This window comes from Mucilaginibacter sp. 3215, assembly GCF_050433785.1.
In the GTDB taxonomy this organism is placed as follows: domain Bacteria; phylum Bacteroidota; class Bacteroidia; order Sphingobacteriales; family Sphingobacteriaceae; genus Mucilaginibacter.
This window is the reverse complement of sequence record NZ_JBNPWO010000022.1, coordinates 1-92779: the sequence shown is the minus strand read 5'-3', so window position 1 is coordinate 92779 and position 92779 is coordinate 1. Positions and strand designations below refer to the sequence as shown.

The 92779-nt window shown below is 41.3% G+C and carries 68 protein-coding genes and 1 pseudogene; 43 read left to right on the top strand and 26 right to left on the bottom strand.

The annotated features are described in order from the left end of the window. Window positions 1-81: 81 nt before the first annotated feature. The 3 genes from ABIC84_RS24575 to ABIC84_RS24565 form a co-directional block, all read right to left on the bottom strand. Window positions 82-1611 (bottom strand): efflux RND transporter permease subunit, encoded by a 1530-nt coding sequence (locus ABIC84_RS24575; RefSeq protein ID WP_429265294.1) that lies wholly within the window; start codon window positions 1609-1611, stop codon window positions 82-84. A 93-nt stretch (window positions 1612-1704) separates the two neighbouring features. Next, window positions 1705-2088 carry a hypothetical protein gene (locus tag ABIC84_RS24570; RefSeq protein WP_429265293.1) on the bottom strand — a complete coding sequence of 128 codons (384 nt, stop codon included), beginning with the start codon at window positions 2086-2088 and terminating at the stop codon, window positions 1705-1707. Window positions 2089-2440: 352 nt separating this feature from the next. After that, window positions 2441-2872, bottom strand: a complete 432-nt coding sequence (locus ABIC84_RS24565) for a DUF302 domain-containing protein (protein ID WP_429265292.1) — start codon at window positions 2870-2872, stop codon at window positions 2441-2443. 540 nt (window positions 2873-3412) lie between these two features. On the opposite strand from ABIC84_RS24565, the gene glgP reads away from it, so the two are divergent. Beyond that, window positions 3413-5080 (top strand): alpha-glucan family phosphorylase, encoded by a 1668-nt coding sequence (gene glgP / locus ABIC84_RS24560; RefSeq protein WP_429265291.1) that lies wholly within the window; start codon window positions 3413-3415, stop codon window positions 5078-5080. Window positions 5081-5303: 223 nt separating this feature from the next. On the opposite strand, the gene ABIC84_RS24555 is transcribed toward glgP, so the two are convergent. After that, window positions 5304-5663, bottom strand: a complete 360-nt coding sequence (locus ABIC84_RS24555) for a DUF1304 domain-containing protein (protein ID WP_091164385.1) — start codon at window positions 5661-5663, stop codon at window positions 5304-5306. Between the two features lie 353 nt (window positions 5664-6016). Between ABIC84_RS24555 and ABIC84_RS24550 the strand changes: the two genes are divergently transcribed. From ABIC84_RS24550 to ABIC84_RS24510, 9 genes are all read left to right on the top strand, one after another. Beyond that, window positions 6017-6595 (top strand): RNA polymerase sigma factor, encoded by a 579-nt coding sequence (locus ABIC84_RS24550; RefSeq protein ID WP_429265290.1) that lies wholly within the window; start codon window positions 6017-6019, stop codon window positions 6593-6595. Window positions 6596-6772: 177 nt separating this feature from the next. Continuing rightward, the gene (locus ABIC84_RS24545) at window positions 6773-7939 is read left to right on the top strand and encodes a FecR family protein (RefSeq protein ID WP_429265289.1); all 1167 of its coding nucleotides are present in this window, start codon (window positions 6773-6775) and stop codon (window positions 7937-7939) included. Between the two features lie 227 nt (window positions 7940-8166). Continuing rightward, window positions 8167-11601 carry a SusC/RagA family TonB-linked outer membrane protein gene (locus ABIC84_RS24540; RefSeq protein WP_429265288.1) on the top strand — a complete coding sequence of 1145 codons (3435 nt, stop codon included), beginning with the start codon at window positions 8167-8169 and terminating at the stop codon, window positions 11599-11601. Between the two features lie 9 nt (window positions 11602-11610). Continuing rightward, the gene (locus tag ABIC84_RS24535; protein WP_429265287.1) at window positions 11611-13104 is read left to right on the top strand and encodes a RagB/SusD family nutrient uptake outer membrane protein; all 1494 of its coding nucleotides are present in this window, start codon (window positions 11611-11613) and stop codon (window positions 13102-13104) included. 19 nt (window positions 13105-13123) lie between these two features. After that, on the top strand, window positions 13124-13978 hold the full coding sequence (locus ABIC84_RS24530; RefSeq protein ID WP_429265286.1) for a DUF4843 domain-containing protein: 855 nt from the start codon (window positions 13124-13126) through the stop codon (window positions 13976-13978). An 11-nt stretch (window positions 13979-13989) separates the two neighbouring features. Beyond that, complete coding sequence (locus tag ABIC84_RS24525) at window positions 13990-15426, top strand: PKD-like family lipoprotein (protein ID WP_429265285.1); 1437 nt, start codon at window positions 13990-13992, stop codon at window positions 15424-15426. Window positions 15427-15574: 148 nt separating this feature from the next. Next, window positions 15575-16699, top strand: coding sequence for a TlpA disulfide reductase family protein (locus ABIC84_RS24520; RefSeq protein ID WP_112653651.1), 1125 nt, complete (start codon window positions 15575-15577; stop codon window positions 16697-16699). 6 nt (window positions 16700-16705) lie between these two features. Next, window positions 16706-18586 carry a protein-disulfide reductase DsbD domain-containing protein gene (locus ABIC84_RS24515; protein ID WP_429265284.1) on the top strand — a complete coding sequence of 627 codons (1881 nt, stop codon included), beginning with the start codon at window positions 16706-16708 and terminating at the stop codon, window positions 18584-18586. Between the two features lie 9 nt (window positions 18587-18595). After that, window positions 18596-19153, top strand: a complete 558-nt coding sequence (locus tag ABIC84_RS24510) for a TlpA family protein disulfide reductase (RefSeq protein WP_426587433.1) — start codon at window positions 18596-18598, stop codon at window positions 19151-19153. Between the two features lie 4 nt (window positions 19154-19157). On the opposite strand, the gene ABIC84_RS24505 is transcribed toward ABIC84_RS24510, so the two are convergent. Then, the gene (locus tag ABIC84_RS24505; protein WP_426587435.1) at window positions 19158-19313 is read right to left on the bottom strand and encodes a hypothetical protein; all 156 of its coding nucleotides are present in this window, start codon (window positions 19311-19313) and stop codon (window positions 19158-19160) included. 12 nt (window positions 19314-19325) lie between these two features. On the opposite strand from ABIC84_RS24505, the gene ABIC84_RS24500 reads away from it, so the two are divergent. Next, window positions 19326-21059: a trypsin-like peptidase domain-containing protein gene (locus ABIC84_RS24500; protein WP_429265283.1), complete on the top strand. Its 1734-nt coding sequence runs from the start codon at window positions 19326-19328 to the stop codon at window positions 21057-21059. 906 nt (window positions 21060-21965) lie between these two features. Further along, window positions 21966-22517: a hypothetical protein gene (locus tag ABIC84_RS24495; protein ID WP_426587439.1), complete on the top strand. Its 552-nt coding sequence runs from the start codon at window positions 21966-21968 to the stop codon at window positions 22515-22517. 1532 nt (window positions 22518-24049) lie between these two features. Here the strand turns inward: ABIC84_RS24495 and ABIC84_RS24490 are convergent. Together ABIC84_RS24490 and ABIC84_RS24485 are read right to left on the bottom strand one after the other, a co-directional pair. Beyond that, window positions 24050-25570, bottom strand: a complete 1521-nt coding sequence (locus ABIC84_RS24490) for a cellulase family glycosylhydrolase (protein WP_429265282.1) — start codon at window positions 25568-25570, stop codon at window positions 24050-24052. An 88-nt stretch (window positions 25571-25658) separates the two neighbouring features. Then, a complete protein-coding gene (locus ABIC84_RS24485) occupies window positions 25659-25958 on the bottom strand; it encodes a hypothetical protein (protein WP_429265281.1) in 300 nt (99 codons plus the stop codon). Window positions 25959-26631: 673 nt separating this feature from the next. Between ABIC84_RS24485 and ABIC84_RS24480 the strand changes: the two genes are divergently transcribed. From ABIC84_RS24480 to ABIC84_RS24425, 12 genes are all read left to right on the top strand, one after another. Continuing rightward, window positions 26632-30741: a two-component regulator propeller domain-containing protein gene (locus ABIC84_RS24480; RefSeq protein ID WP_429265280.1), complete on the top strand. Its 4110-nt coding sequence runs from the start codon at window positions 26632-26634 to the stop codon at window positions 30739-30741. A gap of 605 nt (window positions 30742-31346) precedes the next feature. Then, on the top strand, window positions 31347-34511 hold the full coding sequence (locus ABIC84_RS24475) for a SusC/RagA family TonB-linked outer membrane protein (RefSeq protein WP_429265279.1): 3165 nt from the start codon (window positions 31347-31349) through the stop codon (window positions 34509-34511). A gap of 31 nt (window positions 34512-34542) precedes the next feature. Then, window positions 34543-36132 carry a RagB/SusD family nutrient uptake outer membrane protein gene (locus ABIC84_RS24470; protein ID WP_176629091.1) on the top strand — a complete coding sequence of 530 codons (1590 nt, stop codon included), beginning with the start codon at window positions 34543-34545 and terminating at the stop codon, window positions 36130-36132. 24 nt (window positions 36133-36156) lie between these two features. Beyond that, window positions 36157-37668 carry a glycan-binding surface protein gene (locus tag ABIC84_RS24465; RefSeq protein WP_429265278.1) on the top strand — a complete coding sequence of 504 codons (1512 nt, stop codon included), beginning with the start codon at window positions 36157-36159 and terminating at the stop codon, window positions 37666-37668. A 213-nt stretch (window positions 37669-37881) separates the two neighbouring features. Then, entirely contained in the window at window positions 37882-39351 is a 1470-nt protein-coding gene (locus tag ABIC84_RS24460; RefSeq protein ID WP_429265277.1) for a cellulase family glycosylhydrolase, read from the top strand. Window positions 39352-39486: 135 nt separating this feature from the next. After that, window positions 39487-41280 (top strand): family 43 glycosylhydrolase, encoded by a 1794-nt coding sequence (locus ABIC84_RS24455; RefSeq protein WP_218117339.1) that lies wholly within the window; start codon window positions 39487-39489, stop codon window positions 41278-41280. 419 nt (window positions 41281-41699) lie between these two features. Continuing rightward, window positions 41700-41993, top strand: a complete 294-nt coding sequence (locus ABIC84_RS24450) for a hypothetical protein (RefSeq protein ID WP_176629088.1) — start codon at window positions 41700-41702, stop codon at window positions 41991-41993. A 192-nt stretch (window positions 41994-42185) separates the two neighbouring features. Beyond that, window positions 42186-44342 carry a glycoside hydrolase family 3 C-terminal domain-containing protein gene (locus tag ABIC84_RS24445; protein WP_429265276.1) on the top strand — a complete coding sequence of 719 codons (2157 nt, stop codon included), beginning with the start codon at window positions 42186-42188 and terminating at the stop codon, window positions 44340-44342. 155 nt (window positions 44343-44497) lie between these two features. After that, window positions 44498-46609, top strand: coding sequence for an alpha-L-arabinofuranosidase C-terminal domain-containing protein (locus ABIC84_RS24440; RefSeq protein WP_429265275.1), 2112 nt, complete (start codon window positions 44498-44500; stop codon window positions 46607-46609). A gap of 31 nt (window positions 46610-46640) precedes the next feature. Next, window positions 46641-48215, top strand: a complete 1575-nt coding sequence (locus ABIC84_RS24435) for a glycoside hydrolase family 43 protein (RefSeq protein WP_176629086.1) — start codon at window positions 46641-46643, stop codon at window positions 48213-48215. A 600-nt stretch (window positions 48216-48815) separates the two neighbouring features. Beyond that, a complete protein-coding gene (locus ABIC84_RS24430; protein ID WP_429265274.1) occupies window positions 48816-50258 on the top strand; it encodes a nucleoside hydrolase-like domain-containing protein in 1443 nt (480 codons plus the stop codon). A 52-nt stretch (window positions 50259-50310) separates the two neighbouring features. Beyond that, window positions 50311-50673, top strand: a complete 363-nt coding sequence (locus ABIC84_RS24425) for a hypothetical protein (RefSeq protein WP_429265273.1) — start codon at window positions 50311-50313, stop codon at window positions 50671-50673. A gap of 251 nt (window positions 50674-50924) precedes the next feature. Here ABIC84_RS24425 and ABIC84_RS24420 read toward each other — a convergent pair whose 3' ends face one another. From ABIC84_RS24420 to ABIC84_RS24405, 4 genes are all read right to left on the bottom strand, one after another. Beyond that, entirely contained in the window at window positions 50925-51377 is a 453-nt protein-coding gene (locus tag ABIC84_RS24420; protein WP_429265272.1) for an ester cyclase, read from the bottom strand. Between the two features lie 79 nt (window positions 51378-51456). After that, the gene (locus ABIC84_RS24415) at window positions 51457-52038 is read right to left on the bottom strand and encodes a Crp/Fnr family transcriptional regulator (RefSeq protein ID WP_176629083.1); all 582 of its coding nucleotides are present in this window, start codon (window positions 52036-52038) and stop codon (window positions 51457-51459) included. A gap of 1921 nt (window positions 52039-53959) precedes the next feature. After that, window positions 53960-55225, bottom strand: a complete 1266-nt coding sequence (locus tag ABIC84_RS24410) for an McrC family protein (protein ID WP_429265271.1) — start codon at window positions 55223-55225, stop codon at window positions 53960-53962. Next, window positions 55222-57906: an McrB family protein gene (locus tag ABIC84_RS24405; protein WP_429265270.1), complete on the bottom strand. Its 2685-nt coding sequence runs from the start codon at window positions 57904-57906 to the stop codon at window positions 55222-55224. The genes ABIC84_RS24410 and ABIC84_RS24405 overlap by 4 nt, the downstream gene beginning before the upstream one ends. A 186-nt stretch (window positions 57907-58092) precedes the next feature. On the opposite strand from ABIC84_RS24405, the gene ABIC84_RS24400 reads away from it, so the two are divergent. Beyond that, window positions 58093-58416, top strand: coding sequence for a hypothetical protein (locus ABIC84_RS24400; protein WP_429265269.1), 324 nt, complete (start codon window positions 58093-58095; stop codon window positions 58414-58416). Here ABIC84_RS24400 and ABIC84_RS24395 read toward each other — a convergent pair. From ABIC84_RS24395 to ABIC84_RS24385, 3 genes are all read right to left on the bottom strand, one after another. Further along, on the bottom strand, window positions 58406-60979 hold the full coding sequence (locus ABIC84_RS24395; protein ID WP_429265268.1) for a hypothetical protein: 2574 nt from the start codon (window positions 60977-60979) through the stop codon (window positions 58406-58408). The genes ABIC84_RS24400 and ABIC84_RS24395 overlap by 11 nt on opposite strands. Before the next feature lie 21 nt (window positions 60980-61000). Then, window positions 61001-61459, bottom strand: coding sequence for a hypothetical protein (locus tag ABIC84_RS24390; RefSeq protein WP_429265267.1), 459 nt, complete (start codon window positions 61457-61459; stop codon window positions 61001-61003). A gap of 623 nt (window positions 61460-62082) precedes the next feature. Further along, entirely contained in the window at window positions 62083-63045 is a 963-nt protein-coding gene (locus ABIC84_RS24385; protein ID WP_429265266.1) for a hypothetical protein, read from the bottom strand. Between the two features lie 661 nt (window positions 63046-63706). Between ABIC84_RS24385 and ABIC84_RS24380 the strand changes: the two genes are divergently transcribed. From ABIC84_RS24380 to ABIC84_RS24360, 5 genes are all read left to right on the top strand, one after another. Next, entirely contained in the window at window positions 63707-64468 is a 762-nt protein-coding gene (locus ABIC84_RS24380; protein ID WP_429265265.1) for a hypothetical protein, read from the top strand. Window positions 64469-64679: 211 nt separating this feature from the next. Further along, window positions 64680-64949: a helix-turn-helix domain-containing protein gene (locus ABIC84_RS24375; RefSeq protein ID WP_429265264.1), complete on the top strand. Its 270-nt coding sequence runs from the start codon at window positions 64680-64682 to the stop codon at window positions 64947-64949. Then, window positions 64946-65263: a hypothetical protein gene (locus ABIC84_RS24370; RefSeq protein ID WP_429265263.1), complete on the top strand. Its 318-nt coding sequence runs from the start codon at window positions 64946-64948 to the stop codon at window positions 65261-65263. Before ABIC84_RS24375 ends, ABIC84_RS24370 begins: the two co-directional genes overlap by 4 nt. A gap of 357 nt (window positions 65264-65620) precedes the next feature. Then, window positions 65621-66175 (top strand): BfmA/BtgA family mobilization protein, encoded by a 555-nt coding sequence (locus tag ABIC84_RS24365; protein WP_429265262.1) that lies wholly within the window; start codon window positions 65621-65623, stop codon window positions 66173-66175. 58 nt (window positions 66176-66233) lie between these two features. After that, window positions 66234-67154, top strand: a complete 921-nt coding sequence (locus ABIC84_RS24360) for a DUF5712 family protein (protein ID WP_429265261.1) — start codon at window positions 66234-66236, stop codon at window positions 67152-67154. A gap of 344 nt (window positions 67155-67498) precedes the next feature. Here ABIC84_RS24360 and ABIC84_RS24355 read toward each other — a convergent pair whose 3' ends face one another. From ABIC84_RS24355 to ABIC84_RS24330, 6 genes are all read right to left on the bottom strand, one after another. Further along, complete coding sequence (locus ABIC84_RS24355; RefSeq protein ID WP_429265260.1) at window positions 67499-68194, bottom strand: hypothetical protein; 696 nt, start codon at window positions 68192-68194, stop codon at window positions 67499-67501. Then, window positions 68194-68577 carry a hypothetical protein gene (locus ABIC84_RS24350; protein ID WP_429265259.1) on the bottom strand — a complete coding sequence of 128 codons (384 nt, stop codon included), beginning with the start codon at window positions 68575-68577 and terminating at the stop codon, window positions 68194-68196. Before ABIC84_RS24350 ends, ABIC84_RS24355 begins: the two co-directional genes overlap by 1 nt. Before the next feature lie 11 nt (window positions 68578-68588). Then, window positions 68589-69101 carry a hypothetical protein gene (locus ABIC84_RS24345; RefSeq protein WP_429265258.1) on the bottom strand — a complete coding sequence of 171 codons (513 nt, stop codon included), beginning with the start codon at window positions 69099-69101 and terminating at the stop codon, window positions 68589-68591. Between the two features lie 138 nt (window positions 69102-69239). Beyond that, window positions 69240-70448 carry a site-specific integrase gene (locus ABIC84_RS24340; RefSeq protein WP_429265257.1) on the bottom strand — a complete coding sequence of 403 codons (1209 nt, stop codon included), beginning with the start codon at window positions 70446-70448 and terminating at the stop codon, window positions 69240-69242. Between the two features lie 723 nt (window positions 70449-71171). Beyond that, a complete protein-coding gene (locus ABIC84_RS24335) occupies window positions 71172-71609 on the bottom strand; it encodes an NUMOD1 domain-containing DNA-binding protein (RefSeq protein ID WP_429265256.1) in 438 nt (145 codons plus the stop codon). A gap of 26 nt (window positions 71610-71635) precedes the next feature. After that, window positions 71636-71842, bottom strand: coding sequence for an NUMOD4 domain-containing protein (locus ABIC84_RS24330; RefSeq protein ID WP_429265255.1), 207 nt, complete (start codon window positions 71840-71842; stop codon window positions 71636-71638). 510 nt (window positions 71843-72352) lie between these two features. Between ABIC84_RS24330 and ABIC84_RS24325 the strand changes: the two genes are divergently transcribed. The 5 genes from ABIC84_RS24325 to ABIC84_RS24305 all read left to right on the top strand — a co-directional run bounded on the left by ABIC84_RS24325 (window position 72353) and on the right by ABIC84_RS24305 (window position 83895). Then, window positions 72353-76531, top strand: a complete 4179-nt coding sequence (locus ABIC84_RS24325) for a PKD domain-containing protein (RefSeq protein ID WP_429265254.1) — start codon at window positions 72353-72355, stop codon at window positions 76529-76531. Between the two features lie 15 nt (window positions 76532-76546). Next, window positions 76547-80470 (top strand): DUF6443 domain-containing protein, encoded by a 3924-nt coding sequence (locus tag ABIC84_RS24320; protein ID WP_429265253.1) that lies wholly within the window; start codon window positions 76547-76549, stop codon window positions 80468-80470. Window positions 80471-80501: 31 nt separating this feature from the next. Continuing rightward, window positions 80502-81431: a hypothetical protein gene (locus ABIC84_RS24315; RefSeq protein WP_429265252.1), complete on the top strand. Its 930-nt coding sequence runs from the start codon at window positions 80502-80504 to the stop codon at window positions 81429-81431. A 398-nt stretch (window positions 81432-81829) separates the two neighbouring features. Then, a complete protein-coding gene (locus tag ABIC84_RS24310; RefSeq protein ID WP_429265251.1) occupies window positions 81830-82183 on the top strand; it encodes a hypothetical protein in 354 nt (117 codons plus the stop codon). Between the two features lie 626 nt (window positions 82184-82809). Continuing rightward, window positions 82810-83895 carry a hypothetical protein gene (locus ABIC84_RS24305; RefSeq protein WP_429265250.1) on the top strand — a complete coding sequence of 362 codons (1086 nt, stop codon included), beginning with the start codon at window positions 82810-82812 and terminating at the stop codon, window positions 83893-83895. Window positions 83896-84323: 428 nt separating this feature from the next. On the opposite strand, the gene ABIC84_RS24300 is transcribed toward ABIC84_RS24305, so the two are convergent. The 4 genes and pseudogenes from ABIC84_RS24300 to ABIC84_RS24285 form a co-directional block, all read right to left on the bottom strand. Beyond that, window positions 84324-84599, bottom strand: coding sequence for a hypothetical protein (locus ABIC84_RS24300; protein WP_429265249.1), 276 nt, complete (start codon window positions 84597-84599; stop codon window positions 84324-84326). Between the two features lie 12 nt (window positions 84600-84611). Beyond that, window positions 84612-85102, bottom strand: a pseudogene (locus tag ABIC84_RS24295) (MauE/DoxX family redox-associated membrane protein). A gap of 3 nt (window positions 85103-85105) precedes the next feature. After that, entirely contained in the window at window positions 85106-85393 is a 288-nt protein-coding gene (locus tag ABIC84_RS24290; RefSeq protein ID WP_429265295.1) for a lanthionine synthetase LanC family protein, read from the bottom strand. Continuing rightward, window positions 85390-85617 carry a hypothetical protein gene (locus ABIC84_RS24285; RefSeq protein WP_429265248.1) on the bottom strand — a complete coding sequence of 76 codons (228 nt, stop codon included), beginning with the start codon at window positions 85615-85617 and terminating at the stop codon, window positions 85390-85392. The genes ABIC84_RS24290 and ABIC84_RS24285 overlap by 4 nt, the downstream gene beginning before the upstream one ends. 156 nt (window positions 85618-85773) lie before the next feature. Here ABIC84_RS24285 and ABIC84_RS24280 point away from each other — a divergent pair, with 156 nt between their 5' ends. The 8 genes from ABIC84_RS24280 (at window position 85774) to ABIC84_RS24245 (ending at window position 91137) form a co-directional block, all read left to right on the top strand. Beyond that, window positions 85774-86535, top strand: coding sequence for a hypothetical protein (locus ABIC84_RS24280; protein ID WP_429265247.1), 762 nt, complete (start codon window positions 85774-85776; stop codon window positions 86533-86535). A gap of 173 nt (window positions 86536-86708) precedes the next feature. Further along, window positions 86709-86978, top strand: coding sequence for a helix-turn-helix transcriptional regulator (locus tag ABIC84_RS24275; RefSeq protein WP_429265246.1), 270 nt, complete (start codon window positions 86709-86711; stop codon window positions 86976-86978). Between the two features lie 15 nt (window positions 86979-86993). Beyond that, complete coding sequence (locus tag ABIC84_RS24270) at window positions 86994-87257, top strand: helix-turn-helix domain-containing protein (protein ID WP_429265245.1); 264 nt, start codon at window positions 86994-86996, stop codon at window positions 87255-87257. Further along, the gene (locus ABIC84_RS24265; protein ID WP_429265244.1) at window positions 87254-87562 is read left to right on the top strand and encodes a hypothetical protein; all 309 of its coding nucleotides are present in this window, start codon (window positions 87254-87256) and stop codon (window positions 87560-87562) included. Before ABIC84_RS24270 ends, ABIC84_RS24265 begins: the two co-directional genes overlap by 4 nt. 243 nt (window positions 87563-87805) lie before the next feature. Then, window positions 87806-88183, top strand: coding sequence for a MobC family plasmid mobilization relaxosome protein (locus ABIC84_RS24260; protein WP_429265243.1), 378 nt, complete (start codon window positions 87806-87808; stop codon window positions 88181-88183). Beyond that, window positions 88173-89153, top strand: coding sequence for a relaxase/mobilization nuclease domain-containing protein (locus ABIC84_RS24255; protein WP_429265242.1), 981 nt, complete (start codon window positions 88173-88175; stop codon window positions 89151-89153). The genes ABIC84_RS24260 and ABIC84_RS24255 overlap by 11 nt, the downstream gene beginning before the upstream one ends. Before the next feature lie 43 nt (window positions 89154-89196). Beyond that, window positions 89197-89799 (top strand): hypothetical protein, encoded by a 603-nt coding sequence (locus ABIC84_RS24250; protein ID WP_429265241.1) that lies wholly within the window; start codon window positions 89197-89199, stop codon window positions 89797-89799. 345 nt (window positions 89800-90144) lie between these two features. After that, window positions 90145-91137: an IS110 family transposase gene (locus ABIC84_RS24245; protein ID WP_429265240.1), complete on the top strand. Its 993-nt coding sequence runs from the start codon at window positions 90145-90147 to the stop codon at window positions 91135-91137. A 932-nt stretch (window positions 91138-92069) separates the two neighbouring features. On the opposite strand, the gene ABIC84_RS24240 is transcribed toward ABIC84_RS24245, so the two are convergent. Both ABIC84_RS24240 and ABIC84_RS24235 read right to left on the bottom strand, forming a co-directional pair. After that, window positions 92070-92333, bottom strand: a complete 264-nt coding sequence (locus ABIC84_RS24240) for a hypothetical protein (RefSeq protein WP_429265239.1) — start codon at window positions 92331-92333, stop codon at window positions 92070-92072. Next, complete coding sequence (locus ABIC84_RS24235) at window positions 92333-92668, bottom strand: transcriptional regulator (RefSeq protein WP_429265238.1); 336 nt, start codon at window positions 92666-92668, stop codon at window positions 92333-92335. The genes ABIC84_RS24240 and ABIC84_RS24235 overlap by 1 nt, the downstream gene beginning before the upstream one ends. Window positions 92669-92779: the final 111 nt, after the last annotated feature.

The following is a 92779-nucleotide window of genomic DNA, read 5'->3' as shown; positions in this document are numbered from 1 at the left end:
AGGCAATAAGCACTATAACTCGGTCGGCCACACTGCACGGTTCAGCAAATCTATGTCATTTCACCTTCAGAGGCCACGGATTTAAACACTCAGGAAGACGGCGCTCATCATAGGGATGTAAGTGAGTGATAAAATAAAAGCGCCCAACAGCGCAAACGCCACGGTTTGCGCCATAGGCTTAAACATTTTACCCTCGATTCCCTGCAAAGTGAAGATCGGCAGGTATACTACTAATATAATGATCTGGCCAAAAACGGCGCTGTTCATCATTTTGCTGGCAGAACTGTTCACTTCCTGATCCATTTCTTTCTGCCCAATCTTGTCAGTTAATGTAAAATGTTTGCTATGGCTAAGGGTATGCATTACGGCTTCTACAATAATTACGGCCCCGTCTACGATCAAACCGAAATCAAGCGCACCAAGGCTCATTAGGTTACCGCTTACACCAAAAAGGTTCATCATGATAATGGCAAACAGCATCGACAACGGGATCACAGAGGCAACGAGTAAACCTGCCCTGAAATTGCCAAGGAATAATACCAGTACAAATACCACAATGAGTGCCCCCTCAAGCAGGTTGCGCTCCACAGTACCGATGGCGTTGTTCACCATTTTGGTACGGTCCAGGAAAGGTTCAATCTCAACGCCTTCTGGCATAGTTTTCTGGATTTGTGCTATACGTTCCTTTACGTTTTTAATCACCTCGCTGCTGTTGGCACCTTTCAGCATCATGACAACCGCTCCCGCAACTTCGCCTTCGTCGTTATAGCACATCGCACCATAACGGGTAGCATAGCCTATTTTAACGTCAGCCACGTCTTTAATAAAAAGCGGCGAGCCATCGGCAGTATTTTTAATTACCGTATTATTGATATCTTCCATATTGCCGATCAGCCCCTGGCTACGGATATATACCACCGTCGGGCCTTTTTCAATATAAGCGCCGCCGGTGTTCTGGTTGTTACTTTCCAGGGCCTTAAAAACATCGGTTATGGTAATATTATGGGAAAGCAGTTTATTAGGATCAACTTCAATAGAATACTGTTTAAGCTTCCCGCCAAAGCTGCTCACTTCGGCTACACCTTTGACGCCGAGTAACTGGCGGCGAACTATCCAGTCCTGTATCGTACGGAGCTCGGTTTCGTTATACCTACCGGCATAGCCCTTTTTGGGGCGCACTACGTATTGGTAAATTTCGCCCAGCCCGGTGCTTACCGGGCCCAACTCGGGTGTGCCGATACCGGCGGGTATCTGGCTTTGCACTTTTTGCAAACGTTCGGCAACCTGCTGTCTCTCCCAGTAAACATCTGTAGCGTCGTCAAAAACAATGGTAACCAGCGACAGGCCAAACCTGGAAAAACTTCGGATCTCTTTTAAGCCCGAGATATTGCTGTTCGCCTGCTCTATAGGGTAGGTAACCAAACGTTCGATATCTGTAGCTCCGAATGATGGGGCGATGGTAATAACCTGTACCTGGTTGTTGGTAATATCGGGTACGGCATCAATGGGCAGCCTGGTAAACTGATAGCTGCCATAGCCAATAAGGGCGATAATAAAAAGCCCTATGATCAGCTTATTCCGCACGGAAAAAGCGATAATATGATTTAACATAAAATAAGATCTTGAAAATTAGTAATTCAAAAAGCAGCGCATAGCAGGAATAGCCAGGCTAAGCGCTGCAAACAACATAAAAACGACCGCTAATTAGGATTTTGGCGGCTGCCAGATGCTGGATAAATAAGTTGAGTGGTTAAACCACTGATCGAAGGCATGTAATTTCGTTTTCGTTGAGAATGCCAGGGGAGGGACGAGTGGCTGGAATAATTGAGGAACCAGCACCGGTGATATCGTCGCTGTGCAATTATCTGCTGTTTTGAAAGGCAGCTTCATGTCTTCCCTATAGTCTTTATCCTTCGGGTTGCCATGCATGTAATGCATGTCCAGAAATTGCAGGAATGAAATGCTCTTTTTTTCCTTCCGGTGTTCGGCAAAGTGTTCAAAAACCACAGGCAATTTCAGCAACTGGTGGAGTTCAGTTGTTGAGAACAGGAAGGTTGTTAAAAGCAATATGGCCGTGAACTTTTTCAAAACTATACAAAAGTAACAATTAATAAACAATCGTTTTTGACGCAGATCATATGATTATTAAGTTTTAATCATTTATTAATATGCGCGATCGGCTCAAAATGAGGTCCGGAGGTCATCGCAGCCGCATTTGGTCCTTTTTTCATATTCAGCCTTCGGTTCCAATACGATACCAGGCTGTATTTCTTCATATACTGAAGCCCGCTAAAAAAATAACTGTCATACCGGGCGATTTCTTTGTCACTCGTGGGAATTATATCTCATTTAGCGGTCATTGGGATTGCCTGCGAAGCATGCCTAATGATGACGTGTATTAATGATATATCCCTATATCCCTGTGTTGAAGGTGCATAATTCATAGTTCCTTGATAACCTTTTTTAGTTTGTCTTTTACTTCAGTTGCGATCCTATGTAAATCTTTGTTTAGTATGAGCTTCATGGATGCTGCCGGGTTTATGGCGGATACTTCCACTTTGCCAGGTTTTTTTTCCTGTACAATTATATTACAGGGCAGCATGGTACCGATCTTATCTTCGGCTAATAAGGCATTGTAAGCAAATGACGGGTTACATGCACCCAATATTTTATAGTTGTAAAAATCTACACCCAGCTTTTTCTTTAATGTCGCCGTTATGTCAATCTCCGTTAATAGGCCAAACCCTTCTTTGTTTAAGGCGCTCGTAACCCGTTGAATAGCTTCTTCGAAACTTCCGGTTATTTTTTTGTTGAAATAGTATTTCATTTTTTGTGGATTTATTACTACACTTTTTACGCTTTTAAATTTCATGGTTTAATGACTCAAAATAAATGACTTAGCTCATTTATGAGATTGATGTAAATCATCGGTGGCAAATCATTGGCTGCGGAGGTGAATTGAGTTTGAATAAAGCTGATTTCATTGTTTTTAATGCCTGATTTTCCCGCCTTTGCTGACGAATTTTAAACCCTAAAGAAACCAAAACCCAAGACTGGAAAATGGGGGAATGACGAAAAGTGCTGACATGGAAGGGTATCATTGTGAAAGAATTGTTGTAAACGGAAATATTAACAGCGGCTTTATGTTTTAAAGGATGTAGGAGTGAGGTCAGTTATTAAAGTCAATTGCGGGCAGGTTTCAAATTTGGCTGTTAATTCATCGTTTGAATTTTAGTGGCTTGTGCGTACTGTCATATAATATCCTGATCCGTGTCATTCCCGGTTAGCAGAGAAACACCAACATTTGAAAAACATTCATCAGAACTTGTGAAAAACAGAAATTAAAATAGTCTACAATACTAATATACTCGTCAGTTTTAAAATAGCTACGGATCTTTTTTTTTTAAATCATATGAACTTCTCCTTTCAGCATCCTTACCCAATAAACCCGGAATACCAAGTGCCGGTCGCTTATCTTTGCATGGAATATGCCGTCCATCAGCCCCTTAAAACCTACTCAGGTGGCCTCGGCTATCTTGCAGGCTCTTTAATGAGGAGCGCCTATGAACTCAGGCAGAACGTTATAGGTATCGGAATCTTGTGGAAATATGGGTATTATAACCAGGGAAGAAAGGGCGATGAAACCATGGAGGTACTCTTCCAGGAAAAAATATATCACTTCCTCATTGATACCGGCATTAAATTTACTATCAAGGTATCCGGCTATGATGTTTGGGTTACAGCATTTTACCTGAAGCCTGAAATTTTTAAAACGGCTCCTATATTTTTCCTGACAACAGACCTGCCGGAGAATGACTATCTGGCTAAAACCATTTCACATAAGCTTTATGACAGTAATCCTGAAACGGGGACTGCTGCTGCGATATTGCTGGGCGAAGGCGGGGCACGCTTATTAGAAGCAATCAATTTCCAACCGGATATTTATCACCTGAACGAATCACATGCCTTACCCATCGCATTTTATTTATATAAAAAATATCAATCCGTTGAGGAAGTAAAAAGAAGACTGGTTTTCACTAACCATACACCCGAACCTGGCGGCAACCAACGGTCTGATTTGTTTCTGCTTAATAAAATGGGGTTTTGGGGGGATATTCCAATAGATGAGGTAAAGGAAATAGCGGGTTGTCAGGGCGACGTTATGGATCATACCTTAACTGCGTTTAGGTTCTCCGGCAAAGCCAATGCTGTGTCGAAAATGCATTTAAACACGCTACAAGGAATATGGAATGGAAATAATGGCATTTGTGAACTTACCTCTATAACCAATGCCCAGAGCTATTCTTATTGGGCAGACAAGGAAATGTATGCGGCATTGGAAACTAATCAGATGCAAAAGCTGGTGGAAAAGAAAAAAGCAGGTAAGCGTGCACTTTTTGACGAGGTAGCGGACCAATGCGGCGTTCTACTCGATCCTGAAGTGCTCACCATTGTTTTTGCGAAGAGGTTTGCCGGGTACAAAAGGCCGGAATTGCTATTGCATGATATGGACTTTTTTCACCAACTGCTAACTAACAATAAAATGCCGATCCAAATGATATGGGCTGGAAAGCCTTATCCAATGGATTATGATGCGATAGCCAGTTTTAATAAGATCGTAAACTTATGTAAGGATTACCCAAACTGCGCGATTTTAGTCGGTTATGAATTGCGTTTATCACGATTACTTAAACAAGGGGCAGACGTCTGGCTCAACACGCCGCGACTCACCCACGAAGCTTCAGGTACGAGCGGGATGTCGGCGGCGATGAACGGATGTATTAATGTTTCGATTCCAGATGGCTGGTTTCCGGAATTTGTTGTGGATGGAGTGAACGGTTTTGTTATACCCAATACTGAAATTAGTGAACATAAATTTCAACAGGATGAAACCGATGCGCATAACTTGTACAATTTGCTGCAAAAAACAGTCATTCCCCTGTATTACGATCATCCGGATAAATGGGTTGAAATAATTAGGCGCAGCATGCAGGATATATTCCCTCTCTTTGACAGTAACCGGATGGCAAATGAGTATTATAAACAGCTTTATACTATCAACGGTACTAATATTTGTTAATGTGGGCTTCTTCGCTACTTCCCATAACCTTTTGAGCAGCCGGTTCACAAACCTCGGGGGCGATGCCACGCTTGGTCGTAAGTTCGACACGTTGTTGGTTTTTATCCAGGCAGCAATCGAAACCGTGAATTGTTTGTTGTAACCGGCTATAGCATGACCAATCCCTTGATAGTTTTTTCCATTGTGGCCCGGATAAAAGATTGCGTAAGGTTAATAAATGCGCTCACCTCATCATGATTAATACAATGACCAGTATTGCAGGTACGGCCTGTATATAGAAGATCTTTTTGGTTACTGTAAGTGCCCCATAAATACCAGCTACGGCAACACAACTCAGGAAAAACAGGGCCACGTAGTTATGCCACTGTGCGTCGCTGATAAAGAATGTCCAGATCAGACCCGCTGCTAAAAATCCGTTGTATAAACCCTGGTTAGCCGCTAAAACTTTGCTGTTTTCCAGTTCCTGCAATGATTTGTTGAATGCCTTGGGGCCGCGGGTTGTCCAGGCAAACATTTCCAACCATAATATATAACAATGGATAAAGGCTACCAGGCCGATGAGTACTTTGATAATAAGATCCATAGATTTTGATGTCTTAAGTATAAATGTAGTAAATGTTATAGGATATATTGTACCGGGATTCTGTTACGCCATTAAGCCTTAAACCTTAAACTTATTCTGTAGGTGGCATTCAAGTACAAATGAATAACCGTGTAAATTACAATAATTAAGAAAGCGGCCATCAGATTAAGGCTAATCGGAGCATTCTTGCCATGCTAAGCTGATAATTCTCTGCCATCGGGGTTAAACCCGTTTATAAGATTTTATTTTGCCAGATAATTTCTATATTTGGATTTGACACATATACAATGAGCATTAAAACACCATGATGTTTGTGTAATTAACCTGATCAACATAGGAAATTAAAATAACGCATGGCCCCTCTTGACTTGTCAGACGACGATGCCAAACTTCTGAAACTCATTAGTGAAGGTAGCAAACCTGCCTTTGATGTATTATACACCAAATATTGGAAACAGGTTTATAACGCTGCATACAAACGGGTTAATGATATTGAACGCGCTCAGGATATTGCTCAAGACGTATTTGTGCAGTTATGGGTGCGCACGTCAACGTCGCCGATTGAGAACCTGCCGGCTTATTTATTGGTTGCCGCTCGCAACGGCGTTTTTAAATATATGGAAAAGGAATCGCGCTATGCGGCCTTGCCTGATACAGTCCATGAAATTGAAAGCCATCTTGGTCGCGCCGATGCTAATGTGCTTCATGACGAATTTTTGAAAGCTTTCAATGAGCTTATAGATACTTTACCGCCCCAGCAGCGTATTATATTCAACTTGCGCTTTAATGAAGGCCTCTCAAGCCAGCAAATCGCCGATCAACTGGAAATCTCCCCCAAAACTGTTCGTAACCAAATGGGGAAGGCCCTTGCAACACTTCGCAAATCACTTTTCTTACTTCATGTATTGCTTTATTTTTATCAAAAAGGTTGATAAAACGTTTTTTCTTTAATGAAGATGCGCTATTTTTATCAATTATGATGATTGGTTGATGATATTTTATCATTTTGATTTTAAATGCGCATTATTTTTAAATAAAACATTAAAAATATTTTCAATTAACATGGGCTATTTTCATTTTGCCGACTCATGTATATATAAAGGATGTAAATGGACGAGGCGAACAAGCAATATTTTATACAAATACTAACAAAATACAAACGTGGCGAGGCTACCCAGGAAGAAATTAAATTCCTGGAATCGTACTATAACCTGTTTGATTTGAACGATGACCTCATTACTGATGAAAATGAGGCCGACTACCTGTATCTGAAAGATGCTATTAAAGCAAAGGTTGATGAGAGGATAGCGCAATACGAAAAAAAGCCGGTTACCATGCCTTTAAGATCGGGTTGGACCAGATATGCCGTGGCCGCCTCAATTCTGTTGTTTATTTCGGTTGGTGCTTACTTTTTTATTCGTAACCGGTATAAGGCCGATAATTTGGCCGCAAACTCTTACAAAGGCATAGTACCTGGTACCAACAAGGCTACGCTTACTTTGGCCAACGGCACAACCATATCGCTTGATGATGCTGCTAACGGACAAATAGCTAAACAAGCCGGGGTTAAAATTACCAAAATGGCCGATGGGCAGATCGTTTACCAGGCCGAGGCGACCGGGCAGAATCAAGCCGTTCAAAATATGGTTACCACCCCTAACGGCGGGCAGTACAAGGTCATCCTGCCCGACGGCACTAACGTGTGGCTTAACGCGGCATCGTCAATAACTTATCCAACCGTGTTTAAGGGAGCGGAACGTGAGGTAACGCTCAATGGCGAAGGCTACTTTGAAGTAACAAAAAATAAAGCAATGCCATTCAGGGTAAAATCGGCATTGCAAACTATTGAGGTGCTCGGCACGCATTTTAATATCAATGCTTACGGCGATGAAGCTTTGGTTAAAACCACCCTGTTGGAGGGTTCGGTAAAGGTAACATCGGCAACAAACTCAATACTTATTGTTCCCGGTGAGCAGGCGGTAGTAAGCCGTGCAGGCAATGGTACTGTCAGTAAACAACAAGTGAACCTTGACAAAGAAGTAGCCTGGAAAAACGGCGTATTCTCATTTGCAGATGAGGATATCCGCGAGGTTATGCGCCAGGTAAGCCGCTGGTATGATATTGATGTGGTTTATGAAGGCGATATGCCAACGGAGAAATTTTTTGGTGAAATTTCAAGGAGCAGTAACCTGACCGACGTTTTCAGGATCCTGGAGCTTAACAACATGAAATTTGCGGTGGAGGGCAAAACAGTGAAGGTATCCTACAGTAAATAATATTTAACCTTAAACTTTATACTTACTTACAACTAAACAAACTAAATGCTAATCACTAAAACAAAACTTAATGGATAAACAACTACGATAAATCTCAGACCAATCTCATATTAACAGACCAAAAATTAACCGGAAGCCTCTCACCGCTTCCGGTTTAAAATAGGTCAGGCAGCACAAGATGTCGAAGCCCTGGGCTGCATTTTATTAACCCAATCTTATTCAAAAATATGAAATTAACTTTTCTTTACAACGCCGTATGCGCAATACGGGGGGTAAAGTGCAAATTCTTATTAGTATTGAAACTCACCACTATACTGTTGCTTGTTGGCGTGTTGCACTTATCCGCTGCAAGTTATTCTCAAACGGTAACCATATCCGGTAAAAACAGGAGTCTCGAATCGGTTTTTAAGGATATAAAACAACAAACAGGCTATTTGCTTTTTTACAGCGAAAAAGTAAATATAAAAGGCAAAACAGTGGATGCCAATTTTCATGACGCGCCGCTTGTTGATGTGCTTAACACGTGTCTTAAAGATTTTGATCTGAGTTTTACCATTGTTTCTAAAACCATCGTAATTCAAAATAAAATACCCGAACCCCGTCCGGCTCCGGCTGCGCCGATGAGCAAAATTTCGGTGAGTGGCCGTGTGTTGGATTCGGTAAGTAAAACCACCTTGCCAGGTGTAAATATTGCTGTTAAAGGAGGCAGAGGAGTAATAGGCCAAACCAACGACAAGGGGGAGTTTAATGTACAGACAGATGCAGGGCAAACATTAATATTCTCATTTATGGGCTACAAATCGGCGGAAGTTAAAGTGGTAGCTGGGCAATCGATTGTAGTGAGGCTTTTGCCTGATATTAATAACATTAAAGACATTGTGGTAACCGGTTACCAGGTTATTAAAAAAGATAATTATACCGGTAACGCCATCACGGTAAGCGGTGCAGATCTGAAGCGTAATAATCCGCAAAACGTGATCAAAAGTATAGCCTCGTTTGATCCGTCGTTTAAAGTACTTGATAATAACTTTATCGGTTCGGATCCAAACAAGCTGCCAAAGATAAACGTAAGGGGCGCCACGGCTATCCCTTCCATCAATGATAAAATACTTGACCGCAATAACCTTTCAAGCAATTATAACCTGCCGGCCTTTATCCTTGATGGCTTTGAAGTATCGCTTCAAAAAGTAGTTGACCTTGATATTAACCGGATAGAATCGGTAACCTTGTTGAAAGATGGTGCCGCTACCGCGGTTTACGGTTCAAGGGCCGCCAATGGTGTAATGGTTATTACTACCAAAGCCCCGGTTGCCGGAAAGTTACAGTTATTATACAATTATGAGCTTACTTTTAATGGCCCGGATCTGTCAGATTATCATGTGCTTAACGCAAAACAAAAGGTAGCTTATGAACAATTGGTTGGTTTATATGATACCCAAACATCCACAAGTGGTGATACCCAACAAGATAAGCTTGACGCCCAGTTGTTCACGCGCCTGAAAAATGTTGCAAGTGGCGTTAATACTTATTGGCTGTCGCAACCTTTAAGAAATGCCTATCAGCAAAAACATTCGGTATACGCGCAGGGCGGCGATCAGTCGTTCCGGTATGGTATCGATCTGCGTTACCAGACACAGCCTGGTGTTATGAAAGGCTCGGACAATACGCGGTATAGCGGAGGTGTTAATTTCACCTATAACCCAAGCTCAAAACTTATCATCAGGAATGATTTGACCATTACGCAGGTTAACCAGGCTAATTCTCCTTATGGCGATTTTTCGACCTATGTAAATGCCAACCCATATTTCCCGATAAGGGACAGCACAGGCAGATTGCTGCAGGAACTTGCCAACTGGCGTGTAAATACTTTTCGTGAGGGAAAAGATCAATACATTACCGAAAACGTATTTAATCCCTTATATGAAGCCAGCCTGAGCAGCTTTGATAAATTGGCATATACGGAGATCCTGGAGTCGTTTTCAGTCGATTATAAATTATCAAAAAGTTTGCGTTTAAGGGCATTAATGAGCGTAAATAAAACCAATACAACATCTGATAAATATGTATCACCGTTAAGCAGTGTTTTTTACAATTTTGCCGCCGATCAGGCGAATAACAAAGGAACCTACGATTATGGTACCAATGCCAGCCTTAACCTCGACGGTAACGTAACCATCGGCTATAACAAGCAACTGGGCGATCATTATTTCAACCTTGTGTTAGGTGCCAATATTTTAGCCTCAAAGGCTGATGTTAAATCATTTTCGGCCCAGGGTTTTTCAAACGATAGGTTCACCAATATAGGTTTTGCCCGCATTTATAAAGAAAACTCAGGCCCTTATGGCGATGTAACCAGGTCAAGAACGGCCGGCGCTTTCTTTTCGGGTAACTATGCGTTCCAAAACAAATATCTGTTAGATGCATCCGTAAGGGTTGATGGTTCATCGGCTTTCGGCGCCGACAGGCGTTACGCTCCATTCGGATCCCTTGGGATTGGTTGGAACATTCATAAGGAAAGCTTCTTCCGGGGTTCAAATGTAATAAGCCAGTTGCGTCTTAAGGGAAGTATTGCTACCCTTGGTTCTATCAGCTTCCCGGCGTACCAATCACGTTCAATCTACCTGTATGATACACAACACTGGTATTCCACAGGTATTGGCGCTACTATATTAGGCTATGGTAACAGCAACCTGGAGTGGCAAAAAACCCGCACAACCGATGTAGGGATGGACATCGGTTTGTTTAAAGACAGGATCGTTATCTCACCAAGATACTACTACAAACTTACCAAGGGATTGATCACCGATATTAACCTTGCGCCGTCAACCGGCTTCAATACCTATAAAGATAACCTTGGTGATATGTCAAATAAAGGTTATGAGCTTTACCTCGTAGCACAGGTTTTCCATACCTCCGACTGGAACATTAACCTGACCGGTAACCTTGCTCATAACGTTAACAAAATAGTGAGCATATCCGACGCACTTAAAGCCTTTAATAATAACATCGATAACTTCCAGACCAATAAGGATAACAACGCTTTTTCAACCCCGCTAACCCGGTATGTTGAAGGTAAGTCATTGAACACCATTTACGCGGTAAAATCATTGGGTATCGACCCTGAAAACGGTAAAGAGATCCTGGTAAAAAAAGATGGTACCCTAACCTATGTGTGGGATGTTAAGGATGTGCAGGAGGTAGGTAATACTACGCCAAAAGCCGAAGGATTTTTTGGCAGCACAGTATCATACAAAAGGTTTATGCTAAGCTTTAGCTTTCATTACCGTTTTGGTGGCCAGGCCTTTAACCAAACGCTTATCGACAGGGTTGAAAATGCCGACCCTCGCTTTAACGTAGATAGCCGCGTACTGGAGCAAAGGTGGAAACAGCCGGGCGACCACACGTTTTTCAAAAACATTACCGACCTCACCGATACCTATGTATCATCACGGTTTATACAAAAAGATAACCTGATCGAACTGCAGTCGCTTTACCTGTCATATGATTTTAAGCCAAATGCTATTCGCCGTTTGGGACTTCAAAATCTGAGGCTGGCAGCCACAGCAAACGATATTTTCAGGGCTTCAACTATTCAGGCAGAACGGGGGATCTATTATCCCTTCGCCCGCAGCTTAACATTTTCATTATTGGGTTCATTTTAACACATAACCATGAAAAGATATTTAATTTTTATAATCCCCTTGCTGATGTTTACATCATGTAAAAAGTTTTTGGATGTACAGCCGGAATCTGATGTAGATAAAGAGCAGTTGTTTAATACCGAAGATGGTTTTGAAGAGGCTTTAAATGGTGTTTATTCCAGGTGTACAAAGGCAGACCTGTATGCAGGAAACCTTACGTTCAGCAACCTGGATATCATGGCGCAGAACTATACGTTCTCCAATACCGATTTTCAGAAGATCGCTTCTTTTCAGTATAGCCAAAACATTTTAAAGGATAAAAACAGCCAGATCTGGTCGTCGGTATACAATGCCATCGGCAACTGCAATGAGATACTGCAGGTAATAGATAAACAAAAGGCCGTGTTTTCGGGTAATAACTATGCCATCATTAAAGGCGAGGCGCTTGCCCTGCGCGCGTACCTGCATTTTGATCTTTTACGCATGTTTGGGGCTTCATATAAATCTAACCCAAATGCTAAAGGCATACCTTATGTAACTACTGTAAGTATTAAAAGTACACCGTTTTCATCAGTAGGTGAGGTAATTAACAACGCCATAGCTGATCTGCGCAATGCACGTGCACTGCTGAGTACTACTGATCCTATTCTTTCTCCGGGTTACATAGTTGGATATCCTAACAAAACCTACCCTGGTGGTTATACAGGCCGCAAACAAACAGAAACCACAAGTAATACCCTGTTTTTGCAAAACCGCAGGCACAGGATTAACTATTATGCCGTATGCGGTGAACTTGCAAGGGTTTACTTGTATAAAAATGACTACCAGAACGCACTCTCCAATGCCAATGATGTAATAACTGCTAATAAATTCCCCTGGACACAAAAAGATGACGCTTTTAACAATAACGTCGAGCAAAAAGACAGGGTATTTTACAACGAGTTGGTATTTGGCTGGTACGCTCCCCAGGCTAATGAAAACAATGCACTCGTTACCTTGTTCAGTGCGGCCGACGTTGCGCAGTATCAGCCAACCCCGCTGCAGTTAGATAACATCTATGAAAAAAGCACCGTTGGCGCAGAGGACTGGCGCTACAGGCAATGGTTTTTTACAGCTACAGATGTTACCCCAAACCGCAGTTACCTGGTAAAATATTTAGTTAACAGTTCGCCACAGGTAAACCTGCATCCGCTAATGGCGCCGGCTTTCCGTTTAACGGAAGCATATTATATAGCCGCAGAGGCAAGTTACGATACCAATCCAACAAAAGCCATTGAGTACTTAAATACTGTTCGTACCCATAGAGGTATTATTGACTTGTTGCCGAATACTTTGGGTAAATCAGCCTTTATGAATGAGCTGGTTAAAGAAGCCCGTAAAGAGTTTTACGGCGAGAGCCAGATCTTTTATATGTATAAGCGGTTAAATCTTGATATAGTGGCGGCCAGCGGCCAGATCTATCCTGCATCAAACAACATTTACGTGTTCCCGATCCCCGATGACGAGGCGGCTTACAATAATTGATCCCATACCATTTATAACAATGAAAAGAAAGATATTTTATGTTTTAGTGGTCGTAGCGGCTCTTTTTAGCTGCAAAAAAGACCAATTACTTACGTATGGCTCCAGGGATAACATTTACCTGAATTACAAGGATAAAGATGGCAACCAGGATACTTCGATATTAACCTATTCCTTTGCCTATAATCCTACCCTGGCACAGGACACTATTTGGGTACCGATAATCATTTCGGGGCAAAGGACAAAAAGCGAAAGGAAGTTTGTAATAACCGTAGTTGATACAGCTACCACCGCCAAAGCAGGATTGCATTATGAAGCGCTTAAGCCATCGTACACAATGCCTGCTGATTCGGGCACGGTAAAAGTGCCCGTGATCATCAAGAACAGTGATCCGGAACTTGCAAATCAATCAGTAATGCTTACCATTCTTGTTTCGGGTGGGCAGGATTTTAACTCATCGCTCCCGGCGACATTGCGGGAAAAGTCGATCCTTTACTCGTCGCGGCTGGAACAACCAGCCTGGTGGATTTACTGGATGGGTAACCTGGGCCCTTACAGCAGGATAAAGCACCAGTTGTTCCTGATCTCTTCGGGCACTACCGATCTGGTTGATATGTCAAAACCGAACGCTTATCTGCAGATTCCGCGCACACTGTATTATATAGATAACGTGAGGACCTTTATTAATGATCCGTTTGCATGGGTAGCAAGATACCCGGAAAAAAGTTATGTGCTTACCAAGCGGGCTGACGGAAGCAACAATTATGATTTTTATAATTCTTCTTCGCCCGGTAAGAAGTTTTACCTCAAGTATTACGCGCAGGCAGGCAAATACTTTTTTGTTGATGAAAATGGTCAGCAGGTTATTATCAATTAAACACTTAGGTCATGAAATTTAAATCGATAGCTATATTGGCGCTCATAACGGTATTTTATACTTCATGTAAAAAAGACCTCGGCAATTATGTATACTCGCCACCTTCAGAGCCGGTAGTTACCGGCATTAATAATGCAACATTTGCAGCCCTGCTGGGCGATACGCTCACCATAAACCCCAAGGTTACTCTTGCCGGTGCCGATCCCTTAAAGGATCTTGATTTTGAATGGCACATCACCGTGCAAGAAGAACTGCGGGAAGCTGTTTACAAAGGCTACCCTCTGAAAATGGTCTACAATTTAGGCCCCGGCGACCGCGCATGTAAACTCACCATTACCGACAAACGGAATGGATTATTTTATATGTTCCCTTTCAAAATTACAGGTACGACGCAGTTCTCGGCAGGTATTTTGGTGTTGAGTAACGATAATGGGGTTACCAAATTATCATTCGTAAAACCGGATAAAACAGTGTTGGGCGATATTTATAAATCACTTAATAAAGGCGATTTGCCTATCAATCCGGTTCAGTTGTACTATTCAAAACCACTGCCTTATCAACCCAATACCAAAGAGGAATATTGGGTGCTAAGTAACGATCCTAATAAAAGCGGAGTGGTGCTTGACGCCAGTACCTTATTAAAACGAACAGATTTTGCAGCGCAATTCTTCTCGCCGCCGGCTGTTATCAATACAGGTTACCTGGAGCCATTTTTAGGCCCTGTACAAATGGGGACAGTGCCAACGGGAGTTATCAATGCTAAGCTATATGTAGGTGTATCCTCAACAGCGCCATTTGCTGATGACTACGGCAAATTTGCCAACGAACAGGGCGGTGATTACACAATGTCTAAATATTTTACACATGGAAGCTCGTTTTTTATCGGTTACAATCTTAAAGGAAAAGCCTTTATTACCTTCGGGGCCGATGGTACTTACTCTGGCACCAATTACCAGATTGATACCGCAAGCACTGGCTTTGACCCTAAAAATGTAGGATACGATAATTTGTTGTTCATGAAACCTACAGAAGGTGGCCCTTCCTATGCTTTCTTTAAAACAGCGACAGGTACAATAACCGAACTAAGTTTTAGCTACCCTATGGGGGATGACCGGACATTTAAAGGGCTGGGCAAACGCACATTCAAAGGCAGCGCCTTAATTGATGATAATACCAAATGGGTGGTGAATAGCTTAAATGTGTTTTATTTTTCATCAAAAGGGAAAATTTACCGCTATAACCCAATTAATGAAGATATAAGACAGCTCGACGCAGACTTTGGCGGTAAAAAGGTATCCATGATGAAGATCAGTTTGGATGACAACACCCTTACTGTTGGCGCAGATGGGGCAGTTTATACGCTTGACGTAAGTGTTTCTAAAACCGGTAATATCACCAAAACAATAACCGGTATACCGGGCGAACCGATTGACATCGTGAGCAGATAAAAAACTAACTAATCAAAACCATATAAAAGATTAACCAACAGCATGAATGATTTTTGTGTTGTTGGCCGCAGTCATGACATTAACAAGAGCGTTTCATCCTTGAAAAGTATAACGTAACCTGTCGACTAGATGTATAACATATAAAGAAATGAAAAAACTACTAAACTTAATTTTGAGCATGGCTGCGTTGAACGCCGCCGGCCAAACTAACCAGTTCGCTATTAATGGGCAGATTGGCAATCTCAACGGTCAGAAAGTTTATTTAAGCTTTATGACAGACGGCAAGGGGCATGAAGATTCGACCACATTAGTTAACGGCGCTTTTCATTTCACAGGTAGGATGAACCCATACAGTTCTGTACGCCTTGCACTTGATCATAAAGGCGCCGGCCGGGAAATTGCCACCCATGGCGGCGATATTCTCTACTTTAATTTTTCTAATGAAACGCTTAATATAGTTTCTAAAGATTCCCTGGCAAACGCCCAGATGAGCGGATCCAAAACATATGATGAATATTCGGCTTATGTTAAAGCTGTAGGACCGATGCCATGGGACATCGATCATATTTCTAATGCTGAAATTGCGGCAGCGCCCGAGTTGGTGAATGATACCGCATTTACCAATTCGGTTGCCCGCCATCACTATAAAATGATTGCCGATTTTCAGCGCAAAAATCTCGATTTTGCCAAAACGCACCCCGATTCGTTCTTTGCACCGGTAGCTCTGTTCGGCACTGCATCTAATGAAAAAACGGTTACAGTAGCCGAACAGGTGTTCAAAACTTTCAGTCCGGCAATCCAGGCAACTGATAATGGTAAAACTATCAAAGAATTTATTGATGCACATTACCGTTTAAAAATAGGTGGCCCGGCGCCGGTTTTTACTCAGGTCAACCCTGCCGGCAAACGCTTATCGTTAGCCGATTATAAAGGCAAAATCGTTTTGGTCGATTTTTGGGCAAGTTGGTGTTCACCTTGTCGTCAGGAAATCCCAAATCTGTTAAGTCAGTATAAAATGTACAAGGATAAAGGGTTCGAAATCCTTTCGGTATCGCTTGACAACAGCCGTGACAAATGGCTGAAAGCACTGCAACAGGAGGGTATGACATGGCCGCAGGTTAGCGACTTGAATGGCAACAACAACAGCGTTGCCCGTCTTTATGGCGTTTCGGCTATACCTGCTACATTCCTGGTAGACCGCGACGGCAAACTTATTAGCACAAATCTGCGCGGGGAAGACCTCAATCATAAACTTGCCGAACTTTTTAATTAAGCAGGTATGAAAAAGATCATTTTGGCTTTTCTGCTTTGTGTTATGTTTAGCGTAGCCTCTTTGGGTAACGTCATAAAACACGGAGCGGGCAAAATAGCACTCCATGTTTTATATGTGGGATATGATCCGGCAAAACCTAAGCCCGAACATATTACTTACTATAGCACAGCCGCGGGCGCGGTAGATGAGGCCTGGAAAACCCGTATGGCCGATTTTAAGGCTTTTTTAGAAACGCGCTTTGACAAAGTTGAAGTTGTGGATGTGAGGGATTACGATGCTTCGATGTCTGCCAATGTCGACGTAACAATTGCCGATGCGGGGCCGATAAAATTACCTGCCAATTTTGACAGGCCTATTATTTTGATGCATCAGCTGGCTCCCGATGTGGGCATGCCGATAGGACTTAAGTTTGATTGGTATTGTCAGTGTTTGGAAGACGATGCGCTGAACATCAAAACCAGTCATGCCATATTTAGTACACCTGTAAAAGTGAAGTTAACTTTAGTTAACAGGCCTACGCCGGGTTCTTTTTTTAACGGCTTTCAGGGAGCAACTACCCCGAAGGAACTGCCTATGTGGAAGGTGATTAAAGAGGATCCTACAGCTAAGGAAAAATACATTATCGGCATGGTGGCACATGGCGAGGGATTTAATGATTCGCCGGATGCCGAAGCTATAAGCGGCGGTGTTTGCTTAAAAAATGCTGAAGCAGTAGCGTTAGGCCGTCAGGGTAATTATTTTATGTGGGGCTTTTCTGCTTCGCCAAATCATATGACCGATGAAGCTAAAGATGTATTTGTGAACACAGTTTGCTACATCAAAAAGTTTGATCACCAGGCGCCCATCATGAAAAAAGTACAGATTGAAAACCGTGAGTGGGTAAATGAAATGATTTACCGTAGCGATAAAGCGTTATATCAAAAAACGCTGATAGCCCGGAAAGAAGGTAACGCCCGCCTCCTAAAAATGCAGCAGGAACTTAAAGATCGTAAAGCCAAAGGCGAGGATATTGGTAAAGGTAACGAGGCGTTTTTAAAAATGCCGGTATCCGATGATGTACAAAGTTTTGATGAATACCTTAAAAGCTGGACCGGCAGCGGCATGTATGATGCTTTTGGTACTAACGTAGAGGCCTATCATAAATACTATCGGGATAACCTCGAGTATTTTTATCCGGTTGATGCTTACTCGTTACAGGTAGATGAGGATGCAAAAAAGCTGGGGATCTCCAACCGCAAAATCGAGTTGCTTGAAAAATGCATCAGCATGCTTGAGAAAGGAGAGGAGCCTACCCTGGCCCAAAGGGTATTGGAAAGATATACCACTGAAAAATTCACATCTGCCAAAGAATGGCGCATTTGGTTAACCAAAAACAAACCCAACCTTTATTACACCGAAGCCGGAGGTTTTAAGTTTATGGTGAATACCTATAAAACAGAAACGGCGGCAATAGCACCCGCATCAACCGGCGACATTAAAACTGCAAACGGCGTAACAACACCAACCCGTGCCGATCCGGTGGTAGTGAGCGCCACGTTGGTTGATGAAGCAAATGGTAAAAAACAGGTAGTTGTTAAAGCGGAAATCTTGCAAGGCTGGCATATTTACGCTTATGTACCTAAAGACAGCCCTTTTATTACTACACAACCCATTATTGAGTTGCCCGAAGGTGTAACAAGCGGCGAGTGGCAAGCATCGGCCGGTGTTCCATTTGTCGGTGGCGAAGGCATGTTTGTTTGGGAGGACAAAGCAACATTTAAAACGGAAATAAGCGCGGCTTCATTAAAACGCGGCATGGTAATCAAATGCGGGCTTTACTACCAGGTTTGTGATAATAACAAGTGTTTCCCGCCAAAAAGAAAAATAATTGAAATACAGGTTTTATAATCCAGCCCAATGAAAATAAACTTTAAAAGGTTGTTGTTGGTAATACCCGTAGCGCTTGCCCTAAGCACCGGATGGAAGGCGGAGGGAAAAGCTTCATCATTAAAAAAACAGGATACTGTTACAGCAAATCAAAATTTAATAGTTGGAAAACGATTGCCGGCTTTTGAGTTACAAACTGCCGGTGGTAAATCCATCAAATTGTCATCGGTTAAAGGTAAAGTGGTATTGGTTGACTTCTGGGCCTCGTGGTGTATGCCGTGCAGGGCGGCTATTCCGCACCTTAAGGAGTTATATAAACAATACCATGCTAAAGGATTCGAGATAGTTAGTATTTCAATTGATCAAAACAATAAAGCCTGGAAAAACGCCATGCTTAAAGAAGCGATGCCCTGGCAACAGGGAATAGATAAATATGAGGATGGCAAAGATGCATCAGTGATGATGAATGCTTTAGGTATCCAGTCGGTACCCTTTGCAATTGTGCTTAATGCTGAGGGGAATGTGATTTTAATAAATCCCACTGCGTCTGATATCGATATACAGCTCAAAAAGATCTTTAACAGTTAAGAAATTATAAAAGGATAGCATTGGCTATCGTAAAGACAGTCCCGGTAGGACGTTTTCCATCAGTTTTTAGTTTAATTTCCGGAGAGCCGGTTTTAATACCGGCTCTTTTTACATCGGCAGGTAGCCCAAACAGCAGCGTTTGGACAACGCTACGGTTCAATTATAATGTATAATGACAAAACGGTTTTTATTATTTTTTTTCCTGCAGTGCTTATGGAACCTGCAGGCTATTAATGCGCAGAATGTTGATAAGCGGATACAGAAGCCCGGAGCTACGCAACTACAGGACAATATAAAAGCTGCGATAAAAAAAGGTTATGCTGCCAGTGTATTGATGTGGGAATATGATACTTTGCAGTATAGCCGGATGAGTGCGCAGTTTAGTGGTGTTGTAGTCTCCAAAGCAGGAGAGATCCTAAGCGCAGCACATGTGGTAACGCCCGGCAAAACCTACCAGGTAATATTTCCCGATGGGAAAATGTGCCTGGCCCGTGGTTTGGGCCGTATTACTATTCCCCCAACATTTATGCTGCCGGATGCTGCCATGCTCAAAATAATCCAAAAAGGGGATTGGCCGTTTGTCGAAATGGGCTGCTATTCAGATGTCAAAATCAACCAGCCATGTATTAGCATAGCTTACCCGGAAAGCATGGAACAACGCAAACCTGATGTAAGGTTTGGACATATCTCCAATTTAAATAACAGGTACGGTTTTATGGAATCAACTTGCGTGATGGAGCCGGGAGATTCAGGCGGCCCCCTGTTTGATCTCTCTGGCCGTTTGATCGGAATCCATAGCGGCATCGAACAGTCGGAGGATGTTAATTATGAAATCCCCGTAGATACCTATCGTAAATATTATACAGCACTAACCCGTTTAGAGAATTATACTTCCCTGCCTTTGGATACAAACGTGATTTCAAAAAATCGGCCGGCCAATAATTTTCCGGTAGCTGAAAGTCCAGATAAGTATTTTAAAAGTGTGGGAAAGCGTTTTAAAACAACTTGTGTAAATATTAAGAGTGTTATTGATGGTAAGGAACAGACTATAGCGGGGACTATTTTTTCTTTAGATGATGTCAATGTAAAAGCTGCCTTCAAAAATTCAGATGTCGTTTTGACTAAAAGTTCAATGATTGGCGAGGATCCTTTTATTACATTATCGGGCGGCAAGACTATTAAGGCAAATATTATCAGACGAGACAGAATTAATGACCTTGCGCTATTGTTGCCCGTTTCAAAGTTAGGGAAGGAAGGTATCAAACTTCGAATGTTGCTGGCAGATACACTTAGCAATAACGATTTGGGCAGTTTTTTGATTTCTGTTCGCGCTGATTCTCAGTATTGTAGCAGCGTTTTGGGGAGCATTGGCGTAAGCCTGCCAAAAATAACCAGCTACGGCTATTTGGGAGCTGTTGCCCGGCAAAAGGGACAGGCGTTATTATTTACTTTTATTCAGCCCAACAGCGCGGCTGAGGCTGCCGGGCTAACAACCGGCGATGAGCTTTTAGCAATTGACGACAAAACTGTAAATGACGATCTGGATATGTTTAAAGCACTTCAAAAATTCCGCGCCGGCGATACTACTTTAATGGCAATCAGTCATATGGGAGAAAAGATGATAAAAAAAGTCGCCCTAAAATATCCACCCCAAAAAATTACCAATCATCCGGCCGACCATTTCACAGGTGGAAAAAGCATTCGAAAAGATGGGTTCGGGAACGTATTCGTTCATGATGCAAGAATAAAGCCTGGGGAATGCGGAGGGCCCGTATTTGATATCACCGGAAAGTTTTTGGGCATCAATATAGCAAGATTGAGCAGAACAAGCACAATTACGATACCAGCCGTCGCAGTAAATCAATTTATAGTAACTGCCATTTACGACAGCAAAGAGGGTAATTAATTATCCGTACAAGAGCCCATTTGGGTTGCTGCGGGCTTTTTCAGCCTGTTTTAGATCTTGCTAACTCATTCAGAACTAATGCTGTCGGATTACCATATCTTGATAATTACTATTTCTAATCACTGATTGGCGCAATTGGTTGCGCTTCCCAATTTGGCTGCGGCGCGTTAGGAACAGGGCAATCAGCAGAAAAAAACGACCGTAAATCGCTCTCGTTAAAGTATTGCAACAGCTGCCATGAATACCCTGAAGCACAATTCCCGGACAAGGAATGTACTGCATGCTGCACCTGTAAAAAAGGGTCTCAAAAAGAACACGCGCTTTATGTAAGTAAAAAGCTGCTTTTTGGGAGCAGCGTAGTCAAAATTTGGCGGAGTTCCGCGGTGGAGCCGGAGAGGATCTCAATCGAAACCCTTAGTCCGCTTTTAACACTTTTAAATGGGATGAAATCGCTTTAAAAATTGGATCGACTTATTGGCAAGACGCTCTCCTCATCTGGTTTTCAACTTTAAATATTACCAATACTGTTACGCCAGAGTTGCTTGTTATTTCAAAACTACCTCCCAATTGCTTACTAAGCGCCTTCATCACCTCCATCCCTAACGATGACATCTCGGTTAAATTAAAATCAGGAGGCAGCCCTTTGCCGTTGTCACTAATAAGTAAGGCGATGGTTTCTGGCGCCCAACCCCGATGGGTGCAACCCTTTAAGTTACTCCAGCCTTTCAGTCGAGTTTTTATTTTTTAGCATTCATTTGCCATTTCCGATGCATCCGATGGAAAGGATTTTAGCTAAAATGCATATTATCAAGATATTATTTACAAAATTTACATTTTTCTTTACAATCCAAATTCGTTGCGCTGAAAGATATCAAAGTAGATTTGCTGAATCAATTCTAACGGGACATGAAAAATAAAAGAAATGTTTTGTACAGTCTGGCTATCATACTGGTTGTATTAATTTATTTCCCCGCACAGGCTCAGCAAAAAAACGGCACTCATCGCGCTGACTTTTCGGGCGAATGGAAATCCAAAGAGTCGATAAGTATGGGCGGAAATATTGTTTGCTTATATAACTCAGGTGATCGTATGCTAGCTAAAACAATGAAAATAGCAGAGCAGGTAAATTTTCTAACCATAGAAGTGTCAAGCTCGTTTCCTGGCGCAGCGACTGTTACCAGCCAGGAGAAACTTGTCTTCGACGGTAAAACAAGCGAAATTGATTATGCCCCTGGAAGAGGAAAGAAGTTTACCGTAAAGTTGTCAGCTGATGGACAAACTATGACTATTAACTCAATTGTGCACCTGATGATTGCTCAAAAACAAGAATTTGTTAACCTAACAGAGGTTTGGAAGTTGAGCAATGATGGCAAATCTATTTCTGTTCAGGCCAATGCAAAATCAACCTCATTTGGCGGCGAACGTTCTTGGAAGACCACATTCGATAGAGCTCGTTAGTGTTGGTTCGGAAAGCGTACAGTCGGTTTTCTTATCAAAACTTCATTTCAAGCACATAGATCCACTAATTGCTTCTAATCATCCAAAAAGTGATTCGGGAATGCACAGTTAGTTGCACAAAATGTGATTTTTTTAGATTATGAAATTATCTAAGTTGTTGTTTCATAGGTTTTTATTTTACTCTGATCTATTCTTATCCTTTTTAATCCTTACGGATGCACGCTTTGGAACACCAATCCGGCTACCTGAAATTAGTTTTTAATTTCGGCGCATTTATGGGTTAATGTATTGAAAACAAATAATTAATCCTTAAAATAATGGCGCAAAAAAGACTGAAATGTACTGCAATTAAGTTCTTTTTTGCGCCCTGAAAAATGACGGTTTCAGGCGGTAATTTGGATATACCAGTGATATTGACCCCTCTTCGCCAATCTAAAGTGCCCGGTGGTAGTAATACGCAGGTAAATGTGGCGAAGCCTTCGGCATTTGCTTTTGATCTCTTTACTTAAAAGAGGTGGTTAAAAGATTTGTTCATCACTGAAGCTTTAAGTGAATAAAATCAGTTACATATCCTGCTGAAATCAAGGTGTTTAAATTAATAAAACGCTCAATATAAGAGACTTATAAGCATTCCGGTGACCCGGCAAGCTTACCTTGAAAAAGGTCACCCACTGGGCATCAGAACAAAGCTATTGATTGGTTTGTTTTGGTGAGGGCTAAAATCAGAAAGCGCCGTAAATGATTCATTTACAGCGCCTTTTGATCCTAATTGAATAATACTTGGCGGAGAGTTAGGGATTTGTTTTAACCCTAATTTTCTGCGCTTATTTGATATCTTGAATGGTTTTCAATTTCGTACTCACCGAATTACTCACCACTTTTTATTTATGCTGATATAGCTGCAAATGCTATATTCAAATATACAAAAAAATGTAAGAAAACAGCGTGTTCATTAATGAAAGTGCTTGCTTCCGAATGGGATATATCAACTTAAGAATCTCAACCGAAGAGATAACCGTATTGTAATTTTCGCCTAATGCGACTGTGCCGAAAAGGATTCTGCGAGTTTTGAATAGCTTTTTTGTAAGGCTTATCTGCATAATTAATTTTAGTAAAGCCTAAATCTTCAATGCGTTGATTTACTTTTAACTTTTCCTTGGTAATTTGAGCAAAAGAAAGTTCTTATCAAAGTTGATCGGTAAACATTTAGGGAATTTCTTAATAGGTGAGGTTGTTCCCAAGCCGAACCCCGGACCAAACAGGGCTCATTCAGTACAATCTGATGATAGCAAAATATATATAGTCGTAAATTACGTCAATGACAGCAGCGAATCAGCAGGTTACCGATGATGGTCTGCCATACTTTATGCATCACTTATTTTAATCCTTAGTTCAGACCACTTTTGATTCAATGACCTTAACCCATCAGCATCTGACATTAAGAAAAATCTCTAACGCCTCATTTAAAACAGAGGCATTAGAGATTTCTAGGAATTTTGTGAAATAATTTAATTGATTTCTTTGTATTTAACTTATATTCTCACAAATCCCCATTGCTGATTTTTGCCCCCGTAGTAATCATTTTGGTCGACCGCGCTACCATTTCTGAATGGAACTGAGGGATCAGTCCCTAAAGTAACTTCCAGGGCTTTTCCGCTATTTACGTTGATGATTTTATAGAATCCATCGTAGGTTGACTGAATTAACCAGTTTTGATTATTATTGCCTGTACCTGTATAATCCCACATATCCACGGCACCGCCGTTAGCGCCAGACCATCCCCATACCTCTAAACATTTCCCGCTAACATGCATTGGCGTTAACAGGTAGCCGCCATTTGCCGCAGCTTGCACTTTAAATTGCTGATTTGCTCCGGCTACATAATCCCATTGATCTGCCAGCGACCCATTAGCAGTTGCCCAGCCACCGATCTCCAAGGGCTTAAAACTAAACCTGTTGATAATCTGGTACACACTACCAACCTGGAATGCCGGGGATGCTCCGGTTTGTGCCCCTTGTACAAGGGCCGCCAAATCCCGTTGATCCTTTACGGCGTAAGTCGATCTATTAATGAGAGACCCGGTATCCCAAAGAAATGGTAGAATACCGTTCCCCGAGGCCTGGTGCATGCAGTAATTATACCAATAAGCCCTGGAAGCAAGGTTGAAGTTTAAAGAGTCTCCTGTAAGGTTTCGGTCCATTACCGCAAATTCTCCCATTATTACCGGGATCCCATGGTCAACAAATTTTGTCTTCATCATTTTGAAATTTTCGTTAATGGTCGATTCCTCACCCCAAGTCGAATTGTTCGCGACATCGAAGGTTGTGTGATATCCCGAACCCCAATAAAAAAACCTGTTACCATATGATTGGTCGGCGTCCAACAAACAGAAGTTCCAGGGAGTGTAGTTATGGATTTCCACCATCAAACGGTTGGATGCCGGATCTGTTGGCATTGTGTTCATCAGATTGTTCGTATAAACAATATCACCTCCTTTGGGCCCTTGGATAACCAGCGTCCTGTAGCTGTTGTGCCCTCCGGTTGACCTCACCGCGTTGATAAAAGTTTGATGATAAGAAAGCAGAACTCTCATCCCTGTGCTATCCGTTGCGTTAGGTTCATTCGCGCTGGCAAAAAGCAGGTGTTGATCAAAACCACGCATTTGTGTTGCAATTTGTTCCCAAAGTGCTTTTTGTTTGGCATTAACGGCGGCCTGCGCGGTGGTAGTGCAATTAAGCTCCAACCATCCGCCGTCCCAATGTATATTTAATATCGCATACATCCCATCGTTAACGCAGTATTGCACAACCTGCTGCACACGGGCAAGCCAGGCCGGGTCTATTTTTGCAGTTGTTGAATCTGGTACATGTGACCAATTCCAATTGCAAGGGATCCTTATGGCGTTAAACCCCCTTTGTTTATAGCTGTCGATGAGAGCCTGGGTAATATTGGGATTTCCCCACCCGTTTTCGTTATATTGGGCTTCCATAGTGTTGCCAATATTAATACCCAACGTCATATTTGCAGCGATTTGAGTTGCTGTACTGGTCATCCCTGTTTGATCGGGTGCTAGCGGCGAAATATTGTAACTCGGATAACTGGTGGCGGTTAGCGTTTTAGTGCTCGTTTTAACAAGCGATTTAACGTCCGGAGAAGCGATTTGTTGCTTCTTGCACCTTGTCAATGCCGGGATTGCAAGAATGCATAAAAAATAACTTAAAATTTTCTTCATAAAAAAATTGGTTAGGTTGGCGATATTTAAATCTGCCACTATTGATAAATTGGTTAATTGCAAGTGAATGTGTCAGATAGTCAGATAAAACGAGGGTGTTTTTATCATTACCTGTAAGGTTTACAGAGTTATTGGCATAGGCAGTTATGTTGATAACCGCCGTTAACCAACGGGGTATTTCAAAGATTGATAATAATGCAGTTGCCATTCCGCATAAGGCAGAGTTTAACATTAGTTTCATTTTTCGATAGGATAAAACGGGCCTGAAACGGTTTATTTGTTTAATTGGTTAAATCTTGTTTTTCGATGCAGAAGGACAATTAATGAAAACAATGCAATTAAAGTCAACATAATACAGCCGTTGGAACAATGGGCATGTTTAATTAGCGATAATTGAATTGTACAAGGCTTATTAATTGAGTAGTAAAACTACAGATGAGATAATTTAATGATGGGAGATAAAAGTTAGAAAATAGGGCGTTAAATGTTAATTTCTCAAAAACATGGAATCCGTAAAGTTTTGTATAAATAGCCACTTTATTTGAAATAGATTGATAAAGCGGTATCGGAGGTACGTGTTTATCATTTTAAAAATTGCGAATAGGCCGTGTCGTCGCCTTTTTAACCGAATGATCCGGGTAGCCTCCTAAACAACAATCTGTAACAAGCGTTATTTCATTGTAAATTCAGGAATGGCCCGTAACCATAATATCGGCAGCTCGTTTGCTTCAGAGGTAGCTTGTTTATTTTTCGCTGATTAAATAGAGGAATCGCCACTTTTATCTCGTTAATTGCGAATTTATTTTACTTTTATGGTACGGTAGTGTACCGGCTTGCTAAAGAGCCAGGTTCCTGATTTCCAATATCTCAACTAAATTTTAATGCGTGTAAAACTTTATATTGTCGTTTCAGCATTGTTTTTTGCTTACACGAACAATTTTGCGCAAAACAGTCAATACCAGTTTTCGCGGCTCAATATAAGTAACGGGCTGTCACACAACCAAGTCACCTGCATTTTTAAGGATTCTGAGGGCTTCATGTGGTTTGGTACTTCTTCTGGTCTCAACCGTTATGACGGTTATACTTTTAAAGTATTCAAGCACGACGTAAATAATAAAAACTCCATTAATGAAGATTACATAAATAATATTTGGGAAGGACCTGACAAAAAATTATGGATAACAACCCCGGCTGGATATTCTTTTTATGATCCCGAAACGGAACAGTTCAACAATGATGTATCGTCAGTACTTTATTCTCTTAAACTTCCGGTGTATCCGTCCGTTTCCAAGATAGTTCACAACGGCAAAGGCGACTTTTGGTTTCTGTATCCCGAGTCGGGCATTTACAGGTATAATGAATTGAACAAAACTACCACACATTATTATCATCACCATAGTTCAAGCCCGTCGTTATATTCAAGTTTAGTTACAGACATTGTGCAGGATACAACCGGCAATGTATGGCTTGCTTACGACGACGGCGTAATAGAGCTATTTGATGTAAAACGCAATGCAATTACGTACCATACCGATATTTTAAAAAAAGCTGCTGATAAAGGCAGGAACTACTCGCTAACTATTGACAGTGAAGGCGATCTTTGGGTGTTTAACCCCAACATGGATTCCGGCGTCTATTATTACAGCCGCCGTACGGGACGGTTTCGGTACATCACAAAAGAGTCGGCAGAAACGCCGCTTACATCGAACAACATCACTAATATTATTCAAGCCGACGACGGCCTCATGTGGATATCCACTGATCATGGCGGAATAAATTTATTGGATAAAAAAAAGGGGGAAATTACTTATTTACTAAATAGGGAAGATGACCCAAAATCGTTGGGACAGAACACTGTAGCGCTTTACAAAGACAACAAAGGTATTATGTGGGCCCGTACGCTTAGAGAGGGGGTAAGTTATTATCATAAAAGTATTATCAGGTTTCCGTTATACAGGCACTTTGCTTCAGCCCCCGCCAGCCTTAAGTTTGAAGACGTCAATAAATTTGTCGAAGATAAAAACGGTAACTTATGGATCGGGACCAATGGAGGCGGCTTAGTTTATTTTGATCGCAAAACAGGCAAGTTTACCCAGTATAAACATAATTCGGGAAATCCGAATAGCCTCAGCAGTGATATTATTGTTAGTTTGTGTATTGACCAGGATCAGCAACTATGGATAGGTACGTATTTTGGCGGGCTGGATCATTTTGACGGAAGAAAGTTTATTCATTACAAACATAATGGCAAGGTACCTACGAGCATTGCCGATGACCGGGTATGGAATATTTTGGAAGATTCATCGAACCGGTTATGGATAGGCACGTTTGCGGCGGGGTTGCAAATGTTTGACAGAGACAAAAAAATATTTTCCTCTCCCTTTAAGCAAACGGATATCAGGTCGCCTTATATATCCGCACTCATTGAGGACACCAAAGGGAATCTCTGGGTAGGAGGATATTTGGGAGTAGATAAAATATTAAAAAATGGACGGGATGTTATACATTATAATAAAAAGAAAAACGACCCTAACAGTTTAATCAATGATGACATTCATAATATCACGCAGGACAGCCGCGGCCTGATGTGGATAGCAACAAGGAACGGACTAAGCATATTGAACCCCGAAACCAACCGTTTTATCTCGCTTACAAAAAAGGACGGGTTGCCAGACAACCAGGTTTTGAATGTATTGGAAGATAACAGCGGGACCATGTGGCTAAGTACATCAAACGGCCTGGGCCGGATAACGTTGACACCCGGCAATGGCACCTATAAATTCCAATTTGAAAGTTTTGATGAAACAGACGGCCTGCAGGGCAGAGAGTTCACTGTAAATGCAGCTTTAAAAACCAATAAAGGGGAATTGGTATTTGGTGGCTCGCATGGCTTCAATATTTTCGACCCACTAAGTATACACCCGAATATAGATGAGCCTAAATTAATTTTCACCGGCTTTCAGCTATTCAACAAAAGTATAGCAGCTAATGAAGAAGTTGATGGTCATGTAGTATTATCTAAAGCAATTTCGGCTACACAGGAGATAACGCTGAAACACAGTGAAAATGTGTTTACCATTGAATTTTCTGCCTTAAATTTCTTTAATCCCAATAAAATAACGCATCAGTATATGATGGAGGGTTTTGATAAAGGGTGGCTTACTGCAAATAATGCTACCCGGAAAGCTACCTATACCAACCTTGACGGAGGCGATTATACTTTTAAAGTACGGGCTATTGGCCGGGAGGGGAAATGGAAACCCAGCTATATAAAATTAAAAATTAAGGTATTGCCCCCGTTCTGGAAATCGCCAATCGCCTATTTTATTTATGTTTTCTCCATCATAGCGGTATTGTATTACATCCGAAAACAAGGCATTAAAAAAATAGAAACCCGGTTTGAGATCGAGCGCGTGCGAAAGGAAGCACAGGATAAGCACGAGCTGGATATAATGAAAATAGATTTTTTTACCAACGTTAGTCACGAATTCAGAACGCCTATCGCCCTGATTATGGCACCAGTTGAAAAGTTGTTAAAGCAGGCTGATGATAATTATAGTCGGCGAAAGCTTCAGTTGATCCACGAAAATTCTAAGCGGCTGCTTAATATGATTAACCAGCTATTGGATTTTAGTAAAATGGCAGTAAAAAAACTTCAGCTTGATCTGCGTGAAGCTGATATCATTAAAGTTATTAAAGAAGCTAGCGATCTATTTACCGATCTGGCGGATAAAAAACATATCAGTTTTTCATTTAAGTGTGATACTGATTCGGGCTTTACTTTTTTTGATCAGGATAAAATTGAAAGAATTCTTTTTAACCTGCTTTCCAATGCATTTAAGTTTACCCCTGACTTTGGTAGTGTAGCTGTTGAAGCAAAATTGTTGGGATCCAACAGCGTGGAAATGACCCTTCTTCAAATTAAGGTAATAGATTCGGGTGTCGGTATTCCGGCTGAAAAACACAATAAAATATTTGAGCGTTTTTTTCAAAATGAGATGCCCGCTTCGTTAATTAACCAGGGAAGTGGTATTGGCTTGTCAATTACTAAAGAGTTTGTTGATCTGATGGGTGGCACCATTTCTGTTGAAAGTGAACATGGGAAAGGGAGTTGTTTTATTGTGCGGCTGCCAATAAAGATATCCCAGAAAAATAACTTTACCGGTATTGAAAATACCCCCGAAGAAGTAGGAGCGCCTAAGCCCGACAGGTCAAGTCAGGAAAAACGCAATAAAAATATCACCATTTTAATTGTGGAGGATAACTCCGATTTCAGGGCTTATCTAAAAGATGATCTCAGGCACTTATATACAATTGCCGAAGCCGTAAATGGTAAAGACGGTTGGCAAAAGGCATTGGCTTTACATCCCAATCTGATCATAAGCGATATTAACATGGCCGAAATTGATGGTATCGATTTTTGTAAAAAGATCCGTAGCGATAAACGCACCGAACATATACCATTTATATTAATTACCGCTTTTACCGGCGACGAAAAGCAACTGGCCGGTTTGGAAACAGGGGCGAACGATTACCTTTCCAAGCCTTTTAATTTTGACATATTACGTTTCAAGGTTCATAATTTGCTTAAGAATCAACAGCTAGTAAAAGAAACATATCGAAGGCAAATTGAAGCGAAACCGGGCGATTTGGAAATCGAAACGCCCGATACGAAATTTATGAGAAAGTTATTGACGGTCATTGAAGAAAATATTCCAAATGCCGGCTTTTCAGTTGAATTGCTAAGCAGTAAGATGAATATGAGCCGCGCAACATTATATAATAAAGTATTTAATCTTTCTGGCAAAACTCCGGTTGAGTTTATCAGGTCGGTAAGGTTAAAAAGAGCAGTACAACTCCTACTCACTAAACAATTCACCATAGCCGAAACTGCCTATGAGGTAGGTTTCAATGATGCTAAATATTTTTCTAAAGTATTTAAAGAAGAGTTTTTGATGACACCTTCTGAGTACCTGGACAGTACAGATTGATCTTCACACTTCAATCCCGCCGATTCAAATGATTTATAGTTGTGAAAGAAACTGCCTTTTGCAAAAGGTAGGTACAACTATTTTTTTCGCCCATAAATTAAGATAATCAGCTCATTGTCAGTATCTTGAATTTTGGCAAGATTGACATTTTTCATACCAATCAGCCACATTAGCACACTCGGCGGTCTGCGCATACAGGGTATATTGCCCCAATATAATACGGCCCAAGTTATTATATGTAAGCCCTGATTTATAAACCAATTATTCAGATTATGCCTAAAAACCGCCATTTAGACGTTTATCGTTTTTTTGATTTTTTCACCCTTCGGAAACCTTTTTATTGGAGAGTGTCCTGCTTTTAGGATAACCTCAATATAAAGCCTTTTTGATATGAACGGATAATTGTACCGCCTGGCCTTCAGGCGGTACACCTGATTGATACATGAAATAATACTGAACGATAATATCAAACCCGTATAGATCACCTATTAGATTATGAAGAAAAAATGAGATTAAAAATCAATTAAACACTAACCAAACACCAATGAACCAATTATCAAACCTTAAAATCCTTTTAAAAGATGGATAAAAATTTACAAAGAAGAATGAAATACCAGATTTCATTATTTATCACGGGCATGTTTCTTTATTTTTCGGCCCATGCACAAACGGTAAATATTACCGGCAAAATAACTTCTGACGATGGGCAGCCAATACCCGGAGTAAACATTAAAATTAAAGGGACGGGCCTCGGGTCTATATCTAGTATTGACGGGAGTTATTCAATAGCGGCCGAATCTGGCAAGGTGCTGGTTTTTAACTTTTTAGGTTATGCACCACGGGAAATAACTGTTAAGCAAGCTGGCGTAATTAATGTCACGCTCAAATCAACATCCAGCAACTTAGATGAGGTTGTTGTTGTTGGCTATGGTAAGAAAGCAAGAAAAGATCTTACAGGGTCAATAAGTTCCATATCGGGTAACGAGTTGAACAAAACCCAACCGGCCACCTTTGACCAGGCCCTGCAGGGTAAAGTTGCAGGTGTAGTGGTTCAACAGGTATCGGGCCAGCCCGGTGGCGGCGTATCTATTCAAATACGTGGCGTGTCTTCAATAAGCGGTTCCAATTCGCCATTGTACGTAATAGATGGTATCATTATTCCACCAGTGGGTGATCCCGGTAATGGTTCTAATCCATTAAATGCTATCAATCCTGCCGAAATTGAATCAATAGATGTATTGAAAGATGCTTCGGCAACAGCCATATACGGTTCGCAGGCAACCAATGGAGTAGTTGTTATTACTACAAAAAGGGGTAAAGCCGGGGCGCCGCAGATAACTTATGATTTCTATGCCGGTTACCAGGAAATACTAAAACGGTTGCCTGTGGTGAATTTGCAGCAGTTTGCAACTATCATTAATGCCCGGGGCATTATCTGGGGCTTTGATACGAGGCCCCAATTTGCTAACTCACAATATTTAGGCCCCGGTACCGACTGGCAAAAAGAATTATTCAGGAAGGCCCCGATGATGAATCACACACTTACGGTAAGCGGTGGGGATGCCCGCACCCAATATTTGCTATCAACCTCGTATTTTGACCAGGAAGGGATAGCCCTTGGATCTGATTTTAAAAGATACTCGTTAAGGCTGAATTTAGATAACAAAACCACTAATTGGCTAAAAATAGGTACCAGCCTTCAATTGGCGCATGTTAATGAAAGTGTAAATTCAACCTCCGGTAATGTAATTGGAACCGCACTAAGCATTAGCCCCGATATTCCGGTAAAAAACCCTGATGGTTCCTATGGCGGCGTTACAGACCCCGCCGGTTGGGTAGCACCTATTGCCAACCCGGTGGCATTGGCCAAAATTGTAAAAGACCTGAGAAAGAATGATCAGATATTCGGCAATGTGTACGCCGAAATACAATTTACTAAAGACCTATCGCTGCGAAATGAACTATCCGGTAATTTTGAATTTAATACGGAAAATAGGTATTCACCAACTTATAGTTTTGGCAAAGGTAATGTCAGCCGTAATTACGGTTCCTCAAATGCCGGCCAAAATTTTTATATAGCAATACGCAATTTTTTAACTTATAACCATAATTTCAAAAAACTTCATGTGGATGCCTTAGCGGGGCATGAATCGCAGGAGAGAACTTTTGAATCTCTTTACGGCGCGCGAAGGAATTTTGCTTCAGACAATGTGCAGGCCATTAATGGCGGGGATGCCAGCACTGCCACAAACTCGGGCGATAATTCACAATCAACCCCTACCGGCGGCAATGCACAGGAATCCTGGTTCGGCCGTATCAATTTTTCATGGAATGACAGATACCTGCTCACCGGTAATATACGGAACGATGGTTCTTCAAATTTTCCGGCTGGCAATCGTTGGGTTACTACCTATTCGGGTGGATTTGCCTGGAAAATTAATAACGAGGCGTTTTTAAAAGGCGTAAAATCTATAAATGAGTTGAAGCTGAGGCTTGGTTATGGGCTTACTAACAATCAAGGCATACCGGGCAATACTTTTGTAACCCAACTTATATCGGTGCCTAACAGCCTGTCAGGTACAGCGCAGTTCCAAAACAATTTGGCAAATCCGTCTGTGAAGTGGGAAAAAACTGATTATTACAATGCCGGGATCGACGCATCGTTCTGGAATGGGCGGTTAGGTTTTTCATTAGATGTTTATGATCGCGAAACACACGGCCTTTTATTACAGGTGCCGCTTCCGGAATACTCTGGTACTGTATCGGGCTGGGGGCCGGGATCCATGCAAGCGCCTTATGCCAATGTTGGCTCGCTAAGCAACAAAGGGGTTGATTTCCAAATCAATTCTACCAATATTATTTCTAAAAATTTCACCTGGAAAACTACTTTCACCATATCGCGAAATAAGAACAAAGTGACCAGTTTAGGTGCAGGTGGAGACCAGGCCAACCTAAGCCAAAAATCTTATACAATTAATGATATAATCGAAAAAACGGTGGTAGGCCAGCCCATTGGCGAATTTTACGGCTACGTATTTGATGGGATATTTGCAAAGCCATCTGATTTTCAAAACCATGCCCGGCCTGCCGACCCCAATGGTAACCCTTATCCGATTTCTTCGGCAGGTGGGGGGATCTGGTACGGCGACCGTATGTTCAAGGATTTGAATGGCGACGGTGTTATCGACTCAAAAGATCAAACCTTTTTGGGCTCCCCGATCCCCAAATTTCAGTATGGTATCAATAATACATTTAACTACAAAAATTTTGACCTGAATATTTTCTTCAGCGGCAGTTATGGCAACAAAGTATTCAATCAAATGGCTATACAGGAAACCGATCCGAGAGGGCAGGCCACTTTTTTCACATCGATGTTAGATTATGCGAAATTGGCACTGGTAGATCCCAAAGGCTCTGCAACCGATGTTAACAATGTATATGTTACCAACCCCAATACAACGGTTGTAGGACTGAGAAATGATAATACCAATACCAATAACCGACCTAATAGTTTAATGATTGAGGATGGTTCATTCCTGCGGTGCAAAAATATCACTTTAGGTTATCGGATATCAGAAAGCCTTTTATCCAAAATATCTGTGCGGTCTGTCAGGGTATATGCCAATGTATCCAACTTATTTATAATTACAAAATATAGAGGCATGGATCCCGAGATAGGTTCGTGGAACCCGCTCCAGGCAGGTTGGGACAACGGTTATTACCCGCAGCCAAGAGTATTTACTTTGGGTGCAAACATAACCTTGAAATAATAAAACCATTACCGATTAAAAATATTTGTTTATGAAATCAATTAAAAAGATTATCACCATCCTGCTATGTGTTGCCGCAATAGCCGGATGTAAAAAGAGTTTTTTGGACCGTCCGTCCAACTCGCAGATCAGTTCTAATAATTTTTACAAATCCACTTCCGATTTACGGCTGGCTACGGCAAGTCTGTACGCCGGTTCAGAGTGGTTTCAATGGAACACTCAGGGCTACATACCACTTGGCGACGTATTGGCTGGTTCCGCCAGCTTTCCGTATAATGGCGATTTGGTACAGCTTTTTACACGCACTATTACCGCCCAAAATGGCCTTGTAACAAATGGTTGGGTTGGGTTGTACAATGTTATAGCGCAATGTAATGGCGTTATTAATGCCATACAGCAACAGGCGTCTTCGTCAATTTCGGCAACAGACAAAAATGCGGCCATAGCTGAGGCAAAATTTATTCGTGCCGTTGCTTATTATCATCTGGCGGTGTATTGGGGGGCTGTGCCCATTGTTGAAGATAACAGTAAACTAATAAAAGATCCGCTGCTTCCGCGCAACATTGTTTCGGATGTGTATAAATTTGTTACTAAAGACCTGACTTACGCAGCGCAATATCTTCCCAAAACAGATGAAAAAGGCCGGGTGACTACCTGGTCGGCGCAGGGAATGCTGGGCAAAGTATATTTAACGATGGCCGGTTTAGGCAAAAGTGGCAGCCGCGACCAGGCCTTGTTGGACAGTGCCAAAAAGTACGCGGGCAATGTGTGTAATAATAGCGGGCTAAATTTGTTTCCCAGCTATTATGATCTTTTCAAGGTGCAAAACAACGATAGCCCTGAATCATTGTTCGCGCTCCAGTGGGCTGGAGGTGTGGGTTATGGTATTGGCAATGCCCTGCAACAATATTTTGCGCCAGATAAAGTCGTTACTCCTCAGCAACAAGGCGGATGGGAGGGCATAGCGCCAAGCTATGATTTATACCGGATGTATTCGGCTAAGGATACAGTAAGGCGTAAAGCCACTATTGTGCTTACCGGAGATTTTTATCCCGAATTGAATGTTGCCGGTGGTGGTTATACGGCAAAAAATACCGGCCTGAAAAAACACATTGTTGGCACGGAAAAAGATAACAACTTGCCAACAATGGATTCCTGGTCATCTCCCGAACATAATGCAATTCTTAGATTGGCCGATGTGTATTTGGTATATGCCGAAGCTATTTTGGGTAACGATGGTACTACAAGCGATGGTAACGCGCTAAAGTATTTCAATGCTGTACGGACAAGGGCAGGCGTGGATAAAGTGCAGGCGATAACCCCGGATTTACTGCGTACGGAAAGAAGGGTTGAACTTGCTTTTGAAGGACAATACTGGATAGACCTGGTTAGGTATTCTTATTACGATCCTACTAATGCTGTGAAATTTCTTAATGACCAGGATGCCACTCACGGTCGTATCTCGTTTACTTATGACCCTAAAACAAAAATAGCTACAAGGGATACTATTGCTCCCCCAGTTACGCTTCCGGCAACTATCGCCTCATTTACGTTGCCAATTCCATCATCGGAGTTAACCACCGATCCTAAATTGGCGCAGCCGCCGGTGCCCTATTATTAACTAAAACATTTAAAATATTTTGTTATGAAAAAGAAATCATACTTAAGCTTGTATTTTTTGTCACTTCTCTTTATGACAGTGGCCTTACTGCCGGCTTGTAAGAAAAACAATGAGGGCTCTTCTAACCCACCGGTAATTACAAGCGTTAGGAGTTATGTTGCTTCACCAAATGACACTGTTTTGACCAGCGCCGTTGCAAAGGGCCAATGGGTGGTGATAACCGGGCAGAATTTAAAAAGTGCAACCCGGATAGAATTTGACGGTGTGTCCGCAAGTTTCAATTCTGCATTACTTGCGGAAAATAGCGCTGTTGTGCAAATTCCCCAGATAACGTTTTCAACTATTGACACCAGCAAGCTTTATACCTTAAGGGTTACAACAACAGGGGGGGCCACCTCGTTTGCTTTCAAACTGGGTCCGCCAGCACCTGCTATTTACGCTATTTCAGATGTATTTGCCAACCCGGGCGATTCGGTTTATCTTTTTGGTGCAAATTTAGTATTGGTTCAACACCTGATATATGGGGGAACCAATATCCCCAAATTTAACTCGAGCCTTCATGGGGACTCTCTCGGCTTTTTGATGCCAGCATTAACTCCTACCAAACTAGTTACGGTAACCACTAAAGCTGGTATTGCTCTGGATACCATAAATGCGAAGCCCATCATTTACGGCATTTCCTACGTTAATCCCAAACTTGGTGATTCGGTTTATGTTTACGGTACTTACCTTAAGACTGTTCGGTCAATTTCTTTTGGCGGCACTGCTATTACAAATTTCACCGAAGGTCCACATGGCGCTTATGTTAAGTTTTCGGCTCCAGATGAAAATAGCTACTCAAGTGGACCAGTGACCATTGTTACCAGTTATGGAACAGTTTCTACTGTTAATAAAGTAAATACTCAAAATAGCGATAAAGTAGGTCTTTTAGGAGATTTTGAGTGGGGGGATAATTTTGGTTTTGGCTGGGGCCAATTTGAGCATTTAACTGGGGAGTGGGAATATCCCCAATTTAATGGTCCGATGGGAAAAGATCATAGTCAGTTTATGGTTATTGATTGTCCTAAAGATAATCCTGTTTTAGCCGGAGGTGCAAGCGTGTACATCCCATTGGGTAATTCTAATACGGGTAATCACTGGGTGCCTGTGGCAAATATTGCAGATCCTCCTGCAAACTGGGCCCTTCAATTTGACATAAGTGTGGCTCAGCCATGGAAAGGAGGTACTCTTTATATTAGAACTGAATTGGGAGGTGACAAGTATGTTGCGCGTTATGAGCCATGGAAAATTCCTAATTCAAATGTTACCAAAGCTTTTATAACGAAAGGTTGGGAAACCATAATTATTCCTTTATCTGCCTTCAAATCAACAGTTAACGAATTAGGGGATGGTGTATCCATTACTCAAATAAGCGATCTATTAGGGCCTACTGGTGCGAATAGTTATAATATGACCCTTAAAAATTTCGGTTCTTCGTCTATCGAAACTGGTTTTTATGCCGCTATTGACAATATCAGGTGTGTGAAAATCAAATAGCCTACAGCCCCACGGCAGCAGTTGCAGTGGGGCTTTTTACCAATCGAAAGCATTGGATTCGTTAAACGGAGCAGGATTTGGGCCACGAAATTAACAGTAAAAAGATCAGCGTACAATGGAGCCTCTATGATAGTAGGCAAAAAAAGATATCATGCTGATATTTTTAGTGCGGGGATGTTTATGCACATTTTTTTAGTTAGATGATAGAACAAAATGAAAAAACACTATTTTTTTAAATCTGTAGTATTTCTTACTGCGATTATTACACTTTTCGCCTGCAAAAAGGCGAAAACCCCGGACCCGCAACTAACAGTTAGTGCATCCGCAATAAATTTTACAGGGGATGGTGGAAGCCAGGACATAACCGTTGCAGGTAATGCCGATTGGAGCGTCGACAACCCTGTTTATTCGTGGTTGCAATTAAGTAAAAGATCAGGCCAAAGCGGCAGCACTGTTATTCATTTAACAACATTATCGCAAAATGGTACAGGAGCAAACCGCTCTGGTATCTTATTCATAAGTTCTTCCAACGGCCAGGCAAGAAGGTTGATAGTTTCTCAGGCCCCCACCATTTACCCAAGTTATAATACCTTGCCTATAGCGCCAGACATGACTGGTATGACCAGCACAGCCGTGCAACTGGCTGCAAAAATGGGAACGGGAATGGGAATGAATTTTGGCAATACCATGGACTCCCCAAACGACGGTGACTGGGTGTCTGGTAAAATTACCGACGCGCAGGTGAAATTTGTAAAAAAAATAGGTTTCAATGCTGTACGGATTCCCATGAACTGGGTTTGGACCCATTTAAGTGATCGGAAAAAGGCAACAATTGACCCTGCATGGCTTGCGCGGGTGAAACAAGTGGTTGGATATTGTGTGGCTAATAATGTGTATGTAATAATAAATGCTCACGCGGATCTTGGCTGGCTGGAAGATAATGTCAATGGGGTAAAGAAAGATTCCGTTAATGCAATGCAAAAGGCGATTTGGGAGCAGATTGCTACAACCTTGCGTGATTTTGATGAGCACCTTATATTTGCTGGCACCAATGAACCAAAGGCTGATAACGCCGAGCAGATGGCCATACTCAATGGTTATCACGAAACATTCATCAATGCAGTTCGCTCTACCGGAGGCAGGAACAGTTACCGGGTGCTGATTGTGCAGGGACCTCACACTAATACTTCTATAACCGCCACTTTGATGACTACTCTTCCTCACGATCCGGTACCTAACAAGTTGATGGTCGAGGTGCACGACTACACACCTGCTGGATTTACGTTACTAACGGATGGAGATGCAAGCTGGGGCAAGATGTTTTACTACTGGGGGAGTGGGAATAATTCCACTATTGAGCCAGACCGCAACGCTACCAATGGAGGAGAGGACGTGATCGCTGCTGAATACCAAAAGATGAAACAGAATTTTGTTGATAAAGGTATCCCTGTGGTGTTGGGTGAATATGCGGCCCCGAGGAGAACTGACCCCAACAAGCCTATGCCTAAGGATACATTGGTGAGCAACAGGTCTGTGGATCACTGGGCAACTTTTACGACCAAAACTGCTAAAGCGAATGGTATGCTACCATTCTGGTGGGAGATAGGAAATATGTTAGACAGGGCTAATAATGTGGTAATAGACCAGCGTATGTATAATGCCATTAAGTTAGGATACAAGTAAAATTAATGTTGGATTAAGCTTTTTCCGGAATAACGGTACCGTGAACAGATTAGACAGTACCGCTTTCTGCCTGAAGTATGTGATCCGTATTGTGAAAATATAAATTAAGCTAACACAATAAACGATATAATAAATATGAAAAAAGGTCATAGTATATTTTTAGGCCTACTATTCCTGGTCCCATCGCTTTCTTTTTCCTGTAAGAAGAAGGAGATTGTGCCGCCGCAATTCACTGTTTCTTCCTTACAAATTGTTTTTGAGTCGGGAGGAAGTAGTTCTGATGTTACTATTATAAGTAATAGTAATTGGACAGCGACATCCAACACTTCGCTTCCATGGTTAACGATAAGTCAGTCATCGGGAGGCCCGGGAAATGTTACTCTTAAATTGACTGCGAACGCTAACAACACTGGGGCTGGCCGCGAGGCGATAGTGACTATCAAAGCTTCGAATAGTGATGCCAGGCAAATTCAAGTTACACAGCCAGATAATGAAGATCTGGAAGCAAAATTCGCAAGAGTTTCGCCGAAACTTCTCACCAATAATGGGAATCCTTTATTAGATTTTATGTTTACGGCCGATCCAACAGCTATAGAATATAATGGAAGAATTTATGTGTATGCTACGAATGATAATCAACAGTTTGAGAAGGTAGGAAAGGATGGGAAAAATAGTTACGGGTATATCCGTACCATGGTCATGATGTCTTCCGATGATATGGTTAACTGGACTTATCACGGCCTCATAAATACAGCTGAGCTGGCACCGTGGACTTTTACGTCCTGGGCGCCTTCAATTACATCTAGGCTGGAAGCAGATGGTAAAACGCACTTCTATTTGTATTACTCCAATAGCGGTGCTGGCTCGGCCGTGCTTACTTCTACCTCTCCCATTGGCCCCTGGAAAGACCCATTAGGAAAGAACATAGTCGACCGTTCTGTCCCCGGTGTGGATGTCGATGTTCCATTTGATCCCGGAGTTGTGATCGACGGTGGAGGTACAGGCTGGCTGGTTTTTGGAGCCGGAACGCCTAAAACAAAATATATGCCGGATAATGCCAGAATCGTCAAATTAGGAGCAGATATGATCAGTTTGGCCGGCAGTATTTCTAAGATACCCGCCCCTTATTTTAATGAGGCCAGCGACCTTAACTTTATCAATGGGACCTGGGTTTATAGCTATTGTACGAATTGGGATGAGCGCACTGTATGGCCTTATAGCAATATTGCCAAACCAACCGCATGCAATATATCTTATATGACGAGTAAAACACCCTTAAATCCGGATAGCTGGCAGTATCGTGATAATTACTTTAGGAATCCAGGCGAAAACGTGGGGGATAAAGTGGGGCCTTTGACAAACAATCACAGTCATTTGTTCAAGTTTAAAGAGAAATATTATCTTGCTTACCATGCCATGTATTTACAGGATTATTTTGACACTAAAGGCGGTTTTCGCAATGTGGGTATCGAAGAAGCACCGGTGGATGAAGGGAGTGAGGTGAATATCCCCATGGTCAACGCAACGTTTAAAGGTCCGTCACAACTTAACCTGTTAAATCCATTCGTTCTTCAGCAAGCAGAAACCACTGCAGGCACTTCAGGGCAGGTTCAGTTCGAAGCTGATGGTAATGAGGGTAACATGGTTGCCATAGGGAAAACAGATAGACAATGCCTCATGGTGCGGGGAGCCGATTTTAGTAAACAGATTCCTGCCAAATTCGAAGCTCGGGTAAAAGGAACAGGTCAAATTGATGTTTATGTAAATAATCTTAAAGGCCCCGCTCGTGTTTCCCTTATATGCGATGTGAAGGAATGGACTACGCTCTCAAAGCAAATAGAGCTGAAAATACCTAAAGGAGTAGGGAATATCTATTTTGTATTTAACGGAGAGGGTTTTTTGTTTGATGAATGGAAATTCATTTATTAATTCCGATTGCTGGTTTATTGACGCTATTTATAAGTAGATGTTCAATGAAAATGGGGTACTGCTGCCGATTCGGTGAAACCGTTAAGCCTTTCTTTGGGAGCAGGTAAGGTGCTTGATCAGCGTATGATGGATGCCATTAAGCCTGTAAGATTCTGTGATCCTTATGGATCAATAATTTTACTTCAACCAATTTGGCTAATGAATATTTCAAGGCGGGCATCGTATTTAAAATGATACAATGCCTGCAGGCACGACACCGCAGAAAGAGGGTGGGGGTAAAAATACGCTAAGTTTTACGGTAATGGATTGGAAGTAGTGAAAATTAAATAAGAGAGAGTTTTAGTTGAATATAAGTGGATGCCTGGGGCCTTTACCGAGAGGTCCCGGCATTTTTTAACTATTACAATTCTGCTTTCAACATGACGGAAATCAACAGTGGTCTATTTGAACGCATGACGATTTCCGCGACAAATAATGCCTGGTTAAAAAAAGAGAATATGGAAGATCGAATTATTCTAAAAACGCCAGAATTCGATGAAAGTGAAATTAAAGCTTTAATAGAGAATTTTGATATGATTGGTATTTTGCTTAAGGAGCACCTCACTATCTTCAGTAACCCTATATTAACGCCTGCATCGAGAAAAAGGTGTAACGAGGGCCTGGTTCTTATTAAGAAGTTCACTCAAAAATGTTTAGAGCACTATGGAATGTAACTTTCAAAATAAGGTTTCAGCTACGCCTTTGCTGATATGAGCATGCCAGTTCAGTTAGACAGGCAACAGGTTGAAAAATTAAAACAAGAAAATGGAAAATGGTTCGCTTGTCCCAAACAACAAATTGAAATAAAGTGAAAATTACAGCCGCAGATAAATAGCCTCGACAAAAAGTAAAAGAAATAATATTTTATGAAATATACTATTGCCTGTTTTATGGCATTTTTCGTGACCGGCGGAGTTTCGGCACAAAACAAAAGTCAGGCTGCCCTTAAAGTGAAGATCAACAGTATTGTCAGGAAAATGACACTGGAAGAAAAAATAGGCATGCTACATGGTAACGCTTTGTTTTCTTCGGCAGGTGTACCCCGTTTAGGTATTCCTGAACTAACATGTGACGACGGCCCATTGGGCGTGCGTGAAGAAATAAAACGGTTTGATTGGGCTTCAGCTAACTGGACAACTGATTCTGCTACATTTTTGCCGAACGGATCGGCTATAGCGGCTACATGGAACCCTATAATGGCCAATAAATATGGCGTAGTTATAGGGGAGGAAGCAAATGCCCGTAAAAAGAACATAATGCTTGCTCCTGCATTTAATATTTGCAGAATGCCCCTGTGCGGCCGTACCTATGAGTATTACTCTGAAGATCCCTATCTGAACAGTCAGTTGGCCATTCAATCTGTAAAAGGAATCCAAAGTCAACATGTAGCAGCCTGTATAAAACATTTCGCCGCCAATAATCAGGAACTTGATCGGGATAGTGTAAACACCATAGTTAGTGAAAGGGCCTTACGCGAAATCTATTTCCCTGCATTTAAAGCAGCCGTACAAGAGGGAAATGCTTATACAGTGATGTCTGCCTATAATAAATTGAATGGTTATTGGTGTTCTGAGAATGATTTTCTGTTAAATAAAGTACTAAAAAGCGAATGGGGTTTTAAAGGCGTGGTTATGTCAGACTGGGCCGGGACACATCATACAGTTGCAGCCGCAAACAACGGACTTGACATTGAGATGGGATCAAGCGGGCCATATGATCAATGGTACCTTGCGAAGCCTTTGCTTGCCGCTGTTAAAGCGGGCCAGGTTTCGGAAAAAACGATTGATGACAAAGTGAGCCGGATCTTATGGCTCATATATCATACTTCTTTAAGTACCAATCATCCTAAAGGATCAATTGTTACGCCGGAGCATGCCAAATCCGCCTATGATATCGCCTCTGAATCTATCGTTTTATTGAAAAACGACAAGCATTTATTGCCGTTGAAAACAAGTGCGGTCAAAAAGATCGCTGTTATAGGAGATAATGCTGTACGTACATTCGCTTTAGGAGGTTATGGTGCCGGTGTGAAGGCTAAATATGAGGTTACCGCGTTGGAAGGAATAAGATCGAGATTTGGAAAAACGGCTACAATCCGTTTTGCGCAGGGCTACAGGGCCAACTACCTGGCGAGTAATACTGACGAGCAAAACCGCGGCTATGATAAACCCGATCAAAAGCTGATTGATGAGGCTGTGGCGCTTGCAAAAAACAGCGATGTGGCCATTTTATGTATTGGCTCAAACCGTGAATATGAAAGTGAAGGTCATGATCGTAAAAGCCTTGAGTTGCCTTTTGGCGAACAGGCCTTAGTTAATGCCGTGAGCAGTGTTAACCCCAATACCATTATAGTAGTTATGGCCGGCGCACCTTACGATCTGGGTGAAATTAAAAGATCAAACCACACTGTTGTTTGGTCATGGTTTAACGGGTCGGAAGCTGGTACTGCATTGGCCGACGTATTAAAAGGGACTATCAATCCATCCGGCAAGCTGCCATTTACCTTCCCGGCTTCTTTACAGGATTCACCTGCATTTAGTTTGAATACCTATCCGGGTAAAGGTTTGACGGCTGACTATAAGGAAGGTGTACTGGTTGGATATCGCTGGTATGATACGAAGAACATCGCACCGCAATTTCCTTTTGGCTATGGTCTTTCTTATACCGATTTTTCTCTCAATAAATTTTTGACGGATAAATCAGGGTATAAAAAAGATGAAACTATCCGCGCCAGGTTTAAGATCACCAATAAAGGGAACTCGTATGGGGCCGAAGTAGTACAGTTATATGTAAGCGACCCGGTTTGTTCGGTGTTACGTCCGGAAAAAGAGCTGAAAGCTTTTAAGAAGATATTTTTGAAACCCGGTGAAACCAGAACGGTGGAGATGCAGGTGAAAGTTACCGACCTGGCATTTTATGACGAGATGAAAAAAGCCTGGAACACAGAGGCCGGCGAATATATCCTGGAGTTAGGAAATTCATCCCGTAATATTTCAAGAACAGTAAAAATCTCAGTTAAATAAACTCATTTCCGAAGCATTTTAATTTTATGGAAAATCTGTAAACTGGACACACAGTCTATCCAGAATATCGATAAGCTTGAAAATAATTTTCAATGGCAATGCCCTGTTGGCCTTGTTAATAAGTGTAAAAAACACAATAAATAATATTAAATTTCATGATGAAAAATTTATTACCTATTTCAGTTTTATTCCTGTTCGCAGCAACAAACCTGAAAGCGCAAAATCCTAAGCTTACGCTTGATTTAACTAAACCCGGCGCAAATGTAAGTCCGCAACTGTATGGATTGATGACCGAAGAGATCAACCATTCGTACGATGGTGGTTTGTATGCCGAGTTGATCAAAAACAGGATATTTAAGGACAATCCAAATACGCCGGAAGCCTGGAGCATAATCAAGGAAGGTAGCGCGAAGGCCACAATTCAATTAGTTGCCCCAAATCCCGACAATGTACCTATTGATCAGCGACGCCATGCAATTAATGGCGCGTTAACTACTTGTTTAAGATTATTGGTGGATACCGGCGGCGGCCGGGCCGGCATTGCAAATGAAGGTTATTGGGGTATACCTGTTTTGCCTAATACAACTTATAACGCTTCTTTTTATATGAAGGGTACAGAAAGCGGGCCATTGCCCACCCACCCCTGGGACCCCAAGCCTACAATTGCTATTCCGGTAATTGCCGATAACACTGCCGGGCCTATCACCGTAAGCATAGAAAGCAATGACGGTAAAACCGTATATGCTTCGGGAACCATTAATTTGGTAAAAAGCACCCTTTGGAAAAAATATGAACTTAAATTAACAACAAGGGTTGATGTTAAACCAACATCCGACGCCCGTTTTGTTATTTCAACAAACCGTACCGGGGTTTATTATTTTAACCTCCTCTCGTTATTTCCGCCAACTTATCAAAACCGCCCGAATGGGAACCGGATAGATATAATGAAGTTATTGGCCGATATGAAACCTCGCTTTTTACGTTTTCCGGGCGGTAATTTCCTTGAAGGTCCGAAATTGAACGATGCATTTCCCTGGAAAACTACTTTGGGGCCACTTGAGCGGCGGCCCGGCCATACCGGCTCATGGGGCTACCGGCCCACTGACGGAATGGGCTTACTTGAATTTTTAGAATGGTGCGAAGATCTGAAAATGGAACCGCTGCTTGCCGTTTATGCAGGCTATTCGCTCGATGAAGACCATGTGGACGCAGGCCCGCTTTTAAAGCCATATGTAGATGACGCGCTTGATGAAATTGAATATGTTACGGGCGATGTACACACGTACTGGGGCGCCAAGCGTGCGGCAGACGGGCACCCGGCGCCTTTTAAACTCCGTTATGTTGAAATTGGTAACGAAGACGGGTTTGACAGGTCTGGCAGTTATGACGGACGTTTTGCCCAGTTTTATGATGGTATTAAAGCTAGGTATCCAAACCTTCATTGTATTGCAACCATCGGCGGTAAGGATTGGCTTGGACAAAAGGGTAAATTAACAATTCGCAAGCCCGAAATTGTAGATGAACATTATTACCGCAATGCCTGGGAAATGGAAAAGGACGCGGCACATTATGATAACTACGACCGCAAAGGATATAAAGTTTTTGTAGGTGAGTGGGCAACTACTGAAGGTGAACCAACCACCAACTTAAATGCCGCCCTTGGAGATGCCGCCTGGATGACGGGCATGGAACGGAATTCAGACCTGGTTATCTTGTCGTGTTACGCGCCATTATTAGCAAATGTAAATAAAGCCACAGCAACTGCGCCAAAGGGCTGGCAATGGCAATCGAACCTGATAGGTTACGATGCTTTGAAAAGCTTCGGTTCTCCGTCATATTATGTACAGAAGACGTTTAGTAGCTATATTGGCAATAAAGTTGTGTCTGTAGCTGGCGCCAATATCCCTACCCAAAGCAGGCCAGCCACCAAACAGGACAGTGCGGCGAACAAAACGCCAGAGGCTATTCCCGGCATGTTTTATGTAGCTACCCGGGACACCAAAACGGGGAAATTATTTCTTAAAGTAGTAAATGCAACAGGAAAGCCGCAGCAGGTTGATATTGCTTTAAAGGGGGCTGGAAAGCTTTCTCCGGAGGGTATTATTGTGGTAATAAAAGGCGATAAACCCCAAGACACAAACACAATCAGCGACCCGGTCAAAATAGTTCCGGTTACCTCCAAAATAAAAGTGGCAGGCGCTAAATTTACAAGGACTTTCGATCCATATTCAGTAAGCGTGCTTCAAATAAACACATTAACTAAGTAATTAAAACCAGCACGAAGAAACAAATGTCGATATGAGAAATACGACCTACAGGCTATGGATGACGGCTTTAATTGTCACCCTTATAGTGCCGTGTTTATACGCGCAAAAAGCCACTAATCCCATTATTTATGCAGATGTACCGGATATATCGATAGAGCGCGTAGGCAATAGCTATTACATGAGTAGCACAACCATGCACATGAGTCCCGGTGTACCGATTATGAAGTCGAACGACCTGGTAACCTGGAAGACGGTGGGTTATGCATATGATACTTTAGCAAATATTGATGCAACAAATCTAACAAATGGCAAAAATATGTATGGGGACGGTTCGTGGGCAAGTTCTATCCGTTTCCATAATGGCATTTACTATGTAAGCACATTTTCTGCAAATACTAATAAAATGCACGTTTACAGTACTAAAAATATCGAAAAAGGTCCGTGGAAAGCCAGGTCATTTGTCCCCAACCTGGGTGATCATTCCTTGTTTTTTGATGATGATGGAAAAGTGTATATGATTGGCGGGAGTGGAGATTTAAGGTTAGTTGAATTAAAGGACGACCTTTCCGGTATAAAACCCGGCGGAACGGACCAGGTTATCATTAAAAAAGCAAATGTGCCTTCGGGCGGTACCGGCCTCGGTCCGGAGGGCTCTCAGCTGTTTAAGATAAACAGCAAATATTATCTTTTCAATATTACATGGCCACCGGGCCACGTACGCACTGTTATCATACACCGGGCAGATAAAATCACCGGCCCGTACGAAGGACGAATTGGCCTTCAGGACCTGGGTGTGGCACAAGGCGGATTGGTTGAAGCGCCAAATGGGGCCTGGTATTCTTATTTGTTCCGTGATTATGGCTCGGTGGGCCGTATTCCCTATTTGGTCCCTGTAAAGTGGGAGGACGGATGGCCCGTTTTGGGCATCAATGGCAAAGTAACCGGTACACTCGATCTGCCGCCCGGTAAAGGTTTGATCCCGGGCATCGTCGCTTCAGATGAGTTTACCCGTAAAAAAGGCGAACGGGCATTACCACTGGTTTGGCAATGGAACCATAACCCGGATAATAGTTTGTGGTCTGTTACAAAGCGGAAAGGGTATTTACGACTCGCCACCGGCAGGATCGATACCAGTTTCTTGATGGCACGAAATTCACTGACACAACGCACTATCGGCCCGGTATGCTCCGGGACAGTTTCGCTCGACGTTTCTAAAATGAAAGATGGTGATTTTGCGGGTTTGGGCCTTTTGCAAAAAAATTACGGGTTGGCTGGTGTCAAAATAACCGGGGATAGCAAAGCTGTCGTAATGATCAATGCGAGCACCGGAAAACCTGTAGAAGCACAAAAAATCCCCTTAAACCAAAAAGTTGTATACTTTAAGGCGGAATGCAATTTTACGGACAGAAAAGACGTGGCAGATTTTTTTTATAGCCTGGACGGGAAAACATGGATACCATTGGGGACACAATTAAAAATGGCCTATACCTTCCCGCATTTCATGGGCTATCGTTTTGCTTTGTTTAATTATGCTACAAAAAATATAGGGGGGGCGGCCGACTTTGATTTTTTTCATATAACAGGTTCCATTTCGTCTGAAAAATAAAGCCTTTTAATTAACGAACACAAAAAATAAGAGAATTGGAAAATATATCTTAATGTTATTATGCTTACAGCCCCGGTTATTTCCGGGGCTGTAAGCTATCAAAAAACGGCATAGATTTAACGCACCCCGAACCTTGTGCGAAATTTTCCCCAAATGTATAGCCTCCAAAGCGAACGCATGTAACAAGGTATATTTCACTGTAAGTTCAGTCATGATGCATAATATCGGGTATGCCGAAGCAGATGGAATTACAACTAACCACAACCTGCTGCATAGTATAAAAAAGCTATTGTAAAAGTTTAAAAGTCAACAATATCAGAGTTCACGCTATTCGAATAAAACAATGAAAATAAACAAACGGATATTATTAGTTTTTTTACGCTATTCCACTTTTTTCAAACATCCGGTTATGCCCAGATAACCTTGCCAAAGGTATTTGGCGATAATATGGTTTTGCGAAGGGACATAAATATTCCTGTTTGGGGCAACGCGACTCCGGGTTCTTTGATTGTTGCAACGCGGGTGGTAGTAAGATTGCAGTAAAAACGACTCAAAATCAATTAGCAAAACGTGAAACCTACCAAATTAAAAAGTAAAATAATGAAAACAAGACTAATGCCAGTTGCGCTAGTTGTATTAAGTATTGTACTTGCAACACACATTGCGGCTTCTGGACAAACAATTGCCAAACATCGCCTGATTGTCATTACAGATATCGGAAACGAGCCTGATGATTTTATGTCGATGGTCCGGTTAATGCTATACGCAAATCAAATCGACATTGTAGGACTCATCGCTTCAACATCCATTCACCAATCAAAAAAGGTTAGCCCGGAACTCATTGAAAAAGTCATTCGTAGTTATGAGAAGGTGCAACCTAATCTTCTAAAACATGAACCAGGATTTCCGACAGCGCAAAAATTATTAAGTATGGTAAAAAAAGGCCTTCCGGTTTATGGGATGGAAGGCGTAGGAAAAGGCAAAGATTCGGAAGGTTCGGACTGGGTCATTAAGATGCTTGAAAAGAATGACAGCCGCCCTTTATGGGTGACTGTTTGGGGCGGCCCGAATATACTGGCGCAGGCACTCTGGAAAATCAGGGAGATTAAAAGCGAAGGGGAAGCAAAAAGGTTGATAAGCAAGCTTAGGGTATACACGATTTCGGACCAGGATAATTCGGGGCCATGGATACGCAAGAATTTCCCCGACCTGTTCTACATCGCAAGCCCGGGAAATTATTATGCGGCTACATGGTCAGCAATCTTAAGCGTATTTCCCGGCGCCAACAACGAAGTTGTCAGCAATGATTGGCTTATGCGAAATATCCAGCAGGGACATGGACCGCTCGGGGCAATCTATCCGGATGTATCTTTTGGCATGGAGGGTGATACCCCGTCCTGGCTATCGCTGATTCCAAATGGACTGAGCAATCCGGAGCATCCAAACTGGGGAGGTTGGGGTGGACGTTATGAATTTTATAAACCACTCTTTGACCCCAAGATGAAATGGATTGTTCCTCTGGAAGAAGAGACGAGACCATTTTGGACAAATGCCGAAGACGAATATACACCGTGGGTGCAGGGCAAGTGGGGAAGAGCCGTTATAAAAGATACAGGCACATACAAAGACAATCACGTAACGATTTGGAGATGGAGAGAAGAAATCCAGAATGATTTTGCTGCAAGAATGACTTGGTGCAACAGGGATTGTAAAGCTGCCAATCACCCACCGGTTGCCAAACTCAATATGCCTGAACAGCTTACGGTAAAATCCGGTGAGACATTTAGTCTTGACGGTAGTGCATCCTACGACCCTGATGGAGATGCCCTGAGTTTTCAGTGGTTTCAATACAAGGAAGCGGGAACGTTGCATAGTACCATAGCGATCACTCCGGCAGAAAACATGTCTGTTATTACAGAGTTAAAAGCGCCAGAGGTAAGTAGCCTCCAAACCACCCACTTCATCTTAAAGGTTACAGATAAAGGAACGCCCCGGCTAACCCGATATAAAAGACTAATCGTAACCATTCTTCCAAAGCAATAAACGATGACAACACGGCATTTTTTTACAGCCAGGAACAGTCGAAACGGTGAGGGTGAAAAATTTCATTTCAGCTTGGGGTCTCAAAATGTTTGGAAATGTGTATTTCTATTACTATGACCCATTTGATTATTCGGTTAACCAAGTAACTAATGGACAGCTGGAAACGGGTTCGGCGATTAACGGAAACTGGGTTTTATTCAAAAAAGAACGAGATCCCATTCCTGGTGTTTATAAAAAAGCACTTCTTAAAGCTCAATATCGTTTCCAAATCCTGATAGCTTTTGGGACAAATGCCGTAACGTCCCGTTTAAGCAGCGATGCGTTACTCCTTATAGATCCAAACCACAAATCAAAAAATTGTGATTGTAAATCTGAAGATTGCCTGGCAAGTTTGCGCTATCAAGGACATAAATAACAGATCGTTCGTTTGAAGATGAACCAAGCCATGTAAAGAATAAGGCAACGTCAATCGTCCCCTAATATCAAGCATCGGCGTTAGCCAATGATAATACATCTGGAGTAACTAAGTGTGCCAGGCATACCGTCAATAATTTTTGATGACAGCATGCAAATTTTGTGAGCTAGTTGCCGTAACGGTCAATATCGCCAAAGAAATACTTCTCTTTGTCTTTCGCATTAATGTAATCAATATTGCCTGTGTAATAATCACATTGCCGGCATAGCTCCGATTTGAGTCATTAAGCCAAGCAAATCAGGTTGTCCTGTTTCTTCTATAATCTGGTCGTCAGACAAACGATAAAAATTCATTGCGCTAACTGCGATTGGTTTTCCGGTTGCTGGTACGCCAAAGAAAGCTCCGTTATGGGTTCCCTTCATCGTAAATCTAACGGCCACTTTGTCATTCTCAGTGATCATATCATCAATACTCCACTGAATATCAGGAAAGCCGCTACGCATTATTCCGATAATCGCTAGATAACCTTTGGGCCCTTGCAATGGATCAGCCTGAAAAGGCACATGAAATTTCGCAGCTGGACTTATTAACTGTTGAGCCAAATTTTCATCAGCACTATTGATGAATTGTAAAAATTGATTAAAGAATTCTTTTGATGCTTCCATTTTATATTTTTTGACCTGTAAAACTGATGTTTTATACAATGCAAAGATGGTTTACAAATGTCTTTCCAGCCAATAAACAAGCTTAAGAAGTAGTCTTAATGTAGTTTAAGGGTAACTATTATTTTAATGATACACCTTTTCTGATTTTGCTGAGAAATTCAGGTGTAATGCCCAAATAGGAAGCTATCTGAGTATTGGGTAATCTTGAAGATAGTTCAGTATATTGTTCCAGAAAATCCAAATATCGGTGCTCTGCATTTGAACTGAAATTTTGTAACAAGCGGATTTGAAGTTCAATGAATTTTTCCTCCGCGATCACCCGAAAGTTTCTGTCAAACTTTCGTGAATTCACAAAAAGATAAAGCAAGTCTTGCTTCTCAATTTGCAAAATGGTCGAAGGTTCAATGGCTTCTATAAATAGTTTGCTTGGTTTTCCCGAATAGAAACTTCCCAGGTCAGCAACCCAATCATTTTCTGCTGCAAAGCTCAGATTATGTTCCGTCCCTTTTTCATCGATGCCATACATTTTAAAGCAGCCTTTCTCAACAAACGTATAGTGTTTGCAAACAAAGCCCTCCTGCAAAATCATTTGTCTACGTTTTATTTTTCTGTGTGTTACTCTTTCGGAAAGCAAAATTATTTCATCGGAATTCAGAGGGAGGCACTTTTTAAAATATTCAATTAATGGTTGTATATTCATTTTCTGATATTAAGCCTATTCAGTTTTTATAGGAAAGTATTCCGAAATAAATTAGCAATTTAAAGTAGCAACAAAAAGAACAAAAATTCCGCAAATCAATTGCAAAGATAGATTGGAAAAATGAATTTTACTTCATTTAAGCAAAGGTAAATTCAACCTGTGGTCTGTACCACCGAACCACTATGTTCCAAGCCCCTGCCTGCTTGGGCGGATATGCAGCAGAGCCGCCTTGTATCTGGGCGATTATGATTTATTTTAAAGATCGTGACGGAATCGATCGAAGCCTACAATGATTTCTTTTTGAACAAAATCAGCGAGGTCGCGCATATTGGTCAAAAGCGGAGCATTTCTGTGATGCATAAAGTAAACTCACGAAATAATATAGTTTGTTAATACATTCGTTTCAACTCTTGCAAAGATTTTTCATCAAAGCTTTACAAAAATCCATTTACAATTCTGCTAATAACTTCAAATCGCTTATGAAATGGTTCGAGAAGCACACAGTAGGGTACACAAAACGACTTTTAATATATTGCGAAGGTCGTTTTTAGTTTTACCATTTTGAAAGGTAATATTAAGGAGTCCGGAGGAGTTTAACCGAAACTTAAATAGCTAATTATAAGGATATATTGTATGCTTTTGCTTTGCTCACTTAATGCTCACCAAGCAGTTATAGAAAACAAACTTTAGGATATTAATAAGAAAATATATTAAAAATAGACTTATATCGCGAGGGAGTAGGAGAGAGCGGGAATCGAACCTCGCTTGTAAGTCCTTAAATTATAATGGATTATAAACTCTTGAAAGATCATTCAACGATTTGTACAAGCTGTATTTAGCCATAAATCGTTGTACTTCAAATATACGAAACTTCTGTTTTCAAAAAAAACGAAAGCGATTTTATTAAAAATCTAATGATGGATATACAATATTAATTTTTATTATTTAGGTAAAAGGGTAATGAATGGACGGGACATGAACTACGTTCACTGATCGCTCATTGTCAATATTTTACTAACTCTTATAAAAGCAACTCTCTTAAAACTCACTTTTATTTATAAGCTGTTTGATTTCAAATGACTGATGCAAATTTAAGGAATGACGAGGTTACTACAAAGGAAATACGTCTCAATATTCTTCAAATAAAGATTGTTTGCAATAAAAAGATAGATAATGTTCAGTTATCCTGTATTCAACTCTTCATTAATCAATCACCAACGATAATTTATGCCTAGAACGCCTTCCTAAAGAATCTATTTTTGCTTAAGCCAAATTTGATTTCTTTACTATTAATCCGACAGTTTAACAAAGACACTTTGTAGATATTTTATCATATACAAGAGCGCCTACATGTAAATTTGCCGTCGGCGGTTACCTTCGACAAAAAATCTTTGGAAAACACAGGACTTAATAACCAACTCGGTCGTCAACATCGTATTGCACCCGATCGACGGCATGGAATTACAAGCTGAAAACCCTGCTTTTTTGATCAGTCGGCTACGTTTATGCTATATGTATTTGTAAAGCCGCTTGCCCACCTGAATTATCATCGCGGCCAGGTTAATTATCTGCGCCGGATATTAAACTGAGATCAGCTACCCTAACGCATAAATTCACCAATTTTTTAATTCAGGATTTTCATTTTATCTTTGTCGTGTAAGCACTACAAATCGCACACTCCTTTATTGCTGTTCTGGCAAGTTCAGGAAATCGTACCCACAGATCGAACTCTTAACCATTTAAAAAGGGAGGCTTTATGCTACTTTTTATGTCTTTATTAACTGTCATTGCAAACTTGATGCAGATAATAAATATTATCAAGGGTTGGATTAAGAAATAACCCATTTAGGCCCTAGGTCAGGCTAACAGTTAGCTTACCTGCAATTTAAGGCCGGGGTATGCTCCGGCCTTTTTATTACGTTTAGGATAACAACCAATTTCCGATCTGACTGGTAATGGCTTCCTGCCATTGAGTGATGTTATCATTCGCTTCAATACGAATAACAGCGCAGGTTTTATCACTCATTCCTTTGACCGGGTCATAATATTTGCCATTGGCAATGTTAGATTTACCGGGATAAACCAGGGCGACCCGGTCGGCATGAAAGTAACTATGGTAGACAAATAATTGTCGCAGGTCTTCAGAAGAAGGATTGTAGCCGTTTAAGTTTTTCCATTTTGTATCAAGAACTACAAAATGCTCTTTGTCACCCTTAAGATAACTGATCACTATGTCCGGGCGGATGGTCGAACTGTAGCCATTCTGTGGTTTCCAGAAGTGTTTGGTCGACTGGTCTGTGATCCGGACACGTATTTCTGGGAATGTGAGTTTTTTACGGAGGGTCGCCAGGACAAATTTCTCCCACAGATCGTTCATATCGAACATCAACGCCAGTACCTGCTCGTGGCCTTGGCTGATATCCGGGTGATGCTTTAAAAGCAACAGCTTTGCGATTTCCAGGGCCTTATTATAATGCGCATTGTTACGATTTAATATGAGCCTGGTAAACGTCTGTTCGGTTACACGAATTGCCTTTTGTTCTGGAAATGCCAACCGGATAGTAGCAATTCTGCTTTTAAGGCCAGGATGAGTACTGATTTTGTCGGTCAATTCAAGCGCAGCCCATAAGACCTGGTGAATTGGGTGTTCGCCATCATAGACCGTATGTTTGGTATAAAAGCGATCTCTGCGGGTCAGGTTATGCTGAATATCCTTACTGATCAACAAAGATCCTTTCAAGGCCCGGCAGTTACCTTCATCACTACGATATTTTTTGATCAGTCCTTTACGGATCATCTGATCAAGCTCGTTTACAAATAGTTCGAAATAATGGTCTAAGATCGAATTGGGACGGATCTTGAGTTGGCTGCTGGTGGGCGAGTCAACCGGGAACGTAGAAACTACCTGCAACATGCCGAGCAATGCTTTGCGCCACGGGCCATTCTTGTCTTTAGGGTTAGGCTTCGGCAGTACCTCTATGGTGAGCTGCCCAATTTGGAGCACACCTACATATTCACAGAATCGTACAGACCGGTGCCCCAATGTATAATATGGCACACCCTTTTCACCATGAAACTTTTGAAGTGCGTGCAGCATGTCATGGTCAAAGCGCATACCATCGACCACGTCGTCAATGCGTATGACCATGTGCTCACTTACCGTTAGTGTCTTATGCTTGCTGTTCAATGGGTGCCCAGTAAATAATGGATGGCTTGTTTAAGATCAACCTGCACCTCAGCATCATCAATGATCAATGTATGGACCGCTTTGGCGGAGTAGTCAACCAGTTGGTATTGTTGACTTTCATCGAAGATCGAACTGTCATAGTTTTTGAAATTGGCGAAGGCCTTATTGCCGTACTTTGTCTTTAATTGTACGAAGCCTTCTCCCATTACTAAGCCGATCTTACCGTAATCACCATAAAAATACTCTTGAAGTAACGGGATTACTTTGTTTTGTATAGCGATCCGCAGATCGTCGACCGAATTAACGTTGATGAAAAAGCTGTGACCGATCAGGTGGTCTCTATCCAATAGAATCGAAATTCGTTGATTGATGATCTTCAGGAGTTCGCCGAGATCAATATCATCAACTTTTTTCGTGACCAGTTCGGGCAATGGGGGCATCTCATGGAAAACAAAACGTCGGCGTAGCGCAGTATCCAGTGCTTCAACACTGCGATCAGCTGTGTTCATGGTGCCGATCAGAAAAACGTTCGGAGGAACACTGAATTTAGATTGGCTGTAGGGCAAGGTTACGGAAAGGGCTTCTTTATTACCACTTCGCTTGTCGGATTCGATCAGCGTGATCAGTTCCCCGAATATTTGTGAGACGTTTCCCCTGTTGATCTCGTCAATGATGAGCACGTAATTCTGGGCGATATGATCCGTTTGTTGGTCATAATCGAATTTTGCTTTCATGTATTCGCCTACTGCCCGGGTATAAGATGGCCAGTCCAGTGTTTTGCCGGTCATCAAATATTCCTTTAAATAATCCTTTCTGATTACGCCTTCATAAGCTTTCTCGGTGTTGGCGTGAAAACGGATGTTATCCTTTGAGTTTTTATAAATGGTGAACTCCTTAGAATGGACCAGGGTTTCCAATACGAGCTTTTGTCCTTCTGACTGATCGATATCATTCAAAAGCTGCTTATAGATCGCATCGAAATTATCGGTTTTGACCTTCGGACGTTCCGCCTGGAGGCAGAGTGTTTTGAAAACTCCGTCGCGAACATGATAAACAACCTTATTCTCATCGGTGGTTTCTGGTTTTAGTCCTTCTATAAAGTCCTCATAACTCATACTTTGGTGAAAGGTGGTAAAGACGATACGCCCCTCATCGACCCGTTCACGGAATAACCGTGTTACAGCATCACGGTCAGTCCAATCCAGTTCTGTTTCTTTTTGCTCACCGATGATCTTTAACGCACGATCTATCGTATTATAAGTTTTTCCGGTTCCTGGAGGGCCGAAGAGTATCTGGTTAAGGTCAGTAGCAGCCACGGCAGTTGTTGGTTGAGTTGGCTTGATTTCGTTGGTCATAATATTTCGGATATGGTCGCCCAGGTTGGCATCGAGATAATAAAGCTGAGTTTTGATCTTCTCGATCAGCTCTTCATCATCAATATTGATCCCCCCTTTATAACGGATACTTTTACCATGTTGCCAGTCTATCCATTCGCATTGTGCCGGTAATTGCGAAATAAGCTTTGAGAAAACTTTTTTACGCTTACCTTCAAAATGAATGTCCACATAGACCATGGCTTTTTTGATCTTCCGGACGGATACTTCGAAATGGGCTTCAAGGCTGTTCAAAATATCTCCGTCCGAAACCAGCCATGCATAAGTTTGTTTGGCCCCGTCCAACCCATTGTCTTCTTGGCGTCCTGGATGATATGCACGTACGGAGTCCGTGTCTTCCGCAAGGCTTTCTGTCAGATCTTCAATGATTCCGGTAAAGGACTCATAACGCTTATCCAACATTCGGTAGAGAATGCCCTGAGCCAGGATCGTATGGTTTGGATCAGGATATGCACTATCGGATAGGCACCCTTTAAATTGATCAAGCAGTTCTTCGTCAGTTTCAATATAGTCTCTGATGAAGCTCTTGCTTAACTCCAGATAATGGGGGTATTTCTTTCCTGCAGGGGCCGCCTTGATCTGTAGCTTACGGCAATACTTTTTATAAAAGGAGTTTTTATAAAAGCTATACAGGTCTGGACGGTAGTAGGTAAGGAATGTGGCGATCGTCCGTTCATCATGACGATGTGAGAAAGTTGGTTCCAACCGATGATAAGCGTCATTGACAATTTCCTGAAACTTGTCGATCCTGTCCTGTAATAAAATCCTTTCGTCAAAAAGCACTCTGAAAGCCGATTGGTATAATTCAGGGAATTCTTCTGCTAAATGATCTCTGATTGATACCGCATCATAAAAGATGAGGTTACTGTAATCTATATTAGTGATGTCAGAACTGAAATTCTCGCCATCTGGATCAGGACGCCCCTGATATTTTTGGACCAGCTCCCATTTGTATAACTCGTCCTTCAATTTATTTTCTGAGAGATAAACCTTATATCTTTCGATTAGTTCCTGTTGTGGCGATAGTTGCTTGGACTGGATCGTAAATTCCGGGCTTAGTTTTTTCAGGAATTCCTGGGCTTCGGTCGTATTGTAATCCCTGGAGTTGGGCTTATTACCCGTTGCGATCTCTTGAGCGATTGCAACTACATATTTCGGAGGATATGAATTCCCTTTATAATTAAGTATGTGTACTCTGGACTGGGCTCTTGGGTCCAATATGCCGTCACGGTCGATCTGAGTTAAAGCCTGCAGAACATGAGATTCGTTAATGTAATCTGGTATCAAGGGAAATTAAAAATTGTGATATGCCTATTATACCCAGCTAATATATCGATTTAGATGAAGTTGTTCTAACCCCTGTCATTTTCATGCCATTTAATAATTTTTAATTTTGCATTTCGAAATAACGCTGACCTATGTCTGAAACTAATACGCCATTTATTGCTAAATACATCGAATCGAGCGAAAAACTTGCCAAAGCAGGTGGTGCAGCCTTTGTTTCAATCTGTGCTTGAAAAACTAACTGATATGTTAAATTTTCATGAATTTAATCATCTGGATATCGAGAGTGAAACATTGTATATTGAAGATTTGACTCAAATTAAAAATAATTTATTTCCCACAAGTAAAGGCGATGAAGTCAACTACCAGGCAAAACTCACGATGGATATAATTGTAAAATGGGCTGAGCGTCTTGGTAGTCTGAACGAAAGTTGGGGAAGATTTACTTTAATCCTGCAGAACAAGGCTCTCCAACATCATCAAAACGCTACCCAGGCAGAAATTATTCCTTGATTTCATATAAATAATTTTTTGAATCGGTTTTCATTTTAAAAGCCGTTTTCTTTAGAATCCTAAGCCAAATCTTTTTTCGTAGGTATGACCTAAGCCCATCAGGCTTGTCACTAAATTCTTCAGCTAGCCATATCGGAGGCTGAGCTACCATTTCATTGAGTGAAGCCTCATTTACACTTAAATCAATAAAACTCGTTTTGAAATTTCGATTTAGTTCAAAAGCCTCGGTCATATCTCCAGTTTGCTGTAAAACGGTAATAATATTAGATTTATTGATAATTAATAAGCTATCGTGAAATAGGTTATCATATAATCTGAATACAGGCATTTGGTCGAAATAGCCAATATGAAAATTAGGAATAATGATCTCCGCAGTATCATCCTTCCAATTCGGCTTATACCGTTCTTCATCACGCAGGACTGAATCAAGATGGACATTTCTAATGATTATAATATGATTGTCATCAGAATATTCACTTAGTACATTAACTATTTCATTTTCACTAATCTCAATATTATTCTCCGGTGCAATTTTTCTGGTAATCTCAAACTGACCGTTTCTGTTTTCTTGTTCCGCAACATCCCTTCCACGCCCTTCTATAAAGCCTACATAAGGTATATGCCAATTTTCGACAAATGTAGTTCTGTCCATTAATTCATTTACGCCGATTGTTTCAAAATCCAAACCTTCCTCCGAATTTGGCTCAGTGGCGTATTGTTGATATAACTTCAGTAAGAAATTAAATTTTTCATATTCTGAAATTATGCCAGAAATGAACCCTGTTTTAGTTTCGTCTTTAATATTTCCAGCTATTTCTATGTTATCCATAACAGATAGGAAACCAGCATGAATCTCTGCAAATAATTCTTTCGTTTTAGTGACTTTCTCAGTATTCGCAAAATAATCAGATTTGTAAGGCTCCATTTCGGATAACTTATCAAACATGGTACTTAACCTAATAATATACTGATCAATTCCGTCAACCGCGCCTGATACATTGTTTAGCGCATCTCTACTAAATCCAATCGCCGTTTGTTTTGGGTCTTCGTTATAGTACATCTTTTGAGGGCGATAACGATAAAGCAAAATCATAAACAGCTGATCAACATAAAATTCCACGCCATGATGACCTTCCCAATAGGTGAATAACTCATGCTCTATATTATAGCGGTGTTTAATTAAATTTAAGATTTCTAATAATGAGGTGGGCAAAATCTCTTTATTGCCCTGGAAAGCGTTAGAATCGCCCGGTTGATTGTATTCTAGTGCATGATTTAAAATACTTATGTCTTTTTTAAATAGCGAAAAAGCCAATAGTTTAATAACCACGGTCTGAAGTTTATTAAATTTAAGGGTTTTTAAAGCCAGTCGTTTTATTTGTTTGACCTGCTGTAGAATAGTCTCATCTGAGTGAATCTTATCGAAAATGTTATCCCTCAAATACTCGTCAAACTCAACGTTCCATTTGGTCAGTTCTTCAAAGTTATTAATGTATCTAATAGTGTAACCACCTAATTGTGGTAGTCGTTTTAATAGCGTACTATAATCTCCAGGTTCGTGCTCACGCAACTTATCCGCCAAAATCGAATAGAGTGTGCTATAATTGGAGCTGTTAGAAGGATAAAAATTGCTATCAATACACCGCTCAATAAAGGATTTAACAATCGCTATTTTTTGTAAGCGTAATGCCTGGTAAAGATTTCTAAAAAGATATTCAAAGTAAACGTCTATGTTATCCTGATTGACTTCATCCGAAAAAATACGGTTCAAATAAATATTATAGTTCAGTAGGCTGGAAAGGGGATGTATTTTATCTGTATCGGTATTTAGGGTAGAAATATTAAGATTTGTCAAATTATCAAGGAAATATTTGAGGACTTCCTGATAATTGAAGTCATCATCTTTTAAAGGATCAAGGATGAAGATCCAATTCGTTAAAACATATAAACTGTACTTTTGAACAAGGAAATTTTCCTTTTGATTGGCTGCATTCCAAATGTTAAATATGGAAGATATGTACCGAAGTATTAAGTCGTTTCCTCTATCAGGATTATTATAAACAGTATATAACTTATCATAGGTTCTTTGTTGTGGCTGATTTTCATCAACCTGCTGCACATCTCCAAACCCAGGAAATGTGAAACTTTCCCAATCTATCGGCTCCCTTTGAATAATTCTGTACCTATTGTCAGGATCAATCAAAGTAAAAAAAAGCTCTTTATCGGTATTATATAATTTTAGAATTTTTATAAAGCTATCCTCAATCCATTTCAGATCATCAATTACAGAGTCTGTATAGTCTTTTTCTAATCTGAGCGCTGAAATTTTACTTATTTTCTCTAAATTGTTATTTAATCTTTTTAATTTATCAGTACCGGCTCTATTAAACTTAGGCCAGTGTACTATTGGCAACTTGTTTTTCTTAATCCGTTGTAACCATATCCATTTAGGACTTAGTACCCATTTCTTTATATACCATGATTTGATCTTTTCAAACTGAATACTCAGAAATAAAATCAACTTATTACGTTGCTTTTTTAAATAGCTTTTAAGTTTACCCATTAACAATCGCATCTGATTTTTTTAACCTTGAATAATCTCGTCAGCCTCTTTTTTTAATTTTCGAGAAAAATAGTCATCGAAGTTAGTAGCATATTGTTGCACAATTCTAATAAACATGATGAAAACAATGATGGAAAACAGGTCAACAAGCATCAGTAAATACATCATCCATCCAGTTTCAATAGATAAAGATAACATGCCAATAGAGACGTAAATGATTGGCAAAACAAAATAAACCTGATATTGGTAAGTCCATTCTTTTAAAAAACTATTCGAGATTTCTTTGTCCTTATATTCGCTTGTGTGTGTGGAAACGATACCTAATGCAATTGGAATGGTGATGCTGATAAATCCAGCGATTATCATTGAATACTGTACAATAAGATTTCTGTCAAATTTTAGTTGGAGCAGGTAATCAAGTTGGTCAGAAAACCAGCAATATAAATCTGAATATTCGAGATTAAAAAGCGCAATCGTCATTTGTGAAATTGCAAAAGGTTGATTGTGTATAATTTATGAATATAGCTATTTATTAAACCAAATGATAGTATCTATCTTTAAATTTTACAACAATTTCCAGTTTAAATGAACAAGAGACGATGTGTTTTTTTATTGGTGCAGGCGCAACGCTGCCATGGGGTTCGCCATTAACTTCCGAACTAACCACATTCTATTTCGGTTCCGGCTCTTTTAAGAAAAGAGGGTATCGCAGCAATATAAAAGATAGGATTTCAAAAAAAATGGGACGTTGCTTTCTACACAAAGTCTACGCTGTTATCGGCTTTTCATTAGGGCTACCTAAATTGACCAGTAAATATAAAACCAAACAGATTGATTTTGGCTAAAATCTCATTGCTACATATAATCAATAATCGTTACTTTCGAGAAATGAACCTCTCTCGTCGAATTATATATGCCCGATGCTCGTGAGATTTTGCTGCGGACAGCGATACTAGACTTTTCAAATGTTCATACCTTAGGCAACAAGGCTAAAAGGGTGACTTTTCATTCCCATCATATTAGGGCATTTAATCTTATTTGGGCATTATTTGACCAGTGAAATTACTCAACTCTATTTCGTTTTTTGTAATAGATATACAGGATTAGTTAGCCAGATCAAGATTTGAAGTTAAATCCTGTAGGTTAACTATTTGATTTTTGATTTTGCCGCTCTTACTTGCGCTTACTCCTTTAAAAATGTTTATAAAAATGATGTATATATTTTTGCCATCAAAAGAAAGACGAGGTGGCCAGGTTTTGTCTTTATCATCAAACGATATTTCATAGTTATATTCATCCATGTTAAAAACAACCAAATAACCAACATTTTTATGATAATCATTTGCGTACTTAACTACTTGCGCAAAACCATCTGCAATACGATTGATCCTGTAGTTCTTTTTTTGGTCGCAAATTTTAATTTCCATAACCAATGGATCACTTGTATGGAGCATGCTAACAACATCAGCTCGACCTGATGCTGACAGAGGTGTGGAAAAAGGATAATCTACTCCTTGGTCAAATAAAAATAACCTTAAGTCTTCTTCCAACTTGTTTTCACCTGTAGCACTATTATTTTGATACAGTTCATTTAATTTATCTTTAAAAAACCACTCTGTTCTCAGTTTGTATTTTTCCAATAGATAAAGCGTAGCGCTACCTTCATCCAAATGATCTCCTATATAGTTTACGATAGGGTCAATATATTGTTCTACATAAGATTGTAATCGTTCGTTATGAGTGTTACCACTACCAAACTTTCTGGTAATATTCCCGATATGAAAGTCAGTCCGTTCAACATACCATTGAATAAGGTAATATTTGGTAATTGCCTCATGTTCCTCATTTTCATACTCAATACGTGTCCTTGTGCTGTTATCTATCTGTTTGAAAAGTTCTTCTTCAGGCTTGAAGCGACTGTCTATTAGATAACAATATAAAGCTGTAGTTCCTTTAATTTTATCAAAAAAGAATTTATGAGAATTAGGAAATTGTTCTGTGGATGATTTGATAAGGCGGTTACGCCATTCTTTCAAGTTAACTCTTAAATTATGATTGTAATACATTATTTAAACAGGTTATTAAGGGTGTTCTCAAGACTACGAAGCGCGTCATTCATTTGGTTAAGCCCAGTATGGGCGCTGCTGTCATTGTCAACAATTTGAACGCTACACTTACAATTATGACAGTAACAGATTTCTTCCAGTCTTACGTCACGTAGCGTAATCTCGAAAGAGTACCCACATCGAGGACATTCGATCTGCATCCAGCTATTTTCAAAGTTGACGATCATCTAAGCTATAAAAGTTATTTTTATGAAACTAATATAGGGAGAATAAAGCAAGTTAAATTGATAATGAATCATAGACAATTTTCATAATGCAGTAGAGTTTGATATAAGCTTAAGTAGCATAGGAGAACCGAGTCTTTATTTTAGGCAACTTTTAATTCGGTTAAAACTTTCAATTGTTCCAACAATCGGTTCGAATTATGTCCAGTCTTGGGAGTAATCATTAAAGATATGCGATTAATGATTCGTCCCGAAACTGAGCTCGAACCGGCAGCTAAATAGTAGAGAATATTATCAAATCACTCATCAAATGGTTCGACTTTAGTCCCGTTGATAATAAGACCAACAAAACTTCATATTTAAGATATTTCGATATCCGTCTGTTTTCAAAATGCGAATTATACTTAAATTGTTAACTTTAGATTAAAGTCTAACCTATGCGAGAACAATATTTCAAACACCGGGCACAGTTCGATTTTAACAAAAACTCCAATGATATAGGCCGCCCATTTTTTTGGAATAAAAAAGTTGAGGATAATCACTTTCTTAACATGCTTTATCGAAAGAGTGAGCAACAATTCGATGAACTGTATAAATATCACCTGCAATTTTTCTTATCTGAATACGATGATGCAACCGAACAAGAGTTCTTTAGGTATGTGTGGGAAGTCATACAGGATGCTATTGCACAGTTAAGGCAAAAAGACAGGTATACCTCAAGTCATGCCCAAAACTTCCGATACAAGTTTCACCTTAACCGGTTTTCAGAATATCTTCAAAGCATCGATGAGTGGAACCTTGGCCGTACCCATGCTGAGATCATTGCAGAGAAAGAAGGCCAGATCAAAATACTCAAAGAACAAGCGCAACGCCTGATGGATGAGCGCAGGGAGGCTGAGAAGTTGGACACCGACTATCCGATTAATATCGCCAGCGGTCATTTCCTCACTTTGGTTGACCTTTTTAAGAAGATCGAGGCACTAAAAGTAGGCGATAAGGAACTGGTATTTTCGCAAATGCCCATTACCTGGGCCAAACTTATTAGCCGATACTTTCAGGAAGATGGTGAACCGATTAAATTAGATCGCGTGCGGCGCTATTACCCGCGCGATGCGAGTAACCCAAGTGGCAGGTCATCTGCTATCCCCTCCGAAAACCAGCATTTCAACATCACTTCGGCAAAACGCAGGGCAAATTAAGTTCGGATTTCAGGTTTGCTTTTCTTTTGCAGGCAAACGTTAACAATTGCCGCGGAACTATTCAACACACTCTTTTTCAGTACTATACTTTGGCTGCCGTTACCATAGCTTGGCTTATGGTAATGAATAATATCGCTTTGCCCACACCTTTGCTTAGTACCCGGCATGGGCGGTACATGTATTAGGTAATGATTTAACGAAGGAGGCGATTATGCAAGCAAGTGAACTGATCACTAAAGGAGATCTGAATGAATTTAAAAGCGAACTCTTAACAGAAATCAAGAAACTGGTTCAACTAGATGATCAGGGCCAGTCCAAAAAGTGGCTTAAAAGTAACGAGGTTCGAAAGCTGCTCAAAATATCACCGGGCACCTTACAGAACCTGCGCATCAACGGGACATTGAGCTATACCCGCATCGGGAGCATCATGTATTACAAGCTCGATGACATCAACAAGCTACTGGAAGGAGGGCTGCAATGAGTATTCATAAAATTGCGATCAGTGAAGTTGCCGGTTACAGTAAGCTGCTTAAACGCATGAGCGTGGACGGGCGGCTGAATACGACACACATCAGCTTGTTCAGTGCATTGTTCGTCCAATGGCAGCGCGGTGGTTTTAAAAGCCCGTTTTCTGTCACCAGGAAAACGCTAATGGCTTTTAGCCGGATAGCGTCAATTGCAACATATCACAAGTGTATCAAAGAACTCGGCGAATATGGATACATCCGTTATCAGCCCTCATACCATCCTAAACTCGGCAGCCAGGTTTACTGGCCTTCCGGTTGGGAAGTGTAGCCCGGTGCTTTGTATCGGCATAGCTGTATACCAGGCTATACGGTTAACCGCATATCGGAATAACCAGTTACTCCGATATAGGTATAGTCAGATATCCAGCTATTCAATATAAACCCGGTGCAGCCGATGGCTGCACCGGTAATGATTTGCTTCGCAAATCAGAAAGAAAAGCGGTGGTCTCTTCGCGAAAGCGGAGGGAGCGAGCGGAAGTCGGGCACACCCGACTTTTCCGCTCGCCCTGCGGGGCTGACGCGGTTTTGCGTATACCTGTGGTATACTTTCCCCCCGCTTTTATGCTACAGAAAAAGAAAACAGTATACCTGGCAGTATACTCAATATTGCAATTTGAACGAACTTATGAGCAAGGATGAAAATGTAAAAACGATAAGGTTTCCGGTAAAGACAGATGAAAAGCTTGTGATCATTGCTAATAAATGCGGTCTTTCGAAGCTTGACCTGTTCATGTTTATGGTGGATTATTTTTATAAGACAAAGAAAGATCCAAGGGATTTGAACGATGAACTATTAAAAAATGCGATCAACAGGAAGACGGACAATATCGTTGCGTTTATCAGGACACAGGAGCAGGAACTTTTGGTGCCTTTAAAAAAAGATTCAGAGCGTATGATCAATTCACAATTGAAGATCGTGGATTATTTTAACCAATATATCATCGCGCATAACAAAGAGCAGAAAGAAGCTTATTCGGCCCAAAAAAAAGCAATTGAAGAGATCGTGAAATACCTGCAAACTATAGACAAGCTGCAATTGGAAAAAAGAAACCTGAAAGCCCGTTTCAAATCAATCCTGGAGCATTACGTTTCCCAGCGGGAGAACTTAAATGTATTTGCGAAGCAGGCAGATAAGGATGAGCTGGTACGTTTTGCAAGGGAACAGTTGGCTAGTCTTTGATAGCAATAATGAGCCAGCGCGTATTGGGGTATTTTATTTACAACTAATCAAGAAAAAAATGCACATCAATATCACGACAAATGAAACCGGGAACAATAAAGGTAGCAGCAGCCAGTTGGTAGCCTACCTGGAAAAAGAGAACCGTATGGCTGAAGCGCAGGATAAGCATTATAAACCTCAGTACTGGTTTAACCACAAACGGGATGATATCCATCCCTATGAGGTAAGGTCGGGTATCGATAATAACGTAGCCAAACTTTCAAAGGACGATGCCAAATTTTTCCTGTTGAATATCAGCCCGAGTGAAAAAGAGTTATTGTACCTGAAAGAGAAGTTTGGAATGGATGGCGCGAAGAACTATTTAAAAGCTTATGTCAATGAGGTGATGGATGCTTATGCTAAAAACTTTAAGCGTGACCGGGTGGATGCTAATCGAGACCTGGTTTATTATGCCAAGCTGGAAAACAACAGATATTACACTTACAAAGATCTGGAGGTAAGAAAAGGCAAGGCCAGCCGAGGAGATATCAAACCGGGAGAGCAGATGCATGTTCAGGTCATCGTCAGCAGGAAGGATGCCAGTAATACCATCAAGTTAAGCCCTTTGAATAATTCAAAAGGAACGAATGCTGAACATAGTAAAATCGTTGGGCAGTTTGACCGGGTAGCTTTTAAGCAATCAGCGGAGCAGATATTTGATCGGATGTTTAGTTATGAAAGGGAGGTCAAAGAATCGTTCGAATATGCGAATGCTATGAAAAATGGAAGCTATGAGCAAAAGGTAGAGGTCAGGGAAAAGCAAAGAGTTCAGGATTCCGGTAACCTGTTCCAGCAAAGCCATAGCAAAGGGATCATCGATGTGTTGCTTGATGGTGCAGCCAAAAACTATGGGCCGCCGACAGTAGACGATGGGAGAAGGCGCAAAAAGAAAAAACGACCTGGACAGGATTATGATCGGGGACAACAGCTATCACGGTAAGTAAAGATCATGTGGCCCATGCGGCTGCGGCAGGCAGCTCCATTACACCACGCGCTTCGCACCGGGTTCATTGCGCCGCCAGCCTCGCCGCCGCACGTGCAGGAGTGTATTCGGTCCTCATACACACCTGCCTTTCCCGCCCGCTGATTATTGGTTAGTCACAGCACCGCAGTCACAAAGTTAGCTACGAAGGAAAACAGTCAAGGCTATATAAACCGGCTATCGCCGGGCCTTGACAGTTTTCCTGCTAACAGCTACTGTTGTTTAAGCGGTGATATGACTGGGTGTGCGCAAGTGCATATAGGTACTTGGCACCTGTTACGGTTACCAATTCCCTGCACGAATTAAAGCTTGAAGCTACCGCTACCCAATGAACGCCCAAGATTTTGACCCTGTTCTGGTTTTGTTATATGCTGTTGCACTTGCGTTTGCTCTACGGATATTTTCATGTCTTGAGCTATGCGGTTTACCCATTCTGGTAAATTATGAGCATGTTCGACAAGATTACCGTTCGTATATTTCAGATATACTGAAAGACTTTGCCCCTTTTCCTTAGATGCGGCTTTCATTAAGATAACCTGGTCAAAAGCACGATAATGTTTTTGCAGGTTAACTAAAGACTGCTCATAATTTGCTTTGATGTTATCTGCTGATACATCGTGTCCTCCTTTAGCTACTCTTAAACGTACACGCTCAAAAGAAATAGCAATTTCATCCAGGCCAAAGAAAAATAATCGGGTGCTATAACCCTTAATCTTAAATTCATTAACTGATGTCATGATATCTTCTGTTCGAAAGTTCGTCTCGAAAGCACATGTTGCTTTTTCGGCTTGCATGGTCTCTTTCCAGTCCGAAAATACATGCCCGTTAACTGCGTCATATAGATTACCGCTGTCTAAACCCGGAAATTGCTTTTTAAGCAGCATAAATTCTTTATCGCCATCAAAAATAGGGGTTCCCGGTGGTACCATTGAGGATGACAGCGTGCTTTTACCGGCGCCATTGGGTCCGGCAAAAACAAACAGTTCCGGCTGTTCCATTAAAATCTTCTGCTGATTATTTGGCTTTCACCTGTAGAGGCGTTTACTTTAACCAACTCGCGATGGTCTTGATATTCACGGATAACGTGATTTCTACGCTCTTGATTCCCGGCTGGCTCGTAAACGTTATAGAGACCCAAATGCGTGTTTTCGGCTTCTACGTTTTGGATTTCAGGATGCAACCGTTCTTCAAGCTCTTTTAAAGAACATTCAAAAACTGGTATGTAAGTTAGTTGCTCCATTAGATTTTGTAATTCCGTTGCCTTTGCCGGATGCCATTGGCTTACAGGAATCAGAACGGCGGTTGCTTTCTCTTGTTCGTCGTAAACAATATTAAATGTATCCTGGCTAACGAACTCTTTCAAATTTAGTATTTTATACATGATTTTACAAATTATTGTTTTACAATAGTGTGATGCTGATGCGCTCTTTTGTGTCCTATTGGCCTAATGGCGGACCTTCTATTATTGGATTGAGATTGGATAGGCGCCGGTTTACTTATGTTTCCTGCTTGTTCGTGGAGTAAGCCTACTAACGCGTTGACCTCTAATTTTAAAGCTAATGCAAATCCGAAGGAAATTGCTGTTGCGATAACCAGGCCGAAATAAACAAGCAGCAATTTTATTTTTATTTTTTCCGGAGAGGATTTAATCGCTTTATCAACTTTTTTCTCCAAACGGTCTATGGCAAATTCTAATTTGTTTTCCGGTTGAAGGTTAACCAGCCTATCCAGTTTCACACCGATCTCTTCAAGTTGTGAAGCGTAATCCGGCAAATAAACTTTTGGATAGTTATGAATGTTCTTCTCCGTGTTAGCGATGCGGTCATTATATGTTTTGCTATGTACGATTGACCTGTCGGTAACTTCCTCCAGTGTATCAATTCTATCATTGCTGTGATTGCTCATTTTCGTTAAGTGTTTAATTCTGTAAAAGCTATCGGCCAAGAGAACATGATTAATCTTGTTTCCCCTTTTGCGTTAGTTAAGAATATAATGAATAACCTTGAAGCCTCAGGCAGCTTCAAGCTTATTGAATAGGTGCTTTTAATAAAGCTGTCTTAGCTTAGACATGTCCTGCGCCACTTTCATATCAAGGATCTTTGCGTAGTGCTGGGTTGTTTTAATGTTAGTGTGCCCAAGCATCTTCGACACGCTTTCAATGGGTACGCCGTTGGATAGCGTTACAGTAGTCGCAAATGTATGCCTGGCAATATGGTAAGTTAGCTTTTTAGGGATGCCACAGATATCAGCTATCTCTTTTAAATAAGCATTCATCTTTTGATTGGTTGATACAGGCAGGGCTTTACCGGAATGTTCGCATACCGGGGAATCGCTGTACTTATTGAGTATGGAAACAGCAGGAGGAAGTAACGGCACACGCGTAGGGGTAGCTGTTTTCTGTCTTTGGGTGTTTATCCATTTCTCTCCGTCAGGACCGGTAATGATCTCCGTGGCTTTTAGTTTTTGAACGTCGGCATAAGCAAGCCCTGTAAAACAGCTAAACAGAAAAATATCCCTAATCTGTCCCAGGCGTTCTGTACCAAAAACTTTCGCAGCCATTCGCCGTAATTCCTCATCATTAAGGAATAACCTGTCAACCACTTTTACCTTGGCTTTATAATTTACGAACGGATCATTAACCATCCAACCACTTGCGATACAGATGCGAATGATCTTCTTGAAATTCTTTAAATATTTTACGGCCGAGTTATTAGCACATTTTCTTACTGATCGCAGGTAGAAATCATAGCTCACTACGAAGTCATGATCAATTTCTTTAACATCAATGTCATTTACATTATATTTCCATTTGATGAAATCCTGAGTATGTTTTAGGGATGTTTTATAACGTTCTAAAGTTCCTTTAGCGAAATCAGACCCCACGAGCGCAGCGACTTGATTGTTATGCTCTTTAAAAACGTCAAGAATGGTATAGAGCTTTTCCGGCTTACCATTTAATAGGTTTTTTAAGCGGTCAGCAGTGATCGCTACCTTCTGCGTTGTCAGGCTTTCGTGAGCTGCATAAACCATTGCCTGCAATGTGTCCAGGTATGCGTTGAATGCCCGGACACATTGCTTTGTGCCTTTTAAGCGGCCTGCATTACTGTTCCATTGCGTGGGTTCACAGGTTCTTGATGTGGTAGTTTCCGCACGTTTCCCGTTTACCGTAATACGTAAATACACGGGTATGGGGCCTTCATTGTAGTTCTTTGGTTTCTTCAAATAGAAGAGCAAGCTGAAATTAGTTTTCATGTTAAATAACATTAAAAAGGTTAAACAAAACTAAGCTTGCAGCTAACAGAAATCAAGATGTTTAAGTGTTGAACATGTTGATAACCAAAATAATATGTTCAATTCGGTGAGTCGTTAAAATCTCAAAATTACTCACCTTATCGCTCTCCTTTTTGACGCGAATCGATGGCTATTTTGAGCATTTGACAAAAAAACAAAAGCCTGCAATCATTTGATTTGCAGGCTTTTAAATAATTTGATATCAAAATCAGCGGAGAGTTAGGGAACAATAACTCGTCCAACGTCCGCTGTAAATCAATGCTTTGTATTTCTATTCAATTTGAGGTCACCTAATAGATCACCCTTAAATAATCAAATCGCTTGTGCTTATTAAACAAAGATAACTATTTTAAAATATAAAACTGCAAACCTAACACAAAGGAACCAAAGACGCGCTGGTCGCTAACGCGCATCGGAAGCTGTGCCGGTTCGACTCCGGTTTAGGGTACAAAGCCGCCGTCAGTACGAATTTTTGTTCTGACACGCCTTTTTTAAACTTATTGTTAACCAGATAGATAAGCTGTGTCGCTTCATTCAATTTTTCGGTTCGGTGTTCAATATATCGATGGCTATTAGATTTTTCCGTAAACATAGGCTTATAACTTTTTCTTAAATTCTAAATCAAATAGGTTTAATTTAGCTGCCTACGAAGTCAGCATTTAAAGTATCGCAATATGTTCATCGTTAAAGATATTTCCAAACAAAACCGTTCCATTGTTTATATATTCCTTTAGCCACCTGGATAATGGCTTTATCTCCCAAATTCACCTGCCTCGATGCTTCCTTAATGCTTGGAAATTTTTTGATTAGGTTTCCTTCCAGATCATATTGTGCAACCGGCTTGCTGGTTGAATAGTTCTTTTTCCAGCCAGACCGGTCAGCTGTTTTAAGATAAGGGAGTACGCGGTCCCTTAGCACGGCCCGCTTTTGCTTTTCACTTTTGGTTACGAGCTTTAGATTGTCCGGGCTATTGTTGTATCCGTTATTATCTACGTTTATCACATATAAGCCATTTTTCCTGTAATCCAGGTGTGGGTCAACAAAGGTTAGATAAATGAGTCTCCGGGTATTGAAATAATATGCTCGGTTTTCAATAGTAAGCGTTACCCGTAGATCGATCATGGGTCACCCGTCACCAGGTTGTTATTTTAATGAATGGATTGACTTAAAATACGGCCTTTTACAAATTGGGTATAAAGCCGGGGATGTCCAATCGTCCGGTCCAGCGATTTTACCCTCCCAAGTGTGGAAGCCTGGTAAGAGCCTTCAAAACCAGGTACATCTTTCCAAACTTCACCGGGCAAATCAGCAAATGATTTATTCAGGTAAATAGTATTGACATCTAAATCTGACATGTTAATTTTTCAAAGTCTTGCAAATTCCGTTAACTGATCTTACATAAAAATAAAGAGTAAAGGCATTTGCTTTGGTAGAATACAACTTGCGCCAAATCACCTGAATTATCATCCTTAAATCTCGCCGCAAATTTCAGGGAGGCGAGGGGATCGACTTCGTTGATGGCATCCCTGCTCCGCGGCGTCAACCTGGCAGGAAGGATTCGAATAATGCCTTCGGTTAACATTTGTATCCCCATTTATTTACAAATATTACCTTTCAAATAAGAATATACGTTGGTATATTAGCAATTATCAAACTTAACCTTATTCACTGGCTTATGAGAAATAAAAGAATTTCGTTAATTACTTTTTACCTTTCTGCATTTAATCTCATAGATGATGATTGTTTTGGATAGTTCTCTATCAAAACAGAACCTACAGGCTTTTTAAACTGCTTGGTCCGACCCTGCAATTTCATGCCACATTTACAATCAACCAACCTAAATTACAATTGTCACTACATTCTTAATGCGAAGAATCATTTATATTTTTTTATTAAGCCTGCTCTTCAACGGGTTCGCTTCTGGTCAGATAGGAGTTCCGATAAACCTTCAAACAGGGTCACCAACAATTAACATTCCAATTTACGAAATAAGAAACGGTGATGTTTCCGTTCCTGTAAGTTTATCTTATAATCCCGGAGTTAAGATAGCACAGTCCGACGGTAATGACGATTTTAACATTGGGGTTGGCTGGCGGGTAGACGCAGGTGGAACGATAAGCCGTTCTGTAAAAGGACTACCGGATGATTATCAGGGCGCAGGTGCAGACACCCGAATGGGCTGGCTATATGGTACAGGCGCTGCGGGTATTCCCGGCTTCAACCCGCAGAGCCGGACGGATTGCAATGGGGATGTGTCTAATTATAATACATTAAATACGTTTGCCAATAACAACACCGACACCGAGCCTGATGTATTCAATTTTAATTTCGGTGGCTATTCCGGTCAGTTTGTATTTGATAATAATAAAGTTATCAGGGCAATGCCTTACCAGGATTTGTCAATCGTGCCATCTTATTCTGCGTCAGGCGCAATAATTTCGTTCACCGTGACCACCAATGATGGTAAAAAATATACATTCATACCAGTAAAAACGATCACTAAAACGGTAACACCTGGTGCCACCATCAATAAGGTATATTATTTACGCGACAAATTATTCAAATATGCCCAGCAAATAAGTTATACCATAACCTGGGGCCTGTCTGATGTGACTTCACCTGCAGGAGGATATGTTTCTTTGGGGTATGGTGGGACACAGCAGGAAAACAATGCTAACCTGGAAATAATAGACAGTGCTTATGCCAACCCGTCTGCAACTGATATCTATCTTGCGGATAATACTTCTGCAGGGGTATATAAAAAAAGCATTTATTACACGAAAACAAAAGTTGATACAAAGCTACTTTCCAGTATATGGGATATGGCGGCCAACTACGCGGGAAATGATGCCGGACACGAACACCTTCAGTTTTTTTATACGCCGGGTTTTATCTCGGTGCCCGACCTAAATAAAGGCATTTATATAACCCATCAAACCAGCGTGTTGCTAACGTCCTTCAAGGTTTATGCAGGCACAAGTATTACGCCGTCCAGAACCATAATTCTAAACAGAGTGGGCACTAACGGGTATACTTTCTTACAGTCGTTACACGAATTTGCTGATAATTGTACCGTAACCCCTCCATACCAGTTTGAATACCTGGGGACCAATCTCGTTCCGGACGCGAATGGATTTGTTTCGACAGGTTTGCCGCTATCGCAAAATAGTTCATATAACTTATCACCGCCCAGTCTTACTTACCGCCAGCAGGATTACTGGGGATATTACAACGCCAATAATGCGACTACTTTGGTGCCGAATTTATACATGTATCCCAATGAACCTTCTCCGGAAAAATATAGGATACAGCCGATACCCGGATATTCAGGGACCTCTAACATCATTGCAGGTGGGGCAGACCGTACAGTGAACCCGAACGCTATTGTAATAGGCTCACTATACAGGATCATATATCCAACCGGAGGAAGTGTTAAATTAGATTACGAACCTAATCAGTATGTAGATGCCAGGAGTGGTCAAACATTTTTAGGTGGAGGGATCAGGGTAAAGACAGTTACCCTTCATGATGGAATCAATACTACAAATGACATCGTTAAAAATTACACCTATTCCGGGGGAGTATTATTAAACCGCCCGCAGTTTGCTTTTTCTATTCCTGTATATACAGATGTAAGCGGAGGCGTTCATACAATTGGCGAGTATAGTGACCAGCCAACTCAGGCCCGGTATTTCACAGCACTTTCTGAATATGATCTAAACCCATACGACAGCGATTCGCCGGATGTCCTGTATCAATCGGGAACAGAAAGCCAGGCGGGGATTGGCAAACAGGTTTACCAATACAGTAATCCTGCAACTTTTGGGCAAACCTCTTCTGCCGAATATGCATCACCCAACCAATGGCAGGCTACTTATTCGCAATACGCAACAACTACCGACCCTTCTTCGGGGTTATGCATGAGCAAAGGTTTACTGGCCGATGGATATTACACTTTCCCTTACCCTTCTAACCCTAATTATACCTTTGAAAGAGGGCTGTTGCAAAGTGTGAAGTCCTACAATGAAACCGGTCAATTGGTTAAAGAAAGCGATTATCAGTATACGCCTGTTTATAAAAACACCTCACCGGTTAGTATTTATGGCTTGAGTTATGATTATTTCACTTACAATCCTAATGACGTCAATACCAAGGCATTCGCGTATGGCAAATACAGGCTTTTCGGAGATATGACCAAATATCAGACCATTACCATAGATAAAACCTGTGACCCCGGAACAAATTTCACAAAAGTGGCAACTGTTGAAAACGACGCATTTTATAACGGAACTAATCATAGTCTGTTAAGCAGTACCAAAACAACGACAAGTAATGACGGCACCAATGTTACAACCTATACCGCGAAATTCAAATATCCGCAGGATTATACAGCATCTTCAGGTACCGACCCCGTAACGGCAGGGATTATCGCGTTAAAAAATGCCAATATGAACAATACCGTTATCGAAAAAACATCTTCTATAACAAAACCCGGTCAAAGCGAGCAGGTAATCAGCGCGCAGCTTACCAAGTTTAATGTATTCTCTATCCCCAACCCTCAATATTACAATACTGCCGCTACTTTTTCAACAAGGGTTCTGCCTTCGCAAACGCTTTTCCTGAAAACAAATTCACCATTAACTAATTTTACGCCATCAACCGTTGATAATAATAACCTGTTTAAATACGATTCCCGTTACCAGGTAAGTGGTAATATAACAGAATACAGTACCATAGGCAACCCCGTTTCAATGGATGACGGGCACCAGCAATTATCCGCCGTACTTTATGATGTAAACGGCATTAAGCCTGTTGCTATCATAAAAAACGCGACGGCTAACCAGGTGTTGTACTCGAACTTTGAAGATGAGTACCCAACACTTACTACACAGCATACTTTTAATGAGCCTCCAACAGGTAATTATAGCCAGGTAAATGGGAGGATAGGCAAAGCTTTAACGGTAGCTCCGCCTAATTTTACCTTCACAGGTACGGTTAGTAAAGGTGCGGGGTTAAATTATATATTCTCATGCTGGGTAAGCGCGGCTTATGCAGGCTCACTGACAGTAACACTTACAGATGCCGGGGGCCACAACGTAAGCAGCGTTATACCCTATACCAATACAACAGGGGTATGGACCTATTACCGTGCCAAATTGCCGGTCAGCTCTTTAAACCCAACGTTCAATATCTCCATACAGGCCAGCAACGTACCTGTTACCGTAGATGACATGCTTTTTTACCCGGAGTTGGCAACTGTTGCCTTAACAGGTTATCAAATGCAATTAAAAACAGCTGAAACCGACTTGCGCGGCAATACCATCTACTATACCTATGACGGCCTGCGGCGGCCAACGGTAGTTACCGACCAAAATCAGAATATTTTAAAAAGGCTGGTATATAATTACCGGACGTCCTATGCTTTAAACGCCTTGTTTAATATGCCCGCGACAGCCAATACCAACACGGCGGTTAATTTTGTGAGTGGTCCTGTTGATCCCTGCGAACCTGCTCAAATAACACGGAACTGGGATTTTGGAGATGGTACGACGCTTGCTAACGGTGGCACGAGCCCTTCACATACGTATACAGCACCGGGCAATTACACGGTGAAGCTAACAGTTACCCATCCTCAGTACGGAACCGTATCTACAACACAAAATATTACCGTTTATGTACAGCTTGCCTATACAATGCACTTAAATGGTATTGCTGCATACAATGTGTGTTCAAACCAGATTATTTTAGTTGGTGATCAGCCTCTAACCAATCCGCCGGGTACCGATACCTTTACCGCATCAGTAAGCGGAAGTTATAATAACCAATTCCTTTGGGAACAAGCCTTTGATACATCGCCCAACAACTGGGTCACGTTGCCAGGCACAACCAATACCATAACGGTTACGGTACCACATAACCCCGATGGCTCGATCAGTTCTAGCCAAACGTACACCCTGCGTTGTACCATGGTGCCCCAGCAACTGCAAAAGGCTGCTGTGCAAACAACGAAGATCATATTTTTAGCACCTAACTGTAATAAATAACAAAAGCAAGAAAATATGAACAAGTTAAAATATTACAGCGGTTTTTGTTTGTTATTACTAATTGCTTTATTTAGTCGCGAAAGCTACGGACAGGGCGTAAAACAAGTTGTTGACGCAACAGTATCCAGTTACCAGGGTACATCCTATGAAGCATATCATAGTGTCATCCTCGGCCCGGGATTTACATTTACGCCAAATGGTACCCAGCCTTATTTTTATGCTTCTATTATAAGCCAGGTCCAACAGCCGGATGACCCTAACCTCATTTTGAACAACACCATACGTAGCGACATCATTAAGGTAAGCGGTATTACCAGTACAACCCAGATACAGGCTGGTGTTAACGCACAAACCCAGGTATCCTATATGGATGGTTTAGGCAGGCCAATACAGCGTATTACCCAGCAAGGCAGCCCATTGCAAAAAGACCTTGTGCAGTTTATGGTTTATGACCAGTATGGGCGGGAGCCAAAAATGTATTTGCCTTATGCCGCTTCAACCACAAGCGGTGCGGCGCAGGCCAGCCCGGTAACGGCACAGCAATCTTTTTATCAAACCTCCGGGCAACAGGTAGCTACTGATAACTCGCCATATGCTGTAACTGTTTATGATAATTCACCGCTGCAAAGGGTGCTGGAGAGCGGTGCCCCCGGTACTACATGGCAACCGGGTAGCCATACCATAAAAACACAGTTCAGGTTAAATACCACTGCCGACCAGATCATGATATGGAACAGCGCGGGGCCCACCGGCAGCTATTATGGAGAAACTCAGCTATCGGTAAATGATGTGACAGACGAAAACGGCAATCACGTTTTAAGTTTTACCGATAAGCTTGGCCAACTGGTATCCAAAAAGGTACAGTCAGGTACCTCAACCTGGCTGGAAACTGTTATCATATATGATGATATGGGGAATATCTTATACCAGGTATCACCCGAAGGGGTAAAAAGGATTTACGGCGCTTCGCCGCCCGCGTTTAATGCCGCTTTTATAAGCGCCTGGGCAACCAGCTACACTTATGACGCTAAGGGAAGGCTAACCGCGAAGCAGGCGCCGGGCGCTGCACCGGTTTATATGGTGTATGACGCCAATAACAGGCTGGTATTGATGCAGGACGGGCGGGTACGTAACGCTTATGCGACAGACAGCTGGTATTTTACCAAGTACGACGCGGCAAACCGGGTGCTCATGACAGGTCTTTACCGGTATGTTGCCCCGCCGGGGGCAAGCGGCAGCACGCACCAGCAGATCCTGCAAAATTATTTTGATGGTTTAACTTATGACAACGTTACTAATTTTGCTTTTGAAAAAAGGCAGGCAAGCACTACCTACGGTTATAGTAACCAATGTTTTCCAGCAAACACCGCTGATGCCGATGTGCTGACTGTTAATTTTTATGACGATTATGATTTTAATAACACGGGCAGCCCGGTTAACCAGTATGTAAACCCCAATCAGGCCCCATTTGCCACGGCCGCCACTTCGTTTACCAGTGGCCTGCTCACCGGAACAATGAGCCGTGTGATAAACCCTGCTGGTAATGCAGGGGGATGGATTAAACAGGCCATATTTTATGACCAGTTTGGCAACGCCATACAAAAGCAAAGTAACAACCTGGTGAACCAGGGTGCTTTGGATATTACCAGCAATGCGGTTGACGTATATGCAGGGCACATTACCCAAACCAAACAGTTTAAAGCGATAAGTGCTACCACCGTAATTAACAAGATGAGCTATGACTTGATGGACCGGATAACGCAACAGGCTGTTAATGTGAACGGAGCAGCTACCGACCAGGTGATCGCTAAATATGAGTATAATGAGCTGGGCCAGTTGAAAGACAAAAAGCTGGGCCGGTTAACCAACGGTTCCTACCTGCAAACGGTTGATTACCGTTATAACATCAGGGGGTGGTTAACCAGTATCAATAACAGTGCTTTGACGGCAGATGGCGGGGCAACCAACAACGATACCAACGACCTTTTCGGGATGAGTTTTCTATATGACCAGGCCGACGCCACAGGTTTAAGCAATACGCCAAAATACAATGGTAAAATATCGGCCGTAAAATGGAAAGCTAACGACCAGTTTTCAAGTTCCTCAAACCCGGTAAGGCAGCGCAGCTACATTTACAGTTATGATGCGGCCGACAGGCTGATGAGCGGGCAATATGCTGCTAACGGCGGCTCAGCCTGGAATGCCGAGGTAAACGGTTATAACGAAGCCGTCGGGTCTTATGATAATAACGGCAATATGATGTCGTTAACACGTAATACATTCGCTTCGGGCGGTTCGGCGTTTACCCTTATGGATAATCTTACTTATACCTATCAAAACAGTAATACCAGCAATCAGCTGGCCGCTGTTGCCGATGCATCGGGTAACACGATGGGATTTAAGGATGGCGCAAACTCGGCTGCTGAATATACCTATGACAGCAATGGCAATTTAACGGGGGATGCCAATAAAAGTGAAACAATTACCTATAACGACCTTAATAAGGTAAGCAAGGTTTCCATAGCTGGCGGCGGTTCTGTTCAATATACGTATGACGCGTCGGGTAACCGGATCCGTAAAGCGGTTTATAATTCGGCCGGAACAGTTATCAATACCTATGATTACCTGGATGGCTTTGTTTATACTACCATAGCTACCGGCACCATCGCATTAAGCTTTATTAACATGCCCGAAGGAAGGATCATGTCAAACACAACGGCCACTTCCTTTAGTTATGAATATAACATTACCGATAACCTGGGCAATACCCGCGTAAGTTTCCGGGATAACGGCAGCGGTGTGGCTGCCATAAGCCAGGAAAACGAATACTATCCGTTTGGGATGACCATGCAGGGTATTGTGGTGAGGACCGCCCAAGCTACAACTGCCAATAAACAACTGTTTAACGGCGGCTCAGAATTGCAGGACGACCTGGGCTTTGAAAACAGCTATAGCACCCCTTACCGGGAGTACGATCCGCAACTGGGCAGGTTTAACGCCATTGACCCAATGGTCGATCAATATGCAGGATGGACACCTTATAACTTCGCTTTTAATGACCCGGTTGGGCTGAATGACCCGACGGGCGATGATCCTTATGTAAATCCAAATGCAAATCCGATAAGGGGAGCGCCGAGTATGGAAGAGCTTATCAGGGAATCATTAAGACGGAACAATCCAACCATTAACTTTGATGATATTAACACGCCATCCTTTCTTGATGATAACCCGGCTATGCGTCAAAATTATCTGTATGCATTGGCATTGATGAATTATGATCCTTCGAAAGCCACCGACAGCGAAAACAGATGGATGACTCTTTTGGGGACGCCTGGTTTTTTTACAAACCCGGCGACGTTCGTGGCTGTATTAAATTTGCCACATGATTCTAAAGGGATATATTTTTGGAAAGACGACAATAGATGGGATGGAACTGAAGTTCAGGTACGATCTGTAAAAATATATGTTGCAAGAAATAATAATAATAATAATAGCAATAATAATTTGGGTGGGAGCAATAATGAAGCGGCAATTGCCAGAACCTTTTTAACCGGACAGATGCAAACATTACCTTATTCTATGAGTAACAAAGAAGGGACTATTGACTGTTCAAGATGTACATTGCAGATTGCGGCCAAGGCCGGGTACACTATTCCAAGAGTTGCTTATGATCAAGCAAAATGGTATCAAGAACATGGTTACTGGTCAAAAAATCTTTCTGATGCCAAACCTGGTGATCATATGTTTTGGTTAAGAGCAGTAGGTGCATATCATACAGGAGTTATTTCCAGGATATCATCATCAGGCACAATTTTCGTTGTGCAAGCAAATGTTAATAATGGTAATATTCCGTCTATACACGAATTTAGGGTTCAACCCAACGGAGAAATGAACGGTTTTGATCAACAATTTGTTGGTTTGGGTAGATATACTCCATAGAAATATCTTTGAAAAAGAAATAACTTGCATTATGAAAAATAATAGAATACCTTTTTTGTCAACTATTGTAGCATTTTTTTTGCTTTCATTCACATCTCACGATACATGTAGGAATCTAACTCAGGTTAATGGAGACGATATACAGAAAGTAATAGAAATTGATATTAAAGAAAACCCCTTAACTGCAGGGATGTCAATTTACTCTTCTGATGTTTTAAACGATACCTTGTATACAGTTAATAGAGGTAGTTTCCTGGCAATAAGTTTGAAAAGCGGGAAGATTTATAAAAATTTAAAGATTAGTAAATTTCTCGATGAGAAGGTTAAATTACGCAAATACGTTAATAATATCAAAGTACGTCCGGACGGGTATTATTTAAGCTGCATTAATGACCTGTATTTTTTCAATCGTTCGGGAACGATGAAAAAAATATCCGACAACAATGGCGATTTGATCCTGGACTTTAATGTCATAGGAGAAAAGATTATTATCGCATCCAGAGGAGATAAAATAAAACTGATTAACAAAGACGGTAACCCTGTTTCGTCGGTCTCACTTGAAATGGCTGATGATGGCCACGTGCCTTCTTATGATGGTTTGTGTTATGATAGTGGGGATAATATTTACCAATTAAGTATCAATAAAACGAATAAAATTGTTACAACAAAATATGCAGAACCTGCATTACCAAAAGAAATAAAGAGTGTGACACTTGCATTTAACAGTGATAAATATTTTATAGGCTTCTCTTATCGCCAACGTAACAGTTTGTTCGTCATTAGCAAAGGCATTACTAGAAGTCCAGTTGTTAAACAAATCAGCCTGGGTCAAAACTATTTCGACAAAAAAGAACTTCCGGATGAGGGAATGCCTAATTTTAAAATTGTAAACAATAATGGTGTTAATTATTTGATCTTGATTTATAATAAAAAATTAATTGTGTTTGTTTTTAAACTATAGCTTTTGTCGTTCTAAAGGAAGGCAGGAATGAAGCTGCAATTGCCAAGTTAGTATGTGCGCGTAGGCATTTTTCGTGCTTAGAAAAAGCTAAAACACACCTGACGGCGAATATGATCCGCAGTTGGGCTGGTTTAATGCTATTGACCCAATGGCGGATCAGCGGTCGGGATGGATACCTCATAACTTTGCTTTTAATGACCGGTTGGACTGAATGATCCTATGGTGACGATCCTTACGTAAATCCGAATTGTAAATTCAATGCGATGGCGCTTAGAATGGAAGAATCTAACAGAAATATGAAATCCATAATTTGTCTTTTTATTATCTGTATAATAACCTTGTTTAACAGCAGGTGCGCTCATGCCCAAAATGATATTAGAAATAAGCAACCCGAAATCATGTTAAATGAGTTTTATACTGCTCGTAGCACCATGAAACTAACTGTTAGGGATCATCACCGGTTAGATTCACTACAAAGTAAATATTGTACAGTAAAATTCAGAAATGAATTAAAAGCGGATTTTCAAGCAGATGGATTAGACCATGATCTCTTGACGATGGATAATGGTATCGACGCCGAATCTTTAAAAACTATTTCTGTTAAAAAAGATCCAACGAAGGTTAATGATTATCTCGTTTCATATATCGTCTCCGACTCAGATCCGTCAAATAAGCTAATCAAGAAAAAAGTTACTATTCGTTTGACAGTCGTGAATGAAAAGGGGTATTTTAAAATTGATTCTGTCAAGTAATTGGAATATTGGGAGATTTTAATAGTGGAGCTCATGGCATTGTCCTCCTCGCATGTATTGTTATCTAGTCGTTTTGAACTTGTTTTTAAATTCCGGCTACCGTACCCGTCCTCTATTGTCTTCGGCTTTGGCAGGGGGCAAACACTACCGTAGCCCACGCCGGTGCGTGCGTTCCTTTTTTTAAGAGTAGTTACAGTGCCCCTTAGCGCGAATACGATCTGCAACTGGAAAGGTTTAACGCCATTGATCCGGCCATTGATAAATATGCCGGTTGGACACCTTATAATTTCGCGTTTAACGATCCTTTGTGTGGGCGGGTGGGGGGGCTCGCAAGATTTATCCACAAGTGTTATATAATATAATTAATTACGAAGAAGCGTTGTTTGAACCCATAAATAATTATATTTGGAGTGCCTAACTTTTATCATATGATTCTTTATCTCCATCGTAATATTTCGTCATTACGGCCTTGTCGAGGTCTGCAATTGTATTTATATCTGATAAAATTTCATTAGATAGTATTGGGATGAAATCAGAAGTTGAACAAAAAAGCAATTGCTGAAGTCACTTCAAAAGAGAATAAGTCAACTCAAAAAACCTACTCACAATAAATAAACCATATAAAAATGAAAAAAAGTTTATTAATACTCGCAGTATTACTCGCTTCATCCGTTGCAGCTAATGCACAATGGACTACAACCGGAACTGTAACTTCAACAACGAATACAGTAGGTGTCGGTACTACCCTTCCAAAAACCAATGTTCATATTGTTTCCTCCGGGACAGATCTGGACGCCGGAAACGCATACGGTTTCGCAAGCGGTGGCGGGTTATTGATCCAAGCCAATACAGGTGGCCGTACCCTTACAACCGGAGCACAACTGGAGTTTGCAATACCAGCCAATTCAGATGGCACAAATATATGGGGACAGGCCCGTATCGTTACCGTAGCGGGCAATAGCAATACCTCAAATGCAACCGGAAAAATGATCATCGGTACCAGAAGATCGTTCAATAAGTTAGGTACAGGAAATCAATGGTATTACGGGAATGATTTAACCATTGACGGAACGGGAAATATCGGGATTAATACAATTACCCCATCATCTCAATTGTCGCTTGGAATAGCCACCGGTAATAAAAAGTTATTTATTTATGATAGTGGCACCGAGGCAAGTGGTTTTGGACAGGCGTATTCAGAATTCAGAATATTTGGCACTACCTCAGGCACTAATCATATCAGCTTCGGAAAATATGATCTGGCAAGCGACGCGTTTACCGAACAGATGAGAGTGGACAACTCAGGTAATTTAAGTATAGGAACCACCGATTCAAAAAGCTATAAGCTTGCCGTTAACGGCAGCGCCATTGCCACTTCTATGACCGTGAAGCTACAAGCCAACTGGCCCGATTATGTGTTCAAAAAAGATTACCAACTCCCATCCCTAACGGATGTAAAAACATACATCGACCAAAACCAGCATTTACCGGATATGCCATCTGAAAAAGAGGTTGCCAAAGATGGTCTGAACCTGGGCGAGATGAACAAGCTACTGGTAAAAAAGGTGGAGGAGCTGACTTTATATTTGATTGAGAAGGATAAAAAGGAAAAAGAGCAGGAGGCGATAAATCAAGAATTAAAAAATAAATTGAAAAAACTTGAGGAGAATTTGAATAAACTAATCCAAAATTCAGACAGGACAACCAATTAATTATTGAAATTACACTACAAGTAACGAATATACAACCAAATCTATATCCTGTGACGATGAATAAATACTTATTAAGGCTACGCATCCGTCTTTGCGCGACGCTAAATGGAAGGTCGACTGAAAAAACATTTTGATTGACCTCTTTTTACCAATTTCATTTACATTCTTAATTATTTGATTCTGATAACGAGAGGTGGTCAATCAATAGGTGCATTGGCAATCTCCACTGTCAACCTCAAAAGGAGCATCAATTGATCGGCTAAAGCCCTTGAAAAAGGCAGATCCGCCCTTTCACCAGAGCTCACCTCACTAAAATAATACAACAAAAAACGACCAAGGATAAGTAACCTTTTCCTCGGTCGTTCTAAGTGTTCTTCAGTATTGAACTACTTTTTCAGTGGCCTCGGATTACCCGACAGGTGTTTTTGTTACTTGGTTTTGTAAACGAAGTTGGTCGGCGTATGACCGGCCGGAACCTTGTTGTCAGTTGGAGCGACATTGGTAGAGATCTTGCAGATCTCATTGGATTGTGGTAAGCATGTTGCGGTGCTCGGGTTCGGAACGGTTTGCGTCCAATGGAAGTTGCTGCCGGTGGTCTGCCTGGCGTAATAAGTGGTCGCGTTTGATTTAGGGCTGAAGGCAAAAGCCCTGCCTACACCTGAAGGGGCTGCTACGGACATCAGGGTCACTTCCATCTTTTTCATGTTTCTTGATATTTAGTGATTTTCAGGGGGTTTTGCCACAGGACCCGTGTTAACTTGATTTCGCGCACGAGAAATATTTTTTTGTATCTGCTTGTGTGTCTTACGGTAATAGCTCAAGCTTATTCCCGCCAGGAACGCAAATAACATATTAAGCCTAAAATGCTGGCCCCAGCCTAATGATTTAATTATGCCGCCACAGACACATGGTGCTTTTGGAAACAGGTGGAGCAGGACGGCACCGACATAAATGGTAAACACACCCATCATTACAAAGTATGCATACAGGCCTGCAACACGCTTTTATCGCTAACCAGTAAACCCGCGATGATAGTCTCGGCACTAGGTAATAGATAGATCAAGGTTGCTGTCAGCCAGCCGGGCGTGTGCTGAAACCGCATGGAGATCTCGAAATTTTGAAGATCCAGTATTTTGCTGAAGCCGGTGTACAGGAACAGCAGTACCAGAACCCCGGTAATGATCTCGTATATCAATTCTTTTTTCATGGTTTATTTGATGAGGTGGAAAAGAAAGCTGATTTCATTTGGGTAAGCAAAACGTAACAGGAAATGTAATACACCTGCATTTCCTGACCGGAAACCTGATGTGGGTTCGATCTGAGTGTCGTCAAGCCAGCAACTATGGCTTCCATCGCGGTAACAATTATGGTGCAAGACGCCCTGTACCGCGCTTACCCTACTATACCATTCTTTGTCTCTGAAAACATGGTATGCTTCGAGGTAAACTTCACCAAGGCCGGCGAGGCCGTTGCCAAACGAACAATAATTACTCGTTATTTCAATGGGATGGGAACAAGAACTTCTGATGCGATCAGTTTGTATTGCTGGTTACCCAGCACGGCATATGCTTTGATAAATGTCAGCGCAACTCCTAAAAACCCGTGTTCGACCCGGTGACCAATAATATTGTTTTCCGAGCTGACCGGCCACATTAGCCGGCCGTTTTCTGACAGGCGTTGTTTCGTCAGCCAGGTCAAGCCTGCGTAAATCTGTTTGCCCAATTTTTCTGAACTGTATTTTGCATAATAACTGAGCCAAAACTATCGCTCTCAATAACCGGTTTTCAATTTTGCTACACATAGGTGCATAAAGGCTATGTTTTCATCTGCCTTTTTCCCAAACTCAGAAACGCTTATTTTTGAGTAATATATCCATCTATGAGCGTAACATATTTTAAACCGCGTGACCGTTTCGATTTTTCAAAGGATGTACTGGATGTCGGGAATCCGCTGCGTTGGGACCGGTCACATTTTTTAAAGCACTTTTTTAAAAGAGTTTTCGCTATTCCAGAAGACCGCATAGAAGAATTTTACCAACGCCACCTGGCCTATTATTTATCTCGACATTCCGATGGTACAGAGGAGATCTTCTTTAAATATTTCTGGTCGCTCATTGAAAGGCAATTGAAAGTGTTGTTAGGCAAGGATGTTTATGACAAAAACCATTTACGGAATGAGCAGGAAATATTACGATTGCAAAAGTTTACGGCAATGTTGATCTCGCTTGACCGTTGGAATGTACACAAATCAAATGATGCGGTAATAGCGCAGCAGGAGTCAGAGATATTAGCACTTAAACAAGAGGTAACTAAATTGAAAGCCGATCTCAGAAAAGCTACAGCGTTTGAAACCGAAGGTTATATCAATATTCCGGAAGGCTACCGAAATGCCGTTTTGCACCTGCATTTGCAAATGCAGGAACTCAAAACTCCTGAAGGGAAAGAATTGATGTTTTCTCAGACGCAGAGTGTTTGGATGAAAATGATCTGCAAATATTTCCGTGAAGGAGACAAGGAGATCAACTACGAAACCATACGCCGTTATTTTCCAGGTGACAAGCGCGATCCGGGAGATAAACACGCCGATATTCCTGCAAAAGCAAAGCTATTTACGATCAATACTACGAAAAAGAAGAGTTAGCTTTTTCTTTTGCCGGCAAAGTAATTAGCTATTCGCCAATATAGCAGCAATCTGTTAACCAGCTTCTTATAAGCTTCTGTAGCTTTCTCCAAACATCTCCATTTTAACCATGCAGTTCTGCATGGTCAAGAAATCTATTCTGTATAACACACATTTGCTTCAAAACAAATGCTATGCAGATAATCGATCACGAAGCTCTTAGCCTGTGCATACGCCAGGCAGTGAGGGCAGAACTACAGGAACATTTTAAAACAGGGGGCAGCCAGCTACCCAACTCAGAAAAACTTTTATCCAAGCAGGAACTTGCTGCCGAACTCGGGGTGTCTCTCGTTACGCTTACCGACTGGATGAAAAAAGGCTTACCCTATTTACGCCTGCATAAAAGGGTGTACTTCAGAAAAAGTGAGGTATTGAATGTCATGCAACAAACCATTAGCAATTAAAACAAGGAGGAACAGATGAATGTGGAACTGATCACCAAAGGAGATTTACTGGAATTTAAAAGCGACCTGCTGAATGAGATTAAAAGAATCATACAGCCTGGGCACAGCAGTACAAAGAAATGGTTGAAAAGCGTAGAGGTTAGAAAACTGTTGGGCATATCGCCCGGCACACTTCAAAACTTGCGGATCAATGGCACGCTGCGGTTTACCAAAGTAGGCAGCATCATGTACTACAAACTGGAAGATATCAACAAGATCCTGGAAGGAGAAGGCAAATGAAGTTGCAAAAGGAAATTGTTGAAGAACTGGCGGGGTTTGCAAGTCTGCTTAAACGGATGGAAAAGGATAGCCGGTTGCTGCCAACCCATCTTAGCTTGTTTACCGGCTTATTCGTATGCTGGCACCAGAACAATTTTGTCAGCCCGTTTAGTGTGACCCGGAAAACGCTCATGGCGTTTTCCAAAGTCGCGTCTATCGCCACTTATCATAAGTGTATCAGGGAGTTGGATGAGTATGGTTATATCCGGTATCAGCCGTCCTATCATCCTAAGCAGGGCAGCCTGGTTTACTGGCTGGAAGCATAAACAGTAGAAAAAAAGATGGTGTCTAAATCCGCGCAAAACTTCGTTTTGCGAAATTGGAGTTGCATACCGCAAGCAGTATGCAGCGCTTATACAGATAGTGGGATATATGGCGGACAAATCTACGACCCGAAGGGAGCGAGTTAATGTTTTTGCTTCACAAAAACCCGGATACACCCCGCCGGGGTGATCCGGTAACTCGCTCCCGTTGGTCGGTTTGGAAGAAGTTTTAAGAAAGTGATTTTTATGACAGGATCAACCGAAAAAGACAAATTACAGAAAAAGCGGTTGCCCGGCAGGCCGAAGAAAACGGTCAGCCGGAGCGATTTTCTAATGGTGCGGTTAACACCGACGGAACGTGTCCTGATCGATGGGCGGGCAAAGAAAGCAGGCTTAAGATCGAGCGAATGGTTTCGAAGGGCTGCCAAAAGTGCCAAAGTTTTCCCGCGTTTTACGGTAGAGGAAACCGATTGGTTCAGGATGCTGGCGGGGGTTGCCAATAACCTTAACCAACTGACACACCTTGCCCATGTGGCCGGGCTTTTTTCACTTGCCTTAAAATGCCAGGCTTTGCTTAAACAAATTGAAGAAATATTAACGAATATCAGCAGCCATGATAGGTAAACCAATTACCGGTCGAAGCTTTGGCGGCTGTGTCCGTTATGTGGTGAATAAGCAGGATGCAAAGATCATTGCGGCCGAAGGTGTGCGGATGCAGAATGCAAGTACAATCACACATGATTTTAATCTGCAACGAAAGATGCGGCCGGAATTAGGTAAAGCTGTAGGACACCTGGTTTTAAGTTGGAGCAGGGAAGATCTGTCTAAGCTAAGTGATCAAATTATGGTAGAGCGTGCAAAAGAATATATGGATAAAGTAGGTATCCGTAATACGCAGTTTGTTATCGTCCGTCACCATGACAGGGAACACCCGCATTTACATGTGATCTATAACAGGGTAGACAATAACGGAAATACCATTACCGATAAAAACAATTTTGCGAAGAATGTCAAAGCCTGCAAAGAGATCACGCTAAAGTATGGATATCATTTAGGAGAAGGCAAGGAACAGGTGAACAGGCATGCCTTAAAAGGGAACGAGAAAATCCGGTATGAGCTTTTTGATACCATTAAAGCCGCGCTTAAAAAATCAGGTGACTGGAAACAACTGGAAGCGAATCTACAAAAGCAGGGTATTGGTATCACTTATAAATATCGGAGCAGTAGTAATGATGTGCAGGGCATCTCTTTCGAAAAGGGTGATATCAAAATGAAAGGCTCTGCCATTGACAGGAGTCTGAGTTATGCCCGGATTAACACGCAGCTTAACCACAATCGCCAGATGCAACAGCAGCAAGAAATAAGAAAAACAGATTCGCCTTCATTAGCCGATCAGTTAAAGGAGGCGATCAGACAGCATGGCCAGGCTGATCAGGTACACCTTCCAACTGGCGGTAAAGGCATCTTAGAAACCTTGCTGGAACCGCAGTTTGTTGCCGGGCCGCCTGACCCGATGGGAGATGCGGATATAGCTAAAAGGAAGAGAAAGAAACATGAAGCGGAGCATTCTCAGTCACAAGGGATAAGCAGGTAGCGTGATAACAAAAAAGATTATTTAATTATTAAAACTAAGTTTTATGCAACAGGAAGAACTGGAAGAAAAGGTAACGATGTTGGAAGAACTGATACAGGGGTTCATTCAAAGGATAACCATAGTAGAAACCGAAATGCCGGAATTTTTAAAGGCATTTTTACAGCAATACAAAGGAACATTAGACGGGATAGCAGTCAGGATTGAAACAGCTAATAAACGTTATGATGATAAAAAGATCCAGCAGCAAATAGATGAATTGAAAGATGTGGTTTCGAGAGTACCAAAAGTGATCGGTGTCAAAAATAGCCATCATTTCGGGGCTTGGTCAAAAAGCCTGATTATCGGGGTGGTGGTAGCTTTTGTTGTTACAGCCGGATCATTTGGAACTGCTTTATATTTAAATCATCAAAATGACCGGCTAAATGAGGAAGCTTATAATTTTTGGCTGGTGAGGGCGATGTATCCTAAAACGGCCGAAACAATTATTACGGAATTAAAGGATAATCCGAGTGCTTTTATTGCCGAGGCTGAAAAGGCAATGGAGAAACAACAGGCAATTGCTGCCGCTAAAGCTATCGCCGACAAGGCAGACAAGGATCAGAAAACGGCGAGGGATAACCTGAACAAAGTAAGATCAGCTAAATGAGTAACCTTTAGCTTGTTTCATTTTTAGATAGGAAGGGATGGCCATGCGACTGCGGCAGGCGGCTCCATTGCACCACGCGCTTCCTTTGTTCTAACTAATGTAAGTAATATGATTATAGTTATTGTTTGAATGGGGGGTGCAGGGGGGTGTTAAAAACTATAATGTTTGTGGATAACGTTAAATGAAAGTCAGGGGTGAACTTGACGCGCTCATAGTTTTTGAGAATTTAGGAGCGTATTAGTTCCCTGGCTTTTATGATTGCCCAAGGCCCAGCTAGAATAATTTCTTTGTAACATCAAAGGTGATTGGCAAATGGCAATTCTTTAACATCATAATCATACGAGTATGGAAACTTACAATGTTATTTTAGGTGTTGACGTGTCAAAACTTACACTCGACATTAGTTGCGCAGAACGCCGATTGCACATTAAAATCGAAAACCGTAGCAAAGGCTTTTTTGAGTTTAAAAGATGGTGTAAAACAAATGGTATCAATCTATGTGAAACGATGATAATTATGGAGCACACCGGTGGCTACGAATATCGGTTCATACAATTCTGCGAAACTATCCCCATTGCTTATTGTCGAATACCCGGTTTAGAAATCAAAAAATCGATTGGTATGACCAGGGGAAAAAATGATATAATCGACTCTTTCCGCATTGGGCAATATGGTGAAGAGAAGATAAAACGTCTTACGCCTGATAAACCATTAGATCATAACATATTGATAATTAAACAGCTGTTATCATTCAGAAAAAGGCTTGTTCGGGAAAATGCGGGAATGACTGCTACACTAAAGGAGCGAAAATATGCATTTGAGGTAGGTAATAATGATACTGTAATTAAGATAGCTCGTGAAAAGATAAAGTCCAATGAACGGCATATCTTTAAAATTGAATACGAAATAATGGGACTTATCAAAGCTAATTCTTTACTGTTACAGAATTATAGAATACTTGTAAGCATAAAAGGGATTGGTCCAATAAATGCCTGGATGACATTAGCTTATACCGAGAACTTTACCAGCTTTATTAACGGAAGAAAATATGCTGTTTATGTTGGAGTGATTCCGTTTGATAATAGTTCAGGAACAAGTATTAAAGGAAAAAAACGAATTAGCTATTTAGCACATAAGGAGTTAAAACAAGAGCTTAATCAAGCGGCAAAAGTGGCTATCGCTTATGATCCCGAAATCAAGAGTTATGCAGAACGAAAACTTAAAACGAAGAATTATAAGGTGGTCCTGAACAATGTGAAATTTAAATTGATTCTACGGATGTTTTCATTAGTAAAAAGGGGTGAAATGTATGTAGAAAATTACAAGAAGGCAAGTTAAACCATTTATATTGAAGTATATGCAATATTTTAATTGGATAAAGAAAGCATAGTAAGCCCAAACCACGAAGCCATATAAATTATAAAAATCGTAAAATCAGCAAAGGAGACCTTTTTGTTTTCAAACAAATCAGGGCCTCCTCCTTTTGCAGGTGCAACAAACTCCCGATGTTGTATCTTCAAACTGACATATCTTAGTAATTGAAAGAGTAATAGCAATATTATAGTATTGACTAATCCAGTCGATGGATTTCCCCGGACCATTTGCGGTCCAGGATACCTTTTGAAAATTAAATAAAGAAACAGGTGTACTATACTGAAACCAAACCAAATTAGATATGAACTAAAATTTCTCAATGACACATAGAGGAAAAAATATAAGAGCAACTGTGTCAATACAATATACATTATGATTGTGATCTGCTTGGTCTCGGGGTTACTAAAAAAATATGTAAAAGCTACACCAAACGTGGCTACAGCATAGAAAACCATGCTAGCAATTTCCCACTGTTTAAGATCCTCGTAGTAAATAAATGGTTTTTTACTTTTGATTTTTTTCATTTAGTGATAGGTCGAATAGCAAAACTATCAATTCACATTAATAGTTTTCAAAGAATGTTTTTCACAATTTATTTGGAATTGTGAAAGACCTAGAATACGCTCCGGGTTCCATTACGCCGCCAGCCTTGCCGCTGCGCGTGCAGGAGTGTATTCGTTCCTCATACATACCTGCCTGTCCCGCCCGCTGAATATTAATTAGTCACAGCACCGCAGTCACAAAGTTAGCTACGCAGGAAAACAGTCAAGGCTATATAAACCGGCTATCGCCGGGCCTTGACAGTTTTCCTGCTAACAGCTCCCGTTGTTTAAGCGGTGATATGACTGGATGCGTTCGTGATTAAATGGCCAGTCGGCTAAAATGTATAGGTGGATTTAATTCTGGAAGTATCTGTTATAGATGTCGATAACTGCTTTCTTAAGTTCAATAGGTAAGTCCCGTTGCATTTTCCAAATGAGTTTGGCCGTATTATTACCACCGGAATCGGATTGAATAACATCAAACAGATCAAAAACGGCTGCAATCTTATGAAGTTCGAAGTACGGTTTAAATCGCTGATCTATAGCCGCAAATTCTTTATCGTTGATAAATGCAAATACCCTATCCTGGTAATTGTTTTCACCAGCATACTCTTCCATTAACCTTTGCTCTTTAAAATTTCAACTTTTTCACGTTCACTCTGTAGGAGGCGCTCATAAAGCTTTTTATTTTCTTCGATGACTTCAAGCCATTTATCTATTGGGTTAAAAGTGCAATAATTTGCATGAAAAGTACCATTGCTATTACTGAAACTGTTGTCATTAAAAGTGTTGAAATATGTCACAGCTGCCTGCTCATCAAAATTTTTGATGGCTTCTTCGGGCACTTTTAAAGCATTAGCGACCTTCGATAACAGTTCCGGTTCAATAACTTCTTTAGATTCCAAAAGAGATATTCTCTTTTGACTCCAATCATCACCCAATTCTATAGCCAATGCTTCCTGCTTTAATCGTAGGATGAGCCCCCGGCGCCTTGTTTTATTACTAAAGTAGGTTTCCGAGAGCTTTCCTCCAAACCGTACGTGCACCTCTCAGCGCATACGGCT

Excerpts from the sequence above, each read along its gene's own strand:
- ABIC84_RS24365 (WP_429265262.1), top strand. The coding sequence starts at position 65,621 with ATGAGCAAGGATGAAAATGTAAAAACGATAAGGTTTCCGGTAAAGACA.
- ABIC84_RS24385 (WP_429265266.1), bottom strand. The coding sequence starts at position 63,045 with ATGTATTACAATCATAATTTAAGAGTTAACTTGAAAGAATGGCGTAAC.
- ABIC84_RS24325 (WP_429265254.1), top strand. The coding sequence starts at position 72,353 with ATGCGAAGAATCATTTATATTTTTTTATTAAGCCTGCTCTTCAACGGG.
- ABIC84_RS24475 (WP_429265279.1), top strand. The coding sequence starts at position 31,347 with ATGAAATACCAGATTTCATTATTTATCACGGGCATGTTTCTTTATTTT.
- ABIC84_RS24335 (WP_429265256.1), bottom strand. The coding sequence starts at position 71,609 with ATGATCGATCTACGGGTAACGCTTACTATTGAAAACCGAGCATATTAT.
- ABIC84_RS24330 (WP_429265255.1), bottom strand. The coding sequence starts at position 71,842 with ATGTCAGATTTAGATGTCAATACTATTTACCTGAATAAATCATTTGCT.
- ABIC84_RS24250 (WP_429265241.1), top strand. The coding sequence starts at position 89,197 with ATGCAACAGGAAGAACTGGAAGAAAAGGTAACGATGTTGGAAGAACTG.
- ABIC84_RS24540 (WP_429265288.1), top strand. The coding sequence starts at position 8,167 with ATGAAATTAACTTTTCTTTACAACGCCGTATGCGCAATACGGGGGGTA.
- ABIC84_RS24260 (WP_429265243.1), top strand. The coding sequence starts at position 87,806 with ATGACAGGATCAACCGAAAAAGACAAATTACAGAAAAAGCGGTTGCCC.
- ABIC84_RS24480 (WP_429265280.1), top strand. The coding sequence starts at position 26,632 with ATGCGTGTAAAACTTTATATTGTCGTTTCAGCATTGTTTTTTGCTTAC.
- ABIC84_RS24265 (WP_429265244.1), top strand. The coding sequence starts at position 87,254 with ATGAAGTTGCAAAAGGAAATTGTTGAAGAACTGGCGGGGTTTGCAAGT.
- ABIC84_RS24245 (WP_429265240.1), top strand. The coding sequence starts at position 90,145 with ATGGAAACTTACAATGTTATTTTAGGTGTTGACGTGTCAAAACTTACA.
- ABIC84_RS24380 (WP_429265265.1), top strand. The coding sequence starts at position 63,707 with ATGCGAGAACAATATTTCAAACACCGGGCACAGTTCGATTTTAACAAA.
- ABIC84_RS24440 (WP_429265275.1), top strand. The coding sequence starts at position 44,498 with ATGATGAAAAATTTATTACCTATTTCAGTTTTATTCCTGTTCGCAGCA.
- ABIC84_RS24275 (WP_429265246.1), top strand. The coding sequence starts at position 86,709 with ATGCAGATAATCGATCACGAAGCTCTTAGCCTGTGCATACGCCAGGCA.
- ABIC84_RS24270 (WP_429265245.1), top strand. The coding sequence starts at position 86,994 with ATGAATGTGGAACTGATCACCAAAGGAGATTTACTGGAATTTAAAAGC.
- ABIC84_RS24435 (WP_176629086.1), top strand. The coding sequence starts at position 46,641 with ATGAGAAATACGACCTACAGGCTATGGATGACGGCTTTAATTGTCACC.
- ABIC84_RS24370 (WP_429265263.1), top strand. The coding sequence starts at position 64,946 with ATGAGTATTCATAAAATTGCGATCAGTGAAGTTGCCGGTTACAGTAAG.
- ABIC84_RS24470 (WP_176629091.1), top strand. The coding sequence starts at position 34,543 with ATGAAATCAATTAAAAAGATTATCACCATCCTGCTATGTGTTGCCGCA.
- ABIC84_RS24565 (WP_429265292.1), bottom strand. The coding sequence starts at position 2,872 with ATGAAATTTAAAAGCGTAAAAAGTGTAGTAATAAATCCACAAAAAATG.
- ABIC84_RS24300 (WP_429265249.1), bottom strand. The coding sequence starts at position 84,599 with ATGAAAAAGATGGAAGTGACCCTGATGTCCGTAGCAGCCCCTTCAGGT.
- ABIC84_RS24450 (WP_176629088.1), top strand. The coding sequence starts at position 41,700 with ATGACGGAAATCAACAGTGGTCTATTTGAACGCATGACGATTTCCGCG.
- ABIC84_RS24240 (WP_429265239.1), bottom strand. The coding sequence starts at position 92,333 with ATGGAAGAGTATGCTGGTGAAAACAATTACCAGGATAGGGTATTTGCA.
- ABIC84_RS24445 (WP_429265276.1), top strand. The coding sequence starts at position 42,186 with ATGAAATATACTATTGCCTGTTTTATGGCATTTTTCGTGACCGGCGGA.
- ABIC84_RS24490 (WP_429265282.1), bottom strand. The coding sequence starts at position 25,570 with ATGACCAGTACAGCAACTCAAATCGCTGCAAATATGACGTTGGGTATT.
- ABIC84_RS24320 (WP_429265253.1), top strand. The coding sequence starts at position 76,547 with ATGAACAAGTTAAAATATTACAGCGGTTTTTGTTTGTTATTACTAATT.
- ABIC84_RS24520 (WP_112653651.1), top strand. The coding sequence starts at position 15,575 with ATGAAAAAACTACTAAACTTAATTTTGAGCATGGCTGCGTTGAACGCC.
- ABIC84_RS24355 (WP_429265260.1), bottom strand. The coding sequence starts at position 68,194 with ATGGAACAGCCGGAACTGTTTGTTTTTGCCGGACCCAATGGCGCCGGT.
- ABIC84_RS24460 (WP_429265277.1), top strand. The coding sequence starts at position 37,882 with ATGAAAAAACACTATTTTTTTAAATCTGTAGTATTTCTTACTGCGATT.
- ABIC84_RS24415 (WP_176629083.1), bottom strand. The coding sequence starts at position 52,038 with ATGAATATACAACCATTAATTGAATATTTTAAAAAGTGCCTCCCTCTG.
- ABIC84_RS24495 (WP_426587439.1), top strand. The coding sequence starts at position 21,966 with ATGAAAAATAAAAGAAATGTTTTGTACAGTCTGGCTATCATACTGGTT.
- ABIC84_RS24455 (WP_218117339.1), top strand. The coding sequence starts at position 39,487 with ATGAAAAAAGGTCATAGTATATTTTTAGGCCTACTATTCCTGGTCCCA.
- ABIC84_RS24575 (WP_429265294.1), bottom strand. The coding sequence starts at position 1,611 with ATGTTAAATCATATTATCGCTTTTTCCGTGCGGAATAAGCTGATCATA.
- ABIC84_RS24535 (WP_429265287.1), top strand. The coding sequence starts at position 11,611 with ATGAAAAGATATTTAATTTTTATAATCCCCTTGCTGATGTTTACATCA.
- ABIC84_RS24485 (WP_429265281.1), bottom strand. The coding sequence starts at position 25,958 with ATGGCAACTGCATTATTATCAATCTTTGAAATACCCCGTTGGTTAACG.
- ABIC84_RS24555 (WP_091164385.1), bottom strand. The coding sequence starts at position 5,663 with ATGGATCTTATTATCAAAGTACTCATCGGCCTGGTAGCCTTTATCCAT.
- ABIC84_RS24375 (WP_429265264.1), top strand. The coding sequence starts at position 64,680 with ATGCAAGCAAGTGAACTGATCACTAAAGGAGATCTGAATGAATTTAAA.
- ABIC84_RS24530 (WP_429265286.1), top strand. The coding sequence starts at position 13,124 with ATGAAAAGAAAGATATTTTATGTTTTAGTGGTCGTAGCGGCTCTTTTT.
- ABIC84_RS24315 (WP_429265252.1), top strand. The coding sequence starts at position 80,502 with ATGAAAAATAATAGAATACCTTTTTTGTCAACTATTGTAGCATTTTTT.
- ABIC84_RS24545 (WP_429265289.1), top strand. The coding sequence starts at position 6,773 with ATGGACGAGGCGAACAAGCAATATTTTATACAAATACTAACAAAATAC.
- ABIC84_RS24360 (WP_429265261.1), top strand. The coding sequence starts at position 66,234 with ATGCACATCAATATCACGACAAATGAAACCGGGAACAATAAAGGTAGC.
- ABIC84_RS24310 (WP_429265251.1), top strand. The coding sequence starts at position 81,830 with ATGTTAAATGAGTTTTATACTGCTCGTAGCACCATGAAACTAACTGTT.
- ABIC84_RS24345 (WP_429265258.1), bottom strand. The coding sequence starts at position 69,101 with ATGAGCAATCACAGCAATGATAGAATTGATACACTGGAGGAAGTTACC.
- ABIC84_RS24280 (WP_429265247.1), top strand. The coding sequence starts at position 85,774 with ATGAGCGTAACATATTTTAAACCGCGTGACCGTTTCGATTTTTCAAAG.
- ABIC84_RS24500 (WP_429265283.1), top strand. The coding sequence starts at position 19,326 with ATGACAAAACGGTTTTTATTATTTTTTTTCCTGCAGTGCTTATGGAAC.
- ABIC84_RS24515 (WP_429265284.1), top strand. The coding sequence starts at position 16,706 with ATGAAAAAGATCATTTTGGCTTTTCTGCTTTGTGTTATGTTTAGCGTA.
- ABIC84_RS24340 (WP_429265257.1), bottom strand. The coding sequence starts at position 70,448 with ATGAAAACTAATTTCAGCTTGCTCTTCTATTTGAAGAAACCAAAGAAC.
- ABIC84_RS24510 (WP_426587433.1), top strand. The coding sequence starts at position 18,596 with ATGAAAATAAACTTTAAAAGGTTGTTGTTGGTAATACCCGTAGCGCTT.
- ABIC84_RS24350 (WP_429265259.1), bottom strand. The coding sequence starts at position 68,577 with ATGTATAAAATACTAAATTTGAAAGAGTTCGTTAGCCAGGATACATTT.
- ABIC84_RS24255 (WP_429265242.1), top strand. The coding sequence starts at position 88,173 with ATGATAGGTAAACCAATTACCGGTCGAAGCTTTGGCGGCTGTGTCCGT.
- glgP (WP_429265291.1), top strand. The coding sequence starts at position 3,413 with ATGAACTTCTCCTTTCAGCATCCTTACCCAATAAACCCGGAATACCAA.
- ABIC84_RS24465 (WP_429265278.1), top strand. The coding sequence starts at position 36,157 with ATGAAAAAGAAATCATACTTAAGCTTGTATTTTTTGTCACTTCTCTTT.
- ABIC84_RS24390 (WP_429265267.1), bottom strand. The coding sequence starts at position 61,459 with ATGACGATTGCGCTTTTTAATCTCGAATATTCAGATTTATATTGCTGG.
- ABIC84_RS24525 (WP_429265285.1), top strand. The coding sequence starts at position 13,990 with ATGAAATTTAAATCGATAGCTATATTGGCGCTCATAACGGTATTTTAT.
- ABIC84_RS24395 (WP_429265268.1), bottom strand. The coding sequence starts at position 60,979 with ATGGGTAAACTTAAAAGCTATTTAAAAAAGCAACGTAATAAGTTGATT.
- ABIC84_RS24305 (WP_429265250.1), top strand. The coding sequence starts at position 82,810 with ATGAAAAAAAGTTTATTAATACTCGCAGTATTACTCGCTTCATCCGTT.
- ABIC84_RS24550 (WP_429265290.1), top strand. The coding sequence starts at position 6,017 with ATGGCCCCTCTTGACTTGTCAGACGACGATGCCAAACTTCTGAAACTC.
- ABIC84_RS24430 (WP_429265274.1), top strand. The coding sequence starts at position 48,816 with ATGAAAACAAGACTAATGCCAGTTGCGCTAGTTGTATTAAGTATTGTA.